Origin of the sequence: Bacillus sp. FSL R5-0431, assembly GCF_038002985.1 — a bacterium.
GTDB lineage: Bacteria > Bacillota > Bacilli > Bacillales > Bacillaceae > Bacillus.
In genome coordinates this window covers 3,398,466-3,513,808 of record NZ_JBBOOG010000001.1, presented here as the reverse complement: position 1 = coordinate 3,513,808, position 115,343 = coordinate 3,398,466, and the positions used below count along the sequence as shown (strand labels likewise).

Here is a 115,343-nt window from a genome sequence, read left to right as displayed (position 1 = left end):
TGAATTTGTTTGTGCATTGAGTGAGGTCACCTGATCATTCACATGAAGCAGCACTTCCTCGCAGCCATTCGCCCCATTTTTCACATGAATGAAGCCTTTTTCTCCTTGAATCAATGCAAAATTCATGCTGCTTGTATCCTTACTGCCGACACTTGTCGCAATGAAATCATTGTAGGTGAAAGTCAAAACACCAGATGTATCGATGCCATTTGGGTGACGGTTTGCCTGGTAGCGGACCTGTTCTGGTGATCCGAAGAGGTTCATGATGAAATGGACATTATAGATATTAATATCCATCAACGCTCCTCCGGAGAATTCAGGGTTAAAGACATTTGGCGTTTCGCCGGCTAGCAGCTGATTATATTTGCTTGAATATTGACTATAGTTGCATTGAACCAGTTTGATTTTACCTAATTGATGAAGGTGCTTTTTAATCAAATGATAGTTTGGCATATGAATGGTCGTAATGGCCTCAAATAAGAGAAGCTGCTTTTCCTTTGCGAGTGCGATTAAGGCTTCCAGCTCTTTGACATTAGAGGTGAAAGGCTTTTCGCAAATCACATGTTTTCCGTGTTCCAATGCAGCTGCGGCATGTTCGCTATGTAAACGATTCGGTGATGCAATATAAACGGCTTCAATGTTCGGATCTTCTAGCATAGCCGTTAAGTCCGTATAAGTTGTTTTCACACCAAATTGGTCTGCGAGCTTCTTTGCCGTTGCTTCCTTTCTTGAATAGACGGCATGACAAGAAGCGCCTTCAAGCTGTTCAATCGCTTGCAAGAAGCTTTCCACAATCACACCTGTTCCAATGGTTGCAATGTTCATTCTACTCAAAACCCCTTCCACTCGTTTGATATCAAGTAAAGCTGTCTCTAGTATAACTGATGTTTGAATTACACGTGCACTTGAGGCCTGGGCGGAGAGGGGTGCCAGTGGCAAACACCGGCACATTTTTGGCAGCCCTTACAATTAGCTGATGTCCGCTAATGTTTGTTTTGTTAACAATTGAATGGCAGCCTTCCTCTTCTTTAACTCTTGAATGGAGTGTTGAATATCCTCAACTTTTTGTTCGAGCAGCTGTTCAGCTTCTGTTTTTGATTGTTTTTCAAATAGTGATTTGATAATTTCGCGAATTTCTTTGAGTGAGAAATCTAGCTTTCTTGCTTCTGTGATAAAGGAAAGCATGAGTACATATTTTTTATCATATAAACGATAGCCGTTATGTGCTCTCTTTGGTTCGGGGAGCACACCCTCATTTTCGTAAAAACGAATGGTTTCAATATGCACACCAGACAGTTTTGACAATTTACCTCTAGTAAACGTAATCATTCCCTGCACCTCCTTTCTTTGCTATCCATCATACAATTAGATTTGCTAGTTTCAAAATGTTCAGTCGTGAACATTTGTTTTCATTTTCCCATTGGAAAAGGGCACAAACTCTGTTTAAAGCAGGATGAATAGAATACGATATAATAGAGTAGGCAGATGACAATTTTGTTACAGGTGAGAACAAGTAGACAGCGTGATGAAAAAACGATAGGCTAAAATAGGTAAATAGTAATGATATAACCTGTCATCATATAGATGATGGCTCAAAATAGTGACAGCACGTTTTTTGCTGAGAAAAGGGGACCAGTGAATGTATAAATTAGTTGCAATTGATATGGATGGTACGTTATTAAATGATCAACATATGGTGACAGCTGAGGTGTTTGAGGCCATTCAACAGGCGAAGGCAGAGGGAGTTAAGATTGTATTATGTACAGGACGACCTATTGGTGGAGTGAATCGCTATCTAGATGATCTTCAGCTCAATCAAGAAGGAGACTATGTGATTGCCTACAATGGGGCGCTTGTCCAAAACAGCCATACAAATGAAGTGGTGTCAGAACTGACATTATCCTATGATGATTTGACTTCTTTATATGAGCTGAGCCGTGAGCTCGATACACCGATGCATTATTTCGATTCCGCTCATTTGTACACACCGAATCGTGATATTAGTGAATACACAGTACTTGAATCTTATTTAACAAAGCTGCCGCTTAAATATTTACCTGTTGAAGAGGCAGATCCTTCAATGAGACTTCCGAAGATGATGTATATTGATCAGCCAGAACGGTTGGAAAAGACGATACAAGCCATTCCATCTGAAGTAAAAGACAAGTACATGATGGTGAAAAGCACAGATTTCTTCCTTGAAATCCTGCATCCTGAAGTCAGCAAAGGAAACGCCGTGAAGCTGCTGGCGAAAGAGCTGGGAATTGCTCGTGAAGAGGTCATGGCCATTGGTGACAATGGGAATGACGTATCGATGCTGGAATTTGCGGGCTGCGGCGTTGCCATGGGAAATGCCATTGATGATGTCAAAGCCGTAGCGGATGTTGTGACAAAATCTAATAATGAAGCCGGAGTAGCACATGTCCTGCATGAGTTAGTTTTAGGAAAATAAACAAAAAAGCGGTCTACCAGTGAGGTAGCCGCTTTTTTATATGTGAGAGAAAAAGTAAACAAGCATCCGTCTGCTGCTCAAATTTGTCTTTTGCAGCATCGCCTTCACATGATCATGGACGGTATGGGTTGAAATAAATAAAATACTGGCGATTTCCTTTGTAGACTGTCCCTTTAATAAGCAGTCGAGGACGTTTATCTCTCTTTCTGTCAGCCGGTACGTTTTTGCCGCATAAGGAAGAATATCATTTGTTTGGGCTCTCTTGATGTGAATCATGACAGCCTCTTCCTGCCCGGCTGCCCGCGCTAATCGAAATGCTTGAAGAGAGAGGAACAGCCCCGTAGGCATTCTCGTCATGCTTGCCGCTGTTTGGTCGATACCTCCGTATAAAAGTTTAGCCCCTAATGCTCTGAACGGGCGCGGCATGGTCGCCTTGTCATGGATTTGTTCAAAGGCTTGAAATGTATGAAGCCAATGAAGCCCTGTCTCATTTCCATAAAGAAGATTGTAATCGTGTGAGAGAATGAGGAAACCTTGCTGCTCCGCTGCGTCATCCTCTTCAGTATCTCTTTTCTTGAAAAGTTCATCTCTTAGCTTGGCTGCGAGTCTGGGCGTCTGCTCGATGACCGCTCGGATATCTTGTTCTTGAAAAGGTTCCTTGTCCTTTAGACGATATAGGCTGGCAATACCCCAGCATTCTCCTTGAATCACAAGGGCTGCCCGCAATTCATCAGACCATCCTTTAGGCAACAAAATGTCTCTGTAGCGATCACTGTTGAGATATTCCCCGCTTTGGACTAAGCTCGCAGCATGAATAGGGCCTTTGGCTAGAGACTCATGTTGATGCACGTCCTTTTTTAAGAACTCATTTTGAAACAGCTGATCATGAATTTCTTCAATCGGTTCATCTGTGAAGGAACCTGTCGAGAGGAGAGTGGCTGGATCAATGGTCGTGATACAGGCGGCATCAAAATCAAGGACGGCAGCAAGCTCGTTCCGAATGTGTTGTCTCAGCTGCTGAAAATGAGTGGCTGGATTGGTCACATGATCTCCTCCTCAAAAATCCCCACTTTTAGGGATCGTGTTTTTTGATGTCTCTTTTTACAATAAAGATGTCATACCGTTAGTGTACAGGAAACGATGTAAAGCGGAAAGGAACTGGAGGAGGAGGAGAAGGACATGAAAGGAAACCAGCATTGGCACGATCCCGTTGCTGAATCATACGCAGCCACGATTGCTCATAAAGTACCCGGCTATCAGCTATTGCATGAGTTGACAATAGACGTATTAGAAACTGAAGTAAAGGGAGCGGCTTCTCGCATTTTGACTGTTGGAGCGGGCGGGGGCGAAGAGATCATCAACATGCTTCAAAGAAAAGAAGACTGGCTCATCACAGGAATCGATCCGTCACCTTCTATGCTGGATATGGCGAAACAGCGAGTTGGACAGCTTCAGATGGAGGCGCGTGTTACATGGCATGAGACCGTATTAGATAAGGTTTCTGCTGAACCTGTTTACGATGCAGCGATGAGTTTGCTTGTGATTCATTTTATAGAAAAGCGCCAGCCCTTTTTAGAGGAGATTGCCCGCAGGCTTCAACCAGATGCACCGCTTGTGTTGGCATTTATACAGGGAGAGATGAAGTCCCATACATTTCAACAGGAGCTTTTCATGCTTTCTCTTTTCATGCAGCGGCAGGGTCTAGAAAAAGAAGTGTTTACATCCTTTAAAAACAGGCTGGGACACGCGACACACCCTGTTCCTGAGGAAGAGATAAGAGAGCATTTAATCAAAGCGGGATTTGAAGACATCAGACCTTATTTTCAGGCAGGAATGATCAAAGGGCTTGTTTGCAAGCGAGGTCGAAGAGAGGCGGATGAGAAATGAGATCACAGGTGATGGTGATTGGCGGCTATGGACATGTTGGACAGCAAATATGTCTACAGTTAAGCGAAGTGTATCCCGGGCAAATTGTTGCGGCAGGCAGAAGCTATGAGAAGGCAGAGAAATTTTCACGCCACACAAAAGGGAAGGTTCGTCCTTATCAACTAGATGTCAGTGAGCCGTTATTTTCGGACTGGATGGATAAAACAAAGCTGGTGATCATGTGCCTTGATCAAGAAGAACCGTCATTTGCTGAAGCAGTTCTGCGGTCAGGCATTGATTATATAGATATCTCCGCAAAGGGAACGTACATGGAACAGGTGGCAAAGCTGGATCAGCGGCACATCGGTGCAACGGCTTTGCTCAGTGTCGGGCTTGCGCCTGGCCTTACGAATTTATTGGCAGCGAAAGCAGCATCTATGCTCTCATCAGTGAATCAAATAGATATAGGGATTATGCTTGGGTTGGGTGATCAGCATGGAAAAGCCGCTATTGAATGGACGCTTGATCAAGTCCATACTGACTATGTGCTTACTAAGCATCATCAGCGTAAAAGAGTCAAAAGCTTTACTGGAGGTAAACGGATAGACTTTGGTGGAAGTCTTGGAAAGAGGCATGCCTATCAGTTCCCCTTCTCTGATCAGCAGACATTGCCTTCGACGCTCCGCGTGCCTTCTGTGACGACAAGGCTCTGTTTTGATTCCCGCGCGGCAACGCGTGCATTTGCCTTCACAAGGAGTCTCGGAATGACGTCCCTTCTCACTGTGCCGAAAATCAAGAAACGAGCCATTTCCATGATTCAATCTGCTCAAATGGGAACAGATCAATATGCAGTGAAAGTGGAGGCTACAGGAATGGATGGGAACAAGATTCATCAAGCAGCGCTTGGAATAAAAGGGCGCGATGAGTCTCAAGCAACAGCTCAAGTCGCCTCTGCTGCGGCATTGCATTTATTGAGCAGGCGGTTTCAGACAGGTGTTTTTCATATCGAAGAATTATTTTCATTAGCTTATGAGAATGGTGATTTTGCTTTGGTGGATCAAACAACGAAGGAAAAGCGGGTGTTAGCGGTTAGAGCCAGACTTTTGACGGAATAAAAGAAGACTAGCAGGATGCTAGTCTTTTTATGATGAAGATGACACAACTCCTTTTTTCTTGATGCTCGCTGTAATGAGATGTGTCAATGTGTCAGAGCCTTTTGTTGAAAGGTGAACACCATCCGGCTGAAAATAAGAGGGCTGTCCGGTAGCGGCTGAATGCCAATCGACAAGGGTCACATTGGAATGTTGATCGGCCACTCGCTGAATGACTGCATTCACATCATTTTCCCAAGACCTTGGGACTCTCGTGTTCACAAGGAAAATGTGCGCCTTTGAAAATTGCTGAATGAATGCTGTCAATGTGCCCTCAGTAAAATAGCCATTCGTGCCAAGTTCAATAATAACAGCGGCATCAGATTGATTAAATGAAGCATATTGAGGAGCGATGCTGACGGCTTCGTTCATTTGTCTGCCAACCTTTGCATCGATGGTGATTTGTGCATATGCCTTTTCAAGATTTGGCGCAATGTCCAGCATGACGGAATCACCAATAGCAAGAATTTGGTGAAACTGCTTCTGATCTGCTGCTTTCTTCTCGTGTTTTTCTTTCTTTTTATTAGCTTTTGGTTCCGCAGAGTCTCCTGCTTTTTTCGGTGCCGTCTTAATTTGTGTCACTTCCTTGGCATGTGGGGACGTATGGGACGAACTGGACATGCCAATGGTAAATAAGATCAAAAGAGCTGCTGCGATTCCAAGGAACACTTTATGAGACGTAGACCATTGTTTGAATCCCTTTTTCCAAATAGACCAAGAGGCAAAATATTGTCTGAAGCCAAGCCGGCGAATCGGCTGTTCGATGAAGCGGTAAGAGGCCTCTGCAATGAGTAAAATGGCCATGATCTGCAATGCGACACGCCCCATAGAAGGCTGTCCAATTTCAATGACAGGGGTGGTCAGCACGATGATGGGATAATGCCATAGATAAATACCATAAGAACGCTTTCCGAGCCAGACGAGCGGCTGATAGGAGAGCCATTTTCCCAAAAGACTTGCAGGGTGGCAGATGCACGCAATTAAAATCGCTGCATTTAGACAGAATAAAAGCATGCCGCCCTGATAGAGAAAGCCGTCAAATTCGTCCACTGCATAAACACACAAAAGAAAAACCGCAAACGAACCAAAAGCAGCGATATGTAAAATACGTCTGCCAACAGGAAGTAACTTTTTGCTGGACAGTCTTTGCATGGGCCATACAAATGCCAGGCTGCACCCAATCAGGAGCGCAAATGCACGAGTATCTGTTCCGTAATAAACTCTGCTTGGATCGGTATCTGGTGAATAAAGAATCGCCATCCATAAGGCGGAAACAAGTGCAAGGCCAAAGGTGATCATTGGCAAATGGGATCTATTTTTCACCCATTTTAGTCCTGCAATCAATAGAACCGGCCAAATGATATAAAATTGCTCTTCTATCGCCAAAGACCACAAATTTTTCAGTGGAGATACAGCGTTGAAGCTATCAAAATAAGACAGCTGATGGAAGATGTACCACCAGTTACTGACATAAAAAAAGGACGATAAGGCATCGCCACGAATGGACAATAGTGCATTCGAACCCGCAATCGCACACCAGCTGACGGTTAAAAAAATCATCACGTAAGCAGCTGGAAGAAGCCTTCTGATCCGGCCCATCCAAAATGGTAAAAGCTCTTGATAGCTCAGATCCTGCTTATGTAACAAGATCGTCGTAATCAAGTACCCAGAAATCACAAAAAACAAATCAACGCCAAGAAACCCGCCGCTCGCAGGTCCGATATGTAAGTGATAAGCAATGACTGCCAATACAGCAACAGCCCGTAGCCCATCTAATCCTAATATATAACGTAAACGATTTTCCTTGCTATTCATGAAAGTGAATCCCCCATTTATGTCAAAACGCTTCTTTTTTGTTGTCACTCCAAAAGAACAACGATTCTTTTATTTTATATAAGATTAGACGAATCAGCATCACATTTTGTTGGCGAATTTCTGTCTTTTTTTAAAATTTTTATATAAAGAAAGAATTGATGGTCTGGAAGGCTGTTTTATTTCTATACTCAAAACCAAAATCCCTGTCATAATAAAAGAAGAAGGAAAGGGGATGTGTGGAATGAGAACGATTGAAAATGGTCAGTTATTGATTCAGGTCAATGAGAGAGGTGCTGAGGTCAGAGAGGTGCTTCACAAGGAAAGCGGACGTCACTATATGTGGTCTGGCGATCCTGCTTATTGGGGCAGGGTGTCGCCAGTCTTATTTCCAATTGTCGGACGATTAAAGAATGACCAATACAAGATAGGTGATCAAACCTATGAGCTCGCGCAGCATGGATTCTTGCGGGATGTTGATTTTGATTTATATGAAGAAACGAAACATACGGTGACCTTTCAATATGAATCAAAAGGCCGCCACATCGAGCAGTATCCTTATGAATTTACCGCCCGTATTCGATACGAGCTGTCGGAAAATGGTCTGACGATTTCCTGGGAAATTGATCATGACGGAGATGACACGATGTATTTCTCCATTGGAGGGCACCCCGCATTTCATGTCCCGCTTGTTGAAGGTGAGCGCACAGCAGATTACTACCTGACATTGACCCCTTCCACTGAGTATCTTCCTGTCCAATATGAACTAAAAAATTCACTTGTCAGGGAGAAAGAAAAAGGCATTCAACTTGAACCGATTCAGCTTCGACCAGAGCTTTTTCAGCATGATGCGATGATCTATAGTCATATCAATCGAGTGTCATTGATTTCTCAGGCAGGTCACGGGGTTGAGGTTGATCTCACTGGTTTTCCGTTTGTTGGTATTTGGTCACCTTATAATAAAGAAAAAGGCACAATGGCTCCATTTGTATGTATTGAGCCTTGGTACGGTATTGCCGATGTTGAAGGGGCGAATGGGCAGTACAAGGAAAAGTTCGGTATTCAAACTTTAGAGAAGAATGAAACCTTCCAAGCCGCCTATACGATTTTCTTCAAATGAACATTTGTGCATGATAAGATGAACATTTTGTTATGATAGAAGAAAAAAGGAGGCGTACGAATGGATCGGGAGAAACAACAACTGAGTATTGAAGCGGCAAGGCTTTATTATTTATCGGATTACAGCCAGCAGGAAATTGCCAAACAACTCGACCTGTCGAGACCAACTGTGTCTCGGCTGCTTCAATATGCGAAGGAGAAGGGGTACGTCCAGATAACGGTAATGGACCCATTTGAAGACTTAAATGAGCTATCTTCATTGCTCAAGGAAAAATATGACCTGCTCGAAGCTCATGTGGTGTTTTCGCCCAAAGATGATTATCCAACGATTACCGAATACTTGAGCCAATTTGGTGCCGAGTACTTGCAAGACACAGTGAAAGACGGTGATATCGTTGGTGTGAGCTGGGGAACCACCATGTATCAAATTGCCCAAAAGATGCAACCTAAACAGGTCAAAGGTGTGGAGGTTGTCCAGCTGAAGGGTGGGATCAGCCACTCCCATGTGAATACATATTCTGCGGAAACCATCCAGCTGTTTGCTGAGGCCTTTCAAACAGCACCGCGCTATTTGCCGCTTCCTGTCGTATTTGACAGTGCTGCCGTCAAGGAGATGGTTGAGCAGGACAGACATATTCAGCGCATCATTGAAATGGGGAAACAGGCGAATATTGCTGTGTTTACTGTTGGAACGGTAAGAGATGAAGCACTTTTGTTTAGACTTGGTTATTTCCGTGAAGAAGAAAAAGCGCTGCTCAAAGCATCCAGCGTCGGAGACATCTGTTCGCGCTTTTATGATCAGGAAGGGCGCATTTGCAGTGAAGCGATTAACAACCGCACTATTGGTGTGGAGCTTGATGATTTAAGGACAAAAGAACGCTCCATTCTTGTTGCTGGTGGACATCGCAAGGTTGCTTCTATCCACGGGGCACTAAGAGGAAAATATGCGAACGTATTGATTATTGATCAGCATACAGCAAAGGCTCTTTTAAATGTCACAAAATAGATGAACAAAATTTCATAACTATGTTTACAAATGTTCATTGGTCATATATGATGAAAGTATCATAATTAAAAGGAAGTGTAAGCATGACGATAGCAAAGCTCATTGATCATACAGCACTAAAACCAGATACATCTAGAGCTGCCATTATGCAGTTACTTGAAGAAGCAAAAACTCATCAATTTGCATCCGTATGTGTGAATCCAACTTGGGTATCTCTTGCAGCAAAGGAACTAGCAGGAACAGGCGTTGATGTATGTACAGTCATCGGTTTCCCGTTAGGTGCAAACACAACAGCAGTGAAAGCATTCGAAACAAATGATGCAATTGAAAACGGTGCAACTGAAGTGGACATGGTCATCAATATCGCGGCATTGAAAGACGGCGAATATGCTGCAGTTGAACAAGATATTCGTGCAGTTGTAGACGCAGCAAAAGGCAAAGCCTTAGTGAAAGTCATCATTGAAACTTGTTTATTAACAGATGAAGAGAAAGTCAAAGCTTGTGAGCTTTCAGTAAAAGCTGGCGCTGATTTTGTGAAAACTTCGACTGGATTTAGTACAGGCGGTGCAACAGTTGAGGATATCGCATTAATGCGTAAAACAGTTGGACCTGACATTGGTGTAAAAGCATCAGGCGGCGTGAGAACAAAAGAAGACGTTGAAGCCATGACAGCTGCAGGCGCTACCCGTATTGGTGCGAGTGCAGGCGTTTCCATTATCAAAGGGGATCAATCAACTCCTTCGAAAGACTATTAATTCATACGATCCTATGGTAGGATAACATTCGTGACTCATAAATGATGAAAAAGTCATAAGCGGAAGGATCTCGCTTCTGGGAATTTCTTCCGCTCTTTGTTTACGAAATAGGGTTTGTTCCATACAATCGCATTAATGTAAACGAATTCATTCGAGGAGGAAAAACATGAAATACTTGATTGGTATCATCGGTTTGCTGGTGATTCTCGCCATTGCATGGCTGGCTAGTAACGGGAAAAAACGAGTAAAATTCCGTCCAGTATTTGTCATGATTGTACTGCAATTTATTTTAGGTTATATTCTGCTCAATACAGGTGTTGGAAACTTCCTAGTCGGCGGCTTTGCAAAAGGATTCCAAATGCTTCTAGGCTATGCCGGCGAAGGAATCAACTTCGTATTTGGCGGGTTAATGAATGATAATGCGTCAACTTTCTTCATCAACGTCTTACTGCCGATCGTCTTTATTTCGGCATTGATCGGTATTTTGCAGCATTGGCGTATCCTTCCGCTTATCGTACGCGGAATCGGTTATTTGCTTAGCAAAGTAAACGGTATGGGGAAACTAGAATCTTACAACGCAGTAGCGTCTGCGATTTTAGGACAATCAGAAGTGTTTATTTCTATTAAGAAGCAGCTTGGATTGTTACCTCAGCAGCGTCTTTATACATTATGTGCATCTGCGATGTCGACAGTATCGATGTCTATTGTCGGTGCGTACATGCAAATGATTAAACCAGAGTACGTGGTCACAGCACTTGTGCTGAACCTATTTGGTGGATTTATTATCGCGTCTATTATCAATCCATATGAAGTAGCTAAGGACGAAGACATGCTCGAAGTCGTTGAAGAAGAAAAGCAATCCTTCTTTGAAATGCTTGGCGAATATATTATGGATGGTTTCAAAGTAGCGATTGTTGTCGCTGCGATGTTGATTGGATTCGTTGCATTAATTGCGATGATTAATGGAATCTTTACAGCTGTCATCGGTGTTTCTTTCCAAGATGTACTTGGATATGTGTTTGCTCCATTTGCTTTCCTTATCGGTGTACCTTGGAGCGAAGCCGTACAAGCAGGAAGCATTATGGCAACGAAAATGGTATCTAACGAATTTGTGGCAATGCTTGCTCTAAATGGAGATAGTTTGCATTTCAGTGCTCGTACAGAAGCGATCATTTCTGTATTCCTTGTGTCATTTGCGAACTTCTCTTCTATCGGTATCATTGCTGGAGCAGTCAAAGGCTTAAACGAAAAACAAGGGAACGTTGTCGCACGCTTTGGATTAAAGCTGTTATTCGGTGCAACACTTGTCAGCTTCTTAACAGCAGGCGTTGTCGGTTTGATTTACTAATTTAAAAAAAGGAATGGTGAAAACAATGAGAATGGTAGATATCATTGCGAAAAAACGTGACGGAAAAGAATTATCTTCAGAGGAAATTTCTTTCTTTGTCAAAGAATATACGGACGGAACAATTCCTGACTACCAAGCAAGTGCCTTGGCTATGGCAATTTTCTTCCAAGATATGACGGATCAAGAACGTGCAGACTTAACGCTCGCTATGGCGAACTCAGGAGACACGATTGACCTGTCTGCCATTGAGGGCATTAAAGTAGACAAGCACTCAACAGGCGGTGTAGGTGATACAACAACGCTTGTACTCGCTCCTCTTGTGGCTGCACTGGATGTACCTGTTGCGAAAATGTCTGGCCGCGGCCTTGGACATACAGGCGGTACAGTGGACAAGCTTGAAGCGGTAAAAGGCTTCCACGTAGAAATTACAAAAGACGAATTCATCGAGCTCGTGAACCGTCATAAAGTAGCGGTCATTGGGCAATCAGGCAACCTGACACCAGCGGATAAAAAGCTTTATGCCCTTCGTGATGTGACAGGTACCGTTAACTCGATTCCGCTCATTGCAAGCTCTATTATGAGTAAGAAGATTGCTGCTGGTGCAGATGCAATCGTACTAGATGTGAAAACAGGCGCAGGTGCTTTCATGAAAACCCCTGAGGATTCTGAGAAACTTGCAAAAGCAATGGTTCGCATCGGAAACAACGTAGGCAGACAAACGATGGCTGTCATCTCTGATATGTCTCAGCCGCTAGGATTAGCGATTGGAAATTCCCTTGAGGTGAAAGAAGCGATTGATACACTCCGAGGCGAAGGTCCTGAAGACTTAAACGAGCTTGTGCTCACATTAGGAAGTCAAATGGTTGTTCTTGCGAAAAAAGCAGAGACACTTGATGAAGCAAGAGAAAAGCTAATTGAAGTCATGAAAAACGGCAAAGCACTTGAGAAATTCAAGGAATTCTTAGAAAATCAAGGTGGAGACGGCTCGATTGTGGATCAGCCGGAAAAACTGCCGCAAGCCCCTTACCAAATCGACGTTCCTGCAAAGGAATCAGGTGTGGTTGCTGAAATCGTCGCAGACGAAATCGGTGTTGCAGCGATGATTCTTGGAGCAGGACGTGCAACAAAAGAGGACGAGATCGACCTATCTGTCGGCATCATGCTGAACAAAAAAGTCGGCGATCGTGTTGAAAAAGGAGATTCACTCGTGACACTTCATGCAAATCGTGAAGATGTTGCGAATGTCATGGAAAAAATTTATGACAACATCCGCATCGCAGATCATGCTGATGCACCAACTCTCATTCACACTGTGATCACAGAATAAAGGAAAAAGGACAAAAGTGCTTCGTCGCTTTTGTCCTTTTTTTGTTCATTTCTTTTTCTATTGAGATAAAAAATTTCACTTTATGAAACAAACCTCTTGCAATCATCAAATAATGGGTGTATATTAGTTGACGAGTCAATGATTGATATATCAACTAATTGATCTGAATAGAAAAGAGGGGATGGCATTGACTGCATTTTGCTCTGAAGAAGCAGAGGTATTATACCGTTTGCAGTGCGTGAACCGTATGATGGGTGTGAAGTTCGAAGCATGCACGGGCATCAGCCAATCAAGACTAGAGTTGCTATCACTGTTATTCCAAGCCGACGAAATCAGCCAGTCAGATTTGCAGAAAAAAGTAAATATTGACAGTGCGGCTGTGACGCGTCACTTAAAACAGTTAGAAACAAAAGGAATGGTTACGCGCAGAAGAAAGCCAGAAGATAATCGAGTCACACTTGTTCGTCTGACAGAAGAAGGCAGAACGAGAATCGAAGCTTCTAAAAAAGAAAAAGAACGATTTATCTCAGAAATGCTTGAAAACGTAAGTGACGAAGAACGAAAGCTTCTCACTGATGTGCTCATGCGAATACAACAAAACATCGAAAAGATTCAAACAACCTAAAGGAGTGTTTCAACATGGCTACAACATTAAAAACAAACGATTTTATGGAAATTATGAAAGGGCGCCGCTCCATTCGTAACTATGACCCAGCTGTGAAAATCAGCAAAGAAGAAATGGCAGAGATTTTAGAAGAAGCAACAACGGCACCATCATCAGTGAATGCACAGCCTTGGCGCTTTATGGTCATTGACAGCCCAGAAGGAAAAGAAAAGCTTGCACCACTTGCAAAATTCAACCAAACTCAAGTGTCAACATCAGCAGCTGTCATTGCAGTATTTGCAGATATGAAAAGCAATGAATACTTAGATGAAATTTATTCAAAAGCAGTAGAGCATGGCTACATGCCGCAAGAAGTGAAAGAAAGACAAATTGCTGCACTAACTGCACACTTTGAGGTTCTTCCAGAGCAAGTGAATCGCGAAACAATCTTAATTGACGGTGGAATTGTGTCTATGCAGCTTATGCTTGCAGCACGTGCACACGGCTATGATACAAATCCAATTGGCGGATTTGATAAAGAAGTCATCGCTGAAACATTTGGCTGGGATAAAGAACGTTATGTACCAGTGATGCTGTTATCAATTGGGAAAGCTGCTGACGAAGGTTATGCATCTTACCGCTTACCGATTGAACGCATTACAGAGTGGAAATAATATCTTTTCAAAAGGAGACGATCATATGATTATTATTCATGCTGGGATGACGATCCATCCAGAAAAAGAAAACGTATTTCTAGAAGAAATCAACGCATTAATGAAAGCTTCACAAGCGGAAGAAGGCAATGTATCCTACAAGCTGTTCAAGGATACAGAAAAGGAAAATACCTTTTTAATGGTAGAAGTGTGGAAAGATGACGCTGCGGTTCAGAGCCATAATGCAAGTGCACATTTCCAAGCTTTCGTAGCGAAGGCAAAAGAATTCTTAGCCGCTCCACTTGACGTTGTTGCCTTTCAAGGCCAGCAGCTTTCATAGTAAAACAACAAACACCCTAGGCGGTTATCGTCTAGGGTTCTTTTATTTTCGACACCTTGTTCCACCCATTTCATTCCCGTATTGTGCATTTTCCACAAAGTTTCTGAAAATAAAATGTTTTTCGACTTAAGTATATTGGAATATGCTAGAATGAGATATTATTTATTACCAAATTAGGGAGGAACTAATATGAAAAAAGGGAAATGGACGAGCATTGCACTAACGGCTGTCCTCAGTTTAGGCACATTGGCAGCTTTCAGCACCCCTCTATCTGCCCACACCACAGAGAAATCAACATCCTCAGATGGCGGTCATTATTCAGGTATTCCATTTGACGCAAGTGTCGTGAATGAAGACCGTCTCATCAAAGCCTTGAAAAAACAAGGAAAGATCAAAAAGAATGCCAATGAGGCAGAAACCCAAAAAGCATTAAAGAAATATCTAAAGAAAAAAGAAGAATCTGCCATGAAACAAAGTGCAAGCACCTTAACAGAAGAGCCTGGATTTCTGAAAGAATACAAACAAGAGGTACATAACAAATTAGCCAACAAGAAAAAGTTAAAGAAGCATAAAGGAAAAGAAGGGAATCATGTAAAACCGGTCAAAAAGGAAAAGTATAAAGGCGATGTTCGCAATGATAAGGTATTGGTTTTATTAGTAGATTTTAAAGATTATAAGCATAATAGTATTAAAAAAGAAGAGACTGATATGTACTATGACAAGTACAATCAACAGCACTATCAAGATATGCTTTTCGGAAAAAATGGCTACATCGGTCCAGATGGTAAACGCAAAGTATCCATGAAGCAATATTATGAAAAGCAGTCCGGCGGTAGTTACACAATCAGTGGAACAGTTGCAGGATGGTATACAGCTAAGCATGAAGCAGCCTATTACGGTGGAAACGTACCAGACGAATCAGGCAGTGACGGCAAACCGCGTGAATTGGTGAAAGAAGCACTCGAAGCAGCAGCAAAAGACCCGAACATTGATCTCGGTGAATATGATCAATGGGACCGCTATGATATGGATGGAGACGGCGTTTATAACGAACCAGACGGCATCATTGACCATCTGATGGTCGTTCATGCTGGCGTAGGTGAAGAAGCTGGCGGCGGACAACTTGGCTCTAATGCGATTTGGTCGCACCGCTGGTCACTTGGTGATGTATTTGAAATTCCAAACACTGAATCTGAAGTCGGGCAAGGCGGAAAATTAGGTGCGTTAGATTACACTATCGAGCCTGAAGATGGCGCGGCAGGCGTGTTCACACATGAATTCGGACATGACCTTGGTCTTCCTGATGAGTACGATACACAGTACACAGGCGGAGGCGAGCCTGTTTCATACTGGTCGATCATGTCAAGCGGAAGCTGGGCAGGTAAAGTCCCTGGAACGGAACCAACAGGCTTTAGTCCATATGCGAAAGAAATGCTTCAAAACTTGCATGGCGGTAACTGGCTTACTGGACAAACCATTGATGGTAAAACATTAAAGAAAAGCAAAACAGTGCTAATTGATGAAGCAGCAACAAAAGGAACGAACCATGATGCGGTTCGAGTGGATTTACCAGATAAAGAGATTGTGGTCACAAAACCTGCTCAAGGACAATATTCGTACTTCAGCGGAACGGGTGACAATTTGAATGCGACCATGACGACAACAGGTATCGATTTGTCGAAGGGGAGCAAAGCAGAGCTTACATTTAAAGCATGGTATGATATCGAAGAAGATTATGATTATGCGTATGTAGAAGTACGTGAAACAGGAACTGATCAGTGGAAGACCATTTCTGGTAACATCACGAATGATCGAAATGAAGCAGGTGCGAACGAAGGCAATGGAATTGACGGAAAATCGGACGGATGGGTAGATGCAGCCTTTGATCTTTCTGCTTATGCAGGGAAGAAAATCGACCTGCAATTCCGCTATACAACCGATGCAGGCTATTCACTGCCAGGCTTATTTGTAGATGATTTAAACATCACAGCAGATGGGACGAAAGTGTGGTCAGATGATGCCGAGGGGACGTCTAAGTTCACCTTTAACGGATTCTCAAAATCTAATGGAAAACAATATGCACCCCAATATTATTTGCTAGAGTGGCGCTCTTATGCTGACGTTGATAAAGGCTTAAAGCATATCAAACGTGGGGCAAGCCTCATGAGCTATAATAACGGTTTGGTCGTGTGGTATGTCGATCAATCCTATAGTGATAACTGGGTAGGAAATCACCCAGGAAACGGTTTCCTTGGGGTAGTAGATGCAGATCAGCAAGTATTGAAATGGAGTGACGGCTCCATTGCTGCCACAGGCTTCCAAGTACATGATGCAGCATTTTCTTTGAATCCAAGTACGAAGCTGAATATTGATTATACAGCGACAACAGGCTTAACGTTGGCAGATCGCTATATTCGCCCGACTCGTACATTTAGTGATAAAAAGAATTATGTGAATCCAAATAACCCAGATGCAGGACGTGATGTACCAACATATGGTCTATCCTTTAAAGTCGTTGGACAAAGTAAGGATCGTTCTGTTGGAAAGGTATTAATTTCTAAAAGTAACTAAAAAGAAGGCCGGATTTTACCATTGAATCCGGCTTTTTGATATGGTAATAAACTGTTTTTGATGAAAAGGACGGCTTTTTGGTCGAATGTCTGTTCTTTTTTATTTTGATATCCGAATGAAACCATTATATAATAGAGACTGGAAGGTTTTTCTTTCATTCATGGTTCTTTTTTAGCTGTTAAAACAAAGGAAAGGATGAGCGTTACCAATGAATTGTGTCACTGCTAAGCAATTAAAGGTGATTAGAGGGACGATGCAGACTTTTTGCAGCCATTTGGAGTATGATGGTCACGGTAAGCTTCATATCAATACCATCATGGCTTTTATTAAAAAGGAATTCGGTGTGAGAAAAATGAAAGACATTCCACAAAGCCGGTTTACTGAAGCGCTTGAATTAATACAAGACTTTGATTTATACACGGATAAAATAGAGATTCGTGATCGTCTATCAGAAAGGAATTAACTAAATTGAATATTTTAGCAATGATATTAGTAGGAATTGTCGCATTAGAACACATTGTCATTATGTTATTAGAAATGTTTTTTATGGAATCAAAGATGGCAAAGAGATCCTTTAAGCTGCCAGAACACTTGCAAAAGGATCCAAATGTAAAAGTGATGTTTGCCAATCAGGGGCTTTATAACGGGTTTTTAGCTGCAGGACTCATTTGGGGGCTCATTCTCGGATCGAATACTGTTGGATATATGATTCAGCTATTTTTCATTCTTTGTGTGATCATCGCTGCGGTATTTGGCGGTGTGACCTCTAATAAATCAATCATCATCAAGCAAGGAGTACCAGCGCTGCTTGCATTAATTGCGCTTATCCTGGCAATTTAACCATAAATAAAGCCGCCCTAGTGAGGGCGGCTTTTATCTTTTTCGAAGACCCATCAGACGAATAATGGATGTCAGACAAAGAGCAACGGCAACAGCCAAAATAATTTTTCCATACATGACCCCTGTTAGGTTCATCAAAAAGACGGCCAATATGATACAGAGCGTGATGATGATCATCACAATCGAATAGGTTTTCATCTCTTTTCCACTCCTTTTAAAGTCCCCTCACATCCGAGAGGTCTATCCATCTTACCTCATATGATATCACTCAATGACAATTTTACATGAAATGCCCTACCAATAGAATGTGACATATTGATTAGATTTGATGTCATGCCATATTTTTTAGAAAATCGGGTATACCATAAAGAGCTGCATTGAAGTTTAATTGCTTGATATTTAATTGTGCAAAATATAAAATAACCATATGATATATCGAAAGGATGATCAAGATGAGTAAGAAAGTGTTATTAGTATCGACAAGCAGTTCGGAAATGAACGGACATCCAACAGGCTTATGGCTAGAAGAATTGGCAGAGCCATTTCATATTTTTAAAGAAAATGAACTAGATGTCCAAATTGTCTCTATTCAAGGAGGCACTGTCCCTATTGATAAAAATTCCATTCCAGAAGGTGTTCCAGCGCAATATGAAGATGTATATGAATTACTTCAAGACACAAAGGCGCTTACAGATGTGAACCCAGCTGATTATGATGGCATCTTCTTTGCGGGAGGACACGGCCCAATGATCGACTTTGCATCTAATCAACTGGTAGCCGATGCAATCTTAGCCATTTCAGACAAAAATGGTGCAGTCGGAGCTGTTTGTCACGGCGTTTCAGCATTCGTTGATGTGAAGGATCAAAATGGCAAATCTTTTATCGAAGGCAAAAAAATCACAGGCTTCACAAACGAAGAAGAGGAAGCTGTTCAGCTGACATCAAAGGTTCCATTTTTATTGGAAACAAAACTTCGTGAGCAAGGGGCAGCGTTTGAAAAAGGAGATGCCTTTGCACCATTCGCTGTAGTTGACGGGCAAATCATTACTGGACAAAACCCAGGTTCCAGCGCAGAAACAGCACGCCTGTTTGTTAAAACCATTTCATAAAATGATCAAAAACCAGTCGTAATATATGCGGCTGGTTTTTTTTGTCATAAAGATGTCCTAAAAAGGACCAAAACAATGAATAGAATAATGGTAAAATATTAACAGGGCAAAAAACCCAATAAAGGAAAAAGGGGATGTTCCTGTGAGAGCATTTTATGTGAAAATCACTGCAGCTTTATTGTCTATTTTACTTGTCACAACAGGTTTATTTTCACCAGCATTAAAAGCAGAAGAAGCACCGAAATCAGATGGGAAATTGTCACCACTGACGGAAAAAGCTATTCAGCAAGTGCAAGAGTCGTTTTTGAAGCAGGATGAAGGAACCGCTATCCAACAGAAGCAACTGAAAAAATCTTTTAAAGTAGATAAGAAAAATGGAATCAGTATCAAACGAAAAGCCGCTAAAGATGGCAAGATGCGTACATCTGCCATTCGCTCCATTGATGGACTAGCAATCAACCAATCTGTTGTCTTATCAGAGGACGACCCAGTTGATTTATGGTTTTTAAGCACATCTTCACCTCAGGCACTCATCAGCCGGATTACCTCTTCAAATCCCGATTATTTCGTTCAATTATTTGTTGTTGATTATGAAACAGGACAAGCGTACCCGACAGACCTGATTCAGCCCGCAGGCAGTCTCCTTGGTTTGACCAACTTACCAGCAGGTGACTACGCATTCGGTATCACAAGCGGTGGAGATTTCGGAGACTCTTACACGTTACAGGTGAATGCAAAAAACCCGCCCAATTTCACAGGGGCTGTATCCCTATCGTCAACCTTACAATACTTTGTAGCTGAGTATGCAAATGGGGATGTATTTGCAAATGGCGCAAAAGTATACAACAAGCAATCGAAGACAGCAGATTATGAATGGGAGCGTGTTTTTTATTTCTCTTATGATGGTAAATACGAACAAAGAACCCACTCAATTTCAAGTGTAAAAGTGAAAAGCATTTCCGCTCCAGTGTCGTACTCAGCGCCTTATGCAAGCTCCTCAGAGGCCATTCTCGTCTACTTAGATGTGGAGACATTGTTTATGTACCATCAATCTTCATATGCAAGCGGTCAATATTACCACGATACCTTTGTAGATACACTTGGCAAGAAAACGCCAAGGTATTTAGATATTGATGATATGACAAATTACGGTGATCATATTTTAGCTGTTGATTTGAAAACAGGAAAGCCAATTGATTTCTTCAGTGTCCTTAATTTTTACTATGCCGCAGGGATCGAGAAGCTGCCAACGATCAAAACATTGAATTAAGAAAGGCGGTTGACATCAAATCACCACATGTGTAGAGTAAAGATAATTAAATGATATAAGTCCACTAGGGGAGTCATGTATGACTGAGACAAGAGGAAATCTTGGACCCTTTGAACCTGATCTAGTTCGTACTAGCGGAGGGAAGTGGAGCTGGACCTTGTCTTATTCATGATTGAATCGATAAGAAGGCCGCTCCATTTGGGGTGGCTTTTTCATTTATTCAACTGAAGAAGAGGAGGCTTTTTTATGACATTTTCAGCGCAATTAAGAAAAGAAACAGAACCATTATTTGAAGCCATTTATCAGCATCCGTTTGTCAGAGGCCTGGCAGCAGGAAAGCTGGAAAAGGAACAGATCATTCATTACGTCAAACAAGATGCAGAATACTTACATGCATTTATTAAAATTTATGCAGCGGCTCTAAGCAGATGTACAGACAAAGAAGATATTGCCTTTTTCCATCAACAGATTGCGTTTGTACTAGATAGTGAGACGCACCCTCATCAAAATCTTTGCCGAGTGGCAGGTGTATCGTATGATGAGCTCCAAGGAGCTTCATTGGCTCCGAGTGCTCATCACTATATTCATCACATGCTGCAAGTCGCCCAGGAAGGCACGCTTGGGGAAATCATTGCTGTCCTGCTTCCATGTCCTTGGACATATTGGGAAATTGGAAAACGAATGCTCTCAGACGTGCAGCCTGACCCGTCACATCCGTTTTATGAGTGGATCACGTTTTATGGAGGGTTAACCGACTCTATTACAGTGGAGCTTTGCAAGCGGCTCGATCAGCTGGCGGAAGGAGCAAGTGAGAAGGAAAAGGAAAAAATGAAACAGCACTTTATCTTAAGCTGTCAGCTTGAGTACAAGTTTTGGGAAATGGCGTTTACGGTGGAAGAGTGGCCAGTTCCATTGCAGGTGCATTCATCATGACATGGAAGATGAAAGAAGTCGTCCTTGCTGTCATTTTATCCGTTGCGTGCGGTGTCATCTATTTAGGATGGTCCACACTTTACTTACCAATTACAGCACTTGTTGGCCCAGCAGGAGGCAACATCATGTTTGGCATTTGGGTGATTGCCAGTCCAATCGTCGCGTATATCATCCAAAAGCCGGGAGCTGCCCTGATTGCAGAAACAGCCGCTGCCGCTGTGGAATTACTGACAGGCAGCCACTTTGGTCTTTCAGCCCTGCTGATTGGTGTATGCCAAGGGCTTGGGGCAGAAATCGCCTTTGCTCTTTTTGGTTATAAACGATATCGCATGTGGACACTGATGCTGTCAGGTGCCTTTGCAGCTGTTGGAGCAATGGCATATAGCCTCGTTGCAAATGGCTTTGGTTATTACACGCCTCAAGTTTTACTCATCACACTGATGACTCAAATCATCAGCGGGATGATACTGGGCGGATGCTTAGCGAAAGTTGTGGTGGACGCTTTATCCAAAACCGGTGTACTGAATCAATATGCCATCATGAAAGAAAAACGAAACAAAGGTGAACAGCATGGATTCATTTCTCGCGTGCAATAATCTCACTGTCCGTTTTTATGAACAGCCTCAGCCTGTTTTGCATCAAATTTCTCTTTCCATTCAAAAAGGAGAAAAGGTGCTTATTTTAGGACCAAGCGGAAGCGGTAAATCCACACTCATTTCAGTTCTGGCTGGGATTATTCCAGAACATATGGAAGCTGACATGCAGGGCGAAGTGATATTGCAAAGACATACAGGCGTCATGTTTCAAGATCCTGATTCCCAGTTTTGTATGCACCGCGTCAATGAAGAAATTGCCTTTAGCTTAGAGAACCGTTCCGTCCCTCGTGAAGAGATGGATGACATCATTCAGCAGCTCATGCAAAAAGTCCAACTCGATGTCGATCCGAATACAGACATTCATACATTATCTGGCGGCATGAAGCAGCGATTGGCACTTGCTTGTTTACTAGCGTTAGAGCCAGATGTGCTGTTCTTTGATGAACCGACCGCACAGCTTGACCCAGCAGGCAGAATGGAGGTTTTCCAGCTGCTACAGCAGCTTGCAGGTGAGCAGCGACAAACCATGATTTTTGTAGAGCATGTGCTAGATGGTGTCATCGAATGGATGGACCGGGTGATTTTATTAGACGATCAAGGCAGCATTTTAGCAGAGGGGCCTCCAAAAGATGTGCTCGCGACATATGAAGAAGAAATGAAAGAGGCAGGGATTTGGCGGCCGAAATTATTTCCCGAGAAATGGTCCGCAATTATTCAAGACCCATTTCATCCAATGAGTCAAACGCTTATGCAAACCTTTGAAGCAAGAAAAGAGCAGCGTAAAAAAGTGCCGTCGACTGAGCGAGAGACCATCATTCGCACAGAAGATCTTCAATTAAGCTATGGAAAAAAAAGGATTATGAGTGACCTTCAGCTGGATATCAAAGCAGGGGATTGGGTGGCGATAATTGGGGAAAATGGAAGCGGGAAAAGCACATGTCTCAAACATTTAGTCCGTTTAGAGCCAACGAAAAAAGGCAGCATTTTCTTAAAAGAGACACCCCTCAAAAAGTGGTCTGACCGACGACTATATGAAAAAGCAGGCTTTGTGTTTCAAAATCCGGAGCTTCAATTCATACAAGACACAGTCTACGATGAAATCGCATTTGGTGGAAGACAGCGAAATTGGCGAGAATCCGTTGTGCAAGAAAAAACAGTTCAGCTATTGGAAGAGTTCGGTTTAGAGAAGCATGCAAAAGCGCATCCTTTCACCTTAAGCTTAGGTCAAAAAAGAAGATTGAGTGTGGCCACAATGCTCCTTTTTGATCAGGATGTACTATTGTTAGACGAACCGACTTTCGGGCAGGATGAAAGAACGGCGAAGGAATTAATGAGGCGTTTGAAAGAGCGTCAATGCCAAGGCACCACCATTTTGATGGTCACACATGATATGGACCTCGTCGATAAGTGTGCCGATCAAGTGCTTCTTTTTCACCAAGGAAAGCATGTGTATGATGGCACGCCTTATGATTTATTTTCAAATCAGGAACTTGTCGATGCTTATCAGCTGAGAGCCCCTTTGCATTATCGCTATGTGGCTGAAAGAAAGGACGTGCTGACGATTGCAAAGTAATCACTCCTTTCTTTCCACTGTGAATCCAGTCATCAAATTACTCGCTCATCTGCTTGCGATGTGTTGTCTCATGGCGATATCTGACCCTAAAACAACCTTCATCATCTGGCTGTTTGCACTTGGTATTGGACTTGTCTTAGGCGGATGGAATATGAAGTATCTTTTCACAAGACTTGTCCCTTATCTGCTCTTTTTTATTCTCGTATTTTGGATGATGGCGGCCTTTGGCAAGGGGGATCATACTGTTTGGAAGTGGGCATGGTTTCATATCACAGAGGAGAGTTTGAAAAATGGCCTTACCATTTCTTTCAGAATGCTTGGCTTTGTGACATTCGGTCTCCTTTTTACGTCCACAACAGATTTGACGGCCTTTATGATGAGCTTAATACATCAATGCCGAATGTCCCCAAAATGGGCATATGGGATGCTTGCCGGCTTCCGGTTTATCCCGTTATTTCAAAGTGAATTAAAGCAAATGAAGGCAGCACATAAAATCAGAGGCTATAAGCAAAAAAACAGCTGGAAAGCCTTTATGCGTTATGCACTTCCTCTTTTTACGCAGGGCGTACGAAAATCAGAGCGCTTAGCGATTGCGATGGAAGCACGAGGTTTCACGGGGGCGAGGGAGCGGACGTATTATCATGTCATCAGCACTTCGTGGATCGACTATATGTATCTTTTGCTCATCGGTATCAGTGTCTTGATGTGCATGTCCTTTTTTTAAAAATACCCACATTCTCTTGATAGAATGTGGGCTTTTTATATGTCTTAGGTCATTTGATTGATATTAGTGCACATTACAGGCTGTAATAGACCTTATAACGAACCGATAAAGAGGATGTACTGAGAAAAAGAGAGGATGAACGTGAGCGAATGTCACAGAGAATTGATAACATAATAGACGCTTTACCAATCATTGGACTAGCTATGAGAGAGCAACTAACCTTTTCTGTTTTAGGGAAAGAGAAGGTTCTTTATTATCAGCAACATGGGAACATTGACTTAGGGTTTAAAGCTGGGGACATAGTAGCTCCAGGGTTCGAAAACTTTTCTATGTTGAAAAATGGGAGAGAGCCATCGTTTATCCAAATTCCGAAAGAGGTATACGGGATTCCAATGGATATTGTAGCCGTTCCAATTAAAGATGAGACGGGTCAAGTAGTCGCTGCTTTCTGCGTGGCCTATGACCAGACCAATCAACAACGATTAGATCACATCATGACGGAGAGCAACCAAGCTTCCGAAAAACTAGTCGCAATGGTACAGCAAGTTGCCGCACATTCAGAGGAACTACAAGCGACAAGTGAACAAATTCTACAAAACACGAAAACCACTGTAGAAAATTCCTCTAAAATCAATCAAGTGTCCAATCTTATAAAAGGTATCTCTGATCAAACGAACTTACTTGGACTCAACGCATCAATTGAAGCTGCAAGAGTAGGTGAAGCAGGAGCAGGCTTCGGAGTGGTCGCAACGGAAGTGAGAAAGCTGTCAACTCACGCCAAACAAGCGACGACGGATATTGAAACAGCGCTAAAAGATGTGCAGGGATCGATTAAAGGAATGGAAGAAGAAATAGCACAAATTGTCGCTTCCTCTGAGCATCAAGCAGAGCTTGTAGGCACGTTCACAAAAATTATTGAAGGTCTTCATGAAACAAATGAAACGATGAAATCACTGGCAGAAGACTTAGTGAACTATCAAGTGAAATAAAAAATACCGACCAAAACCTCCAGATGAATCGGAGGTTTTTTTACGTTTTAAGGTGGGCAAGTTGTTCGGATAATGACCGATTTATCGCTGACAGGCAGGGTACACTTCTGTATGATAGAAAAAGAGATACTAGTCTGGTCAGTAGACCTATTCATAAGGAGGAAGACCATCGTTACACAATCAGCGAAGCTGCAAGAAATAATAGCAACTTACCGTACAATGTTAGATCAAACTGAACAGCCAATGATTCAATTACAGATGAAACAAGGAAAAACAGGACCATACGACAGCAAAATTGCAGGCGATCCTTACTTCCCAAAAAACGACGAATATCCAGTTGATGGTGAAGGACACCCTATGAAGCTTTTGGCACAAATAAATTTTGGACAGCTGCCGAAGCTGAAGGATTATCCAGAAACAGGACTTTTGCAAGTCTTTATTTCTGTGCATGATGATCTTTATGGGATGAATCTTGACCATAAAACAGAGCAAAAAGATTTTCGGATCAAATTTATTGAGGAACCTTTCTTGGCCGAAGAAGAGTTGTTGACTGATTTTTCTTTTGTGAAAATTCCAGACGACTTTTATTTTCCTGTGACGAAGGAAGGCGCAATTACAGGTGAACTGGCAAGCGAAACGGTCAGTGTAGGAGATTTTCGCTTTGAAAAAGTCACAGGTAAGCGAAGCTGGGACCTATTCGAAGATGTAAAAGGCATTGATGGAAATGAAGCTGATGCCCTGCTGGATGAATTTTATGAGACAGAGAGTGGCTTTGGTCACAAATTGGGCGGATATCCAGGCTTTACACAAGAGGACCCGCGTACCTACGAAGACCAGGAACATACCGTTCTGTTATTACAAATCGACTCAGATGATGAAGTAGATCTGTTGTGGGGAGATTGCGGAATCGCCAACTTTTTTATCAAACCAGAAGACCTCAAACGAAAAAATTTCGAGAATGTCGTCTATAATTGGGATTGCTCCTGATTTTGTAAAATAGACTTTTTAAACACTCTTAATAGAGTGTTTTTTTGTATGTTTTTAGACTTTTTTGCCCCTATTTCGTCATTTTTGAGAGGTAATATGTCATTCTTTCTAGTTGACCGTATCAAAAAAAAATGTAAAATCATCTTAAAGTCCTCTTTTTTGAAAATAATAATAAAATGACATATCAATCAACGATAAATTGCTCGAAAAAGTGGAATGTACTGGGGGGTATCAATTGATCATTTCGAAAGTAATCAATAATAATGTGGTCAGTGCGTATGATGACGAGCAGCATGAGCTGGTCATTATGGGCAGAGGGATCGCTTTTCAAAAGAAAAGTGGAGATCCGATTGACGAAGAACGTATTGAAAAAGTATTTTCCATTCAAAATAAAGATATATCAGAAAAATTCAAAACCCTGCTTTATGATATTCCAATCGAGTATATGCAAGTGTGTGAGGCGATTATTGATCATGCGAGAACAACCCTTAATAAAAATTTGAATGACAGCATCTATGTGACGCTGACGGATCATATCACCTTTGCTATTGAACGTCATCAAAAAGGAATGGACATCAAAAATGCCTTGCTCTGGGAAATCAAACGGTTGTACAAAGAAGAGTTCATGTGTGGTGTAGAAGCGATCCGGATTATTCAGGACAAGCTTAACATTCATCTTCCTGAGGATGAAGCCGGTTTTATTGCCATGCATATTGTCAATGCAGAGCTCAATGAAGAAATGCCAAACGTGATTCAAATTACCAAACTCATTCAAGATATTTTAAATATCGTCAAGTATCACTTTCAAATTGATTTAGACGAGGAATCATTAAATTATTTCCGTTTTGTCACGCATTTGAAGTTTTTTGGACAGCGTCTGTTTAACGAAACACAAATGGAAAATCAAAATGAATTCCTGTATGAAGTAGTAAAAGAGAAAAACACCGCGGCTTTTCAATGTGCTGAGAAAATTAATGATTATGTTCAAAAAGAATACAACCGAAGTCTCATAGAAGATGAGATGCTATATTTAACTTTGCATATCGACAGAGTGGTAAAAAGAAAATAAATTCAAAAAGAAAGCGTTGACATCATAAAATTAACATGATAATTTATAACTATAAACAACATAACTCACAATCTTTTAGGATTGTTACTGGTCAAGCAGGCAAAACCTAAATCATTGTCCCTATCTTTGATAAGGCGTGATTTAGGTTTTTTTATATCTAAAGACTTATAAAAATTAAATAACGATCAATCGCTATGAAGGATTGTTACTGGTTAAGCAGGCAAAACCTAAATATCGATTAATGTCTGAATTGCTATTTCTCGGACATTAATGGATGTTTAGGTTTTTTCTATATCATGATTTAATCAACGATTGGAGGGTAATACAATGAACCACAAACAAACAGCAAAAGAAGTTCTAGAGCTTGTCGGCGGTGAAAAGAACGTCAAGCACGTCACGCATTGTATGACAAGACTTCGCTTCAACTTATACGATGAAGGCAAAGCGGATAAAGAGAAGCTGCAATCAACAGACGGCGTCATGGGTGTGAATCAAAGCGGAGGCCAATATCATGTCATTATCGGCAATGATGTTTCAAATGTCTATCAAGCGATGATTGCTGACTCAGGACTGTCAACAGATGTAAAGTCAGGCGGTACAGAAGAAGCATCAAAACAAAATGTGATATCAAAGCTTTTCGATTTTATCTCTGGTGTCTTCACGCCGATTCTTCCAGCCATCGCTGGAGCCGGTATGATCAAAGGAATATTGGCACTCATGCTTACGTTCCAGTGGATATCAGATAAAAGCAGTACGTATGCAATTTTAACAGCCATCGGAGACGGAGCCTTTTACTTCTTACCGATTCTACTAGCTGTAAGCGTAGCCAAAAAACTTGGCACAAATCAGTATATTGCCGCTGCCATTGCAGCAGCAGCACTGCACCCGCAGTTAACTGCTTTACTAGGCGCGGGAAATACAGAATTTCTAGGCTTGCCAGTGGTTGCCGTTGTGTACTCTTCATCGGTGATTCCAATTCTACTCACCATCTGGCTTGGCTCATATGTTGAAAGATTCGCAGAAAAATATAGTCCGAAATCATTAAAGATCATCCTTGTTCCAACGGTTACACTTCTTGTCGTTGTACCAATTATGCTCATCGCGGTTGGACCGCTTGGTGGGATTATCGGAAATGGTCTTTCAGGTGGAATTGATTTATTGTTTAAACATGCAGGTATTTTGGCCGGACTCTTGATCGGCGGTTTCATGTCACCATTGATCATTACGGGTATGCACTATGCACTACTTCCAATTATGATCAACAACATTACGTTAAACGGTTTTGACTACATTCTTCCAATGATGTTTGTAGCGAATATGGCACAAGCAGGCGCAGCATTCGGTGTCTTCTTAAGATCAAAAAACAAAACATTCAAATCATTGGCGATGTCTACAAGTATCACAGCATTAATGGGTATTACTGAACCTGCTATGTATGGTGTGAACATGCGATTGAAAAAACCGTTCTTTGCAGCCCTCATTGGTGCAGCAGCAGGCGGCGTGTTCATGTCCATCTTCAAAGTAAAATCATATGTGGTGTCTGGATCTGCAGGTATTCCAGGTATCCCAACATTCATTGGACCAACGTTTGTCTATTCAATCATCGGTTTAGTGATCGGCTTTATCGTAGCAACCATCATGACACTTGTTCTAGGGTTCAAAGATGTACCAGTGAAAGATGATACAAAGGCAGACAAACCAGAAGAAAAGAAAGATACAGCAACGCTTCAAAATGAAGTGGTACAAAGCCCGCTTGAAGGTCAACTAAAGCCGCTAAATCAAGTCAATGATGCAACATTCTCTAATGAAATCATGGGTAAAGGTGCAGCCATTGTCCCAACAGTTGGACGTGTTGTAGCACCGTTCAACGGTAAGGTTGAAACCATTTTTCAAACGAAACATGCCATTGGCTTAAAGAGTGACCAAGGCACAGAGCTTCTCATCCATGTTGGAATTGATACAGTGAAGCTTGGCGGAAAGCATTTCACCAGTCATGTGCAGTCAGGTGATCTTGTTCAAGCAGGAGATGTGCTCGTTGAATTTGATATCGAGGGCATTCAGCAAGAAGGCTATGATGTCACGACACCAATTATCGTCACCAATACAAATGATTTCGCACAAGTTGATGCGAAAACAGATGGCACGATTACAGTGAAAGAGACACTGCTCACAGTCAGTGTAGAAGAAAATGAGGAGGGCATTCAACATGAACAAGTTAGAAAAAACATTTCCTAAAGGTTTCTTATGGGGCGGCGCTGTTGCAGGCAACCAAATTGAAGGTGCTTATAATAAAGATGGAAAAGGCTTATCGACAGCTGATGTATCACCGCATGGTATTATGCATCCATTTGATGAATCAATGAAAGATCTTAATTTATATCATGATGCAATCGACTTCTATCATCGCTATAAAGAAGATATTGCACTCTTTGCAGAAATGGGATTCAAGTGCTTCAGACTATCCATTTCTTGGCCGCGTATTTTCCCAAATGGCGACGATGCTGAACCAAATGAAGCAGGCCTTGCTTTTTATGACAGAGTATTTGATGAACTGCATAAACATGGAATTGAACCAGTTGTCACGATTTCTCATTATGAAATGCCGCTTGCACTTGTGAAAAACTACGGCGGTTGGAGAAACCGTAAGCTTGTCGATCTTTATGAAACATATGCGAAAACGTTGTTTACTCGCTATAAAGACAAAGTGAAATATTGGATGACCTTTAATGAAATCAACGTCGTGTTACATGCGCCTTTCACTGGTGGCGGACTTGTATTTGAAGAGGGTGATGACGAGAAAAGCATTCAATATCAAGCAGCGCATCACCAATTTGTTGCAAGTGCTTTAGCTGTCAAAGCAGGACACGAAATCATTCCTGATGCGAAAATCGGCTGTATGATTGCAGCGATGACGACTTATCCGTACAGCTCAAGACCAGAAGATATGTTTGCTGCAATGGATCAGGATCGTAAAACATTGTTCTTCTCAGATGTACAGGCAAGAGGCTACTACCCAGGTTACATGAAACGATACTTCCGCGAAAATGGAATTCATATTGAGATCCAAGATGGTGATGAAGACATCCTAAGAAACCATACAGTGGACTATATTGGCTTCAGCTATTACATGAGCTTTGTGACAAGTACAGATCCAGAGATTCTTGGACAAGTGACTGGTGGTAACCTATTTGAAGGCGTGAAAAACCCTTATCTAGAAGCAAGTGATTGGGGCTGGCAAATTGATCCAAAAGGACTTCGTACAACACTAAACCAGTTATATGACCGTTACCAAAAACCATTGTTTATCGTAGAAAATGGATTGGGAGCTGTCGATCAAGTAGAAGAAGACGGGTCCATTCAAGACGATTACCGAATTGATTACCTCAGAAGCCATTTGCTAGAGGCGAAAGAAGCCATCGCAGACGGAGTGGACTTGATGGGTTATACAAGCTGGGGCCCAATTGACCTTGTCAGCGCATCAACAGCTGAAATGAAAAAACGCTACGGCTTCATTTATGTCGACCGTGATAATGAAGGAAACGGTACATTAGATAGAAAGAAAAAGAAAAGCTTTGATTGGTATAAACAAGTGATTGCTACGAATGGTGAGCATTTAGATGCTTAAAAGAAAAAGACAAACCGCTCATACTACGGTTTGTCTTTTTTTCGTCAAAGAGACTACGAAGTCCACACTTGATCCGCAATCTCAATTACATGACGAAGCTTTTCCCATTGCTGCTCTTCTGTTAACAGATTGCCTTCCTCCGTTGAGGCGAACCCGCATTGTGGACTCAAACAAATTTGATTAATGTCCACGTATTGAGCCGCTTCCTCGATCCGCTTTTTAATCTGTTCAACAGGCTCAAGCTCACCGTATTTTGAAGTGACAAGGCCTAGTACGATTTGTAGGTTAGGGTTCTTCACATAGCGAAGGGGTTCAAAACCGCCAGAACGATCGTCGTCGAACTCTAAAAAGAGACCATCCAGATCTAAGCCGGCAAAAATCGTTTCTGCCGCTGCTTCATAACCGCCTTCAGCTGCCCACGTCGATTTAAAGTTACCACGGCAAATGTGCATGGTGATCACCAAATCCTCTGGACGATCGGCAACCGCTTCATTGATTGTTTTCGCAAATGACTCACGAAGTTCATCTTCTTCTCGGCCAAAGGCTTTGATTTGTTCATGACCTTTTTCAGAAAAGAACACGGCCCATGCGGTATCATCGAGCTGTAGATAACGGCAGCCTGCATCATAAAAAGCACGGATGGCTTTCTTATACGCCTGTGCCACATCATGGTGGAATGCCTCTAGGCTGTCGTATACTCCTTCTTCAAGCTTTCCACGGAAAAAGAGCATATTCGGACTTGGAATCGTCATTTTAGCTGTATGATCACCAGCGATGCTGTGAAGGAAACGATAATCCTCCAGCATTGGATGATCTGTAAAATCAATCTTGCCTGTTACCTTGATGCCACGCGCTTTTGTCGTCGTATTGTGGAATTGAATACCTTGATCCGCTTCAAATCCTTCGACTCCATCTAATCCCTCAAGAAAGTCAAAATGCCACCATGCACGTCTGAATTCTCCATCTGTGACAACCTCTAATCCAATTTCTTTTTGCTTCTCCACAATGCGTGTAATTTCTTCATTTTCAATTTGTCGGAGCTGCTCGGCTGTCAGTGTGCCGTCTGCTTTTTGCTTGCGTGCTTCCTTGATACGTTCTGAACGAAGTAAACTGCCTACTTGATCTGCGCGAAATGGCGGTTTCGTTGTTTTCTTTCCAATGGTTTGTACTTGTGTCATGCTGAATCCCTTCTTTCTACAGGTTAAAAATCAAATAAAAAAGCTCTTCCTTGGATAAGGAAGAGCATCATATACTGAGAGAACTCTGCCTTATCTTCAAACAAGCATCTGCTTGCCTAAGGAATTAGCACCATTCTGTTCCTAGGAACAGCGGTTGCCGGGTTTCACAGGGCCAGTCCCTCCACCACTCTTAATAAGGTTACCTTTTGATTCAATTTTCTTAATATACACAATTATTCAACCTTTTCGAGAAAAAGTCAATGGTTTTTACTGTTTAATTTTCTACATAAACAAATAACGGTAAACAAACCCGATGTGGAAAAAGGAAGAATAATATGGAAATAGCGCTTCTTTTGGTTCTTTTGTCATGGTATACTCAATTGGTAATAGACAAAAATGGGGGTTTTTACTATGACGATGAAAAAAGGCCTAACGATCAGTCTGCTCATTTTTTCGCTGATTGTTTCGTTGTTTGCACCAGTTGGATCGGCGGATGCCAAACAAGCAAAAAAAGCAAAAGTAAGCACACACTATTATAAAAAGAAAAAAACGTTCAAATATGCACAGGTGAAAAACCTAAGCAAGGCGCATATGAAAACCATCAATCGTGATTTGAAAAAAGATATTTCCTTCTCCTATTCTACGTACTTGTTCTTAAAGGACGAAGCGAAAAAGGAAGGCTTTGGGAAGATCACGTACGAAAGATCGTTTAAAACGAAATTTAACAATGGGAAGAAGCTCAGTATCTTAAACTATGACTACATGAATGATGGTGGAATGCATGGGGATACGATGGTTTCCAGCATGAACTATGTGTTAACAAAGAAAAAGACAAAGCAGCTGTTCTTGACAGACGTTGTGAAAACAAAGAAAAAACGTACGAAAGTAAGAGATTATATTTATAACTACACAAAGAAACATAAAAGCAAATTCTATGCGAACCTGAAAAAAAGTGACATTGAAATCAACTACAACACGCAGTATTACTTCACGAAAAAGGGAATTGCTGTTGTCTTCCAGCCATATGAAATTTCACCTTATTATGTAGGAATTCCTATGATTCAAGTTCCTGCGAAGGTATATAAATAAAAAGAAAAACGGCCAATGAATCTGGTCGTTTTTTGTTATTTACTCAAACAAAAAGAGCCCCTCATGAGGCTCTCTCTTTAGATTTATACTTGTTTAGGTGCATCGTTTAGTGGATGACGGCGTTTTCCGTTGTAGTGGCGGCGCATACGAAAGATTTCAAACTCCGAAAGCTCTGCGCTTTTTCGTTTTGGTGTGCGGTTATCTTTTTTGAAAGAGAATAGTAAGTAGCAGCAAAGTGAAGCGATAATCAATAAAATCATCATATGACATTCCTCCAATTCATCCTATTCTTTAGTGTAGACAGGGTGAGTGATGTTTATAACTGAAAATAAGCAGCAGAATCGGTTTAGTTCTTAAGGTTTAGTTGATCTGCTAATTTAGGTCTAAAATACTGGTTGTTTTTAACTATTATATTTCCAGTTATTGCACTCGTCAAGAAGAATTTTTCTGGTGTTGTCTCTATTAGTACGAAAAAGTGTCATAAAAGTTTCAGAAAATTGTAAACTTTTATTAAAAAACCGTTCCCGAACAGGAACGGTTGTAAACATATCTATGCTTTTTCTTCAAATAAACGTGCGATTTCAACGATGACTTCTGTTGCTTTCACCATGTTCTCGACAGAAATAAATTCATATTTACCGTGGAAGTTTTCCCCGCCAGTAAAGATGTTTGGCGTTGGAAGACCTTTATATGAAAGCTGGGAGCCATCTGTACCGCCGCGGATGGGTTCGATCACAGGTGTCACTGAGCGGTTTTCCATTGCTTCATGGGCAATATCCACAATATGTTTCACCGGCTCAATTTTTTCTCTCATATTATAATATTGATCTTGAATGCTGAGATTTATGCTGTTTTCTCCGTAGATGGCTTTTAAGTCATTTGCTATTTTTTCAAATAGTGCTTTGCGATCGTTAAATTTGTCTTTATCAAAATCACGAATAATATATTGCAGCTCTGCTTCTTCGACTTCTCCTACAAACTTCGTGAGATGGAAAAAACCTTCGTAGCCTTCTGTATATTCCGGAGATTCATCAGAAGGAAGTTTGTTATGGAAGAGCATCCCAATCTTCGCAGCACTGACCATTTTGTCTTTTGCTGTCCCTGGGTGGACATTGTTTCCTTTAATTGATACTTTCGCACCTGCTGCGTTGAAGCTTTCATATTGCAGCTCCCCGAGCGGTCCTCCGTCAATTGTATAAGCATAGGAAGCGCCAAAGGCATCAACATCAAATTTGTGCGGCCCTCTGCCAATTTCTTCATCTGGTGTAAAGGCGACGCGAATTTTTCCATGCTTGATTTCTGGATGCTCAATCAAGTAATGCATAGCGGTCATAATTTCTGCGATACCTGCTTTGTTATCTGCACCAAGCAGGGTCGTGCCATCTGTTGTGATCAGCGTATGTCCTTGATACTTTTGTAAATTTGGAAACTGTGCTGGAGATAAAACGATATGTAGATTTTCATTTAAGGTGATGTCGCCGCCTTGATAGTTTTCATGAAGCTGCGGTTTCACATTCTTGCCGGTGAAGTCAGTGGCTGTGTCGATATGAGCCAGGAAGCCAATGGTCGGCACTTCTTTGTCAGTGTTAGACGGGATCGTTCCCATGACATAGCCGTTTTCATCCATTGTCACTTCTTGAATCCCGATGGACTTCATCTCTTCAACTAGCTGTCTCGCTAGGTTCAACTGTCCTTCAGTAGATGGGCAGCTTTCCTTTTCTGCATCTGACTGCGTATCTACCTTCACATAATTTGTGAAACGCTGAATCATTTCCTTTTTCATCTATACGTCACTCCTTTTGTAGAATACGTCCATTTTATCACGTCTTGAATGCGCTTCATAACAAGAAAGGTTTTCTCTGGAAATTAGAGAGGAAAAAGACCTACTTTCATTAGGCGGTGTGTTGAATGGTTCTTTAGGGTGATTTTTTTGGGTGTCTTTTTATTTATAATGAGGACATATAAAATCATCCATTTGTACGTTAAATTGGGAGAAAGGGGTGCGAAAGTTGGATTCTAGTCAAACGCTGGCACTCGCTCAAAAGTTTCAGGAAGCAGCTGATGAGATTCGGCAGTCAAAGCAGCTGCTGGAGAATCGGCTGAAGGCAGTAGGATCAGGCTGGCAGGGAGAAGCAAGGAATAAATTTGATCAAAGCTTTGAGGAAACAACGTCACGCTATGATCAATTTGAAAAGGACTTGCTTGAAACAAGTCAGGAACTGCGCGACGCAGCGGTCAAAATCGAGGAACGGAAAGCTGAAATTACCAGAATGGAAGAGCTTGAGCGAAAGAGACGAGAAGAACGGAGAGAAAGAAATCGAGAAGGGAGATGATGTGATGGCACGTGACATTGTGGTTGATCCAGATCAGCTGACAGGACTGGCGAATGATGTTGTAGGCGAATTGTCTGTCATTGAAACGAAGCACCGCGATTTACATAGTGAACTGGATGGTCTCATTTTAGGCTGTGATCCTCGGTATAGAAGCTGTTTTTCAGGTGTCGGGGATGCATGGGGAGCAGGACAAGCATTGATCAGTAAATTGAGCAGTGATGATATTGCGATTCGTCATGCAAAAGATAAAATGGTCGAAGCAGACGATATTTTACGGAAAATGTACAGCATCTATGATCAATATGGTACACTCACGAGCTTAGCTGGTATTGTGATGATGCAGGCGAAATACTACGGGCTTGGGATGACGACCTTCATTAAAGACAATGGCCGGTATGCAGCGCAGCATTCAAAGCTGCTGCTTGATCTGACCAGCCGGGTAGAAGGAACGAGATTTGACCGGCTAGCAAGGATTTGGCTGAGTAAAAAAGAATTATTAAAACGATCAAACTGGTCGATGGCTGACTTGGTCCATAAGAAATTCACAAAATTTTATCCTGACGATACGGTTGCCTTTACGAATAGCGTTCGTGATTTTACAAAAGGAAGTATCAATTGGAAGGACACGGCTGCTATCAAGTCTGTTCTGAAAAATGGGTCAAGATTCGCGAAAGGAAATGCCATCATTGCAACGGTTGTCACTGGTGCAACGGAAACGGTCGGCTGTGGTTTGAAAATTGCCGAGAACTATGCAGAATTCGGTGATCAGCCAGAAGTCCTCAAGCGTGAAAATGCGAAGGCTGTTGGAAATGCAGTGAACAATACGGTCTTTATCGCTGGCGGATCTGTCGCAGGTGCCGTTGTCGGAGGAGCTCTAGGAAGTTTTGCAGGACCGATTGGAACCGTTGTCGGAGGAGCCATTGGTTCAGCAGTCGGTGGATTTATAGGAGAAAAAGTCGCCAAGCTGACATCAGGCTTTGCTGAACAGGTTGCAGTGAAATTAAAGGACCCTATTCATGCGGTCGTCGATAAAGGGAAACAAGCATTCGAGCTGGCGGGTCAAGGTGTGAAAGCAGTCAATGACACCATTGATCAGGCAAATCAGGTGATACATAAAGGGATAGAAAAAACAAAAGAAACCGCTGATTCGCTCATAAAAGGTGCAGGCGATTTCTTTAAGGGTGCATTTTCTTTTGGATAAGGAGAGATCAAGTTGGATCAGCTAAGTCTAAGTATTGAGGAACTCATCTTTAGTTTTTACAGTGAAGGCTATTTTGAACAGGGCATGTCCTTAAAGGAAGCTTATTATCCTGATGTAGAGGACGAACGCCTTGGGTTTTTATTTGAAATTGCGTGCCGCTCTTTGCTCGCAAAAGGTGTACTTGAATTTCGAAACAGACAATACCGTTATAAAGGGGAATACCGTCATTTCATCCAGGCGATGAATGATGCATCTCACACCATCAAAGCGTCTCGATTTGCGGATGTAGATGAAGAAGTCAGTATCTCCTTGCATACGACACAGACGGGCGTATATGCGCACCACACGCTTTATGATCAACAAGTCCATCAGATTCAAAAACTGAAAGATGATCAGCTGGCAGAGGAGCAAGTGACTGCCTTTTTCAACATACAGATGAGTGATCACCCTGCACCTGTCATCACCCTGCAAGCAGAGGAATTTGAAAAGCTATTAGAGCAAGCAAGTGAGGCGAAAAATGAGTGGCCCTCTTTCCTTCATCGAGCAGAGAACGAAGAACTCATGCAGTCATTTGTTTCTGATGTACAGACGAGAAAAGGAAAGATGGACTCCCTGATGAAGGTCGTCTACGACAAAAATAATACGCCTGATGTGGAATCCATGTTATTTGTTATTCCGGGTGAGAAACAGTCGTGGCTTGTGTCGGGAATAAAAGAAAATGAATTTCGCGTGGAGACGGCTCACAGAGACGGATTACGTTCTATATTCTAATGGAGAAAAGGAGAATGACGCTTGAATCCAAGTGAAGTAATAGAAGTGAGGAGCAGGACCTTTTTAAGGGTATGGGCATTCTTAGCAACAGGCGGCTTCGGTATCATCGGTATTTGGTTGTTTTCAGAAGCTCTTACATTTGAATCGAATTATACATTGTTTTTATTTTTAGGCGGACTACTAGGCAGTGTTTATGGCTGGATCTCTTTCTTGATGATTTTACCGGCTTTTACGAAGAGAGGAAATGTGATTTTTCGCATTCAGCGCGGGAAGAATGGCGCGGTTTTACATCGCGGGCAAGCGATCCCTTTTCAAGACATTCAATCCATCGATATGCGCAGGCATCGGTACAGTGTACGGGGTTTTCTCTTCATGGATGTGTTGATTCGGAAAATAGACGGGAAATTGATCAAGATTCCAGCGTACAGTATTTTAGATGAAGAAGTATTCGAGCAAGCCGTCAAACAAGAGATCTACCCATATTTAAATCAGTCAGCCCAAGAGAACTGGAGACAGCAGCATGGTCAGGTCGAAGAGCAGATCGACTAGGATGTATTTTCCATGATTCCGAAGGATGAGGTGCCACTTTTTCGAAGAAATCGTGTATGATGTCAGTAAAGACTGAACACTCGGAGAGGTGATGAGAGATGGATAAAGAGATGGTAATCGACCTCGTCACAGAACAAATGGCACGGATTCGAAAAGAAAAGAATTATACGCAGGACCGCATGGCTGAGGTACTTGGTCTATCGAAACGGCATTTGCAGCAGGTTGAAAAAAATAGGCTGCGCCTCAACTGGACGCAAACTGCGGCCGTATGTGCATTATTCAGGGATAGTGACATTTTAAAAGGGACACTTGGGGATGATCCGCTTGAGATTCTGGAAGTCGTGGCACATGATGAATTGCATCTATCGGTGGAACGTACGATTGGCGGAAAGGTTTGGTGGCGGACGTCTATCAAAAAAGGCACATTTCGTCTTCAGCAAAATGTGCTTAGTCAGCATTACCGCATCTTAGATGATGAGAATTATCGCTATTATAGTTCGTTTAATAAAGATGAAGCGAAGCGGCGGTTAGAGGAATTAAGTCAGCTTTCTTCTCCTTATTCATAAGCAGCTGATAGGAAAAAGGAAAGAGAGGCACCCGATTGATAGGGGCCTCTCTTTTCTGTGTTTATACTTTTAGAGTGTTTTTCGCCCGAATAAAGGCAACAAGCTGTTTGATTTCTTCATCATTTAGGGGAACGCCGTCGACAAGGATGGTTCCTTCTTTTGCTTCCGTCAGTTCAATTTTGATATCAGAGATTTTGCGTTGTATCTCTGGCTCGTCCGTTCTACCAAGTAAAAAATCAATGGACGTATCATACAAATCAGCCAGCCGCTTCACTGCTTCAAGCGAAGGTCGTCGGTACCCAGATTCGTAACCGGCATAGGTGCTTTTGGCGATACCTAGGCGATCTGCCGTATGCTGGAGAGACCATTTTTTCTTTTTTCTAAGGGTGGTTAAACGATCGAGTATCATTACATGAACGCTCCTTTATATACAACAACAGTATATCATATTTTGACATGGAATGTACGCGTTATGCGTAATAATTTCTTGATTAATTCGCGTTATGTGACTATAATGGCAATGAAGGTACGCGTAAAGCGTATATTATAGAATAGCACAAGCTAGCTTATAATATGTGTGACAAACGAAGTAATTTTATTGAAAGAGGTGGACCTGTTGAAGAAATTATTGCTTTTAACCACTGGTGGGACGATTGCATCTGTAGAGAGTGAAAACGGTTTGGCTCCAGGTGTTAAAGCTGAGGACCTTTTAAGCTATTTAAACGAAATTAATGCAGAGTATACAATGGACACAAAGTCCCTAATGAGTATAGATAGTACAAATATGCAGCCTGAATACTGGGTGGATATTGCAACAGCCATTTATGAAAATTATGATCAATATGACGGTTTTGTTGTCACGCATGGTACAGACACGATGGCCTATACATCAGCAGCTCTTTCTTATATGCTGCAAAATCCGGATAAGCCAATTGTCATTACAGGCTCACAAATCCCGATTACGTTTAAGAAAACAGATGCGAAGAAAAACATCACCGATGCGATTCGCTTTGCATGTGACGGCGTAGGCGGCGTGTATGTTGTCTTTGATGGCAGAGTCATTCAAGGAACACGCGCAATCAAACTAAGAACGAAAAGCTATGATGCATTTGAAAGTATTAACTACCCATATATTGCATCGATTGAAAACCATCAAATTGAATACAATAGCAAAGTAAAAAGATCGTCAATGAAACCGCTTAAATTAGACGCATCTTTAAACACCGACGTTTGTCTCTTGAAATTGCACCCAGGTCTAAAGCCTGAGTTCTTAGATGCAATCAAAGGCGTCTACAAAGGAGTCGTGATCGAAAGCTACGGCAGCGGCGGTATTCCTTTCGAAGGAAGAAACCTTTTAGAGAAAATCAACGAATTGCTTGAAGAAGGAATTTCTGTTGTCATCACAACTCAGTGTCTTGAAGAAGGAGAAGACATGAGCGTGTATGAAGTAGGACGCAAAATCAATCAAGAACTGGTGGCACGTTCACGAAACATGAACACAGAAGCCATCGTGCCGAAACTTATGTGGGCATTAGGTAAAACAACAGACCCAAGAGAAGTGAAAAAGATTATGGAAACGCCAATCGCAGAAGATTTAGTGATTTAACTATTCTATAGAAAGCAGGTCATATCAGATGGTTCAAGCAACTTATCGCTATGAGAAGGATTTTCTTGGTGAAAAAGAAATTCCGGCAGACGTGTATTATGGGGTTCAAACCCTTCGTGCAAAAGAAAATTTCCCGATTACAGGATATCGCATGCACGAGGAACTGATCAGAGCCTTTGCCATCGTGAAAAAAGCAGCAGCTCAAGCCAATATGGAAGTTGGACGTTTATATAAAGGAATTGGAAATGCCATCGTACAAGCCTCTGATGAAGTTATTGAAGGCAAGCTGCATGAATACTTTATTGTAGACCCAATCCAAGGCGGCGCAGGAACGTCGATGAATATGAATGCCAATGAAGTGATTGGAAACAGAGCGCTAGAAATCATGGGGCATCAAAAGGGTGAATACATCCATTTAAGCCCAAACACACATGTAAACATGTCACAATCGACGAATGACTCGTTTCCAACAGCTATCCACATTGCTGTATTGAAGCAGTTAGACATTCTGCTTGAGACAATGCAAACGATGCAGGACGTATTCCAAAAGAAAGCAAAAGAATTTGATCATGTGATCAAAATGGGACGTACGCATCTGCAGGATGCTGTTCCAATTCGTTTAGGACAGGAATTTGAGGCATACAGCCGCGTGCTCAGCCGTGATATTAAACGGATCAACCAATCAAAGCAGCATTTATATGAAGTGAATATGGGTGCAACAGCTGTTGGGACAGGCTTAAACGCAGATCCTCGTTATATTGAGATCGTTGTGAAGAAGCTAGCAGATATTTCTGGTCTTCCGCTTGTAGGCGCAGAGCATCTCGTGGATGCGACGCAAAATACAGATGCTTACACAGAAGTGTCCGCCGCATTAAAAGTATGCATGATGAACATGTCTAAGATTGCCAATGACCTTCGCCTAATGGCTTCTGGACCGCGTGCAGGTCTTGCTGAAATTGCATTGCCAGCTCGTCAGCCAGGATCATCCATTATGCCTGGGAAAGTCAATCCAGTCATGGCAGAGCTCATTAACCAAATCGCATTCCAGGTCATTGGGAACGACCATACCATCTGTCTTGCTTCTGAAGCAGGCCAGCTTGAGTTAAATGTGATGGAGCCTGTTTTGGTCTTTAACTTGCTTCAATCTATTAGTATAATGAATAACGGATTCCGCTCATTCACAGATCATTGTTTAGTGGACATTGAAGCAAATGAAAAACGTTTGAAAGAATATGTGGAAAAAAGTGCAGGCGTCATTACTGCGGTAAACCCTCACTTAGGCTATGAAGCCGCGGCTAGAATCGCAAGGGAAGCCATTTTAAGTGGAGAATCCATTAGAGATCTTTGCTTGCAAAATGATGTGTTAACAGAAGAAGAACTTGATATTATTTTGAATCCATATGAGATGACAAAGCCTGGTATTGCAGGACAAGAACTGCTAGAACGGGAATAATATCAAAAATTTTATTTTATTAATATGTCGAATTGCCTGTGAAATAGAGAAAAACAGGCAATTCACTTTCTTTCGAATTGACACACTTTTTTCACAATATTTTGAAAACGCTTAACGCACTCACAAAGGGAGGAAACACAATGAAATCACCACGTCTGCCGTCTATGTTAGAAGTCGTGTCTGTACTTGGCTTATTTTTAGCAATTGTTTTATCTTTTACTCTTTATTTCAAATTAGATATTCAACTAGCATTGTTTATCTCATGGTTTATAGTTATCGCATTAGGTATTCGATTGGGGCATTCATATAAGGATCTTCAAAATGCGATCACAAAAGGGATATCGAATGGTCTAGAAGCCATTTTAATTTTAATTGCAGTAGGTGCACTTGTTGGTACATGGATTGCAGGTGGAGTTGTACCTACGTTAATTTACTACGGTCTAGAGTTTATTCATCCTAATATCTTCTTATTAGCTACACTTGTCATCTGTGCACTCATGTCCATTGCAACAGGAACCTCTTGGGGGACGGTTGGAACGGCAGGGATTGCGATGATCGCAATTGGTGAAGGGCTAGGTATCCCACTTCCGATCGTGGCAGGTGCCGTCTTATCAGGTGCTTATTTTGGAGATAAATTATCCCCATTATCAGATAGTACAGTGCTCGCTTCCTCTCTTTCAAAAGTGGACGTGCTGGCGCATGTTCGAGCGATGATGGTTTTATCCATACCAGCCTTTGTCATTACGGCCATTATGTTTACGGTTACAGGCTTTATGTATGGTGGACGCAACATTGATCAAGATAAGGTAGAATTTTTGAAAAATGCCCTTCATGATACATTCACCATCAACATTTGGATGGTCATCCCAGCAGTAGTGGTTGTATTACTGCTCGTATTTAAGAAACCTTCAATGCCTGTCATTGCCATTGGTGCTCTTTTAGGATCTATTTGGGCGATGGCTTTCCAAGGAATGAATCCAGCAGATGCGATTGGTTCAGCATACAATGGCTTCTCTATTAATTCAGATGTAGATTTCTTAAATACGCTGTTAAATCGTGGTGGTATTGTGAATATGCTTGGATCTTTAGTGGTCATTATTCTCGGGCTTGGTTTTGGAGGCGTACTTGAATATCTCGGCGTCTTAAAAGTGATTGTCGCTACTTTCGAGAAGAAATTATATAATGCAGGAAATGTAACCTTATCTACACTTGTTGTTGCATTCTTCGCAAATATTTTTGGCTGTGCAATGTACGTTTCATTAATTCTTACACCAAAAATTATGGAAAAAAGCTACGATAAATTGAAAATAGACAGACGCGTTCTATCTAGAAACGCTGAGGTCGGTGGAACAATGACGTCTGGTATGGTTCCGTGGTCAGATAACGGAATTTACATGGCTGGAATTCTAGGCGTCTCGACATTCTCATATTTACCATTTATGTGGTTGAGCTTTGTTGCCATTGCTCTTGCCATTATCTACGGATATACAGGGAAATTCATTTGGTACGTCAAAAATCAACAAGACTCAGAAGAATCGGCTTCATAAGCCGTTTACAAAAGCCGCCTCAATTAGGCGGCTTTTGCTTGTCCTAGGACCGAGAGACTACATATGATATAAAGAAGATGATCGGGAGAGTTTAGACCCTTTATAAAAGAGGTCTAAAGAGGTAATGTGAAGCAGAACGAAAGCATATTTATCCCATAAAAAGGGTACAAATCCCTATTCAAACATGAGTCTTTGAACCTTATAATAACAATATTGGAAAAAGTGCTATTCACCTTACGCTCGTTTAGAGGAACTCTAAGCAGCGTTTTTATTTTTTGACAGGAGGAGGAACCCATAATGAGCTTGTCGGATATGCTGTCTGCCCTAAACGGTGGCATTACAAGTAAAAAAGCAGAAATTGAAGAGAAAATCGCTCGACTTAAAAAGGCGAAAAGTAAGGTCGAACGTGAACAAGATGCGGCAGAAACAGACCTGAAGCAAATCAAGCAGCCAAAGCTTGGGGCCTCTTGGAAAGGTGAGCGAAGCAAGGATTTCAAATCAGAGCGGAATGAAGCACATGATGCGCTGCAAACGATTGTGAACGACAAATACCCACGCTACGTGAGCCGCATCGAATTCAAAATCAGTACATTAGAAGCTGAACAGGCTGCGTTATCCTTTGCCAGTTCTTTAGCTGGAGACGCCGCACGTCTTGCTGAAAAAGGAGAAGACGCAGTAGAGGACGCCAAACGCTTGATCTCAAAAGCATGGAGCAGCTTGTAAAGCTGCTTTCATGCTGAACAAATCTGGAGGATATCACGATGGGACAAATTAAGTTAAACTACCAAACAGTTATGAATCAACTAGATGAAGTCTCCCAAGCAGTCGAAGATTTAATGATGAAAAAAGCAGCAGATAAAGCGGGTGAAAACAGCCTTGAATTTGTGACCAAGTGGACGGCACGTGAGGCAGAGGTGAACGAAATGGTCTCAAACTTTAAAGAAGCCTTAATCAAAAATGTCCAGGACACGCGCTCGAATGTGAAAACCTTAAAAGAACAGGACGAAGCGATTGCGGCAAAATAATTGGCATTCGGTTTCTTTGGTATTTAATGGAATTGTATGAATTATAGATCTAAGTACCTATATATAATTCAGGATTTACGACCCTGTATTATTCCGTTTTTCTTCCAAACGCGTCACTAAAAGGACACCTTTTCCCTATTTAAGACTGAGGCTTTTCACCTTATACTATACTTAATGAAAGCGAAACGATAGAAATGTCAGGATTGGAAAAATCAAGAGAGTCGATAGCTTCCAAGGCTCTGACGCTGTGCTTTCGTATGAGGTCCGATAGAGGTGGATGACATGAGTTTATCCGAGATGCTACACCATCTGCATATGGGAATTGAAAACAGACGTGCAGAATTTGATGAAATGATCTCTCGGTTAAAGACAGCCAAAAGCAATATTCGAACAGAACAAGATCTTGCGCAGTCAGACATAAAGGAAATTAAGAAGCCTGCTCTAGATTCGTCATGGAAAGGTGAGAGAGGAACCGACTTTCATCGCCACCGAAAAGACGCCTACCATGTAATGCACGACATCGTGAACAATGAGTATGAAAAATATATAACCGAGCTTGATCAAAAAATCTTGCACTTTGAATTAAAAAAAATGGAGCTGGCTGTTGCCAGTAATTTTGCCGGAAGAGCCCAGGACGTGATGGAAAAGGGCGAGGATTTTGCAAAGGATGTTAAACATTTGATTGAACGGGGCTGGAAAGCTCTTTAAAATAAAATATAAAACAGCCGTCTTATAAGCGAGCGGCTGTTTTTTTGTTTAGTCACATCCACCACCGCTATCGCCTGAATCTCCCCCGCAGGAGGCATCAGAAGCGTGATGAGTATATGAATCAGTATAGGTACTTGTCGTTGAACTGTGATGTGAAGAACGCTTAGCAGATGTACGTTTATCCTTTGATGTGAACAGGTGGGCAATGATTGCTCCTAAAGAAGCCAATATGATCATAACAACAAACATAAAAGAACCCATGATGTATCCCTCCTCTTGTTTCATCATCATACGATTGAGCCATATTGAGGTTCCCGATTTGTAAGAAAAACTGGGCAAAGAGTTCTATTTTCGTTTATGATGATAGGCAAAAGTAAATGCCAAGGGAGGAGAGCCCATGCTATCTTTACGTCAGGAGGAGCTCCTGAAACGCTTGATGCAAGCGGAGCAGGAACTGACAAGTGAAGAAATTGCCCGCATGATTGGCGTCACATCACGAACCATCCGAACAGATATGAAAGCGCTTAAATCTATAATAGATGAACATGGAGCCGCACTACATATCAAACGCGGGGCAGGGTATTCATTGACCGTCGAGGATTATGGGGCATTTCGTACATTTTTGAAAAAGTCGCTGAGAGAAAGAAACGAAAAAAAGGAACAGGTCATTCCCAATCAGCCTAAAGACCGTGTGGCGTATCTATTGAAAAGGCTGCTTCTCTCTGAAGACTATATCAAATTAGATGGGTTGGCAGAGGAACTATTTGTGAGTGAATCGACAGTGAAGAATGATTTGAAAGCGGTCAGACATTTGTTTTCATTACATGGACTTTCTGTAGCACATCGCCCTAAATATGGATTGCGGCTGACAGGGGATGAAATGAAATTAAGATATTGTATGGCTGAGCATGTGTTTCAGCAAGAGCATGCGAACTCTGCGCTGTTACCTGAAGAAACGTATCAATTGGTTCAGGACATTGTGCGTTCACGTACAAAAGCAAACGGACTTCATCTGTCAGAGATCGGTTTAAGTAATTTAGTCACCCACATCGCCATTGCATGCAAACGAATTGAAGAGAAAAAACTAGTCATGATGCCAGAAGCGGAATTGAAAGACATTCAAGTGCAGCCTGTTTTTCAAGTGGCTCAACAAATGGCAGAAGATATTCGGCATGTATTAGCTATTGATTTTCCGTTATCTGAAATGGCGTACATTGCGATTCACTTGATGGGAGCCAAGATGATGGCATACGGAGATGCTGGTCATACATTATTTCATCTTCTAGAAGAGGATCATTTTCGCTTCACCCACCAATTGCTTGCTTATGTAGAAGAGCACATGTCACTTGATATTCAATTTGATAAAGAGTTAATCGTTGGATTAAGTCTTCATTTACGTTCCGCTATTCATCGTTTTAGGTACGATATGAACATTCGTAACCCCTATTTACCGGACATTAAAAGGCATTATCCCATTGCATTTGAAGCGGGTGTCTATATGGGCAGATGGCTGAAGGAAAAAGAGGGGGTCGAGATCCATGAGGATGAGATTGGGTATTTGGCGCTCCATATCGGTGCTGCAATCGAGCGGACAAAATCACAGCATGTGAGAAAGAGATGCCTTATTGTGTGTGCAACGGGTGTCGCCAGCAGTCAGCTCCTTCTTCATAAGCTGACGGCGGCTTTTAGCGGAAGGCTGGAGATCGCTGGAACTGCAAGTGTTGGGGATATTCCTTCGTATGATTTGAGAAGCATTGATTTTATTATTAGTACCATTCCGCTTCAGAACACATTGCCAGTGCCAGTGATTGATGTACATACGATTTTAAGTGACGATGATATTGTACGGCTGAAACGTTTTGTGCAGGATCGACAGGATACAGGGGTTTTGCGGTATGTCAGTCCGGCGCTGACATTTTTTCAGCAAGACCTTCAATCAAGAGAAGAGGTTCTTCAATTTTTCGTGAACGTGCTAAAGGAACAACATCGCATCCCGGACGAGTTTGAACAATTATTGCTGGAAAGAGAGCAAGTGTCCCCGACATCGTTCGGTCATTTGGTCGCGATTCCTCATCCGATGAAGCCGGCAACAGATGACACGTTTTGTGCGATCTGCACGTTGAAAAAACCGGTGCTGTGGGGTGAAGATCGAGTACAAGTCGTTTGTTTGTTGAGTATCCAGAAGACGTATCAAAAAGAATTACAGTCGCTTTATCAATTTCTTGTGCGGCTGACAGAGCGGAAGGAAGTGGTGGAACAACTCATCAAGGCCGCTTCATTTGAGGAACTGACGGCGGCGCTTCAAGTATTGGAGCATCCGAATGAAAAAACGGGACACCCATTTCCGCATCTGTGAGGAAAAAGATTAGATGTTAATGAAAACGCTTTTAAAATAACATCAAAAAGGAGGATGATCACGAGTTTTTGCAAAGGGGGAGACGGATCATGAGCTTCAAGGAGAAAGCGGCAGACGTCATGGGGAATGTGGCTTATCGCATCACGAATCAGAAATATATTATGGCGATTAAACAGGCATTTGTCACATTGATGCCAATCATCATTACAGGGGCTTTTGCTGTATTGGTGGCAAATATGATCATGAGCCCGGAAACAGGGCTTGCTCATTTTGAGATATTCAGATTTTTAGCGGAGCTTCAGCCAATTATGAAGGCAATCAATTATGCCACGCTGAACTTTTTAACGATTGGGGCTGTGTTCCTCATCGGGATAGAGCTTGGGAAAATCAACAGGCACAAGTCCCTGTTCCCAGGGCTGATGGCATTGATTTCATTTATATCTGTTATTCCAACGACACTTCTTCTTGAAGTTGATGGATCGATGCGTGAGGTTGTAGATGTACTGGCAAGGCAATTTTCTGATCCAAAAAGCTTATTTTTAGGGATGATCATTGCGATCATATCTGTGGAAATCTTTTGTAAGCTGACCGAGGTGAAATGGCTTCAAATCAAGATGCCAGATTCTGTTCCATCGAATGTTGCGACATCTTTTTCGTCACTTTTTCCTTCGATCATTACGATTACGATCATTAGTTCATTCGGCTTTGCATTTCACCGTTTGACAGGCATTTATTTGCATGAAGCAGTGTATAACGTGGTGCAGCGCCCGCTAGAAAGTGTTGTACAGGGTCTGCCGGGGATTTTAACGTTGATGTTTGTGGCGCAATTTTTCTGGGTGATCGGCATCCATGGCAACCAGATGATCAAACCGATCCGGGAGCCGCTCTTATTAGGGTCGATTGCAGTGAATATGACAGCATTTCAAGAGGGAAAAGAGATTCCGAATATCATCACGATGCCATTTTGGGATGTGTATATGAGTATCGGTGGTTCAGGTGTGACCATTGGGCTTTTGATTGCGATTTTTATTGCTGGAAGAAGGGAAGAGATGCGAAGCATTGCCAAGCTCTCATCTGGGCCGGGCCTCTTCAACATCAATGAACCCGTTATTTTTGGATTACCCGTTATGTTAAACCCTGTGATGGCAATCCCATTTATCGTCACACCGCTTGTGACAGGGACGATTGGTTACATTGCGACAGCTACAGGGTTTGCTGGAAAAGCAGTCGTGATGGTGCCGTGGACGACACCGCCGATTGTGAATGCATGGCTGTCAACCGCTGGCAGCATGGGAGCTGTCATTACACAGCTCATCTGTATTGTAGTAGCAGTCTTCATCTATTTGCCATTTGTTCTCTTGTCTAACCGCAAACCAGAAGCGGCACCAGATTCAGAATAAAAGGAGGGGCATGAATGAACATGCAATTTAGGTGGTACGGAGAGGACGATCCTGTTTCACTCGCACATATACGTCAAATTCCAGGCATGAAAGGCATTGTGAGTGCCGTCTATGATGTCCCAGCTGGTGACCTGTGGCCTGAGGAAAGGATTGCTCATGTAAAAGCACAGATTGAGAGACATGAACTTTCCTTTGAGGTCGTGGAAAGTCTTCCTGTCCATGAAGATATTAAACTTGGAAAGCCGAGCAGAGACGTCTATATCAAGCATTATCAAGAAAATATCCGACGATTAGCGAAGCACGGTGTGAAGGTCATTTGTTATAACTTCATGCCTGTCCTCGATTGGACACGAACGCAGCTAGACCTTCCATTAGCTGATCAATCCACGACCCTTGCCTATTTTCAGCATCAACTAGAACACATGGATATAGAGACAGATCCATTTTCGCTGCCAGGATGGGATATCTCTTATACACAGGAGGAAATGAAACAATTGATGACTGATTACAGGGAGCTTGGGGCAGAAAGGCTATTCGAGAACCTGTCTTATTTTCTACAACATATCATTCCGGTGGCAGCGGAAGAAAAGATCAACATGGCACTCCATCCAGATGACCCTCCTTGGGATATATTCGGACTGCCTCGTATTGTCAGTAATGAAAAACAGTTGGATCGTATTCTTGAGATCGATGGACGTTCTCAACATGGCCTCACCTTTTGCTCTGGTTCACTCGGCTGTGATAAGAAGAACGATGTTACGTCACTTGCGCGTAAATATGCGGAAAAAGGGCGCATCCACTTTGCCCATTTGCGAAATGTCATCGTGTATGAAAATGGTGATTTTGAAGAGTCAGCGCACCTTTCGTCAGCAGGAAGTCTCGATATGGGAGCTATTGTGAAGGCTTTGTTTGAAGAGGGATTTGCTGGCTATGTCCGCCCGGATCATGGACGTATGATCTTTGGCGAGACAGGCAGACCTGGCTACGGTTTATATGATCGGGCGCTTGGGGCTATGTATTTGCAAGGAATTTGGGAAGGACTTCACGTTCAAACGAGGAAAGGGAAGATGGCGACATGAACAGAATCGAGATTCCAAGAGATTTTATCCTAGGTGCTGCGGCCTCTGCTTGGCAAACGGAGGGATGGAAGGGAAAGCAAGCGCATCAGGACTCGTACATCGATTTATGGTATAAGAACGGGTATCACTTATGGCACGAAGGATATGGCCCGGCTGGTGCGACGAACTTTTACGAGCGCTATCCAGAAGATGTAGCCCTCATGAAAGAAATCGGACTGACTCACTATAGGACATCGATCAATTGGTCGAGGTTTCTCATAGATTACGAGAAGGGGATTGTGGATGAGACCTATGCCCGTTACATTGAAGACTTGATCAATGGATTAATTGCAGCAGGTGTAGAGCCGATGTTTTGCTTAGAGCATTATGAGCTTCCTGCCGTTTTGCTTGAGAAGTATGGCGGATGGTCATCAAAGCATGTCGTCGAGCTGTTTGTTCTCTATGCGGAAAAAGTGTTTGAGCGCTACGGGGACAGGGTCAAACATTGGTTTAGCTTTAATGAACCAATTGTTGTCCAAACACGTGTTTATCTAGATGCCATCCGTTATCCCTTTGAGCAAAATACGAAAAAATGGATGCAGTGGAACTATCATAAAGCGCTGGCAACAGCAAAAGTGGTGAAGCTGTTTCGGGAGATGGGATTGAAGGAATCGACAGGTGCAAAAATCGGGGTGATTCTCAATCCAGAAGTGACGTATGCAAGATCCTCTGCCCCGCATGATCAAGAAGCGGCACGGATGTATGATTTGTTTTTCAATCGAATGTTCTTAGATCCCTCCATCAAAGGGGAGTATCCAGAGGAATTGCTCGATGTGTTGAAAAAGCATGATATTCTTTTTGATGCGACAGAGGAAGAGCTTCAGGTCATCAAGAATCATACGGTCGATGTCGTCGGGCTCAACTTATACTATCCGCATCGTGTCAAGGCGCCGAGTAAGGCGTGGAACGAAGGGACGCCATTTCATCCGTCTTATTATTACGATATGTTTGAGCTTCCAGGGAGAAAAATGAATCCATTCAGAGGCTGGGAAATCTACCCAAACATTGTCTATGATATGGGGATGAGAATAAAAGAAGAATACGGAAATATCGAGTGGTTTGTAGCCGAAAACGGGATGGGTGTAGAAAAGGAAGAACGGTTTAAAAGTGAAGACGGTATCATTGATGATCAGTATCGCATTTCATTTATCAGCCAGCATTTGAAGCGGGCACTTCAAGCGAAAGCAGAAGGATCAAATTGCACGGGCTATATGCTGTGGGCTTTTACGGATAATGTCTCACCGATGAATGCCTTTAAAAACCGCTACGGATTAGTCGAAATCCAGCTGGAAAATGAACGGAATCGCCAGTTGAAAGCATCAGCGTATTGGTACCAGACATTAATCAAAACAAGGGAACTGAAGGGTGAAACAGAAGTCATCTATCGATAGGAGTGATGGAATATGAAACGAATCATTCTCGCTTGTGCCGCAGGAATGTCGACGTCCATTGTAGTGTCCAAAATGAAGGCTGCTGCAGAAGCTAAAGAGCTGGATTATGATATCTACGCCATACCTGAAGGGGCCATTGCAGATGAATTAGAAGAGCATGGAGGAGATGTTCAGGTGATTTTACTTGGACCGCAAGTAAGCTTTATGAAAAAGGCAGCAGAAAAAACCGCTGCACCTTATCAAATACCTGTCGATGTCATCAATGTGAGATTATACGGAACAGCGAACGGGGAAAAAATACTAGAGCATGCTCTGAAACTAGCAAATGAATCTTAAGTAATTGGAGGAGAAGCAGATGACGGTATTAGAGGAAATGCAGGGAGCAGCCTTTCAAATCATTGCTCATGCAGGCGAGGCAAGAAGTCATTATGTCGAAGCGATTCGTCTAGCAAGAGCAGATGATTTTGAAAAAGCACAGCAGTTGATTGAAAAAGGGGAGGAAGCGTTTCGAAGCATCCACAACCTGCACTTGTCGCTGATCCAAAAAGAGGCGGCAGGTGAGCAGCTTCCCTTTTCTTTACTGCTGATACACGCAGAAGATCAAATGCTCACAACAGAGACCATTCATCTGCTCGCCATCGAAATGATCGAAATGTGTAAAAAAATGAACGCCCTGTCAAAATAGATATCAGCTATTAACCAATTTCTGTTATAATCATTCGGTAGATAAAGAGAAAGCAGGATTGGTGGATGAAGAAAACATGTATGTTGATTGCAGTTGGTCTTTTGGCGCTGCTCATTTCGGGCTGTACGGGAATGAAGGAGCAAACGGAAGGAAACCAGCAAGTAGTCAAAGAGGAAAAGGGTCCATTACTAGCAAAAGAAACAGAAGAGATTCAGCAGACAAAAGAGGAAGTGATTGATACACAAAAATGGATTGAGCAAAAGGAGCCGATAGAGCTTCCAATTTTGATGTATCACAGCATCTCCAGCGGCAGCTCGCTGCGTGTACCAAAGAGCGAGTTTGCGGCTCATATGAAATGGCTGAAGGACAACGGCTATGTCACGCTGTCGCCAGAAGAAGCGTATCGCGTCTTCACAACAAATACGAGGCCAAGTGAAAAGTGTGTCCTCATTACATTCGATGATGGATATACCGATAACTATACTAAGGCATTCCCGATTTTAAAGCAGTATGGAATGAAGGCAACGATTTTCATGATTGCGCAATCCATTGGCCGCCCGAACCACTTAACGGATGATCAAATGGATGAAATGATAGCAAATGGGCTTTCGATTGAGAGTCATACAATTCATCATTTAGAGCTCAATCGTTTATCAAAGGAGCAGCAGAAAGAGGAATTAAAAGGATCAAAGGCATTCTTTGATCAACGATTTTCTCAGCATACGAGAATGGTCAGTTATCCTGTTGGGCGCTATAACGAAGACACGCTGAAGCTAGCGAAGGAAGCCGGTTATCAAATGGCTGTCACCACTGAACCAGGACATGCGAAAAAGGAACAAGGCATGATGTCCTTGCATCGTATCCGCGTGTCACCGGGACTTTCACCCGAAAGCTTTGGAAGACTTGTAGAAGGGAATTAACTATAAATGTTTCACATGAAACATTTTATGACAAGTTTCACGGTGATGATTAGTGAATCGACATTTGGGTGGTTCAAAGGCGAAACAGAACTTTCATGAAGATGGAAGTTCTGTTTTTTTATCATTTATCAAAAAATTCCATATGAGCTTTTTCTTGCTTGTAATAATCGATTCGATCTTTCATGGTCCCGGTATGAAACTCAAATTTATGTCCATCAGGGTCCGTAAAGTAGATCGACTGATGATCTTTTTCATCTCTCGGACGGCCTGGCAAGATGTTGACGTTCAAATGTTTTAGCTTGTTGTACATGTGATCTACATCCTCTTCATCAATTGAAAAAGCGATGTGCGTGTAAGAGTGCTGAATGTCTTGACGAGGAATGTCTTTTTCCACATTCAGGGCAAGCCATAGCCCGTTCAAATCAAAGTAAGCTGTCTTTTTTCCTTTTACTAATAAAGTGGCGTCAAATACGTTTGTGTAAAAATCAATAGAGGTTTCTAAATCAGAAACAGAAAATAACAAATGATTGATTCCTTTTATCGACATCACATTCACCTCAAAACATATTTGAAAAAAAGCCTGTAGATGGGGTCTACAAGCTTGTTTATTGATAAACAGGATAGCCCGTTATTTTGATATCTTTCCCTAGTGGTTCTACTGAGAGTTGATCCAATTCGATGGCATCACTCATGAGGCGTATGCCTTCGCCTCCAAAAAAGGAAGGGGACAGCCGACCGCCAATGAGTTTAGGTGCCATATAGATGACCAATTTATCTACAAGCTGCTGTTCTAAAAATGAGGCATTGACCTGGCCGCCGCCTTCAATCATGAGGGAGGAGACATTTCTTTCTCCCAGCACTTGAAGCACTTCTTGCAGGGGCACCCGCGTGTCGCTATCTGTTATAAAGACACTGACGCCAGCTGCTTCTAAAGCGGCTCGTTTTCCCTGATTGGCTTGCTTTGTCGTAAAGATCCATGTAGGTGCCGTCTGATCAGTGACGATCTTTGCTGTCAGCGGTGTTGACAGCTTAGAGTCTAAGACAATTCGAATCGGATGATGCCCATTTGGAATCCGTGCAGTTAGTGAAGGATCGTCATGAATAACGGTTTGAGCACCGACCAAAATCGCATCATTGATACTGCGGATATGATGAGCATCATAACGAGATGTTTCAGATGTAATCCATTTACTGTCAGACGTAGCAGACGCAATTTTTCCGTCTAAGGTAATACCTGCCTTGAGCGTCACGAAAGGTGTTTTTTTCGTAATAAAATGATTAAATACTTCATTTATGAGAATGGATTCCTGTTCCAGTACGCCTGTAATCACTTGGATGCCAGCATCTTGTAAGATGGCAATCCCGCGGCCTGCGACAAGCGGGTTCGGGTCAAGCGCTGCCACGACAACGGTTTCGACGCCTGCTTTCACAAGTGCTTCCGCGCAAGGGCCTGTGCGGCCGTGATGGGAACAAGGCTCGAGAGTCACATAAATGGTGGCTCCTTTTGCCTTGTCTCCAGCCATTTTAAGTGCATGAATTTCAGCATGCGGTTCACCGGCTTTCATGTGAGCACCGACACCAACAATTTCATTCTCTCGCACAATCACAGCCCCGACGAGCGGGTTTGGAGAGGTCTGACCTTTCATTGCCTGTGCATTTTCAAGGGCTAGATTCATATATCGCTCATGATGTGGCAATCGTACGCACCTCTTGCTCCGCCTTCATGTGACCTGAGCGGTTGATTTTTGTCTGCAAGTATTTTTCATTAAACTCCGAGACATCACCCCAAAGCGGAATACGTCCAGAAAGAGATAGACCTGCATGGCTGATGGCATCTGTCTTTTTCGGATTATTGGTAATGAGTCTGACTGGCTTTGTACGAAGTGTTTGAAGAACCGCGATGGCTTCTTCATATTGACGCGTGTCATCTTCAAAACCGAGTGCTTCGTTCGCTTCTACTGTATCGTAGCCGTTTTCTTGAAGAATATAAGCCATGGCTTTACTGAAAAGTCCAATACCGCGACCTTCATGATTGGCTAAATAGAACAGTGCACCTGCACCATTGTCTTCAATCATCCGCATGGACTGCTTCAATTGGAACCCGCAGTCGCAGCGCTTGCTTCCGAAAATATCACCAGTGTGGCAAATGGAATGCATGCGGATAAGGGCTTCGTCAGCGTGCTCGAACTCCCCATACACTAGCACGCTTGACTGCTGATGATCGGCAAGCTGGCGGGACGAGAGGCTTTCAATTAAAGCGTCATCTGACAATGGCTCTTTTCCATCGTCTTTTAACCATGAATACCAGTTGAACATCACGGTTCTGCCGTCTAAATTCACTGGCAATTTAATGGGTCCAGTGATATATATATACCCGTCTTCTTGCTGTACTCGTTTGATTTTATCTTTTAAAATGGCTGTTTTAAGATCTGTGTGTTTGTCCATATTCTGCACCTTCTTTTTTGTCTGTTTCTTCAATCTGTAAACGAACGAGAACGCCAAATGGATCAACAAATTCGTTACTTTTCCCTGTTGTTTTCACTTGAGTGCCTGCTTTTGTCAGACGCTCGACAACGGACTGTCTGTCTGCTTCTTGTGGGAATACCAGTGTATAGCTTCTAATTCCTGAAAAACGTGGATCAATGGCTCCTTTTCGTCCCCGTCCCCATGCATTAAAGGCAAGGTGATGGTGGTACACACCAGCGGCGATAAACAGGCTTGCTGGTGGAGCCATTCTGATGTGAAAACCGAGCGTATTGACATAAAAGGAATCAGCTTCTTCTGGGTTAAGATGGAAATGTAAGTGTCCCATAACTGTACCAGCGGGAAGTCCTTCCCAAGTTGTATCAGCGGCTTCTTGCAGGAGACCATCTCCATCAAGAGGTGCATTTCCGCCACCTTTCAGTTCTCCATGCTCACCTACCCAAACGTCCTCAGGGCGATCAGCATATATTTCTACGCCAATGCCGTCAGGGTCACTTAAATAAATGGCTTCACTGAAAAAGTGATCGCTTGCTCCAATTAAAGGATAGCCTTTTTTGATCACATGTGCCAGCCATGTGCCCAGGTTTTTTCTGGTAGGTAATAAAACAGCAAAATGATAAAGTCCTGGCTCATGATCAGGCTTCTCCTTGAGCTGTGCATCCTCTTTTAACAAAAGAATGGGTTCCTTTGCATTGCTTCCAAGAGTGACGGTGGATTCCGTCTGTTCTACTATTGTAAATCCTAAAATGTCTGTATAAAAAGGTAAAGAACGCTCAAAGCTGGACACATGTAACTCTGTTACACCCAATCTTAGCTCCTCAATTGTCTTCAAGCTCGGTCAGCTCCTTCATGATATATGCATCGGCATGTTCAAATGTTTTTGAAAATCTATAAAAATGAATACCTTGTTACTTAAAGTAACTAAACTATATAATAGTTAGTGACTTATTTCAAGTAATTAATTGTGCTATAATGAAAAAAAGAGAGAAAAGCGGGAGGGAGTAAGGTATGGCTCAAGTAGATGGCTGTCCAATCACAGATGCCATGGAGATTCTAGGCAAGAAGTGGGTCATTCTCATCATCAATCAGCTTCTGACAGGCCCTAAGCGTTTCTGTCAGCTTGAAAATAAAATGGACATCAGCGGACGATTATTATCAGAAAGGCTGAAGGATTTAGAGGCTGAAGGACTCGTTGAGAAAAACGTATACCCTGACATTCCAGTACGGATTGAATACGAATTAACAGCGCAAGGGAAGAAAATTGAGCCGATTATTCGTGAAATGTATGCTTGGTCTTTAGAACGTAAAAACAGCAAAAAAGGGGAACATGTCCCTTCCTAATCGATTTCGATCAGTCTGTCTGTTCGAAATTTTTTTTGTGCGATTTTCCAGAAATCTAAGTCAATAGTATGAAAAATGATGTTGACAATAAATTCATTCATCATATAATATCAAGGAGAAGAGGGTTCTTTTCCCTGTAATGGAATGGAGGTTATGCCATGGTATCATGAATGGGACAGATTACCTAAAACACGTTTCAAACCATCATTTAGAAACAGACATCTTTGGCTTTTAGGAAGCAAAGATTTATTTTTTCAACTCAATTGATAATGATTATCATAATCATCTATAAGTGTGATCCAGCGCTTATGAAGGTTATTTTTTTTATTATCTATTGAGAATAATTATCAATATCATTTAGGAGGGTTCACATGAAAGCCATTCGTTCAGCATCACACGTATTATTGTTCTTTAGTTTTGTTCTATTATTTGCCCTAGCCCCAGTTAGCTCAGCCTCAGCAGCAGGCTTAGCAGATGGTCAACATTCAGCACAATATGTGGTATGGAAGGCAGATAGCGATTCGACTTCAACAGCGAATACGTATTTTGAAAAACCAGCCAAGCTTGTCGTGAAGAATGGAAAAATCAAAGCACAAGTCACGTTAACGAATAGCTCTTGGATCACAAGCTTTAAAACACTTGATCAAGGTGTGTACAAAGATGCGAAGGTGATCAGTACAAATACAGCTGCAAATAAGAGAACGGTTGAATTCAACGTGAACAGCCTGACAGAAGTCGTACCAGCAAAAGTGAGCGTGACTGTACCGGTCATCGGATATACAGGCAATTACGACATCCGCCTCAAGTTTGATGCAGCATCTGTTCAATAGAAAGGGAGGAAATTCGCTTGATGAAAAAAATGATGAGGCTATCAGTCTTCATGACCGCTTTATTATTGGCACTTATGCTGCCTTTTTCAAACGCACAGGCTGCCACGTTAAAGGATGGTACATACTCCGTCAACTATACTGTGCTGAAGGCTGAAGGAAATGCGGTTTCCATGGCAAATGATTACTGGCTGAAGCCAGCAAAAGTGATTGCAAAAAATGGGAAGCTGACTGTACAAATGACCATTAAAAATAGCAGCTGGGTGACGGAATTTAAAGTGCCGGGAAATGGCAGCTATGTCGATACAACGGTTCTCTCAACCAATAAAAAAGCCAACACAAGGCTTGTTCAGTTCCAAGCTCAGAGCTTGTCTAAGCCAATCAAGTCAAAAATTCATGTCACTGTTAAATCTGCTGATTATGATCATGATTATACCATTCAGCTGAAATTCGATGAGAGCAGCATGAAATCGCTTTCGTCTAACAGCACAAACAAATCAGCGGGTGCAGCAGAAGATCAGCAGCCATCAAAAGAATCAACTAAAACATCTGATTCATCCACGACAAAACAAGAAGAGAATCCTCAAACTGGTGATACAAACCAGACAGGGTGGCTCCTTGTGCTTGCTCTATGCTCAGGCGGGTTTTTAGCAAGAAAGTGGATCATCAAGCATTAAGGAAGGAAGTGTCACCATTTGAAACGTCTTTTTCATCTAAAGGCAGCCATTCTGCTCGTTTTATTCAGTTTATTGACTGCGTTTCAGATTCCTCAAGGAACGGCTCAAGCGGCATCATTTGTTGATGGTGAATACACGGCCGGATTCACCATTTTAAAGAATGGCAGCACAGAAGCGTCCATGATGGATACCTATACAGAAAAGCCAGCTAAGCTGATTGTGGAAAATGGCAAGACAACAGCCTATGTCACGCTGAAGCAAAGCAAAGAGATTACAGATTTCAAGGTTGAACAAAATGGTGCTCTTGTCACCACTGAAACCGTCAGTGAGGATGAAACAGCCAATACACGTGTGATCAAATTTGATGTTGCTGACTTATCTGCCAAATTAAACGGCTGGGTGAAAATTTACTGGGATTTAGGCGGCTTTATTTATGACGAAGCGTATGACGTACAGCTTGCATTCGATCAAAGCAGCCTAACACTCGTTACACCTGCAAAGCCAGACGATAACGAAACAAAACCGGATGACCAAAATGGCACAAAGCCAGACGATAACGAAACAAAACCAGATGACCAAAATGGCACAAAGCCAGACGATAACGAAACAAAACCGGATGATCAAAATGGGACAAAACCAGACGATCATCAGGCAACACCTGGCAATAACAATGGATCAAAACCAGATGATTCTGCGCAAAATCAATTAAAAGATGGCGAGTACCGCATCAATTACAGTGTGCTGAAAGGGGATGAGAACGAGGCATCTCGGATGAACCAATACTTCTCACATCCTGCAACCTTAACTATCAAAAATGGAAAACAAACCATTTCCTTTACGGTGAAGGATCATACGTCTGTCGCTTCCTTGAAAACAGAGAAAAACGGATCTTATCAAGAAGTGAAGACTGTCAGCACAGATAAAGCAAAGAACACAAGAGTTGTGTCATTTGATGTCGCTGATCTGAAAAAAGCGGTCAAAGGGAAAGTACACATCGTGGTAGCAGCTGCTAACTATGACCAAACCTACGATATTCGTTTTCAATTCGATGCAAAGAGTATCGCTCCACTTAAGAACGGGCAGGTAGAGGAAGAAACACCGGCTGCACCAGAAACACCAAAACCAAACACACCATCACCAGAAACAAATAACGGCGGAGCTGCTCAAGAGACGGCTAAGCTTAAAGATGGTGTATACAAGCTGCCTTTCTCAATGAAGAAAGCAGACAAGGATGAGCATTCTCGTATGAACGATTACGTCGTGAGCCCTGCGACATTGGTCGTGAAAAATGGCCGCCATTTCGTTTCATATACAGTGAAGAACAGCTCAGCCATCACATCCTTCCAAGTAGGGACAGGCGGGAAATATGAAGAGACGCTTGTCGCAAAAACAGATCAAAAAGCAGACACACGAGTGATTCAATATGAAGCCAAAAGTTTAAGCACAGCTCAAGCAGCACGCGTAAAAATTGATATTCCTGCTGCGAATTATCATGAGCAGTACGATGTCAAACTTGTCTATGACAAAAAAGGAATCACTCTTGGTGAAGGAAGCGGCATTGCTACGGTAATCGGAGACGATGAGAGTATCGGCTTTGTCAAAAATCCAAATGATCGCGATTCTCAAACAAATCAGCTTGAAAATCTAGCGCCAGAGGAAACAGGCGCAGAGCAGATGACATTTACTCCATCAGATGACCAAACCAAGTCTGAGACTGGACAGTTGAATCCGAAAACAGGAGATACCTCTCTTCTTTGGGTGTATATTCTTTTATTCGGCGGGTCATTATTCGTACTCGTAAGAAAGTATCAAACAAGAACAAGATAGATGGATTAGTTTAAGTGAGATGCGCAATTTCTCTCGGCGCATCCACTCTCTTTTTTCGAAAGGAGGCTTCTGTTTTTGAAGCATCGAATGTTATGTACCCTGATCGCTGCTCTTAGTGTGTGCGTGATCTTATCGGGCTGCTCACAGTCAGCCGAAAGTTCAGCGAAAGGCAAAAAAAGCGCAGAATCAAGTGCGCGCATTGTGGCAACGACTGTAGCTGCTGTGGAGATGATGGATGCTTTAGAGGTGGATCTTGTCGGGGTGCCAACAAGTCAAAAATCCTTGCCAGCTCGTTATAAAGGACTGCCGGAAGTCGGTAATCCAATGAGCCCGGACATGGAAATCATCCAATCACTTCAACCGACAGATGTCCTGTCTGTCACAACCCTTCAATATGATTTAGAGACACCCTTTCAGCAAGCAGGTGTCCCTGCCACATACTTAAATCTCGAGAGCCTTGGTAGCATGGAGAAGGCGATCACGAAGCTCGGAGCTCAGTATGACAGAAAGAAACAAGCCGAGCGCATCGTGTCTGACTTTGAACAAAAAAAGAAAGACATACAAGAGAAAACGAAGGGAAAGCGCAAGCCGTCCGTTCTGATTTTGCTTGGTGTACCGGGCAGTTATTTGGTGGCAACAGAGAATTCATATATTGGTGATCTTGTACGTATCGCAGGCGGAAAGAACATTGTCCAAGGTGAGAAAATGGAGTATTTGGCATCTAATACGGAGTATTTACAAAAAGCCAATCCAGATATCATACTCCGGGCCGCACATGGGATGCCAGATGAAGTTGTCCGCATGTTTGATCAAGAATTTAAAACAAATGACATCTGGAAGCATTTTCATGCGGTCAAACAAGACCGGGTGTATGACCTCGAAGAAAGCTTATTCGGGACAACGGGCAATTTAAAGGCAGCAGAGGCATTAGATGAACTAACGCGTATGCTGTATCCGTCATAAGCGGCGAATCTTAATGATAAAAGGACGTTCAAGATGAAAAAAACAGGGATTTTATTTCTGATAGTCAGTCTCTTACTGGTGTGCGTGTTTATTTATTCCGCCATTACTGGGAGCATTCATGTCACCCCGATTGAATTATTGGAAGGGCTCATCACCGGTCAACATGCACAGGTAGACATCATTAAAGATTTGAGAATTCCCCGCATGCTCATCGCAATGTTTACAGGGGCCGCCTTATCTGTCTCCGGTGTACTGCTGCAGTCGGTCATGAGAAATCCATTAGCTGATGCCGGCGTCATTGGAATTTCATCAGGAGCCAGCTTCTTTTCTTTAATGGCGATTACAGCGCTTCCTCAATTTTATTTCTACTCTCCTTTATTTTCGGTATTAGGCGGAGCCATTGCATGTTTCCTCGTGTACGTTCTGTCTTGGAAGGGCGGCTTAAGCCCAATCCGTATGATTTTGGTTGGGATCGCCATCAATGCCATGTTTACTGGAATGGCTGAAGCATTTGTGACCATTTGCAGCTATTTCAATATCACGATCAATCAGTCAGGACAGTCAAATCTCACGATGAAAACGTGGGGAGATGTCCGTTTAATCGGAGTCTATGGCGTCGCCGGCCTTGTCGTAGCACTTTTCTTCAGCAGATGGTGTAACCTCTTGGCTCTTCAGGACAAGACAGCGAAAAATTTAGGGTTGCGTGTGACCAGAATGCGCCTTTTGATTTCCATCACAGCGGTATTACTCGCGGCGGTGACAGCTGCGGTAGCGGGCGTGATTGCCTTTGTCGGTTTGCTCATTCCGCACATTTCAAGAAGGCTTGTTGGCTCGGATCATCGGGTACTCATTCCATTTTCTGCGTTAAGCGGGGCTTTGCTGATTTTGACGGCTGATACGCTCGGCAGGACGCTTGTAGCGCCAAATGAGATTCCTGCCTCTACGATCATGGCCGTGATTGGCGGGCCGTTTCTGATCTTTTTATTAAGAAGGGGGGACCGTCTCCATGGACATTCGTGAGGTGTCATTCTCATATGACCAGCAGAAGGACATCGTTGAATCGGTCACAACACAGATTGAAAATGGGAAAATCACAACCATTATCGGTCCAAATGGCTCGGGGAAATCCACACTGCTTTCCTTGATGGCGAATAATCATTGTCCAAACAAAGGGCAAATTCACTTAGACGGACAAGCGCTGAATGCATTTAAGCCAAAGGAGCTGGCAAAAAAGCTGGCTGTCGTCCATCAGCAAAATGAAGCGCCGCTTGATTTAACGATCGAACGGGTCGTGGCCTTCGGTAGAACGCCGTACCAGACGATGCGCGGGGGTGACAAGGAAGAGGATGAGAGAGCGATAGAGTGGGCACTGTCCAGTACAAAGCTAACGGAAAAACGAAAGGTGCCGCTCGCCTCACTGTCAGGTGGTGAGCGTCAGCGTGTATGGATTGCGATGGCACTTGCGCAAAAAACACCGATCCTTTTCTTAGATGAACCGACAACCTATTTGGATATCTACTATCAATTTGACATTCTTGAGCTGATCCGTGAGCTCAATGTCGTGCATGGACTCACGATTGTCATGGTGCTGCACGACATGAATCAGGCTGTCCGCTACAGTGACGTCATCATTGCGATGAAGGATGGACGAATTATCAGTGAAGGACAGCCAAACGATGTGTTAACAGAAGAGAATGTGCGGCACATTTATGATGTGTCCGTCACGATTAGACAGGATGCAGAAACAGGAATGTACATCGTGCCTGTTGGCATATAAAAGCAGGTGAGACAGTGTGAAAAGAGGAAAACGGGTCTGGCAGCGTCTGGTGACGATCGTCTGTTTAGGAGTATTCATTTATAGCGGTACAGCCATTGGCTTAGAACTGTTCGGCTATTATCAAAATCGTCAGGTACTTGCAAAGGCTCAGACGATGTATGGTCAAGAGCAAGGAATGACTGAAAGCCGGGAACCGGGAACCACCCGTACGTCATTTGATGAGCTGCGGAAGGTGAACAACGACATTGTCGGCTGGATCAATATGAAGGACACGATGATTCAGTACCCAATCGTTCAATCTCGTGATAATGCATTCTACTTAACCCGTAATTACTTAAAAAATGACACCCGGGCAGGCAGTATCTTTATGGATTATCGCAATGACGTCTTGCATGAAAGCCCGAATACTGTGGTGTACGGGCATCGGATGAGGGATGGATCCATGTTCGCTGGACTCACAAACTATTTAAAAAAGGATTTCTTCCATGATCATCGGACATTTCAGTACGATACGCTGTATCAAAGCTATGAGGCGGAGATTTTTGCCGTGTATGAAACAACGGTGGATTTCGATTATATTCAAACCGATTTTCAAGATCTTGGCGAATATGCGCACTACTTGCAAGCTGTGCGGAAAAAATCAATCTATCAAACGAAGACAGACGTGTCCACAGATGACCTCATCCTCACTCTATCGACCTGTGATCATGTGCTTGCACCTAAAAATGGGCGTCTCGTGATACAGGCAAAGCTAAAGAAAGTTTACTAGAAAAGGAGAGAAAGACGGTTGAAATTTTCACATGTGATCTTCGCGGGACTCGTCTTGATGCTTCTCCTCGGCGGATGCAGTCAGGCAGCACCTGTAGAGAAAGGAAGCGGGCAAGGTGCGCTGAAGATAAAGGATTTTACTGGAAGAACGCTGTCGTTTGAAGAATCACCTCAGCGTATCGTCGCATTATCGACTGGAGACATGAGCATCCTGTATGCCTTAGGCGGTGAGGTAGTTGGCCGTCCGGCCGCCGAATTACCAGACAGCTTACAACAGGCAAAGTCCGTCCAAACGATTGGCACAACGCATCAATTTGATGTAGAGCTCATCACAAGCTTAAAGCCCGATGTTGTGCTTGGGAATGAACAATTAAACAGTAAGGACATCTCTACAATAGAAGGAATTGGTTCACAGCTTCTTTTGACAAGTGCCAATTCAGTGAAGGATATTCAGCGTCAAATAACGTTATTCGGGGATTTGCTCGGAAAGCAGCAAAAGGCCAAAGCCCTCAATGAGCAAATCGATCAGAGGGAAAAGCAGGTCAAGCAGCCTCAGAAAAAAGTGAAGACACTCGTTGTATACGGGGCACCTGGCACATATATGGCGGCACTTCCTCAATCCTTAAGCGGAGATTTACTGCACATCGCAGGAGGGACGAACATCGCTGAGAATGAACCGGCACTCGAGAAATTCCCTCAATACGCTCAAATCAATGCAGAAAAGGTCATCGAAGCCGATCCTGATCTTATTCTGCTTATGACACACAGCAATCCTGAAGATGTGAAAGCGGGCTTTATGAGTGAAATGAAACAGAATGCCGCTTGGCACGATGTGTCAGCTGTCAAAAATGGACACGTCGAGATTCTGCCGAGTGATCTATTTGGGACGAACCCAGGCGCGGAAGTGATGAGAGCGATTGATGAGCTAGAGAAAAGATTGAAGCGATTGTCATCATGAAAATGAATACAGAATTAGATTTTCAAAAAAGACAGTCGAGACGAAAATGGCTGATACCCGTACTATTTCTCTCGTTAGGTGTGGGCGCATGCCTAGGGCTTGCATTAGGTTCTGTTCAATTATCGCTGCCAGATTTGGTCGCTGCTTTGATGGGATCAGGCCAGCCTGTTCATGAGAAAATTGTGATGGATTTACGCCTGCCGCGAGTTCTAATAGGTTTCATCGTTGGGGCCTGTCTCGCAGCATCAGGGGCGATTTTACAAGGAGTCGTCCGAAATCCACTCGCTGACCCTGGCATCATCGGTGTGACTGCTGGCGGCGGATTGGCTGCTGTGCTCAGCATGATTGTGTTTCCGCAATTTACGTATTTGCTGCCAGCTGCTGCTTTCCTTGGCGCTTTATTAGCGGCACTTGTGGTGTATATGCTCTCATTTGATCAAGGTGTTTCACCGCTGAAATTGATTTTGGCGGGAGTGGCAGTCAATGCCCTCCTTGGGGCGGTTATGAATGGGTTTATGGTGCTTTATAGTGAGCGTGTGCAGGCTGTTCTGCCTTTTTTATCCGGAGGATTAAATGGACGGAGCTGGCATCATCTAAGCTTCGTGTCGCCATATGCGCTCGCTGGGTTGTGCCTTTGTTTTTTTGCCATCAAGCCGGCAAACCTTCTTTTGCTTGGTGATGAATCGGCGCAGTTACTCGGCCTTAGAGTAGAGCGCACTCGGTTTTTCTTAATTGCGCTGGCGGCGCTTTTAGCTGGTGCAGCTGTAAGTGTGAGCGGCTTAATTGGATTTGTCGGCCTGGTCGTTCCTCATTTTATCCGTCTTTTAATTGGAGATGACTACCGGTACCTGCTGCCGATCTCAATACTGGGCGGAGGCGTACTTGTGGTTTTTGCAGATACAGCGGCACGGGTATGGTTTACACCGGTTGAACTGCCTGTCGGTATCCTGCTTGCCTGCATCGGTGCACCTTTCTTCCTCTATTTATTAAAAAAGAAAGGGAGGGGTTAAGTTGGAAGTGATAGCTATGGATGACGTGAGTCTCAGTCAAGGAGGCTTTCGGCTGTCGTCTATTTCAGCAGCTGTTCCTAAAGGAAGTGTGACAGGAATTATTGGACCAAATGGATCAGGGAAGTCGACTTTTATTAAAGCAGCCGCACGTCTTACATCGATCGAAAGCGGCATCATATACATTCACGATATACCGCAAAAAGAGATGACAGCTCAGGAGATTGCAAAGGAAATCGCCGTCCTCATGCAGACGAGAACAGCCATTCCATCTATGACCGTACGGGAGCTGGTCGCACTTGGACGCAGTCCGCATCGTTCGATCTGGAAAAAGAGCTCGAAGACAGATCAAGAAGCGATTGAGTGGGCGCTTGATGTGACCAATAGCCGCATCAATGAAAACAGAATGCTGCATACATTGTCAGGCGGAGAAAGACAAAAGGCGTATATTGCGATGGCGCTCGCTCAGAAGACAGAGACCTTGATTCTGGATGAGCCGACTACTTACTTAGATATTGCACATCAGCTTGATTTACTAGAGCTGCTCAAACAGCTGAATAAGACGCATGGAATCACCATTTTAATGGTTCTTCACGACCTGCAGCAGGCAGCGAAATATTGTGACCGCCTCATTGCGATGAAGGGTGGTCAGGTTTATCAAATAGGGACACCAAACGAAGTATTAACAGAAAACTTTTTCAAAGAAGTCTTTGGGATTCAGGCTGAGGTTCACTTAGACGGTGAGCATCCGCTCATTATCCCAATCGCTTCGATCCAACAACAAAAGGGAGATGAACAAAACATGATCATTGTCAACAACCAGGTAAGAGTAGAAAAAGGCAGTGCTGACCACCTCGTCAAGCGCTTTAACAAGCAGGGACAAGTAGAATTCATGGAAGGATTTTTAGGCATGGAAGTATGGGTCACACAGCAGACAACCGATTACGATGAAGTGACCATTCATACCCGCTGGAATCGAAAAGAAGACTTTGTGAACTGGACAAAATCCCAGGCATTTGGTGATGCACACGCTCATGGAAAAGCGAAACCTGAAGGACTATTAAAAAACAAAATTACGTACTACGAAGTGCAAGTCACTAGACCAGCTTTACAGAAAAAAGCCTAAAAAAGAAACATAGCGCTGCAGCTCATGTGCAGCGCTATGTTTTTGCGTTTTTTTACTTTCTGTCACATATCTTTGACAAAGTATTCAAACAACTGACACAATACCATCCAATTTTTAGGTAAAATTTACTTTATTTTTGAAGCGCATGGGTGTAAAGTACAGGTATAAATAACTAACCGAATGAAAAGCAAGAGTAAAATTTCACCGATTAAACCAATTCAAACAGGCTATTATTTGTGAATCATTGAACAAATAGTGAATATTTTGTGAAGTGATGAGCATAGATGTTTCGAATCATTCGGCATGTGAAAGTAAGGGAGGATGTAAGGCTGTGAGTGAGCTGTTTTTAGCAAGATTTCAATTTGCTTCAACGACATTATTTCATTTTATTTTTGTTCCTATGTCAATAGGTTTGGTGTTTATCGTCGCCTTGATGCAGACCCTTTATGTCGTCAAGAAAAAAGAGATTTATAAAAAGATGGCGAAGTTTTGGGGTCATCTATTCTTACTCAATTTTGCAGTAGGTGTGGTGACAGGGATTTTGCAGGAATTCCAGTTTGGGATGAACTGGTCAGATTATTCAAGATTTGTCGGTGATGTGTTTGGTGCACCGCTTGCCATTGAAGCACTGCTCGCCTTTTTTCTTGAATCTACATTTATTGGACTTTGGATATTCGGCTGGGATCGTCTGCCGAAGAAGATTCATTTATTGTGTATTTGGCTTGTTTCTCTTGGTACGATCTTTTCGGCGTTTTGGATTCTACTCGCCAACTCATTTATGCAAGAGCCAGTTGGATTTGTCATTAAAAATGGCCGCGCAGAAATGAATGATTTTGGCGCTCTTGTAACGAATCCGCAGCTTTGGGTTGAATTCCCGCACGTTCTGTTTGGTGCGCTGGCTACAGGTGCATTCTTTATTGCAGGAGTTAGTGCCTATAAAATGATCAAAAAACAAGAAATCGCCTTTTTCAAAAAATCATTCCAGATTGCCATGGTCCTCGCTTTAATTTCTGGCTTAGGTGTGGCGTTCTCTGGACATGATCAAGCGAAGCACTTAATGAAATCACAGCCGATGAAGATGGCAGCAAGTGAAGCCCTTTGGAAGGATAGTGGAGATCCAGCGGCTTGGACACTATTTGCCAATATTGACACAGATAAAAAAGAAAACTCTGCGGAGATCAATATTCCGTTTGCTTTAAGTTACTTGGCTTATCAGAAGTTCAGTGGAGATGTGCCAGGCATGCTGACACTTCAAAAAGAATATGAAGCAAAGTTTGGCCCTGGAGACTACATTCCGCCAGTGAAAACAACCTTCTGGAGCTTTAGAATCATGGTTGGTGCCGGAATGCTGATGATTTTTGCCAGTATGATTGGCTTGTACTTGAGCTTTAGAAAGAAACTCGAAACGAACAAATGGTTTTTACGCTTCATGGTAGGGATGATTGCGTTCCCGTTTATTGCGAACTCAGCTGGCTGGATCATGACTGAAATTGGGCGTCAGCCGTGGACTGTCTTTGGTATGATGACGACGGCTCAATCGATTTCGCCAAACGTATCGTATGGCATGCTGTTATTCTCAGTCATTAGCTTTACGACGATTTATCTGATCCTTGCCATCTTGCTTGCCTACCTATTCATTCGAGAAATTAAAAAAGGTGCACATTCGGAAGAGGATACAGATCAAAAGGATGAAACGGACCTGTCTACAGATCCATTTGATGGAGGCGCATATCATGGCATATCTTAACGAGATTTGGTTTATTCTTGTCGCAGTATTGTTTGTTGGATTTTTCTTCTTAGAGGGATTTGATTTTGGTGTTGGGATGTCCATGCAGCTGCTTGGAAAGGATGCGCACGAGCGCCGCATTTTAATTAATACGATTGGCCCTTTCTGGGATGCGAATGAGGTCTGGCTGATTACAGCTGGGGGCGCTATTTTCGCTGCTTTCCCTCACTGGTATGCCACGATGTTCAGTGGATACTATATACCATTTGCGGTTCTCCTCTTAGCGCTCATTGGGCGCGGAGTCGCCTTTGAATTCCGAGGGAAGGTTGAGAAAGCCTCTTGGATCAAAGCATGGGACTGGGTCATCTTCTTTGGCAGTCTGCTGCCGCCGTTTTTACTCGGTGTGCTATTCACAAGTATTTTACGCGGGATGCCAATTGATCAAGACATGAATATGTATGCTGGTTTTACGGATTTTGTGAACCTTTATTCAGTGATTGGCGGGTTAGCTGTGACGGTTCTTTGCCTTCTGCACGGATTGATTTTCGTCACACTACGTACAGAGGGTGATTTAAGAGATCGTGCAAGAAAGCTTGGCAAGCGTGTCCTGCTTATTGCGCTGCCAGTTCTTGTCCTATTTGTCGGTGTATCTATCATGGAAACAGACATTTATACGGTACGCCCGATCATCACCATTCCGTTAACTGTCCTGATTGTGGTTTGTTACGTCGCGGCTCTATTCTTTATGAGAAAAGAACGTGATGGCTGGACATTCTTATTCACAGGTGCAGGCATCATGGTGACAGTGACGATGCTTTTCACTGCATTGTTCCCGCGCGTCATGATTAGTTCAATCAACCATGCGTTTGATCTTACCATTCAAAACGCTGCATCCGGATCATATTCACTGACGGTGATGACGATTGTTGCCATTTCTTTGCTGCCCTTTGTGCTTGGGTATCAAATTTGGAGCTATTACGTCTTCCGTAAACGTGTAAGCGGTAAGGAGCCAATGACCTACTAATGGACAAACGTTTGCTTCAATTAAAAGGAATGAGGGGGCTTCTCGCCCTCTTAGGTATTGTGTCACTCATCCAAGGAGCAAGTATTATTTTCCAAGCACAGTGGCTGGCACAAGCCATTACTACGCTGTTTGACGGGAAAAGCCTTTCGCAGGCAACGCCTTATGTCCTGCTGTTTCTTGCTGCCTTTCTGGTGCGGCACGGTCTCACCTTGATTCGGGAGAAGGTCATGTTTACCTACTCTTCCCGAATTGGAGCAGACGTCAGAAAACAGCTGTTAGACCAACTCTTTCGTTTAGGTCCAGCTTTCACAAAGAAAAAGGGTACAGGAAAGCTTGTCACATTAGCGATGGAGGGGATTGCTCAATATCGTCAGTATTTACAGCTATTTTTACCGAAAATGGTGAACATGGCAGTGATACCGGCAATGGTCCTCATCTATGCTTGGACGTTAGACGAAACATCTGCTGTCATTTTAATCGTGACGCTGCCGATTTTAATTATTTTTATGATTTTGCTAGGCCTTGTCGCTCAGCGTAAAGCGGCCAAACAATGGAGATCGTATGAGAAATTATCCAATCATTTTACTGATTCTCTCCGCGGCCTTGAAACGCTTCGTTACTTAGGCATTAGCAAAAAACATTCCCGCAATATCGGGGAAGTGTCAAAGCGATATCGAAAGGCGACCATGAGTACGCTGAAGGTTGCATTTCTTTCATCATTTGCGCTTGATTTCTTTTCCATGCTGTCGATTGCAACTGTCGCTGTCTTTCTTGGCTTGCGATTAATTGAAGGAGAGCTTCTGTTATTGCCGGCTCTGACCGCGCTCATGCTGGCACCGGAATATTTCCTGCCAGTACGTGAAGTGGGAAATGATTATCATGCGACGCTAAATGGAAAAGAGGCGAATGAGGCGATGCAGGTCATTTTAGAAGAAAAGGGCTTCCGCGCGCAGGAGACACAATCCGTGCAGCTAGACAAGTGGGGTGAACAGTCTGCGCTCACCCTGCAAGATGTTAGTGTCCAGCATGATGAACATGCCCCTTATTCGATTCAGGATGTAGACCTCACTGTCAAAGGGAAGAAAAAAATCGGAATCATTGGTGCCAGTGGTTCAGGGAAATCGACGTTAACCGATGTGCTCGGCGGCTTTGTTGAACCGACCTCAGGTCAAATCACGCTAAACGGCCAGCCGTTTGTTCATTTACAGATGAAGGAATGGCAAAAGGAAGTCGTCTATATGCCGCAGCACCCTTATTTATTTCACATGACATTAAGAGAAAACATTCGTTTTTATGAACCGCATGCAACAGATGAAGAAGTGGAAAGAGCTGTCTGTGAAGCTGGCTTATCTCAGCTCGTAGCGCAGCTGCCAAATGGTCTCGATGAGGTCATTGGAGAACAGGGAAGAGGGCTAAGCGGCGGACAGGCGCAAAGAATTGCGCTTGCGCGAACGGTGCTGGGCCAGCGGTCAATTATGCTGTTAGATGAACCAACGGCGCATCTCGATATTGAGACAGAGTATGAATTGAAGAAAACAATGCTTCCGCTGTTTGAAGATAAACTTGTGTTCTTAGCGACACATAGGCTTCATTGGATGCCAGACATGGATGAGATCATTGTCATGGATCATGGAACGATTGCAGAAATGGGTACACATGAATCATTGATGCAAAGAAAAGGCGTGTATTATCAATTGGTACAGGAGCAAATGGGGGCGGTCACACATGGTCAGTAAAGGCTGGTTTATACCTTATATCAAGGAGAATCAAAAGCTGTTTGCGCTGGTTTTGTTTCTAGGGGCAATTGCAGTATTCTCTGCTTCTATGCTGATGTATACGTCAGGATTTCTCATTTCAAAAGCTGCCACAAGACCTGAGAATATACTTATGGTATACGTTCCAATTGTAGCTGTACGGACCTTTGGTATTTCACGCTCAGCTGCCCGCTATGCAGAAAGACTGGCGAGCCACCAGCTCATTTTGACAATGATTGAAAAAATGCGTGTCCGTCTGTATGACATGGCTGAACGAAGTGCGAAACAGACAAAGCTGGGTACAGGTGAAATGCTTGGGCTCCTGTCAGATGATGTCGAGAGACTGCAGGACGCCTATTTAAAAACCATCTTTCCATCCATCGGGGCGCTGCTTTTATATGCCGCATCCATTGGGGCACTTGGTCTATTCTCGTGGCCTTTTGCTGGACTGATGCTGCTTTATATGGCACTTCTCGTATTTGTTTTCCCATACGTCACAGTGCTAGTGAACCGGGCGAGACAAATTCAAATGAAAAAAGGCAGAAATGAACTGTACAGCCATTTAACAGATGCAGTCATGGGCGTTAGTGACTGGCTGTTTAGCGGCAGGCAGAAAGATTTTGTTGATGAATATGAACAGAAAGAAGCGAAACTGTTAGCGCTTGAAGCAGCCAAGCACCGGTTTATCCGTCTGCGCCAGTTTTTTGCCCAGCTTATGATTGGAGGAGCTGTCGTGTTTGTCGTGTATTGGAGCGGTTCGGTCGTTCAGTCAGGCTCGATGTCACACACCCTGATTGCAGCCTTTGTGCTTGTGCTATTTCCGTTAACAGAAGCCTTTCTTCCACTCTCAGATGCAGCAGGTGATATTCCAGTCTATCAGCATGCTGTCAGCAGATTAAATCATTATGAAAAGCTTTCGTATGAAGGAGAATCTGAGCGCAAGACAGTGGATCAGTCAACCATTTCTCACGATCAAGCTGTCTGTTTTGATCAAGTATCCTTTGGGTATGATTCGCACCAACACGTGCTAAAGCATCTCTCATTTTCACTGAAGCAAGGTGAATCACTTGCTCTCTTAGGAAAAAGTGGTGCAGGAAAATCGACTATTTTGAAATTGTTAGAAGGAGCTGTCGTGCCAAATCAAGGAGCTGTCAGTATCCAGGGGAAACCGGTAGAAAGCATTCGAGAAACCATGTCCACCTATGTGTCAGTGCTCAATCAACAGCCGTATTTATTCGATACCTCTGTTTTAAACAATATTCGCTTAGGCTCTCCAGAGGCGACAGAAGAGCAAGTAAAAGAAGCAGCGAGACAAGTGCAGCTGCACGATACCATCGAATCCTTGCCAGAGGGTTATCACACCGGTGTGCAGGAGACAGGGATTCGTTTCTCAGGTGGAGAAAGACAACGGCTGGCGTTAGCCCGGATTTTGCTGCAAAACACCCCGATTGTTGTATTAGATGAGCCCACCGTCGGACTTGATCCGCGCACAGAGCGTGAGCTGCTTGAAACCATCTTCCGTGTGTTAAAAGGAAAAACGGTCATTTGGATTACCCATCATCTCACTGGCTGTGAGGCATGTGACCGCATTATGTTTATTGAAGATGGACAAATTGAGATGCAGGGGGAGCATCAGCATTTACTGAGAGAAAACCTGCGCTATCAAAAATTGTATGAGATGGATCGTCCATTTTCTACAATATAAATAAACGAAATAACAAGAACGTTCGGACAGAAATCTCTGCCCGAACGTTTTGTGGTTTTAAGGGTTTACCTTTCCAACACCAGCATTTGATACCACTTCTGATTTGACATTGTTTACGTTAAGCAAAGAGTAGTTATAAGGAGGGTTGTACGTACCTGTTGAAGACGTTGGCAGACTGCCTGTGCTGTTAATAAATGAGTTGTTGATGACATGCCATGTACCGACTTGACGGCTGTCCCAGCTGCCGATCGCATTATTTGTATTTTCAAATACGTTGTGCTCAATTCTCATCTTCGCGCCCATACGAGAGTTGATCGCTGTGGTATGAATGCCTTTATAGTAGTTGTTATACACATGACCTTCCCCGTAGCGCATAGACGGTACACGAGAATTCAGGTTTTCAAAACGGTTGTTATGGAACGTAATTTTTCGGTTGTAGTTGTCGTTATCAGAGCTGCCCATGAGCATCGTTTTCCAGCTGTCATGTACATAGTTCCATGAGAAGGTAATATAGTCGGAGTCTTTTTTCACATCAAATAATCCATCATAATCATCTTTCCCAGAGTTTAATGTGTTGTACAGCTCATTATGATCGACCCATACGTTTTTAGAAGCGCCTTCGATTCCGATGGCATCCTTGTCACCGATGTTACTGTGATGGATTTTCAGGTTGCGGATAATGACGTTATTGGAACGCCATACTTTGATACCAATTCCATTAAATTCACCTTTCGTGCCTTTGCCGACGATCGAGACATTGTTTGTATCTTTCACATCGATTTTATTGGCAGATGTATTAGAAGGGGCAATCGTCCCGTCGACAACAATTTTTAATTTTTCGTTTGTTCCTTTACTTTTGAGGGCAGCCAATAGTTCATTTCCAGTTTTGACTGTGACGGTTTTACCGCCTTCACCGCCTGTTGTACCGCCATTTAATGTGGAGAATCCTTGTTGATTAAAATTGGCCATAATAGAAGGGCTTTCTGGATACTTGGCTGCCGCTTTTGCCTCCCCATTAGGTGCAAATAATGAAGTCACGAGACCAACCGCTAACACACCAGCTAACATTGGAACTTTTTTCTTCAAAGTCAACATCTCCATTCTATTTTGTTTTAATGTAAACGTTTCCAAAAATAAGCTGCAATTCAACTGCTCCCCCTTTCTTCGCCAGTATCGCCTTTTTCGGAATGTAGGAAGAGCATAGCACGCAAAAAGGTATCATCGGCTAAGAATTGGCGCTGTGTATTCCATGATTTTCTAGGAAACTAAGGCCATGATTATTTTATTTTCATCTAAATGAGACAAGGATCATTGACGATAGGTATTGGGATGACCTAGTGATTATGAGGGAGAGGCTCTTCGCTTGATAGAAAATCAAGATGATTACGAACGCACCATTTTGTTAGGGACGAAAGAATGCCATAATCATTACATAAGAAAAAATTGGATATAAAATGAATCAAATACTGGATCAACAGGGAGAAAAGGAGCCAAGTTAAAAAATAAAGTCTATTTTGAACGATATCGTTATCCGTGTCGTCTCATGAATAAGAGAAGAAAAGGAAGGAGGGGTGTGTTTGGAGCAGACAGAAGAGACATTATTGATTCAGCGGGCAAAACAGGGAGATGATGCTGCATTTACAGCCCTTTATCGTCATCATTATTCCTTTCTTTACCGTTATATAATGAAGCTCACCCTTCAACAAGAGCTGGCAGAAGAAATCATGCAAGAAACGATGCTGAAAGCGTACATGAAACTTTCTTCATTTAGAGGAGATTCCTTATTTTCAACATGGCTCATTTCCATTGCATCCAGGCAATTTTTAGATCACCAGAAGAAAAGAAAACGTGAACAATTAAGAGAAGGGAAGGCGAATCAAGAGACCATACGCCGCTTCAAATGGGACATTCAGCAAAAGGGCCACACATGGCATGAGATGTGGGATGCTTTAAACGAATTGAAGGCTCAGGAGAGAGCACCGATTATTTTGCACTATTATTATGGCTTTACTTATCCAGAGATTGCTTCAATGCTCGGTATGAGAGAAGGCACTGTGAAGTCGAGGGTTCATCATGGATTAAAGAAAATTCGAAAGGAGTGGTCTCAATGAAGGAAGATCAGTTCACCGAACGTTTAAAGGAAGAGTTACAGCAGCTAGATGAACAAATTGAAGTGAAAGAGCCAAGTGAACAGGCTGTCATGATGATGCTTAAGCAGGCAAAGGAACAAGAGAAAAGGCGTTTTAAACAAGAAGTACTGGCGTACGTTCTCATCAGTCTGACCATTCTGGCACTATTTGTCGCTGCCATCACCCATTTGCCTATCATCTTCATTCTTCTTCAAGTAGTGAGTGTGCCGCTCTGCGTCGTTGTCGGCATCAAGGAATATCAACACATTAAAGGAGGGTCTTCCTTATGAGTCAGACGGAGATGATCATCTTATTGTGCGCATTGCCGTTATTGTTTGCGCAGGGGCTTCTTTTATTTATGGATGCAAAGAAAAGAGGGCGCTATAAGTGGTTTTGGGGCATTGTCGGTTTAATTAATTTCCCATCGTCTTCTATTTTATATTGGCTTTGTGTCGTGTACCCTGATCGAAAAAAAGATGAGAAGATCCGAAAAGATTGAGCGGACGGCCTATAAAACTTTAGGCCTTTTTTTCGGGTTGAAGATCAACTAGAAATCATTCATGATTCATCTATTTGTCAAAGAGTGCGGGATATATAACGTCTAAATCATCATTTCTAGCACAATAGTCATTCTGTAAGAGATGCTTTCTAAAAGCGATTGCTGCGGCTGCTTGATCCATCTCAAATCGGCATCATTTTCATCTGTTATCAGTATTGATCAGATTTTACAAATGGTGTTAAATTAATCTCAATATGCGTTAGAAAATCTAACAGATAAATGTGTGAAGATATACAAAGGAGGCAGAAGAGACATGTTGACCTTAGATCGAGCAGCACAAACAGCACAAAGCTACATCGACCGTGTGTTAGAGGAGGTGGAAAAACGAAATCCTGGTGAGGAGGAATTTCAGCAAGCCGTAAAAGAAATTCTAGAATCACTCGTTCCTGTTTTTGCAAAACACCCAGAGTATGAAAAACAGGGCATTTTAGAACGACTCATTGAGCCTGAGCGGCTTGTGGTATTTCGTGTACCTTGGGTAGATGATGAGGGGAAAGTACAAGTCAATCGGGGGTTCAGGGTTCAATTCAATAGTGCCATCGGTCCTTATAAAGGAGGCATTCGATTCCACCCATCTGTCAATGCAAGCATTATTAAGTTTTTAGGATTTGAACAAATCTTTAAAAACGCACTGACTGGTATGCCGATCGGCGGGGGAAAAGGTGGATCAGATTTTGACCCTAAAGGGAAATCTGATGGAGAAATCATGCGTTTCGTCCAAAGCTTTATGAGTGAACTCAGCCGATATATTGGACCTGATCAAGATGTACCAGCAGGTGATATTGGCGTAGGGGCACGCGAAATTGGCTATATGTTCGGACAGTACAAGAAAATGCGCGGTGCTTATGAGGCGGGTGTGCTCACAGGGAAAAGTCCTGGATTTGGAGGCAGCTTAGCGAGGAAAGAAGCGACAGGCTATGGACTGGTGTACTTTATGGAAGAAATGTTAAAAGCGCATGGACTGCAATTTGAAGGGCATTCAGTTGTTGTGTCTGGATCAGGGAATGTGTCTATTTATGCGATGGAAAAGGTCATGGAGCTAGGCGGTAAGGTCGTTGCTTGCAGTGATTCAAGCGGAGCGATTTATGATCCTCAAGGCATTTCACTTGAGACCGTGAAGCAGCTAAAGGAAGTGAGCAATCAACGGATTGGGGCATACATAGACATTCACCCGCATGCCGAATTGATTGAAGATTGTGAACAAATTTGGTCTGTTCCTTGTGATATTGCGCTTCCATGTGCAACGCAAAATGAAATATCTGAGATGCAAGCGCAGCAGCTCGTGGAAAATGGTGTCATTGCGGTAGGAGAAGGAGCTAATATGCCCTCTACTCTTCAGGCAGTCAAAGTGTTTGAACAGAAAGATATTCTATTTGCGCCGGCAAAAGCGGCGAATGCTGGCGGGGTAGGTGTCTCAGCACTGGAAATGGCACAAAATAGTGCAAGAATGTCTTGGACATTTGAAGAAGTAGATGATCAGCTGAAACAAATGATGCAGACGATTTATCGTCGGTGTACAGAGACAGCAGATGAATATGGACACTCTGGAAACTTAATCGTAGGAGCAAATATTGCAGGATTTCGCAAAGTGGCAGATGCGATGATCGCACAAGGCGTGATTTAACTCCTGCTCTCCCGCACCTGTTTATTTCATGACAAGATGGGGAATCGTCCTTGTAAGAATGACAATAAGGAGGCGCGGGAGAAATGAAAAAATGGCTGAAACAAATTGTCAAATGGGCACCAGTGATTTATCCAGTGGTGAGGAAAATATTTAAAGAGCGAAAAGCATCTAAAAGTCGTAACGTATCAGCCGGATAATCCGGCTTTTTTTATGCAAGCATTACCGATTGTGCCCTGAACGAAAAAATAATAGATTTGAATGATCCAAGTCATGCCTCACTCCGTTAAGTACATAACAAACGGAAAGAGGAGGAAAAACAGATGAACATGAAAAAAGCGATTTTAACCATTCCACTTAGCGCAGCATTACTATTTCCGGCAGCTCATAGCGCAAGTGCACACGAAGGACATATGCATGGAGAGGCAAAGAAGACATCTTCGTCACAAGAGGTGTCAAACAAAGCAACCGATCTTCGAGCAGCACTAGACCAGTTATTTTCGGAGCATGCCTACTTAGCAGTCATCACAATGCAAAAGGGAATTGACGGTAGCAAAGATTTTAAACAAGCAGCGGCAGCGCTAAATGACAACACAAATGACTTATCGGAAGCCATCGCTTCTGTGTACGGAAAAAAAGCAGGGAAACAATTCAAAGACATTTGGTCAAGTCATATCGGCTACTTTGTTGATTATGTACAAGCAACGGCAAAGAAAGATGAAGCAGGTAAAAAGAAAGCAGTTAAGCAGCTTGACCAATATCGCATGAAACAAGCCGATATGCTCGATCAAGCAACAGACGGCAGATTGAAAGCTAGCGAACTAGAAGAAGGCTTAAAAATGCACGTCAATGAACTGTTAAAAGCGTTTGATAGCTACACTGAAAAGGATTTTGATACGACCTATGAAACGGTTAGAAAATCCATTCATCATATGTTTGAAGTCGGTAAAGGCGTATCGTGGGCGATCACAGATCAATTTCCTGGGAAATTTGATCACAAATCAGTCGACACACCAGCAGCAGACCTTCGTGAAGATTTAAACTACTTGTTCTCAGAGCATTTGGCGCTTGCGGTCGTTGCTATGCAAAAAGGAAATGATGGCAGCAAGGACTTTGATCAAGCAGCGGCAGCTTTGAACGAAAACACAAATGATTTATCAGATGCGATTGCCTCTGTTTATGGCAAGGATGCAGGAAAACAATTCAAAGCCATTTGGTCAAGCCATATCGGTTACTTAGTTGATTATGTCAAAGCGGATGCATCAGGAGACAAAGAAGCGAAAGAAAAAGCGGTGAAAAACTTAGATGCGTATCGAATGAAGCAAGCGAAATTTTTAGATCAAGCGACAAATGGACGTTTGAAGGCAGCAGATTTAGAGGCTGGCTTAAAAATGCATATTGATAAGCTGATCAAAACATATACGTCATACCATAAAGGCGAATATGATCAGCTTTATCCAACAGTGAGAGAGGCGTACGGTCATAAGTTCATGGTCGGTCAAGATGTCACAGCAGCAATTGTTGATCAGCATCCTGAAATGTTCAAATCCAAGATGCCTAATGAAATGCCTAAAACAGGTATGGGAGGCACAGCCGGTCCTTTAGGTATGTCATATGAAGCATTTGCGGGAATGATCGCAAGTTTGATCCTAGCCGGCGGTGCAGCGGGTGCGTTCTTCCTTACTCGCCGTAAGACATCAAATTAAGCTCGTATAAAAAGGAAAGGGGAACGTGCACAATCGTGCCGTTCCTTTCTTTAAAAGGAGGCAGACTGACTTGAAAAGGTGGTTGTTTGGTCTTCTGATGCTTCTCATCATCACGGGCTGCGCATCACAATCTATGGATGATTCGTCATCCTCTAAAACAACCTCATCTCCTGAAAAAAAGACAACAAACCAAGCCGCAAAACAGTCTCATTCACAAGACATGTTAAAAGACGAACCGTCTGGTATTGTCCCGGCTGAAATTGCGATTCCGGCGATTGATGTCAAAGCAAAGTTGGAGAAAACAACTTTATCAAAGGATGGCAGTATGGGCGTCCCAAAAAATACGGACAACACAGCTTGGTTTAAAGATGGTCCAAAGCCAGGAGATAAAGGAAATGCCGTCATGAATGGCCATGTTGATAATAAATGGGGACCTTCTGTTTTTTATCGATTAAAGGAGCTAAAAAAGGGAAACAAGGTAATCGTGACGTCCTCGTCAGGAAAAAAGCGAACTTTTGAAGTGATCAAAGTGCAAAGCTATCCGCGTGAAGAAAAGCCGAATGCGTTTTTCGGGTACGCTTTTACACGGAATCTCAATTTCATTACGTGTACAGGGACATTTGATCATGCAGCAGGGACTCATGAAAAGAGACTGGTTGTCTTTACCCAGCTGATCCCTTCATAAAAAAGGCGATGACACGGAGGTGTAGCGCCTTTTTTGATGGTTTCTGCCAGAGTCCTACAAAAAGATTCATAGGTCATTAGATATGGTTTGTTGTATAAATAGGGGCGTTTGTCATATAAATGAGTTGGCAATTTTTATTTCTTTTCAGTAGAATATGAGTAATGAAGAGAACTGCAAGCGTATACACCCTGTCCAGACAAGGCAGATTCTCCACCCTTACCTAAGGAGGCCGATCTGATGCTGAGTAAAAGACTGGCGCACATCTTAAGTCAGCTCATGGCAGCGGAGACCCCGCTCACAAGCGCTGCGCTTTCTGTCAGCTTACAAGTGACAAGCCGCACCATTCGTACAGACATCAAGGAACTGAACGACCGTCTCGCTCCTTATCAAGCGGCTGTATCAGCTGTTCGAGGAGCTGGCTATGAGCTGTTGATCAACGATGAGAATGCCTTTCGCCGTTTTATGAAAGAGGAAGTCGAACAGGAAGAGCCACTGGCTGTTCTGCCGGAGGAGCGCGTTCGGTTTATTTTAAAGAAGCTGCTTCTCGCAGAGTCTTATGTGAAACTGGAAGACTTACAGGACCAGCTGTTTATTAGTAAATCGACGATGAGTAACGATATGAAATGGGTCAAACGCAAGCTTGAGCCCTTTGATCTGAAGCTGGATGCGAAGCCGAATAAAGGCTGCCGAATCAAAGGATCGGAGATGAAAATTCGTTATTGTATGTCAGAATATTTATTCAATGAACGCCGTTCCTACCAAACGATGCTGAACACAGCAGTCACCATTTTGCCAAAACATGAATTGGAATTGATTCAGAAAACAATGATTGATTATATCAATGAAGAAAGAATGAATCTATCAGACATTTGCATGAATAATTTAATCGTTCATGTTGCGATTGCCTGCAAACGGATTAGACACGGAAACTATGTATCTGTTTTGCCAGAGGAAATCAATGAGATACCACAGGCAAAGGAATATAAGGTCGCTAAAAAAATGGTGGAATGCCTTGAAGGACTGCTGGACGTCTCTTTTCCACAAGAGGAGATCGTCTATATCGCCATTCATTTATTAGGAACAGCCAAAATGGTACAGTCCTTTTCATCGAGTGGTCAAAAACAAATTGTGGATGATGACACGAGCCGTCTTGTTCAGCTTATGCTCCAAGCCATTGATCAAAAACTGCAGCTTGATTTAGCCGGCGATGCGGAATTAATGATTGGACTGAGTCTGCACTTAAAGCCAGCCATGACCCGGTGTAAATATGGAATGAACTTAAGAAATCCGATGCTTGATGAAATAAAGGCGGGGTATCCACTTGCTTTTGAAGCAGGTATTATCGCCAGCAGGGTCCTAGAAGAAGAGGAGGGGCTGAGTATTCATGAGAATGAAATCGGATATATGGCGCTTCATTTTGGTGCGGCTTTAGAGCGGAGGAAAATGGAGATTCCGCCGAAGCGATGTCTCATTGTCTGTGCATCTGGTGCAGGGAGTGCAAGGCTGCTTCAGGATCGTTTGCGGTCACAATTTGGGTCAAAACTGACCATTTTAGGAACAGCAGAGCTTTATTCGCTTCCGCATGTGTCTTTACATGCCCTGGATTTGATTATTACAACGGTCCCGATTCAGATGGATTTACCGATTCCAGTCATACAAGTAAACACCATTTTAGGAGGCGGCGACTTTTTAAAAATTGAAGAAGCCCTGACGAGTGAAACAAGGGTGACATTGGCCTCTCAATATATGAAAAAGGAATTGGTCTTTACAAAATGCGCCTTTCAAACAAAGGAAGAGGTCATCACCTTTCTCACGGAAAAAATCATCGATATGGGTTTAGCACCAGCAGAGCTTACACCTTCTGTGATGGAAAGAGAAGAGGCTGCTCCTACATCCTTCGGGCATTATACAGCCATTCCGCACCCTATGACGCCGCTGACAGAAGAGACGTTTTGGGCGATATGTACATTAGAAAAACCGATCATATGGGGAGAGAAAAAAGTTCAATTTGTCTGCTTGCTTTGTGTCGAAAAAGAGAATGCCAAAGATTTAAAAGGGATGTACCGTCTGCTGGGCGAGCTTGTGCATAATGTGAAATTCATTCAGCATCTCATCGCCTGTGATACATTTGAAGACATGCTGGATACCATGCATAAAAAGGTCCCTTCGTACAAGAACTAACAGTGTGATCTTAACTTTTTCCGCTTCCTAAAGGAAAAAGTATAGGTGTTTATGAAAGCGGTTTCATAATATGATGAATGTGTAAAGAAAAGCTTCACAATTTCAAAAGGGGGCGTTTACACATGAACATCTTATTGGTTTGTGCAGCAGGTATGTCAACAAGCTTACTAGTCACAAAAATGGAGAAAAGCGCACAAGAACAAGGAAAAGACTATCGTATTTGGGCAGTATCTGGAGATTCAGCGAAAAGTCATATTGATCAAGCCGATGTGCTTTTATTAGGACCACAGGTTCGATATTTATTACCACAAATGAAAAAGCTCGGAGAAGAAAAAGGAATTCCAGTCGACGTCATTAATACCGTGCATTATGGCGTATGTAATGGGGCTGAGGTTTTAAAATCTGCTGAACAGTTAGTGAACGGATAAAGGGGGCGGAAGGGATGAATGGATTCAACCGATTTCTAGAAGAGAAGGTCATGCCGTTTGCAGGGAAGATTGCCGCTCAAAGACATTTACAAGCATTGCGTGACGGAATTGTTTTAACCATGCCTCTCATTATTGTCGGTTCACTGTTTCTCATTTTAGCCAACCTTCCGATCCCAGGATACAGCGATTTTATGGCAAGTATCTTTGGAGCTGAATGGGCCACGAAACTATCCTATCCTGTTAATGCAACCTTTGACATTATGGCACTTGTTGCCACCTTCGGGATTGCCTACAGGCTTGCTGAAAAGTATGCAGTGGATGCCCTATCATCTGGTGCGATCGCTGTTGCAGCTTTCCTTTTGGCGACACCATATCAAGTTCCTTTCACACCTGAAGGCTCAACAGAAGCCATCCTAGTAGGTGGGGGAATTCCAGTCACATTGATGGGCAGTAAAGGGTTATTCGTTGCCATGATTATTGCCATGCTTTCAACTGAAATTTACCGATTCATTGTCCAGCGGAATATCGTCATTAGGATGCCTGATGGTGTACCGCCAGCAGTGAGTAAATCGTTTATCGCACTTATTCCAGGTTTTGTGGTCATCACGCTGATCTGGGTCGTTAGACTTGTGATTGAGATGACACCATTTGAGAGTATTCATAATATCATCACGGTCTTAATTGGCACACCGCTTTCCATTCTTGGTGGAAGCTTAGGCGGAAGTATTGTCGCCATTGGTGTGCAAATGCTCCTCTGGGCATGTGGTATTCACGGAGCAACCATTGTCGGCGGCGTCATGGGCCCAATTTGGCTCGGTGCGATGGATGAGAACCGTCTCGCATTCCAAGCAGGAGAAGTGCTGCCAAATATCTTCACAGCGCAGTTCTTTGAAATCTTCATCAATGTCGGCGGAAGCGGTGCAACGCTTGCTTTAGTGCTGACGATGATCTTACGTGCCAGAAGTAAACAAATGAAACAGCTTGGCCGACTTGCCATTGGGCCAGCCATCTTTAACATCAACGAACCGATCATTTTTGGAATGCCGATTGTCATGAACCCAATGCTTCTCATTCCGTTTATCCTTACGCCAATCATGATGATCATCACCACATATATCGGAATGAGCACAGGACTTGTAGCAAAACCGGCGGGGATTGCTGTCCCATGGACGATGCCGCCCATCATTTCAGGCTATCTCGCCACAGGAGGCAAAATCTCTGGTGCTGTCATGCAGCTGATTAACCTGGCGTTGTCATTCGCTTTATACTACCCATTCTTTAGAATGTGGGATAAGCAGAAATTAAAAGAAGAAAGTGAGCTAGAAACAAAAGCATCAACTGATGAAAATGTCGTCAGCATGTAATAGAGGAAATAAGGGGGATGCGGCCGATGGAAATGGAACAAATTGTGTTTCAACTCATCTTACATGGCGGGAATGGCAGAAGCTCTGCGATGGAGGCCATTACAAGTGCAAAGCAAGGAAACTTTGATGAGGCGAAGCAAAAATTGCAGGAAGCACAAGACGCGTTAAATGAGGCGCATCACGCACAGACAGAGCTGATCCAAGGAGAAATTAGAGGAGAAAAGACCGACATCAGTCTCTTAATGATCCATGCGCAGGATCATCTCATGAACGCAATGACCGTCAAGGAGCTCGCAGCGGAAATCATCGAGCTCCATGAAAAAATGAAGCAACTCGGAGGTGTCAATTCATGAAAGATGGAATCAAAATTGTCACAATAGGCGGAGGATCGAGCTATACGCCTGAGCTTGTCGAAGGGTTTATCAAACGATATCATGAATTGCCTGTAAAGGAATTATGGCTAGTGGATATTGAAGCGGGTCAGGAAAAGTTAAACATCGTGGGCGCTCTCGCGAAACGCATGGTTGAAAAAGCCGGTCTGCCGATTGAGGTACACCTGACGCTTGACCGCCGGGAAGCCCTGAAGGACGCAGATTTCGTGACGACACAATTTCGTGTAGGACTGCTGGAAGCACGGGCAAAAGATGAGAGAATCCCGCTTAAATACGGCGTCATCGGTCAGGAAACGAACGGACCAGGCGGTTTATTTAAAGGTCTTCGGACCATCCCGGTCATTCTAGACATCGTGAAGGATATGGAAGAACTTTGTCCAGATGCATGGCTTGTGAACTTTACAAATCCGGCAGGCATGGTCACAGAAGCTGTGCTGCGCTACACAAATCTAAAAAAAGTAGTCGGTCTATGCAATGTACCAATTGGGATCAAAATGGGGATTGCCAAGGCGCTTGATGTGGATGTTGAACGGATCGAGGTACAGTTTGCGGGCCTCAATCACATGGTCTATGGATTAAACGTGTATTTAGACGGGGTCAGCATTATGGATCAAGTGCTCGATGAATTGGGAAATCCGAATAGTCAGTGGTCTATGAAGAACATTGAAGCGAAAAACTGGGAACCTTCTTTTGTAAAAGGCTTAGGGGTGATCCCATGTCCGTATCATCGCTATTACTATAAAACAAAAGATATGCTGGAAGAAGAGCAAAAAGCAGCCCAAGAAAAAGGAACAAGAGCAGAGGTTGTACAGCAAGTCGAGCAAGAATTATTTGAGCTTTATAAAGATCCTGATTTATCGATTAAACCACCGCAGCTCGAAAAAAGAGGCGGGGCGTATTACAGTGATGCGGCATGTAACTTAATCAGCTCCATCTATAATGATAAGCATGACATCCAACCTGTCAATACAGTGAACAGAGGGGCGATTGCCAGCATTCCGGCTGAATCAGCGGTTGAAGTGAACTGTATCATTACGAAGGACGGACCAAAACCAATTGCGACGGGCGATCTGCCTGTAGCTGTGAGAGGGCTCGTTCAACAAATCAAATCATTCGAGCGTGTGGCAGCAGAAGCGGCTGTAACAGGTGATTACGAGACGGCTCTTGTGGCGATGACGATTAATCCGCTTGTCCCATCTGATGAAATTGCAAAGCAAATTTTAGATGAAATGCTCGAAGCGCATCGTGAATATTTACCGCAATTCTTCAAATCAGTCAAAGCGTAAAACAAAATGGCCCCTTTATGGGGTCGTTTTTTATCATTGCCCCATATGGAAATTCGAGAAAGAAGTGTATGATAGAAAAAAACAGCATGTATGGCTTCAAAGAAAGGACTGTTTGAATATGGTTGCAATTGGTTTAATGCTTTACGGCTTTATCGTTCAACCACTGATGAGTTACGGCACAGTGGTCTTGTTTTTGTATGGCATCATTGCTTCATTTATTGGTCTTATTCGTCATAGACAGTATGTGTGGATTTATGTTCTCCGCCTGCTCGTTTGTTTTACCATTCCAGTGACCAACCTGTTGATGTATTTCGCAACGATTGGTGGAGATGAAAGAGACTTTGATTTCCAGCCCATGCCGCTTGTTTATTATCTTGTCTTTATCCTAGAAATCATCATCGTCTTTTTACCAGAGATCTTTTTACTGATCGAAAGAAAGCGGAGCATAAAAAGGAAACAGTGGATATATGCAGGGGCGATTGTGGGGGTATCGGTCTTGTTTTGGTGCACGATTTGATGGGCGGCTGACTGGACATCTGAGTCTATTTCGCCTTTTTGTTGTGTAGCCTCTTTCGTCTAACCTTTACAAAAGTAATGGAAAGAACAAGGATAAAAATCCCGAGAACCTTAAATAGAAACCGGGTGAGGAACGGTGAATCGTCGAAACCTGTAGCTATGATCATCGATCCGATGCAAATACCTAAGAACGCTAGTAGATAAGTAAAAAACATACCATCACTCCTTATACGTATGATTACCATTATAAGGTATATTGGAGGGATAAATAAACAAAAAAAGAACCCTTCATGACTGAAAGGTTCTTTTACATGCTTATGCCTGCTTAACGACCGAGTCGACTTCTACTGTCCAGCCGAAGATATCTGGCTGTGTTCCTTTTTGAATACCGGTAATGGCCTCATACAATTTCTTCGATACTTCACCTGTTTGACCATCTTGAATCACATATGGCTGATCGTGATAAATTAATTCCCCGACAGGAGAGATGACGGCCGCCGTTCCAGTTCCAAAGATTTCTTCAAGCTCACCTGATTGATGTGCTTCAATTAACTCATCAATCGAAATTTTACGCTCTGTCACTGGAATACCCCAATGTTTTAACAGCTCAAGTACAGAGTTACGGGTGATGCCTTCTAAAATGCTGCCGTTCAATTCAGGCGTCACGATTTCTCCATTGATTTTAAAGAAGATATTCATACTCCCGACTTCTTCAATGTACTTTTTCTCGACTCCATCAAGCCAAAGAACCTGTGAAAAGCCTTTGGTTTCAGCGACTTGCTGTGCCTTGAGGCTTGAGGCGTAGTTTCCAGCTGTTTTGGCATTTCCTGTCCCGCCCTTAACGGCACGGACAAATTCGTTTTCAACTGCAATTTTGACCGGGTGGATGCCTTCTTTATAGTAAGATCCCACTGGAGATAAGATAATCAGCAGCTTATACGTGCTTGACGGCGCAACGCCTAAATACGGCTCAGTGGAAATAATGAATGGACGGATATACAAGGAAGTGCCCTCTGCATCAGGTACCCAATCCTTATCAATGCGAATGAGTTCATTTAAGCCCTCTAAAACCGTTTCTGTATCAATTTGCGGGATACACAGGCGGTCATTGGATCTGTTTAAGCGTTCCATGTTCTTTTCCGGACGGAATAAGAGAATTTTCTGATCCTCAGAAACATAAGCTTTTAAGCCTTCAAAAACAGATTGCCCATAATGGTAGACCATCGAAGCTGGGTCCATTGGAATGGCCTGATAAGGTATAATTCTGGGATCGTACCAGCCTTGATCAATGGAATAATCCATCACAAACATGTGATCTGTGAAGATTTTTCCGAATTCAAGTTGATCAAATTGAGGTTTTGGTTTTTTTGTTGAACTAAGTTCAACGCGGATGGGTTGTTTTGGCATCGTAAATCTCCTTGCTGTTTGATTATTTGAAAATTCTAATAATATGAAATAATTATGATTCTATTCTATACCTTCACAAAATATTAGCAATAGGTTTTCTGGAATTCAGATAAGAAAAATCTGTTAAAGCGCTTTCCTTCTCTCTGCCGTCAGTCTGCCTCATGTCACCCCTTTTTAATAAAGAAATAAAATCCAAATGCATTATTAACTGATTAATCTGACAATTTAAAAGCGGATGATTTTCCTGTAAGATATTCTTTCAACCATACACCTTTTGACTAGTACATTGCAAGGGGCATTCTCATATTTTAATCCTCTTTTTTTTAACCGATAAAGGAAGAAGAGAAGTGAAAGGAGCAAACAACAAGATGAAACGAGCGATACTAGGCATTTTACTTATTTTATTCATGACCGTGATCAGCTTCGGCTGTCAAGCGATGACAGAGGAGGCTGGCGCCAAGCAGGGAACTACCTATTACGTGGCGCCAAACGGAAACGACAAAAACCCGGGAACGAAGCAAAAACCTTTTCGCACGCTGAAAAAAGCGGCAAGTATGGCGAAAGCCGGGGCAACCATTTACATGAGAGGCGGCACATACAAAGAGAAATTGATTGTCCGCCATTCAGGTACAAAGAAAGCACCCGTTATCTTTCAAGCTTACGGAAAAGAAAAACCTGTCATTAGCGGGGCTTCTCTTAAGGGAAATCAAGCAGATGGCGGTCTTGTCACGATCGATCAAAAAAGCTACATCACCCTCAAAGGTCTGACGGTGGGACATCTCAAGACGAATAAGGAAGATGTGACACCAGTCGGTATTTTCATCAAAGGAAGCGGCAAAGGCGTCAAACTGCTCAACAACCGAGTGTATGACATTCAGACGACACACAAAAGTGGGAATGCGCACGGTATTGCGGTCTATGGAACAAAAGCTCCTGCGGCCATTGAAGACATTGAAATCAAAGGAAACACTGTTGAAAAATTAAAGCTTGGCTTCAGTGAAGCGCTTGTGCTAAATGGGAACGTCAAAAAATTCCGTGTGACACATAACACGGTTCGCCACACAGATAATATAGGCATTGATTTAATTGGTTTTGAGAACGTAGCACCTTCTAAAAAGTACGATCAAGTCAGAAATGGTGTCGTATCTAAAAACAAAGTATATGAGATTACGAGTGCAGGGAATCCAGCCTATGGCAAAGACATCTCCGCTGGCGGAATTTATGTTGATGGCGGAAAGGACATTGTGATTGATCATAACATCACACATCACAATGACCTGGGGATTGAAGTCACAAGTGAACATAAAGGAAAAATGGCAGATCGCATTCGCATCGAACACAATCAAGTGTATTTGAACCGTTATACAGGTATTTCAATTGGCGGCTATGATAAAAAGCGAGGCGGAACAACAAATACGACGATCTCACATAATATTTTGTACAAAAATGACACAGCCGGCTTAGAAGGCGGTCAATTGTTGATGCAATATCAAGCGGTGAACAATCGAATCACGAATAATATTATGACAGCGAGTGCGTCGCATTACTTAGTCGTGAATCTTTATGGAGTGAATCAAAAGAATACCTTCCAGAAGAACGTGTATGACGACCGAAAAGGTGCAAAGGCATCACAGTGGGTATGGCGCGGGAAATGGATGAAAGGCTACAAAACGTATCTCTTGAAAAGCGGCCAAGATAAAGGATCAGCACACCTCAATCCACAATTTGTGAATGAGAAAAAATATGACTTTCGCCTGAAGAAATCATCACCTGCTAAGAAAATCATCGGAAGTTAAGCATGTATGAACCACAAATGTATTGTTTTAAATTTTCAAAAAAATCATTGACATTGTTGTCACATCACATTAAGGTAAAGAAGACATTTTAACTAAAACAAAATTTCATAACGGATCTCTTATCAAGAGAGGCAGAGGGACTGGCCCTATGACGCCCGGCAACCGTTTCTACTATAGAAATTGGTGCTAATTCCTGCAAAGCTGTTACAGCTTTGACAGATAAGAGAGGAAGATTTCCCGATACATGTTTCATGCAACGGTGATCAAGCCTCTCTTTCCAGGAGAGGCTTTTTTCGTCTCTTTTTCAAATGAAAGAACAGTTTACTGGCGTTTTCCCACTGTTTTACCTAGTTTTCCGATGTGAAAAATAAAAACAACTTGAGGAGGAACAGCAATGAAGCGTAAGCATTTTACATCATGTCTTATATTATTAATGGTATTGACAATCCTATTAACGGGCTGCGGCACTGGATCAAGTGCAGGCTCAAAGGCAAATGCGAACGAAAAGGTCTCCTTTGACAATGTACCGAAGCGATTTGCAAAGGGACAGGGAGCAAAAATTAAAGTCATCCGTAAAATCGGAGGAGATGATCATACAGCGCAGTTTTTAGCTGGGACGAAGGCAGAAGGTGAAGCGCTTGGCTTTACGGTAGATGTCTACACCGCAAACGGGGATACAGCGAAATTCCATGATGCGATCTCTCAGGCGCTGGGAGAAAATTATGATGGCTTTATCATCTCTCATGGGGACGACGAGGCGACCGTCGCTGACGTGAAAAAGATCACAGCGAAGGGCATTCCAGTCGTAGCGTTTGATTCGAATCCTAAGCTGAAGGACATCAAAGGGGTCACAGTGACGTCTCAAGATGACGAACAATTAGCGAAAAAATCACTAGACGCACTCGTGTCTGATTTTAAAGGAAAAGCAAATATTGCATACCTCTGGGTAGATGGGTTCCCGCCAATGGTGAGACGAAACAAGGTCTATCAAGAAACGCTCAACCAACACAAAGGGATCAAGGAACTTGACCGCTTTGGCATTGCTTCCTCTGATACGTCTGTTCAAACGCAAAATGCAGTAGCAGCCATGCTGAATAAATATCCAAAGGGTAAACTTGACGCTATTTTTGCCACGTGGGATGCCTTTGCCATTGGCGCAGCAAGAGCGCTAAAGGAAGCAGGAAGAACAGAGGTGAAGATTTACGGGATTGATGTGTCAAATGCTGATCTTCAAGAAATGACAGCGAAAGAAAGTCCATGGAAGTACACAGCAGCGGTTGATCCGAAGCTCATCGGCGCTGTTGACGTGAGAATTCTTGCGAAGAAAATAGCGGGCGAGAAAACACCATCTTCCTATGACCTTGAGGCCTCTCTCATCTCGCAAAATCAGCTTCAACAAGCAGGAAAAGCCATCAATATGGTCAATCTTGCAGACGAAGTGAAGGGGTTCGGCTCATCGACTGCTTTTGAAGAAGATTGGATGAAGACCTTGAAGAAGCATTATACAAAATAAACGACGTGCACTCTCTTCCATAGAGGGTGTTTCGTTTTTCAGATGATGATCATGAGAAGGAGGACACCTATGACTTCGCCGCTTGTTTGTATGAAACATATTTCGATTGAATTCCCAGGAGTAAAAGCGTTAGATCAAGTGAATTTTACATTAAAAAAAGGGACGGTTCATGCGCTGATTGGAGCGAATGGTGCTGGGAAGTCCACGTTAATGAAAGTTCTTTCTGGCGCTCATTCGCACTATGAAGGAAGCATCCATATCAATGGTCAGGCGGCATCCATTCAAACCCCAAAGGATGCGGCCTCATATGGTGTGCAGACGGTACATCAAGAAGTGGATACGGCGCTAGTTCCCTACTTAAGTGTTGGTGAGAATATGATGATGCATCAGATTGAGAAAAAAACATTTGTCGGCTGGAAAGAGCTGCACCGTAAGGCAGCTCAACTATTAAAAGAAATGGACATCGACATCTCCACAAAGCGCCTTGTGAGTGATCTGACCCTTGCAGAAAAACAGATGGTGCTCATTGCCAAGGCCGTTTCGATTAAATGCAGCATTTTAATCTTAGATGAACCAACGGCTCCTCTTAGTCATACAGAAACAAGCAAGTTATTCTCAATGATTGATCGGCTGAAACAGAATGGAACGGGCATTGTGTTTATCTCCCATCGCATGCCTGAAATTTTCACCATCTGTGATGAACTGACAGTGATGCGAAATGGAACCGATGTCGCAGCTCACCTCGTTCAAGATACAAATCCGCAGCAGATCATTGAAGAAATGCTAGGCGCGCCATTAGAGGAACAATTCCCGCTCCGTACACCTTTGAAGGATGCATCTATTGTGCTTGAAGTGAAGCAGCTAAACGACCAGCATAAATTACGCAACATTCATCTTCACGTGAAAAAGGGAGAAATTCTCGGAATTGCAGGCCTTGTCGGTGCTGGAAAAACGGAATTGTGTAAAGCCCTTTTCGGCGCCTCAGAAAAAAAGACGGGAACTGTGCAGCTTCATGGTCAAACCGTTCGCATCACATCGCCTCATCAAGCCGTGAGAGCTGGAATGGCCCTTGTGCCGGAAGAACGTAGAAAGGAAGGGGTTCTGACAGAAGAGAGCGTGGGATGGAACTTAACGGCTGCAAGTCTTCGTTCATTCTCACGGGTGTTCAGCTTCTTACATCGTTCGAAGGAAAAGCGGGAAGCAGACGTAATCGTCAAACGGCTTGGTGTCAAAACGCCTTCTCTTGAAGCAAAGGTGAAGCATCTATCCGGTGGAAATCAACAGAAGATTGCCATTGGAAAATGGCTGCTGGCTGAGGCGGATGTCTATCTCTTTGATGAACCAACAAAAGGCGTTGACGTTGGAGCGAAAAAAGATATTTTCACCCTGATTGCAGAGCTTGCCGCCCGCGGGAAATCTGTGATTTATGCGTCAAGTGAGCTGTCGGAGATTGCAGGTATCGCAGACCGAGTCTACGTGCTGTATGATGGCAGCATTGCCCGGGAAATGACTGCGCCAACGACTGAGGAAGAGCTTTTATATCATTCAACAGGAGGACAATCATGAGTGAACGACAAATTCCAGCCCCTGTGCAGCAAATGAAAAAACAGCGGCCATCCTTTCATCTATTTGATTTCTTTTATCGATATGGCACGATCTTAACCATTGTCGTATTGATTGTGGTATTTGCGGCAGCGAATCCAGCGTTTTTGCAATCAGGGAATATCATCAATATTTTACGGTCTATCTCCATTGTGACCATTATTGCGGTGGGCCTTACCATCTCATTGGCAGTAAACGGCTTTGATTTATCAGTCGGATCAGTCGCAACGTTATCGAATGCAATTGTGATTTCTATGTTCGTGTGGTTTTCGCAAAACCCGCTGATTGCGATCCTCTCTGCGCTAGCGGCTGCCCTTATTGTTGGTTTACTCAATGCCTTGATGATTGTCAAAATGAAAATTCCAGATATGCTCATGACATTAGCTATGATGTTTATCATTCAAGGACTGGCTCAAACGTATACGAAAGGAGCGACCATTTCTGAAAACATGGTGCTGCCTGACGGTACATTCTCAACGGGCACAATCCCCGCCTTTTTCAGCAAAATCGGCCAGGTGCCATATATCATTCTCTTAATGGCAGCCATTGTGCTATTTGCACATGTTTTCATGACCTACACAAAGCACGGCCGATTCATGTACATTATTGGAGGGAATAAGGAAGCGGCTCGATTGTCCGGTATTCATGTAAACAAATATAAAATCGCAGCATATCTGCTCTCGGCTTTATTTGCAGCAATCGGTGGTATTGTGCTGGCATCAAGGGTGATGACAGCGGAAATAAATGCTGGCGCACCTTATTTAATGGATGGCGTAGCGGCAGCTTTTATCGGTTTTTCCGTCATGGGAGCAGGAAAGCCAAATGCATTTGGTACTTTTATTGGGGCTGTGCTCATCGGTATTTTGCAAAATGGACTTGTGATGATGTCTGTCCCTTATTACGCAATGGATATTGTGAAAGGCTCTGTACTCGCGCTTGCGCTGGCGTTAACGTATTACAAACAGCGAGGCTGACGACGTATTTTTTAAAACCTTTTGAGTCCTTTCTCCGTCTAGTAAACGGAAAGCGGTGCAGCCGCCGTTTCCCAAAAGGAGATGACAAAAAGAAATGAATATGTCAGCAACTCATGTAGAAGATTTGAAAAACGTCATGGAAGACTGGAAAAATGAATTATTAGTATATAAATTTGCATTAGATGAAATGGATACAAAGTTTTCAATTATCAGCCAGGAATATAATTTAATCCATGGACACAATCCAATAGAGCATACAAAATCACGAATCAAATCCTTTGAAAGCATTGTAAATAAATTAGCAAGAAAAGGATGCGACATCACAACACAATGTGCCAAGGAGTATATCCATGATATCGCAGGTGTCCGTATCATCTGCTCCTTTATTCAAGATATCTATAATATTATGGATGTATTGAGGCAAAGAGAGGATCTAAAAATCCTTGAAGTGAAGGATTACATTCAACATCCAAAACCAAATGGCTACAGAAGTCTTCATTTAATTGTGGAAATCCCTGTGTACTTAACGAATCGGGTGGAGCATGTGAAGGTTGAGATTCAGGTGCGGACCATAGCGATGGATTTTTGGGCGAGCCTTGAACATAAAATCTATTATAAACTGCAAAACGATGTCCCTCATCAGCTGACCGATGAATTGAAGGAAGCGGCAGATATCGCCCATTACTTAGATGAAAAAATGCAAAATATTAAACGAGAAATTGATTAGCGCATAGAAAAGAGCAGCTGTTATATTCACAGCTGCTCTTTTTCATTTTTAAGGGTTGGTGCCGCGGTCTCTCTTTTGAATGATATCTTGAGATTGTGCAGATTGGCTGTCTTTTTGGATTGAAGCGCCAATGGAAACACCTGTTATCAAGAGTGTCAAAATCGCAGTTGCGATAAACCATTTTTTCATCATACATCACTCCATATTCTTAACAAGTTTTTAAGGACAACGCCTTGTTCCAGAAATAAGTGGATTCTTCATGAAGTCCAAGATCCGTTAAGTAAGCAGCTGCATCCTGACAGATGGCTTCAAGATCGACAAGGAAATTCATAGATTCTAATTGATCACAATAAGGTTTGATTTGCTCCATCATGTTGTCTGGCTGAAGCATAAGTGTTTCTAAAATGGATAATTTAAGTGAAATGTTTCGTTGTTTTAAATTTTCTGCTTTTTGTAGTGAAAGCTGTACATAATAGTGGAACAAACCAGGCTTTTTCAGCTTGAATAGTGCTTTTGTATAGGCATACATGGCAAGTAAGTAGCCGCCTGGAGAAGACGTTTCAAATGTCTCGATCAATAAAGCTTTTTCTAGGAGCGGCACAGCTTCACTGTATTCATTTCTAAGACTTTTAATAAAAGCTGCATTGCAATACGCGTGACCAAGTAAATCTGGGTCTTCCATTTGTTCTAGTGAATGAATCACTTCTTCAAATAATGACTCTGCCTCATCATATTTCGATTGATCAGCATAATTCAAAGCGAGCATCATTTGACAGCTGATTGATTTTTTCACATAACATGGATCTGCGTCATAAATAGATGAAGCCATCTTTAAGTGGTGTATGGAGAGAAGCGTGGACCTTATATTATAGTAAAGACACCCTGTTTTATAATGAAATTCTGCTTTTTCAATGTCATCGTGCACGAGATCTAATTTATCCTCGGCCAATTTTAAAAGGTGAAATGCCGTATCCTGATTGCCTCTGCGCATTTCATACATCCCTTTAAAGAAATAGAAATAGTAACTGAGCATGTCATCTGTACGGATCGCATTTTCATCAACAAAAAGACTATGATCCAACGAAGCTGTATCTTCGATGAGATCCTTAAAACGGTACTCTAGCAATTGATAGTAAAGTAAGACGTCTTGATTCTCTTCCATTCGATCAAACGCTTGAAGAATCTCTTCTTTTAGCTGGATCGCGCCTTGTATTTCTCTTTTTTTCATCATGACATACCAGTCATTTAACATATTCGCTACATCAACGGACGACAAAACACCAGTTTCGGCCAATTTATATCCTCCTTTCTTCATCTATCCATCTAGTTCGATTTCCATTCATCTGAATTCACTTTCCATATTCAGTATCTTCTTATATTTTAAGCGCTCTCTTGCAATTTGTAAAACATGTTTTTTGATGTAAATTCAACCAGTTGTGAAAGAAATAGGGATCATCCACCTTTTTGTATGTGTTTACATATTTTTAGGTAAAAAGAGGGTTTTGGAAAAAATATATTACGATATCAATAGAGAGAAGAAGGTAATTCAAGAGTCTGTTTTCGTATGTTAGAAAAAACGGAGATTTTCAAGGTGATGTCTCGTTTTTTCGTAAGATTATCTCACATCATGATTGTGAATCACTCTTCTTTTAGAATAAAATGAGTTATTCGCAAAAAAGTAAAATTTAAAGAGACTATTGATCTAGTATTGTATGGATCTTTGGTATTGATAAAAAATATCACACGCTATAGATTTAGCGTGGTATAGTATTATTGGTATTGCGAATATTTAGACAAAACTGACAATAGGGGGTCGTGTTTTATGAAAAAATCGATGTTACTGATCATGGGACTCATTGTTGTGCTCGTCATGGCAGCCTGTGGATCAAAATCGGACAGCGGTTCGGGAGAAGGCAAAGGCACATATAAAATAGGGATAGATACAACATATCCGCCGTTTGAATTTGAAAAGGGCGGTAAATATGAAGGAATAGACGTTGATCTGATTAACGCAATCGCGAAAGACCAAGAGTTCAAAGTGAAACTTGAAGCTATGGACTTCTCAGGCATTATTCCAGCAATGCAGGCAGGCCAGCTTGATGTAGGAATGGGCGGGATGAGTATTACAGATGAACGTAAGAAGAAGGTAGATTTCTCAGATCCATACTTCGACGCTGGACTGACAGTTGTTGTGAAAAAGGACAGCAGCATTAAATCAATTGATGATTTAAAGGGGAAAAAGCTAGCTGTTAAAAATGGGACGACAGGTGCAAAATTTGCATCAGATAACGCAGATAAATATGGGTATGAAGTTGTTCAATTTAATGACAGCCCATCGATGTTCCAGGAAGTTTCAAACGGAAATGCAGATGCCTTAATTGAGGATTATCCTGTCATTACGTATGCAATCGCACAACAAGATTTAAAATTGAAAACAGTTGGAGACCGCTTGAATGGAGACCAGTATGGTATCTCTGTGATGAAGGGGAAAAACCAAGACCTATTGAAGAAGATCAATAAAGGTCTAGAGAACCTAAAGAAAAACGGTGAATATGACAAAATTATTGATAAATATTTGAAGTCATAACACAAGCGAGGCGCGCTCCGAGCGCGCTTTCTTTATGATGTGCCGTATGTGAATTAGGGAGGGAGAAACATGGACACGATTATTAATGCATTTCCATATTTAATGGATGGTTTGCAAACCACTTTATATATCTTTGTTGTTGCCATCATTTTAGGATTTATTATCGGTTTAATAGTGGCATTATTCCGTCTGTCACCTTTTAAAATCTTAAATTTCATCGCACTCGTCTTTGTCAATGCCATTCGAGGCACACCATTTATCGTTCAGCTATTCTTCATTTACTTTGGTTTGAATACACTTGAATTCATATCGCTTGATCGAGTGCCGGCAGGGATTATTACAGTAGCGATTAATGCAGGGGCTTATTTCTCAGAAATTATTCGTGCAGGAATTCAGTCCATTGATAAAGGACAAACAGAAGCTGCACGTTCCTTAGGTTTTACAGGGGGACAAAACATGCGCTTTATCGTCCTTCCGCAGGCATTCCGCCGCATGCTTCCAGCGATTACAAACCAAGCCATCATCAGCTTGAAGGACACGTCTCTCTTATCGATTATCGGAATCGCCGATATTATGCAGCGGGGACAAGTACAAGCATCGGCAACATTTGATCCTTTGAATGTCTGGCTCATTGTCGGTATCATTTATTTCGTGATCATTTATTTACTTTCTCTACTGGCTAGCTACGCAGAAAGGAGATTTGATATCAAATGAGTATGATTACGGTGAAAAATTTAAAGAAATCCTTTGGCGATCACGAAGTGTTAAAGGACATTAATGCAGTCATCGAGGAAAAGGAAGTAGTGTGTGTGATTGGTCCTTCTGGATCAGGCAAAAGCACGTTTCTAAGATGTCTCAATAAATTAGAAGATATTACGGCTGGCGAAGTCGTTGTCCATGGACATACGATTACAGATCCAAAGGTGAATATCAATAAAGTACGACAAGAAGTGGGAATGGTGTTTCAGCACTTTAATTTATTTCCTCATAAAACCGTTTTAGAAAACATCACGATCGCACCGATGAAGGTAAAAGGCGCCGACAAGAAGGCGGCAGTCGATAAAGCAATAGACCTGCTTGAAAAGGTCGGCTTAAAAGACAAAGCCAAAAGCTACCCTAACCAATTATCTGGTGGACAAAAACAGCGTGTCGCCATTGCAAGAGCCTTGGCAATGGACCCGAAAGTGTTATTATTCGATGAACCGACATCTGCTCTTGACCCTGAAGTCGTCGGGGATGTATTAGCAGTTATGAAACAATTAGCCGTCGAAGGCATGACAATGATTGTGGTCACACATGAAATGGGCTTTGCGAGAGAGGTAGGAGACCGCGTGATCTTTATGGATGGCGGATATATTGTCGAAGAAGACAAACCGGAGGCTCTCTTTGGAAACCCGCAGCATGAGCGGACAAAATCATTTCTTAGTAAGGTGTTATAAAAAAAGAGTAAGGGCATATGGATGGATGCTCTTACTCTTTTTCTTTTATGGAGCCTAAGAAATATCGCAGTTTATATGATGATAAAGGTAACCGGCCCCATTTCCTAGGAAATATTAGCGCTGGAAGAATTCGATCCATTCTTGGTCTGGGCCTCTGAAAAAGAAGTAGCAGTATCCATTTGGTAACGTCGTAATTTCTTCATCAATTAATTCAATTTGCAGCTTTTGAATACGATTGAATTCAGCATGAATATTGTCTGTTGTAAAGGCAAGATGGTGAACCTTTCCTTCGGATGGCAGGTCGCTGCTGTACCCTTGGATGAGCTCAATTTCCGTTTCTGTCTCATCTTTAAAGCCGAGAAATGCAAGTTCAATGACTCCGTTTGTATGAGTGATGCGATCCTTTAATTTCATGCCCACGACCTTTTCATAAAAATCAATGGACTGATCAATATTTGTGACCATAATACCTGTATGATCTAATCGTAATGTCGTCAAAAAAAGAGCCTCCTCTATGGTGTGTTGATATTTTTCTCCTCATCTTATCATAATAGAAGTAACGTATACATTCATATGATAGGATAGAGAGAGTCAATTTAGGATAAGGATGACACAAATGAAAAAAATCTCATTAAAACAAACATTTGCAGAACAAGTGAAAAAGGGATATCCGCTCATTTCCAAAGATGCTGTATCTCATGTAAGCGGTGTGAAAGAAGGCGAGCTGATTGAATGGGTGGATGAGCGAGGCGCCTTTTTAGGAAAAGGATATTATGGTGTACAAAATAAAGGAATCGGCTGGGTACTCACATTTGATGCCAACGAAAAAATAGACCAAGCCTTTTTTGTCTCCAAGCTTGAGCAGGCAGCGAAAAGCAGAACGCATTTATTTCGTGATGCGCAGACGACTGCTTTCCGTGTGTTCAACGGAGAGGGAGATGGCATTGGCGGCTTCACGATTGATCATTATGACGGTTTCTATCTCATCCAATGGTATAGCGAAGGAGTTTATACATTCAAGGCGGAAGTATTGGCTGCACTTGAGCACGTATATCCAGACTATAAAGGCATTTATGAAAAGAAACGATTTGATACGTCTGGACAGTATATAGAAGATGATGATTTTGTGAAGGGAGAGAAAGGTGAATTTCCTCTCATCGTGAAAGAAAATGGCATGAACGTAGCGGTTTACTTAAATGATGGTGCGATGACAGGCATTTTTCTTGATCAACGTCATGTGAGAAAAGCGATTCGAGATCGTTATGCAAAAGGAAAGACCGTGCTTAATACATTTTCTTACACAGGCGCTTTCTCCGTGGCAGCAGCGCTTGGCGGAGCGAGCCGGACGACAAGTGTAGATGTCGCAAACCGCAGTTTGAAAAAAACAGCTGAACAGTTTGAAATCAACGATATAGATGTGGACGGGCAGGATATGAAAGTCATGGACGTCTTTAAATATTTTCCGTTTGCAGCGAAAAAAGGATGGACTTATGATCTTGTCATCTTAGACCCGCCATCCTTTGCACGCACGAAAAAGCACACATTCAGTGCGGCGAAGGATTATAAGAAGCTATTAAAAGAAGCCATCCAAATCACAGCTGAGAACGGCGTCATTGTGGCATCAACGAATAGCAGTGCATTTGGTATGAAGAAATTAAAAGGATTTATTGCGCAGGCCTTTAAAGAAACAGGGCAAACCTATCGTATCCTTGAAGAATATACACTTCCTGAGGATTTCCGTACAACGAAGAATTATCCTGAAGGAAATTATTTAAAGGTTGTCTTTATCCAAGCATAAGAAAAAGCCATTTTCCGATAAAGGAAATGGCTTTTTTATAAGGCAAACGACATGAGGAGAGGCGCTGCACATAATGTAATAATAGCTGAAAGAATCATCGACACACTTGAGATCGTCCCTGAGACGGAGCTCATTTCAAATGCCTTCGATGTTCCTGCCCCGTGTGCACCTGTTCCAAGCAGGACGCCCATGGCAATGTCATTATCAATACGGAAATAACGAATGACCATTGGACCGATGATTGACCCAAACAGTGCGGTTAAAATGACGAATACAGCCGTAACGGACGGCATGCCGCCAATCATTTCTGACACACTCATCGCCACTGGTGTTGTGACCGACCTTGGGACAAGACTTTCAATAAGTCCTGTATCCAAATGAAACAACTTGGCGATAAATGCTGTTGATAGGATCGCAATGACAGAACCGCAAGCCACATTCAAAATAATTTCCACTGCATGCTTCTTCAGAATGTGAAAATACTTATATAAAGGAATGGCAAAAGCAACAGTCGCAGGCTGAAGCATATTCGTGAGCCATTTACCGCCTTGATTGTATGCATCGTAAGGAATGTTGACGATTAACAGCAAGACGACAAGGACAAGCGGCGTCACAAGTAATGGGGAGACATAGACCTTCGGATGCCGTTTATACACCGCTTTTGATCCGAGATATAAAAGAACCGTTAAGATCAGAAATAGTGCGCCAACTAACATAGCTTTTTTCGCTCCTTTCTTTTTGCAATCATTTGCGTCATGATACCAGTCGAGAGCATGACGACAAAGGTACTAAGTAAGACGACAAGTACAATACTTGTGCCAGATTGAGAAAGCAATGTTCCATAATCAATGACACCAACTGCTGACGGGATAAAGAATAGCAGCAGTTCTCCAAGCAGCCATACGGCGCCAAGTTCAATCCATTTTAATTGAATAATTTTAAAATGAAGTAATAAGAAAATGACCAGAATGCCTAAAATCGTGCCCGGAATTCTTAAATGCAAAAAGGCCGCGAGCACATTCATCAATTTCGCAAAAACAAACAAAGCCATAATCTGAAGGACAGCGATCAGCGGCGTTTTGAGCAATCTCACTTTCTGTTCACTCCTTTTTCTATATAAATTGTTCACTGTTTCACAAAAACATGACAACGTTCCAATTGATTAGCTTACTTTAAAGTGTACAGCACGTTCAGTTATAGGTAAAATACATATATCGAATAGTTAGTATTCCTTTTGTCTATAGGAAGGGTGAGTCATGTGGACATTAGACATTTAACATATTTCTTAGAAGTGGCGAGGTTAAAAAGCTTCACAAAAGCATCACAATCTCTTTATGTGTCGCAGCCTACCATTTCCAAGATGGTCAAAAATCTCGAGGATGAGCTGGGGGTGCAGTTGTTTTATCGAAATGGCCGGCAGGTTGAAATGACAGATGCTGGACAAACGATGTATACACAGGCGAGTGAAATCACACAATCATTTCAGAATTTAACGAGCGAGCTAAATGATTTAATGAATGTCAAAAAAGGACATATTCGCATCGGGCTGCCGCCGATGATTGGATCGAGTTTTTTCCCGAATGTCATGGGAGAATTCCGCCAACAGTATCCAGATGTCACATTTCAATTGGTGGAGCACGGCTCTATTAAAGTAGAGGAAGGGGTCGAAGATGGTTCGTTAGATATTGGTGTCATTGTTCTGCCTGCAAATGATAAAATTTTTCATACGTACACCATTATTAAAGAAGACATGAAGCTCGTGACGCATCCATTACATCCGATGGCAGGTCGTGATAAGGTTGATTTAGCTGATTTAAAGGAAGAGTCCTTTATTTTCTTTCGGGAAGACTTTGTTTTGCATAGCCGGATATTGAATGAATGTATGAATGCGGGCTTCCGGCCCAATGTCATTTATGAAACGTCTCAATGGGATTTCATTAGTGAGATGGTAGCCGAGAACTTGGGAATTGGTCTTCTGCCTGAGCGGATCTGCCGTGATCTTGATCCTGAAAAGGTGAAAGTCATTTCCTTAAACACGTCGATCCCGTGGCATTTAGGAGTCATTTGGCGAAAGGATCGCTATTTGTCGTTTGCGGCAAGAGAATGGTTAAAGCATACTAAATCCTATGTGTGGGGAGCAGAGTAAAAGGGAGGACGATACGGATGAAAACAAGCTGCGTGTCTCATTTATTGGAGAGGGTTCGAGCGGAAAATCCACTCGTTCATAATATTACCAATCAAGTCGTGACGAATTTTACAGCGAATGGTCTGCTTGCTTTAGGCGCTTCGCCAGTCATGGCAAATGCCAAAGAAGAAGTGGCTGAAATGGCGCAGTTGGCGGATGCACTTGTGCTCAATATCGGCACATTGACAAAGGACACGGTGGAGGCCATGGTTCTGGCTGGACAAGCTGCCAATGAAAATGGTGTACCTGTTCTATTAGATCCTGTCGGCGTCGGTGCGACAACGTTTCGAACGAAAGCGGCAAAACAGCTGTTAGAGCAAGTGAACATGACCGTTGTCAGAGGAAATGCTGCAGAAATGGCTCATTTACTTGGAGTAGATGGCTGGGAGTCAAAAGGCGTTGATGCGAAAGCAGCAAACGGAGATGTATCGGCACTAGCCAAACAAGCGGCAAGGACACTTCAGACCGTTGTGGTGATCACAGGAAAAGTCGATGTGGTGTCAGATGGAGAGGACGTGTTGTCTATTCATAATGGACATGAATGGCTCACCAAGGTGACGGGAACCGGCTGTTTACTGACGTCTGTCATCGGGGCATTTTGTGCAGCAGGTGAACGGCCGCTTCATGCGTCGGCAGCTGCACTACTGTTTTATGGTGTCGCAGCTGAAAGGGCAGCTCAGTACACAAAGGATAAAGGACCAGGAACTTTTCAAATGGAATTGTTAAATGCACTCTCACAAACAAATGGCGATGATGTGTTGACATTGGGGAGAATAGGGGGAATTTCACATGACAAAGGCTGATCAACAGCAAATCAAACAGCAATTATCGGTTTATTTTATTATGGGAACAGCGAATACAAGCAGACCGCCGCTTGATGTCGTAAAAGAAGCCATTCGAGGCGGAATCACCATGTTTCAATTTCGAGAAAAGGGCGAGGGAGCCTTGCAAGGAGGAGAGAAGAAACAATTGGCTCGTCAACTTCAAGTGCTTTGCCAAAAAGCAAATGTTCCTTTTATTGTGAATGATGATGTACAGCTGGCGATAGACCTTGATGCAGATGGCGTTCATGTTGGACAGGAAGACACAAATGCAGAAGACGTCAGACAACGGATCGGGAATAAAATATTAGGTGTGTCTACGCATAACCTAGATGAAGTGAAACAAGCCATGAAGGACGGCGCAGATTATGTCGGCATGGGCCCAGTTTATCCAACAGAAACGAAAAAGGATACACGCAGTGTCCAAGGAGTATCTTTGATCACTGAAGTACGTCGTCATGGTCTTCATATTCCAATTGTTGGCATCGGGGGTATCACATACGACAATGCTGCACCAGTCATCCAAGCAGGGGCAGATGGTATTAGCATCATTAGCGCCATTAGCCAGAGCGCTGATCCAAAAAAAGCAGCAGAAAAATTGAAAGCACTTGTTGCATCAGAAAAAGCATCTCTTTAACCTGTAGGAGACATGGATTGACTCAATTCATGTCTTTTCTGATTTCAGGGAAAATAGACAGGTGAGAAACAATTGTGTACAATTAAATTGTTCGATTATTTTCGAAATGACAGGTAAATAAAGGAGAATGAATAATGGAAGTGCTCGATACGTATTTTCGCCGATACGATGAAGCGGGAAAAGGGCAGGAGCAAATGAATGAATTGCTAGCATTGTTTTCTGACGATGTCATGATTGTCTTAAATGGTGCCGAGAAGCCTGGTATTCAAGCGTTTACACAGTTTTTAAACACATTTTTCCACGTGCATGAAGACATCAAGCATATGTGGGATGGATGGAAAAAAAGAGAAGACGGAAAGTATGAAACGAACTGGGCTGTTTGCGGGAAACTTTCGGATGGCCGTGTCTATACAGCAGAAGGAATTGACATTGCAGAACTGGACGACAAAGGAAAGATCATTTATTTAGAAAACGTTCCGAAAAATCCAGAGTTATTTCAGCGCTATTAAAAAGCCGGCTCACTGCCGGCTTTTCCTTATGAATCAGTATCCATATGCATGCCTGTATGTGCCTTTACTTGAATTTCCGTAAAGGTGTCTTCATCTGCTTTTTCAGAGGAGAATATCGTGCCTAAGTAAGCGGCAAGGAATCCGAGTGGGATCGAGATAATTCCAGGGTTCGACAGCGGGATGAGCGGGTCTCCTGTAAAGATGGCGGCTCCCGATGGGTCCCAGACGCTTGGGCTGAGCGAGACGATGATCAGTGCGCTCAGCAGTCCTACTAAGCTCCCTGCAATGGCACCCGTAGAATTAAATCGTTTCCAAAAGACAGTGAAGATAATCAATGGTAAATTTGCACTTGCTGCCACGGCGAAGGCAAGTGACACAAGAAAAGCGACGTTTAAGGATTGGGCAAATAATGCAAGAATGATGGAAAGAATGGCCACGCCGATGGAAGCAAAGCGTGCCGCCTTCACCTGTTCCCGTTCACTCGCTTTCCCTTTGCGGATGATCTGACTATAAAAGTCATGGGCAAAGGCAGACGCTGCGGATAAGACGAGACCAGTTACCACTGCCAAAATGGTCGCAAAGGCAATAGCGGAAACAAAGGCAAATAATAAATCACCTCCAAGGGCTTGTGCGAGCAGAGGAGCGGCCATATTTCCTGCTGCATCTGCTGCTGTGATCGCTTCTGTTCCAACAAAGGCAGCAGCACCGAAGCCAAGGAAAACCGTCATTAAATAAAAAATACCGATGATCCACGTAGCGGATAGAACAGATTTACGCGCAGAAATGGCATCCTTTACCGTATAAAACCGAATCAAAATGTGCGGCAAACCTGCTGTCCCAAGCACTAAAGCAAGGTTCAAAGACAGGGTCTCTAAAGGCACATCATATTTATTTCCCGGGTGAAGAAATGCCCCACCAAGCGGGGTCGCTGTTTTCATCTCCTCAAACATCTTCAGCAGACTAAAATCAAACTTTGCAAATACAAGCAGTGAAATAATCAGGGTCCCAAGCATGAGAAGCACAGCCTTTGTGATCTGTACCCAGCTGGTAGCGATCATGCCGCCAAACACTACATAAATGGTCATCAAGACACCTACGACCAGCACAGCAATCCAGTAATCAATGCCAAGAAGCAGTTTGATTAATGCACCTGCCCCAACAAGCTGTGCAATCATATAAAAAGTAGAGACTGTGATTGTGTTAAACGCGGCAACCCCTCGAATGGCAGGACGCTTAAATCGTGCAGCAATCATATCGGCCATCGTATATTTCCCTAGATTTCGAAGCGGTTCGGCCACAACGTAAAGAACGACAAGATACGCCACTAGAAAGCCAATGCTATAGAAAAATCCGTCAAATCCATTTAACGCGATCATTCCAGCGATCCCTAAAAATGATGCGGCAGACATATAGTCCCCGGCGATGGCAAGGCCGTTCTGAAACCCAGTCAAACCTCCGCCTGCCGTGTAAAAATCGCTCGCATTGCTCGTTTTTTTCGCAGCAAAATATGTGATGACCAATGTGAGCCCTACGATCGCTATGAATAAAATAAAAGCGGTCATGCTCATTCGTCATCACCTCTTGATTCAGTTTTTAAAGCGCTTACATATTTGTCGAACTGAGCTGCTTTCCTCGCATAAAGTCCACATAATACCCAGGTCATGACAAATTGTGTGAGGGCGAATAACCAAGCCCATGAGATCGCGCCAATTGCCGGCGTGTTCAAAAAGGTGAAGTAGGATGTAGCAACCGGAAGTGAAAAGTAAAAGAGAAAAAAGAAAATCGTCATCGGTACGATAAATCTGCGTTTTTCCTCGAGAAGTTTTCGAAAATCCTCTGAAGCGGCAACCTTCTTATAATGAACTTTTTTGTCTGCCATTGTTTCCTCCTTTGTACGAATTAGGGACAAGGTACTCCAATGCATATGAGACGATCTGGTTGTTTATGACAGTATATCATAAAAAAGGCACCCGAAAAGGGTGCTTTCTACCGATAATTCGCAAGAAATGTTTGTCTCGCTTTTTCATATGTTTCTGCATCAAAATGATCTCCGCATTTGTGGATACACCAAGGCTCTTCTTGCCTCGCAATTCCAACCTCATAGCCCTGCTGGACGAATTCAAAGGACTGCGAAACATCATAAAAATGAAAGCCATCAAAGAGATCCTCACGCCACTTCACATCATACTGCGTCGCCATGAAAAGACCATCAATCGCCGAAGCGTTGATATAATCTTGTGTTTCCGCCTGTTGTTGACGACCTCTTTCAAACGAAAGCAGCTGATAGGTGTCGTGACGATATTCAATGACTTTCCCCCTGCAATGAGAACTCTCCCACCAAATCCCATTGTCAGGCACGCTTTCTGCACCTATGACCCCAACCATCCCAAGTGATGGATGCTGTAAAAAAAGCGGGATCAACTCAAGCAGCATATGCTGTTTGACAATCAATGTATCTTGATGAAGATAAATTTTAAACTGAGCTGGATGGGTGATCGCTTCATTATAAGCAGAGGTCATACTGGATGCATGTCTAATCGGCAAAACCTCTACATGATATCCATGGGGAGCAGGAAGTGAAGCGAGCTGCCGAAAGCAAGCCTGAAACATGGACTCATCATTTACACATAAAACAAACAGGATGGTGGGGTTACTCATGAAGCTGAACCGCCTCAACCACATACTGATAGGCGGTAGCGGCCTCGTGAAAATCTGAACGAATGCCATGCTTCATGAGTAATTCATGTAAATCACTCATCACGCTTGCATAGGAAGGATGCTGTACGCGAATGGTTTCGAGTTCGCGAATACGAAAGCCTGCTGAATGAAAGAGTGCATGAATTTCATGAAGGGTGAAGAAACGTAAATGTGTTTGATCCATTAATCCTGCATCTGTATAAGTGAATCTGCCGGCTAGTAATTCTAAAACTGTTGATATGTGACCGATATTCGGAATGGATGACAGGATGGCTCCTTCTTTTTTAAGGAAGGGTTTGACCTTCTTTAAAACGGCCCACGGATCCAATAAATGTTCAAGGACATCTCCGAAAATGATGCAGTCAAAGTGTTCATGTTCGTAAGGGAGAGTCATCTGTTCAATATTTCCGCATAGAACATGATCTAGCTCTTGCTCAGCCTCTTTTGCTGCATCCTCAAACGATTCAATTCCATAAATGGTCCGGCCCTTTTGTTTCAGGACTTTTCCAAGTTTGCCTGTGCCGCATCCGATATCCAATAAAGACGTCCATTCCTCACGAATACGGCTGACAATGACCGGGTTCAAGCCATGATAATACTGATCCTTTTTTTGGTGATAATAGGAAAGGGAATCTGAACTCACGCTCTACCCACCTTTCTGCTTTCTCATTGTTTTCATGCTTAATATATGGGTGGGGAGCTTGGTTTTATAACGTGAGAATGACAATTTTCATGAATAGCGGCTATAAAGGGATCATATAAAGAACGGGAAACGGACTGTCCTCCTAATATAGAAAGACAGAACCCCATGAGTGGAAGGGATTGGTATGAAGGGGTGTTCAATTACTGTAGCGTATCGTCATGAAAGGATTTTCAAAAGGTCAATTGACAAGTCAGAACTTTTAGCCAAAGCAGTCTGAAAGACAAAGGATAACGGCGTTGATTTACGGTTTGTTTATCATCTTCTGATCACCGTTGGATGTTAAAAAAGCTTGTATTTCTTCGATGCCTAGTCCAATTTTTTTCGCTTCCTGAATCAAATAAACCCACTCTTCGTCAACTCTTCTTTTCACTTGCGTATCCATAATATCCTCCAGTTCAATAAGACATATTCATCTGCAACCAATGACTTGAACAAACCGTCTAGTAACTGTACGTGTGGATGAAAACAGCGCAAAATAGATTTTGTCGAAAAATGATGACATTTAACCTATTTTGTAAAATCTATCACCTACCACGTTCCTAAAAAAATGACTAAAAAACCCATAAATATTGATTTCTTACTTCTAATAATAAACAATTGTAAAGTCAGTTAAAAGATTATAAATTAAAATAATGAAAAAGACCTAAATCATTTGGCTTATATAAACCAATTAGGTTGACATTTGCCATCAAGTAGAACAAATTTCATCTGTGCAGGACGTACATATTGTTCGTTTGGGAAGTTCTTCTCAAGATGGTATTCTAAAAGAAACAGAAACCACCAAGAAGGAATGAAGAAAGACATGTATAGCCTTTTTCAAAAGTATCAAGAAGTTGTCATGTATCTTGTGATGGGTGTGTGTACAACCATTGTCAACATAGTCAGCTTCTACTTATTCGTTGAGATGTTTTCCATGGATTATAAAACAGCTACAGTTGTTTCATGGGTATTTGCTGTTCTCTTTGCTTATATCACCAATAAGAAGTATGTCTTCAAGCAAAAGGCTCGTGATACGAAAAGCCTTATGCGTGAGCTTTCTTCATTTTTTAGTGTTCGTCTCATGTCTCTAGGTGTAGATCTGGGGCTGATGATTTTATTTGTGAGCCAAATGGCGCTCAATGAAACCGTCGCAAAAATTCTTGTCAACTTTGTGATTGTGGTCGTGAATTATGTCGCCAGTAAATGGTTCGTCTTCAAGAAAACAAAAGAAGATGCGATTTAACACATGAAAAAAGATAGGTGATGTGAAATGAGCAGCAGGCCAGACGAATTATATGATGTCATATATCAGCAAACAGAAAAGCAGCATGAACAAGTGCTGAGGCTAGTCAAAGAAATGACCGCACATCCAGAAGCGTTTTCGGAACAAGAAAAGGAAAAGATCAACCGAATGGACATTGCGCTTCAAACGGCAACGGACATTTTAGAAAACTTAATGACACCTGACACGCAAATGACCATTGTTTTAAGACAAGGGAGAATTCATGTTGACCTGACGAAAGCGTAAAAGAAGCAGCCAATTGTGAAAGCGGCTGCTTTTTATTATGCATCGCTTGTTTCCCGCAGTTGCTTTGGAGACATGCCGATTTTCTTTCGAAAGACTTTATTCAAGTAATTCGCATTTCGGTAGCCGCACTGTATGGCGATTTCTTCAATCGAGTATTTTGTTGTTTTCAGTAACGTTTCCGCCTTTTCTAACCGGATATTGGTTAGATAGTGAATAGGTGTGAAGCCAGTGGCCTTTTTGAATTCCCTCGTAAAATGACTTTTGGATAAACGTGCCGCAGCTGCCATATCGTCCGGGCCAATTTCCTCGTGAAAATGATGGCTGGCAAACAAGGCAGCTTGAACGATGGGCTCGGGCCATTTCTCCATTTGTCCCTCAAGCTTTGGCAAATATGAATATAGTTCCATGACAAATTGATAAGCAAGGCTAGACCCCTCAAATGGATTGGTAATCCGTCTTTCACTGGCTTCATCATAAATGTTCTTGAGCAGGCGGATCGGTCTGGAATTTGGATGAAAACGCATGACCTGCTTTCCTTGGTCAATAAATTGGTCAAAGCAAAGATCGCAGGCTTCCCCGTAAAGCGTTAAATAAAGGAATTCCCAATGCTCACTGTCCTCTGGAAAATAATATTGATAGGCACTTGGGCTTTTCACGAGAAAGGCCTGACCCGGCAACACTTTGAAACGTTTCTCTCCGATTTCAATCATGCCATGTCCAGACAGTGTGAGCTGAAAGATGCACTTGCCCTGATCTTTCCGCTCCACGCCATTCCAGCTATATAACGAAGATGATTGTACTTCCCAGCCAACAGACCATATTTGCGCCGGCAATGTCACATCAGAATGGTGAAAACGAAATGCAAATGCTTCCTTCTTCAAATTGGAAACCCTCCTTCACAGCAAAAAACAACCTTTTTCTATTTAGAATCATGTTACACCTCATATCACATCGTACCATTCACAGCAAAAAAAGGGTATTTTTTAACGGTTTTTTTACCATTGAACTGATGCTGCTGGGACAACTAAAATAAAAGTATCAGAAGAGAAAAGGGGAATGGATATGATCGATACGTTACGCGCGGCATTTCACCAGCAATTTGGAGATAGAGAAGAACTTCGCTATTTTTTTGCCCCAGGAAGGGTGAACTTGATTGGTGAACATACAGATTACAATGGAGGCCATGTGTTTCCATGCGCACTTACTCTCGGAACGTATGCTGCTTGTGCGAAGCGTTCAGATGGCCGCGTGAGAAAGTATTCCTTGAACTTTGATAGCGAGGGTGTGAAAGAATTCAATCTTTTTGAAATCGCTTACGTGGAATCGGATGGCTGGGCGAATTATCCGAAGGGTGTGTTCAATCAGTTTATAGAAGCAGGGATGAAGATAGAAGAAGGCTTTGACATTGTGTACAGCGGCAATATTCCAAATGGCGCAGGTCTGTCTTCCTCTGCCTCCATTGAGCTTGTCACCGCTGTTCTCATCAACGAATGGCATTCATTCAGCGTTTCAAATGCCCGTCTTGCCCTCCTTTCACAGCGTGCAGAAAATGAATTTATTGGCGTCAATTGCGGGATCATGGATCAGTTTTCGATTTCCCTTGGAAAAGAAGATCACGCCATTTTGCTCAATTGTGACACCCTTGCCTTTGAATACAGTCCGTTTCGGCAAGAGGGACTGGAGCTTGTCATCGCCAATACAAATAAAAAGCGGACACTGGCTGATTCCAAATACAATGAGCGCCGGGCAGAGTGTCAATCAGCTTTAAATGATCTTCGGAAAAAAATCGACATCACCCACTTATGTGAGCTCACTGCGGATGAATTTGCAGCACATGCCCACTTGATTGAAGATGACATATGCCGCAAACGGGCAAGACATGTCGTGACGGAAAACGAGCGGACGATGAAAGCAGTAAATTTTCTGAAAGATGATAAAATGGAAGAACTAGGTGGGCTCATGAAGGCTTCTCATCTTTCTTTAAAGAATGATTATGAAGTAACAGGACTTGAACTAGATGCACTGGCTGAAGCAGCTTGGGGGCACCCGGGGACGATTGGCTCCCGTATGACAGGTGCAGGCTTTGGCGGATGCACGATCAGCATTGTGAAAGAAGAGCTGCTGAGTTCATTTATAGAAGAAACTGATGCGATATATCAAGAGAAAACAGGCATTCAAGCCTCTTTTTACACAGCTGGAATTGGAGGCGGCGCAAGAGAACTCACAAAGGGGGAAGGTTGATGACAATTTTAGTTTGTGGAGGAGCAGGGTACATAGGCAGTCATGCGGTGGCGGCTCTTCTAGCGAAAGGCGAACGAGTAGTGGTAGTGGATAATTTGCAGACAGGCCACAAAGAAGCTGTTTTGGAAGGAGCTGTCTTAGAAGAGGGAGATTTACGGGATCACGTCTTTTTAAGACAGGTTTTCAAAACACATCAAATAGAAGCGGTCATGCACTTTGCGGCAGATTCACTTGTCGGGGAGAGTGTGATAGACCCGCTTAAGTACTATGACAACAACGTCGGCGGAGCAACCGCTTTACTACAAATAATGAATGAATTTGATGTGAAACACATCGTCTTTTCTTCAACTGCTGCTGCATACGGTGAACCGAAGCGCGTGCCGATCGTTGAAACGGATGAAACGAACCCAACGAATCCTTATGGAGAAACAAAACTAGCGATTGAAAAAATGCTGAAGTGGTCTGAGCAAGCGTATGGAATAGAATACGTAGTGCTTCGGTACTTTAATGTAGCTGGTGCCCATACAGAAGGACTTGTCGGAGAGGATCATCAGCCTGAGACACATCTCATTCCAATTATTCTGCAAGTTGCTTTAGGAAAACGGGATCAGATCATGATTTACGGTGATGATTATGAGACAGAGGACGGCACATGTATTAGAGATTACATTCATGTGATGGACTTAGTAGAGGCACACATCTTAGCCGTTGATCGGCTGCGTGCTGGAAAAGGCAGTGCTACCTACAACTTAGGGAATGGAACAGGTTTCTCCGTGAAGCAGGTCGTAGAAGCTGTCAGAAAAGTCACGGGGCATGCCATCCCGGCACAAGTGGCAAAAAGACGCGCGGGAGATCCAGCAAAGCTGATTGCTTCTTCTGAAAAAGCGCTGCAAGAATTGGGATGGACACCTCAATATGCTGACCTTCACACGATCATTCAGAGCGCGTGGGATTGGTTTCAGAAGCATCCAGATGGCTACCAAAGTGAATAAAGCGTAACAGGCAGGCAAGAGAGGGGACAGAGGGAATGGCGATTGATATTTTTGAAAAATTGGAACAGCTGATTCAATACGGGATCAATAAAGAGCTGATGACATCACTAGATATCGATTATACGAGAAATCGGCTGCTTGAGGTGCTCGGGCTCGATGACGCTGAAGCAAGAACAGTCTCAGGAGAAGGAGACCTTGAAGACATTTTAATGCCGATGCTGGATTGGGCAGTAGAAACAGGCCTTATTCCTGAGGGGACGGATACGTATCGTGATTTACTAGATGCGAAAATCATGGGCTGCTTGGTGGCACCTCCAAGTGTCATCTATGCGAAGTTTGAAGAAAAACGCCAGCAGGGAGGACCGAAGGCAGCTACAAGCTGGTTCTATGCGATGCAGCAGCATGCCCACTATATTCATACAGGCAGGATCGCCAAAAATGTACAGTGGTTTACACCAACAGACGATGGTGTGCTGGAGATCACCATTAATCTATCAAAACCGGAAAAGGACCCCAAAGCCATCGCTGAAGCCAAGAAGCTCAGTCAAAAGCAATACCCTCTTTGTCTCCTTTGTAAAGAAAACGTTGGCTTCGAGGGGCGGATCAACCATCCAGCGAGACAGAATCATCGGATTATTCCTGTGACACTCTCAGGTGAATCGTGGTTTCTGCAATTTTCACCTTATGTGTATTACAACGAGCACTGCATAGTGTTCAAAGGTAAACATGAGCCAATGAGCATCACCAAAAAAACCTTTGAACGACTGCTTTCCTTCATATCTATATACCCGCACTATTTCATCGGGTCGAACGCCGACCTTCCGATTGTCGGAGGCAGTATATTAAGTCATGACCATTTTCAGGGCGGTGCACATGAATTTCCGATGGCGAAAGCAGAGATGGAAGAAGTCTTTTCTCTCAAAGCCTTTCCGGATGTGCGAGCTGGCATTGTGAAATGGCCGATGTCTGTGATCCGCCTTCGAAGCAGCGAGCGGCAGTCGCTCGCGGACGCAGCAGACTTTATCTTACATGAGTGGAAATTGTATTCAGATGAAGAGGTGGGGCTGATCGCTCATACAGGAGAGACTCCGCACAATACCATTACACCTATTGCGCGGCGCCACGGGGATGACTATGAATTAGATTTAGTGCTGCGTAATAACCGTACAGACAAGCGGCACCCAGACGGCATTTTCCATCCGCACGAAGAAGTCCACCATATTAAAAAAGAGAATATCGGATTAATTGAAGTCATGGGCCTTGCTGTCCTTCCTGGCAGATTAGCAGAGGAATTAAGCCAATTAAAAGAGGCATTGCTATCCGAAAGTCCTCTTGAAGAAATCAAAGCCCGTCCTGCTATCATGAAACACGAAACATGGGCAAAGCGACTGCTTGAAGAGAACACCTTTACAGAGGACAATACCGAAACCATTTTACAACAAGAAATTGGCTCTATTTTTTCTCGAATTCTCTCGCAGGCGGGTGTGTTTAAAAGAACTGAGCAAGGGAAAACAGCTTTTAACCGTTTCATTCAAACACTTCATATAGGCAGGTGATTAGATGATTGAACAAGTAAGAGAGCTAATGGAAGAAAAGCAGCTTGATGGTGTCTTGATTCAAAAGCGAAATAACTTCTCCTGGCTGACAGGCGGAAGAAGGAATCACATTGTGTTAAATACGCCAGAGGGCGTGTGCCAGCTGCTCGTCTTAAAAGACGACCTCGTCCTCATTGTGAATCAAATGGAAGAAAAGCGGATCATTGAAGAGGAAATGGCGTATGTCGATCATCCCTTTCAAGTGGTCACAATGGATTGGTATGAGGATGAGACCCCCTACATTCAAGAATTCACAAAAGGTAAACGAATTGGGGCGGACATTCAAATGGGTGGATTCGAATGGATCGATCCGGATTTGTCACATGTTCGATCGATCCTTACTGTCTCGCAGCTCAGTCAATATGAAATCCTTTGTCATGAAACAGCGGTCATTGTAGAAAGTGTCTGTCAAGAAATCGTGCCAGGGCAGACCGAACACGAAATTGCTTCGCTTGTTGCTCAAAGAGCCATTGCACAAGGGATGACGATAGAAGTCCTGCTTGTGGCAACGGATGACCGGATCCATCAATACCGTCACCCGATTCCAACAGAGAAAGCACTTCAAAAGCACGCGCTTGTTGTCCTCTGTGCAGAACGGCACGGGCTCGTAGCGAATGTCACAAGGTCTGTTTACTTTGGTCAGCTTCCAAAGGAGCTTGAAGAGAACAAAGAGCGGCTTGCACGAATTGATACAGTTATGAATGCTGCCACACGTCCTGGTAAAACATTAGGAGATGTACTGAAAGCAGGTATTGCTCAGTATGAAAAAGAGGGCTTCCCTGATAGCTGGAAAAAGCTTCATCAAGGGGGAAAGACGGGATTTGTATCTAGGGAAATCATTGCCGTTCCCTCATCGAAGGAAGAAATTCAGCTGCATCAAGTGTTTACGTGGAATCCTTCGTTGCCTGGACTGAAATCAGAGGATACGATAGTAGTAGAAAAAGAGGGCAACCGCTTTTTAACCTATACAGGCAAGTGGACGTACATGGACATTGAACATGAAGGGGAGATCTATAGACGACCTGACATCTTAGTGAGAGATGAATAAATGCAGAGTGCCGGCGCTGAGCCGGTTTTTTGCTGGAAGTCTTTAGCGAGATTCCACTAATTCAGCATCATTACCAATTCTTACAGCGTATCGCAGAGAATCGATACTTTCTTTTCTTGTGAACTTGCGTTAAAATGAGTAAGGTTTTTGTTAAATGTGGGGATACCTATTTCAAAATTGTTTACCTAGATAAAATTTCATTAAGTTAAATTGAAATTCGACCAAACTTTTTTATTGTGGTAAACCTAAATTTGACAAAGTTCTTGATTGTTTGTCCTTTGCCTTCAACTCTCAACTTTTCAAAATCCTAGAAATTTATTGTGTGTGCAATAATATAAATTTATGTCGAATTTATGACATTTTAATAGAAATCTGTTGAAAAATAAATGAACTTTTGAAAAAAGGGAAGCTAACTCTAACAGATTTTGATAGCATTACAAAGGGAAGAAAAGTTTTCGAAGGCAGATGGCTTTTCACAATTATTCAGCAATTTATACATTATCTAAGGAAGGATGGTGATCTTCTTGTTCAGAGCCATTAAACCTATGCTTTTATTAGCGATGCTCGTGAGTGTTTTTTTATTAGGAGGTTGCAGCAATATCGCTGTTTTAGATCCTAAAGGACCTGTCGCAGCACAACAAAAAGACTTAATCCTTTTATCCATTGGATTCATGCTCTTTATCGTTGGTGCGGTATTTGTACTGTTTACCATCATTTTGGTTAAATACCGTGAGCGTAAGGACGTTGGAAACGCCTCTTATAACCCAGAACTACACGGGAATACGCTTCTAGAAGTTATCTGGACAGTGATCCCAATATTAATCGTTGCTGCCCTTTCGGTTCCAACTGTAAAAACAATTTACTCTTTGGAAGAGGCACCTCAAGCAACAAGCCATAAAGATCCACTTGTCGTTTATGCTACAGCTGTTGATTGGAAATGGATCTTTAGCTATCCAGAGGAAAATATTGAGACAGTGAACTACTTAAACATTCCAAAAGATCAGCCGGTTTTATTCAAAATCACTTCCGCTGATACAATGGCATCACTATGGATTCCTCAGCTAGGCGGGGAGAAGTATGCGATGGCTGGAATGGAGATGGAACAATATCTTCAAGCTG

Annotated in this window: 119 protein-coding genes and 3 riboswitches (2 of these 122 cut by a window edge); of the genes, 92 read left to right on the top strand and 27 right to left on the bottom strand. The window is 42.8% G+C overall.

Going from position 1 to position 115,343, the window contains the following annotated elements; translation table 11 throughout:
- A protein-coding gene (locus tag MKZ03_RS18120) for a Gfo/Idh/MocA family protein (RefSeq protein ID WP_341032545.1) crosses the window boundary here: on the bottom strand, positions 1 to 825 show its 5' portion. Its footprint begins 159 nt before the window's first position; the window shows 825 of its 984 coding nt (coding positions 1-825); it begins with the start codon at positions 823 to 825; its stop codon lies off the left edge, out of view.
- Between the two features lie 144 nt (positions 826 to 969).
- The gene (locus MKZ03_RS18115; RefSeq protein WP_034660511.1) at positions 970 to 1,329 is read right to left on the bottom strand and encodes a MerR family transcriptional regulator; all 360 of its coding nucleotides are present in this window, start codon (positions 1,327 to 1,329) and stop codon (positions 970 to 972) included.
- A gap of 310 nt (positions 1,330 to 1,639) precedes the next feature.
- Here MKZ03_RS18115 and yidA point away from each other — a divergent pair, with 310 nt between their 5' ends.
- Positions 1,640 to 2,452, top strand: coding sequence for a sugar-phosphatase (yidA, locus tag MKZ03_RS18110; protein ID WP_034660510.1), 813 nt, complete (start codon positions 1,640 to 1,642; stop codon positions 2,450 to 2,452).
- Between the two features lie 36 nt (positions 2,453 to 2,488).
- Here yidA and MKZ03_RS18105 read toward each other — a convergent pair whose 3' ends face one another.
- Complete coding sequence (locus MKZ03_RS18105; RefSeq protein ID WP_334750596.1) at positions 2,489 to 3,496, bottom strand: helix-turn-helix transcriptional regulator; 1,008 nt, start codon at positions 3,494 to 3,496, stop codon at positions 2,489 to 2,491.
- 135 nt (positions 3,497 to 3,631) lie between these two features.
- On the opposite strand from MKZ03_RS18105, the gene MKZ03_RS18100 reads away from it, so the two are divergent.
- A complete protein-coding gene (locus MKZ03_RS18100) occupies positions 3,632 to 4,339 on the top strand; it encodes a class I SAM-dependent methyltransferase (RefSeq protein WP_034660508.1) in 708 nt (235 codons plus the stop codon).
- Positions 4,336 to 5,433 (top strand): saccharopine dehydrogenase family protein, encoded by a 1,098-nt coding sequence (locus tag MKZ03_RS18095; RefSeq protein ID WP_307500528.1) that lies wholly within the window; start codon positions 4,336 to 4,338, stop codon positions 5,431 to 5,433. Before MKZ03_RS18100 ends, MKZ03_RS18095 begins: the two co-directional genes overlap by 4 nt.
- Before the next feature lie 27 nt (positions 5,434 to 5,460).
- Here MKZ03_RS18095 and MKZ03_RS18090 read toward each other — a convergent pair whose 3' ends face one another.
- The gene (locus tag MKZ03_RS18090) at positions 5,461 to 7,284 is read right to left on the bottom strand and encodes an acyltransferase family protein (protein WP_341032544.1); all 1,824 of its coding nucleotides are present in this window, start codon (positions 7,282 to 7,284) and stop codon (positions 5,461 to 5,463) included.
- A gap of 241 nt (positions 7,285 to 7,525) precedes the next feature.
- Between MKZ03_RS18090 and MKZ03_RS18085 the strand changes: the two genes are divergently transcribed.
- From MKZ03_RS18085 to MKZ03_RS18035, 11 genes are all read left to right on the top strand, one after another.
- A complete protein-coding gene (locus MKZ03_RS18085) occupies positions 7,526 to 8,401 on the top strand; it encodes an aldose 1-epimerase family protein (protein ID WP_307500526.1) in 876 nt (291 codons plus the stop codon).
- 60 nt (positions 8,402 to 8,461) lie between these two features.
- Positions 8,462 to 9,406 (top strand): sugar-binding transcriptional regulator, encoded by a 945-nt coding sequence (locus MKZ03_RS18080; RefSeq protein ID WP_034660503.1) that lies wholly within the window; start codon positions 8,462 to 8,464, stop codon positions 9,404 to 9,406.
- Between the two features lie 83 nt (positions 9,407 to 9,489).
- Entirely contained in the window at positions 9,490 to 10,161 is a 672-nt protein-coding gene (deoC, locus tag MKZ03_RS18075) for a deoxyribose-phosphate aldolase (protein WP_341032543.1), read from the top strand.
- A 166-nt stretch (positions 10,162 to 10,327) separates the two neighbouring features.
- A complete protein-coding gene (locus tag MKZ03_RS18070; protein WP_282067683.1) occupies positions 10,328 to 11,509 on the top strand; it encodes a NupC/NupG family nucleoside CNT transporter in 1,182 nt (393 codons plus the stop codon).
- A gap of 25 nt (positions 11,510 to 11,534) precedes the next feature.
- A complete protein-coding gene (locus MKZ03_RS18065; RefSeq protein ID WP_066031527.1) occupies positions 11,535 to 12,836 on the top strand; it encodes a pyrimidine-nucleoside phosphorylase in 1,302 nt (433 codons plus the stop codon).
- A 181-nt stretch (positions 12,837 to 13,017) separates the two neighbouring features.
- The gene (locus tag MKZ03_RS18060; RefSeq protein WP_045210167.1) at positions 13,018 to 13,461 is read left to right on the top strand and encodes a MarR family transcriptional regulator; all 444 of its coding nucleotides are present in this window, start codon (positions 13,018 to 13,020) and stop codon (positions 13,459 to 13,461) included.
- Between the two features lie 14 nt (positions 13,462 to 13,475).
- The gene (locus MKZ03_RS18055; RefSeq protein ID WP_012011776.1) at positions 13,476 to 14,114 is read left to right on the top strand and encodes a nitroreductase family protein; all 639 of its coding nucleotides are present in this window, start codon (positions 13,476 to 13,478) and stop codon (positions 14,112 to 14,114) included.
- Positions 14,115 to 14,139: 25 nt separating this feature from the next.
- Positions 14,140 to 14,433: a putative quinol monooxygenase gene (locus tag MKZ03_RS18050; protein ID WP_060597613.1), complete on the top strand. Its 294-nt coding sequence runs from the start codon at positions 14,140 to 14,142 to the stop codon at positions 14,431 to 14,433.
- Between the two features lie 189 nt (positions 14,434 to 14,622).
- Positions 14,623 to 17,004: an immune inhibitor A domain-containing protein gene (locus MKZ03_RS18045; protein ID WP_307500522.1), complete on the top strand. Its 2,382-nt coding sequence runs from the start codon at positions 14,623 to 14,625 to the stop codon at positions 17,002 to 17,004.
- Between the two features lie 208 nt (positions 17,005 to 17,212).
- A complete protein-coding gene (locus MKZ03_RS18040; protein ID WP_341032542.1) occupies positions 17,213 to 17,467 on the top strand; it encodes an ORF6C domain-containing protein in 255 nt (84 codons plus the stop codon).
- Positions 17,468 to 17,472: 5 nt separating this feature from the next.
- Positions 17,473 to 17,844 (top strand): DUF1304 domain-containing protein, encoded by a 372-nt coding sequence (locus tag MKZ03_RS18035; protein ID WP_034660494.1) that lies wholly within the window; start codon positions 17,473 to 17,475, stop codon positions 17,842 to 17,844.
- A gap of 33 nt (positions 17,845 to 17,877) precedes the next feature.
- On the opposite strand, the gene MKZ03_RS18030 is transcribed toward MKZ03_RS18035, so the two are convergent.
- Positions 17,878 to 18,042 (bottom strand): hypothetical protein, encoded by a 165-nt coding sequence (locus MKZ03_RS18030; protein ID WP_003214630.1) that lies wholly within the window; start codon positions 18,040 to 18,042, stop codon positions 17,878 to 17,880.
- Positions 18,043 to 18,296: 254 nt separating this feature from the next.
- On the opposite strand from MKZ03_RS18030, the gene MKZ03_RS18025 reads away from it, so the two are divergent.
- The 11 genes from MKZ03_RS18025 (at position 18,297) to MKZ03_RS17975 (ending at position 30,719) form a co-directional block, all read left to right on the top strand.
- Entirely contained in the window at positions 18,297 to 18,953 is a 657-nt protein-coding gene (locus tag MKZ03_RS18025; protein WP_034660493.1) for a type 1 glutamine amidotransferase domain-containing protein, read from the top strand.
- A gap of 142 nt (positions 18,954 to 19,095) precedes the next feature.
- Positions 19,096 to 20,223 (top strand): hypothetical protein, encoded by a 1,128-nt coding sequence (locus MKZ03_RS18020; protein ID WP_034660491.1) that lies wholly within the window; start codon positions 19,096 to 19,098, stop codon positions 20,221 to 20,223.
- A 56-nt stretch (positions 20,224 to 20,279) separates the two neighbouring features.
- Positions 20,280 to 20,383: riboswitch (TPP riboswitch) on the top strand.
- 86 nt (positions 20,384 to 20,469) lie between these two features.
- Positions 20,470 to 21,156 carry a thiaminase II gene (gene tenA, locus MKZ03_RS18015; protein WP_034660490.1) on the top strand — a complete coding sequence of 229 codons (687 nt, stop codon included), beginning with the start codon at positions 20,470 to 20,472 and terminating at the stop codon, positions 21,154 to 21,156.
- Positions 21,153 to 21,752 carry an ECF transporter S component gene (locus MKZ03_RS18010; protein ID WP_034660488.1) on the top strand — a complete coding sequence of 200 codons (600 nt, stop codon included), beginning with the start codon at positions 21,153 to 21,155 and terminating at the stop codon, positions 21,750 to 21,752. Before tenA ends, MKZ03_RS18010 begins: the two co-directional genes overlap by 4 nt.
- Positions 21,727 to 23,325, top strand: a complete 1,599-nt coding sequence (locus MKZ03_RS18005; RefSeq protein WP_341032541.1) for an ABC transporter ATP-binding protein — start codon at positions 21,727 to 21,729, stop codon at positions 23,323 to 23,325. Before MKZ03_RS18010 ends, MKZ03_RS18005 begins: the two co-directional genes overlap by 26 nt.
- Positions 23,315 to 24,049 (top strand): energy-coupling factor transporter transmembrane component T family protein, encoded by a 735-nt coding sequence (locus tag MKZ03_RS18000; RefSeq protein ID WP_034660485.1) that lies wholly within the window; start codon positions 23,315 to 23,317, stop codon positions 24,047 to 24,049. Before MKZ03_RS18005 ends, MKZ03_RS18000 begins: the two co-directional genes overlap by 11 nt.
- Positions 24,050 to 24,198: 149 nt before the next feature.
- Positions 24,199 to 25,038, top strand: a complete 840-nt coding sequence (locus MKZ03_RS17995; protein ID WP_034660484.1) for a methyl-accepting chemotaxis protein — start codon at positions 24,199 to 24,201, stop codon at positions 25,036 to 25,038.
- Positions 25,039 to 25,257: 219 nt separating this feature from the next.
- Entirely contained in the window at positions 25,258 to 26,025 is a 768-nt protein-coding gene (locus tag MKZ03_RS17990; RefSeq protein WP_400559828.1) for a YwqG family protein, read from the top strand.
- A 235-nt stretch (positions 26,026 to 26,260) separates the two neighbouring features.
- Positions 26,261 to 27,094, top strand: a complete 834-nt coding sequence (gene licT / locus MKZ03_RS17985; RefSeq protein WP_034660482.1) for a BglG family transcription antiterminator LicT — start codon at positions 26,261 to 26,263, stop codon at positions 27,092 to 27,094.
- A gap of 327 nt (positions 27,095 to 27,421) precedes the next feature.
- Positions 27,422 to 29,329, top strand: a complete 1,908-nt coding sequence (locus MKZ03_RS17980) for a beta-glucoside-specific PTS transporter subunit IIABC (RefSeq protein ID WP_334750588.1) — start codon at positions 27,422 to 27,424, stop codon at positions 29,327 to 29,329.
- Positions 29,301 to 30,719, top strand: coding sequence for a glycoside hydrolase family 1 protein (locus tag MKZ03_RS17975; protein ID WP_307500515.1), 1,419 nt, complete (start codon positions 29,301 to 29,303; stop codon positions 30,717 to 30,719). Before MKZ03_RS17980 ends, MKZ03_RS17975 begins: the two co-directional genes overlap by 29 nt.
- A 53-nt stretch (positions 30,720 to 30,772) precedes the next feature.
- On the opposite strand, the gene MKZ03_RS17970 is transcribed toward MKZ03_RS17975, so the two are convergent.
- Entirely contained in the window at positions 30,773 to 31,897 is a 1,125-nt protein-coding gene (locus tag MKZ03_RS17970; RefSeq protein WP_034660478.1) for a 5-methyltetrahydropteroyltriglutamate--homocysteine S-methyltransferase, read from the bottom strand.
- Between the two features lie 87 nt (positions 31,898 to 31,984).
- Positions 31,985 to 32,097: riboswitch (SAM riboswitch) on the bottom strand.
- Between the two features lie 211 nt (positions 32,098 to 32,308).
- On the opposite strand from MKZ03_RS17970, the gene MKZ03_RS17965 reads away from it, so the two are divergent.
- Positions 32,309 to 32,986, top strand: coding sequence for a DUF3298 and DUF4163 domain-containing protein (locus MKZ03_RS17965; RefSeq protein WP_307500514.1), 678 nt, complete (start codon positions 32,309 to 32,311; stop codon positions 32,984 to 32,986).
- Positions 32,987 to 33,069: 83 nt separating this feature from the next.
- Here MKZ03_RS17965 and MKZ03_RS17960 read toward each other — a convergent pair whose 3' ends face one another.
- Both MKZ03_RS17960 and pepT read right to left on the bottom strand, forming a co-directional pair.
- The gene (locus tag MKZ03_RS17960; protein WP_003215411.1) at positions 33,070 to 33,249 is read right to left on the bottom strand and encodes a hypothetical protein; all 180 of its coding nucleotides are present in this window, start codon (positions 33,247 to 33,249) and stop codon (positions 33,070 to 33,072) included.
- Between the two features lie 287 nt (positions 33,250 to 33,536).
- On the bottom strand, positions 33,537 to 34,769 hold the full coding sequence (pepT, locus tag MKZ03_RS17955; RefSeq protein WP_106042949.1) for a peptidase T: 1,233 nt from the start codon (positions 34,767 to 34,769) through the stop codon (positions 33,537 to 33,539).
- Between the two features lie 226 nt (positions 34,770 to 34,995).
- Here pepT and MKZ03_RS17950 point away from each other — a divergent pair, with 226 nt between their 5' ends.
- The 5 genes from MKZ03_RS17950 to MKZ03_RS17930 all read left to right on the top strand — a co-directional run bounded on the left by MKZ03_RS17950 (position 34,996) and on the right by MKZ03_RS17930 (position 38,406).
- Entirely contained in the window at positions 34,996 to 35,319 is a 324-nt protein-coding gene (locus MKZ03_RS17950) for a WXG100 family type VII secretion target (protein ID WP_307500512.1), read from the top strand.
- 4 nt (positions 35,320 to 35,323) lie between these two features.
- On the top strand, positions 35,324 to 36,520 hold the full coding sequence (locus MKZ03_RS17945; RefSeq protein WP_034660741.1) for a DUF6861 domain-containing protein: 1,197 nt from the start codon (positions 35,324 to 35,326) through the stop codon (positions 36,518 to 36,520).
- A 12-nt stretch (positions 36,521 to 36,532) separates the two neighbouring features.
- Complete coding sequence (locus MKZ03_RS17940) at positions 36,533 to 37,291, top strand: hypothetical protein (protein ID WP_334750587.1); 759 nt, start codon at positions 36,533 to 36,535, stop codon at positions 37,289 to 37,291.
- 21 nt (positions 37,292 to 37,312) lie between these two features.
- Positions 37,313 to 37,840 (top strand): YfjD family protein, encoded by a 528-nt coding sequence (locus tag MKZ03_RS17935; protein WP_334750586.1) that lies wholly within the window; start codon positions 37,313 to 37,315, stop codon positions 37,838 to 37,840.
- 98 nt (positions 37,841 to 37,938) lie between these two features.
- Entirely contained in the window at positions 37,939 to 38,406 is a 468-nt protein-coding gene (locus MKZ03_RS17930) for a helix-turn-helix domain-containing protein (protein WP_034660471.1), read from the top strand.
- A 61-nt stretch (positions 38,407 to 38,467) separates the two neighbouring features.
- Here MKZ03_RS17930 and MKZ03_RS17925 read toward each other — a convergent pair whose 3' ends face one another.
- Positions 38,468 to 38,815, bottom strand: a complete 348-nt coding sequence (locus tag MKZ03_RS17925; RefSeq protein WP_003214932.1) for a helix-turn-helix domain-containing protein — start codon at positions 38,813 to 38,815, stop codon at positions 38,468 to 38,470.
- A 207-nt stretch (positions 38,816 to 39,022) separates the two neighbouring features.
- On the opposite strand from MKZ03_RS17925, the gene MKZ03_RS17920 reads away from it, so the two are divergent.
- The 6 genes from MKZ03_RS17920 to MKZ03_RS17895 all read left to right on the top strand — a co-directional run bounded on the left by MKZ03_RS17920 (position 39,023) and on the right by MKZ03_RS17895 (position 44,745).
- On the top strand, positions 39,023 to 40,012 hold the full coding sequence (locus MKZ03_RS17920) for an asparaginase (protein WP_003215391.1): 990 nt from the start codon (positions 39,023 to 39,025) through the stop codon (positions 40,010 to 40,012).
- Between the two features lie 28 nt (positions 40,013 to 40,040).
- Complete coding sequence (gene aspA, locus MKZ03_RS17915) at positions 40,041 to 41,465, top strand: aspartate ammonia-lyase (protein ID WP_307500510.1); 1,425 nt, start codon at positions 40,041 to 40,043, stop codon at positions 41,463 to 41,465.
- A 140-nt stretch (positions 41,466 to 41,605) separates the two neighbouring features.
- A complete protein-coding gene (gene nhaC, locus MKZ03_RS17910) occupies positions 41,606 to 43,012 on the top strand; it encodes a Na+/H+ antiporter NhaC (protein WP_307500509.1) in 1,407 nt (468 codons plus the stop codon).
- Between the two features lie 297 nt (positions 43,013 to 43,309).
- A complete protein-coding gene (locus MKZ03_RS17905) occupies positions 43,310 to 43,735 on the top strand; it encodes a YwqH-like family protein (RefSeq protein WP_307500508.1) in 426 nt (141 codons plus the stop codon).
- A gap of 38 nt (positions 43,736 to 43,773) precedes the next feature.
- Positions 43,774 to 44,037 carry a YwqI/YxiC family protein gene (locus tag MKZ03_RS17900; RefSeq protein WP_334750584.1) on the top strand — a complete coding sequence of 88 codons (264 nt, stop codon included), beginning with the start codon at positions 43,774 to 43,776 and terminating at the stop codon, positions 44,035 to 44,037.
- A 282-nt stretch (positions 44,038 to 44,319) separates the two neighbouring features.
- Complete coding sequence (locus MKZ03_RS17895) at positions 44,320 to 44,745, top strand: YwqH-like family protein (protein WP_034660466.1); 426 nt, start codon at positions 44,320 to 44,322, stop codon at positions 44,743 to 44,745.
- Between the two features lie 48 nt (positions 44,746 to 44,793).
- Here MKZ03_RS17895 and MKZ03_RS17890 read toward each other — a convergent pair whose 3' ends face one another.
- Positions 44,794 to 45,006: a hypothetical protein gene (locus MKZ03_RS17890; RefSeq protein WP_223250412.1), complete on the bottom strand. Its 213-nt coding sequence runs from the start codon at positions 45,004 to 45,006 to the stop codon at positions 44,794 to 44,796.
- Positions 45,007 to 45,142: 136 nt separating this feature from the next.
- Between MKZ03_RS17890 and MKZ03_RS17885 the strand changes: the two genes are divergently transcribed.
- From MKZ03_RS17885 to MKZ03_RS17855, 7 genes are all read left to right on the top strand, one after another.
- Positions 45,143 to 47,101, top strand: coding sequence for a BglG family transcription antiterminator (locus tag MKZ03_RS17885; RefSeq protein WP_340974083.1), 1,959 nt, complete (start codon positions 45,143 to 45,145; stop codon positions 47,099 to 47,101).
- 89 nt (positions 47,102 to 47,190) lie between these two features.
- Positions 47,191 to 48,501, top strand: coding sequence for a PTS sugar transporter subunit IIC (locus MKZ03_RS17880; protein WP_307500504.1), 1,311 nt, complete (start codon positions 47,191 to 47,193; stop codon positions 48,499 to 48,501).
- 14 nt (positions 48,502 to 48,515) lie between these two features.
- Complete coding sequence (locus MKZ03_RS17875) at positions 48,516 to 49,580, top strand: mannonate dehydratase (protein WP_341032538.1); 1,065 nt, start codon at positions 48,516 to 48,518, stop codon at positions 49,578 to 49,580.
- Positions 49,577 to 51,010, top strand: coding sequence for a glycoside hydrolase family 1 protein (locus MKZ03_RS17870; protein ID WP_341032537.1), 1,434 nt, complete (start codon positions 49,577 to 49,579; stop codon positions 51,008 to 51,010). Before MKZ03_RS17875 ends, MKZ03_RS17870 begins: the two co-directional genes overlap by 4 nt.
- A 12-nt stretch (positions 51,011 to 51,022) precedes the next feature.
- On the top strand, positions 51,023 to 51,346 hold the full coding sequence (locus MKZ03_RS17865) for a PTS sugar transporter subunit IIB (RefSeq protein WP_060597591.1): 324 nt from the start codon (positions 51,023 to 51,025) through the stop codon (positions 51,344 to 51,346).
- Between the two features lie 19 nt (positions 51,347 to 51,365).
- The gene (locus MKZ03_RS17860; protein ID WP_034660460.1) at positions 51,366 to 51,695 is read left to right on the top strand and encodes a PTS lactose/cellobiose transporter subunit IIA; all 330 of its coding nucleotides are present in this window, start codon (positions 51,366 to 51,368) and stop codon (positions 51,693 to 51,695) included.
- A 65-nt stretch (positions 51,696 to 51,760) separates the two neighbouring features.
- Positions 51,761 to 52,615, top strand: coding sequence for a polysaccharide deacetylase family protein (locus MKZ03_RS17855; protein ID WP_307500502.1), 855 nt, complete (start codon positions 51,761 to 51,763; stop codon positions 52,613 to 52,615).
- Between the two features lie 121 nt (positions 52,616 to 52,736).
- On the opposite strand, the gene fosM is transcribed toward MKZ03_RS17855, so the two are convergent.
- From fosM to MKZ03_RS17835, 4 genes are read right to left on the bottom strand one after another with little or no spacing between them, the layout of a single operon-like run.
- Complete coding sequence (gene fosM, locus MKZ03_RS17850; protein WP_341032535.1) at positions 52,737 to 53,162, bottom strand: FosM family fosfomycin resistance protein; 426 nt, start codon at positions 53,160 to 53,162, stop codon at positions 52,737 to 52,739.
- 58 nt (positions 53,163 to 53,220) lie between these two features.
- Positions 53,221 to 54,312 carry a bifunctional diaminohydroxyphosphoribosylaminopyrimidine deaminase/5-amino-6-(5-phosphoribosylamino)uracil reductase RibD gene (gene ribD / locus MKZ03_RS17845; RefSeq protein WP_341032533.1) on the bottom strand — a complete coding sequence of 364 codons (1,092 nt, stop codon included), beginning with the start codon at positions 54,310 to 54,312 and terminating at the stop codon, positions 53,221 to 53,223.
- A complete protein-coding gene (locus MKZ03_RS17840; RefSeq protein WP_066031541.1) occupies positions 54,299 to 55,060 on the bottom strand; it encodes a GTP cyclohydrolase II in 762 nt (253 codons plus the stop codon). The genes ribD and MKZ03_RS17840 overlap by 14 nt, the downstream gene beginning before the upstream one ends.
- The gene (locus MKZ03_RS17835; RefSeq protein ID WP_034660455.1) at positions 55,038 to 55,931 is read right to left on the bottom strand and encodes a VOC family protein; all 894 of its coding nucleotides are present in this window, start codon (positions 55,929 to 55,931) and stop codon (positions 55,038 to 55,040) included. The genes MKZ03_RS17840 and MKZ03_RS17835 overlap by 23 nt, the downstream gene beginning before the upstream one ends.
- A gap of 176 nt (positions 55,932 to 56,107) precedes the next feature.
- Here MKZ03_RS17835 and MKZ03_RS17830 point away from each other — a divergent pair, with 176 nt between their 5' ends.
- From MKZ03_RS17830 to cydC, 15 genes are all read left to right on the top strand, one after another.
- The gene (locus MKZ03_RS17830; RefSeq protein ID WP_340974075.1) at positions 56,108 to 56,440 is read left to right on the top strand and encodes a winged helix-turn-helix transcriptional regulator; all 333 of its coding nucleotides are present in this window, start codon (positions 56,108 to 56,110) and stop codon (positions 56,438 to 56,440) included.
- A gap of 371 nt (positions 56,441 to 56,811) precedes the next feature.
- The gene (locus tag MKZ03_RS17825) at positions 56,812 to 57,270 is read left to right on the top strand and encodes an NEAT domain-containing protein (RefSeq protein ID WP_106030673.1); all 459 of its coding nucleotides are present in this window, start codon (positions 56,812 to 56,814) and stop codon (positions 57,268 to 57,270) included.
- 20 nt (positions 57,271 to 57,290) lie between these two features.
- Positions 57,291 to 57,944: a heme uptake protein IsdC gene (gene isdC, locus MKZ03_RS17820; RefSeq protein ID WP_106030737.1), complete on the top strand. Its 654-nt coding sequence runs from the start codon at positions 57,291 to 57,293 to the stop codon at positions 57,942 to 57,944.
- A gap of 18 nt (positions 57,945 to 57,962) precedes the next feature.
- A complete protein-coding gene (locus MKZ03_RS17815) occupies positions 57,963 to 59,771 on the top strand; it encodes an NEAT domain-containing protein (protein WP_341032532.1) in 1,809 nt (602 codons plus the stop codon).
- Positions 59,772 to 59,846: 75 nt separating this feature from the next.
- Positions 59,847 to 60,734: a heme ABC transporter substrate-binding protein IsdE gene (isdE, locus tag MKZ03_RS17810; protein WP_341032531.1), complete on the top strand. Its 888-nt coding sequence runs from the start codon at positions 59,847 to 59,849 to the stop codon at positions 60,732 to 60,734.
- A 33-nt stretch (positions 60,735 to 60,767) separates the two neighbouring features.
- The gene (locus MKZ03_RS17805; protein ID WP_106030670.1) at positions 60,768 to 61,754 is read left to right on the top strand and encodes a FecCD family ABC transporter permease; all 987 of its coding nucleotides are present in this window, start codon (positions 60,768 to 60,770) and stop codon (positions 61,752 to 61,754) included.
- Positions 61,741 to 62,511 carry an ABC transporter ATP-binding protein gene (locus MKZ03_RS17800; protein WP_307500497.1) on the top strand — a complete coding sequence of 257 codons (771 nt, stop codon included), beginning with the start codon at positions 61,741 to 61,743 and terminating at the stop codon, positions 62,509 to 62,511. Before MKZ03_RS17805 ends, MKZ03_RS17800 begins: the two co-directional genes overlap by 14 nt.
- 16 nt (positions 62,512 to 62,527) lie before the next feature.
- The gene (srtB, locus tag MKZ03_RS17795) at positions 62,528 to 63,280 is read left to right on the top strand and encodes a class B sortase (RefSeq protein WP_341032530.1); all 753 of its coding nucleotides are present in this window, start codon (positions 62,528 to 62,530) and stop codon (positions 63,278 to 63,280) included.
- Between the two features lie 18 nt (positions 63,281 to 63,298).
- On the top strand, positions 63,299 to 64,237 hold the full coding sequence (locus tag MKZ03_RS17790; RefSeq protein WP_341032529.1) for an ABC transporter substrate-binding protein: 939 nt from the start codon (positions 63,299 to 63,301) through the stop codon (positions 64,235 to 64,237).
- A complete protein-coding gene (locus MKZ03_RS17785; RefSeq protein ID WP_106038920.1) occupies positions 64,234 to 65,247 on the top strand; it encodes a FecCD family ABC transporter permease in 1,014 nt (337 codons plus the stop codon). Before MKZ03_RS17790 ends, MKZ03_RS17785 begins: the two co-directional genes overlap by 4 nt.
- A gap of 1 nt (position 65,248) precedes the next feature.
- Positions 65,249 to 66,370, top strand: a complete 1,122-nt coding sequence (gene isdG / locus MKZ03_RS17780; RefSeq protein WP_334750574.1) for a heme oxygenase — start codon at positions 65,249 to 65,251, stop codon at positions 66,368 to 66,370.
- A gap of 331 nt (positions 66,371 to 66,701) precedes the next feature.
- Positions 66,702 to 68,117 (top strand): cytochrome ubiquinol oxidase subunit I, encoded by a 1,416-nt coding sequence (locus MKZ03_RS17775; protein ID WP_060597576.1) that lies wholly within the window; start codon positions 66,702 to 66,704, stop codon positions 68,115 to 68,117.
- On the top strand, positions 68,104 to 69,120 hold the full coding sequence (cydB, locus tag MKZ03_RS17770; RefSeq protein ID WP_060597575.1) for a cytochrome d ubiquinol oxidase subunit II: 1,017 nt from the start codon (positions 68,104 to 68,106) through the stop codon (positions 69,118 to 69,120). The genes MKZ03_RS17775 and cydB overlap by 14 nt, the downstream gene beginning before the upstream one ends.
- The gene (gene cydD / locus MKZ03_RS17765; RefSeq protein ID WP_341032528.1) at positions 69,120 to 70,856 is read left to right on the top strand and encodes a thiol reductant ABC exporter subunit CydD; all 1,737 of its coding nucleotides are present in this window, start codon (positions 69,120 to 69,122) and stop codon (positions 70,854 to 70,856) included. Before cydB ends, cydD begins: the two co-directional genes overlap by 1 nt.
- Entirely contained in the window at positions 70,846 to 72,579 is a 1,734-nt protein-coding gene (gene cydC, locus MKZ03_RS17760) for a thiol reductant ABC exporter subunit CydC (protein ID WP_341032527.1), read from the top strand. Before cydD ends, cydC begins: the two co-directional genes overlap by 11 nt.
- Before the next feature lie 57 nt (positions 72,580 to 72,636).
- Here the strand turns inward: cydC and MKZ03_RS17755 are convergent, their stop codons facing one another.
- On the bottom strand, positions 72,637 to 73,674 hold the full coding sequence (locus MKZ03_RS17755; protein ID WP_034660738.1) for a pectate lyase family protein: 1,038 nt from the start codon (positions 73,672 to 73,674) through the stop codon (positions 72,637 to 72,639).
- A gap of 482 nt (positions 73,675 to 74,156) precedes the next feature.
- Here MKZ03_RS17755 and sigY point away from each other — a divergent pair, with 482 nt between their 5' ends.
- The 13 genes from sigY (at position 74,157) to MKZ03_RS17690 (ending at position 85,447) form a co-directional block, all read left to right on the top strand.
- A complete protein-coding gene (gene sigY, locus MKZ03_RS17750; protein ID WP_106036395.1) occupies positions 74,157 to 74,690 on the top strand; it encodes an RNA polymerase sigma factor SigY in 534 nt (177 codons plus the stop codon).
- Positions 74,687 to 74,998 (top strand): YxlC family protein, encoded by a 312-nt coding sequence (locus MKZ03_RS17745; protein ID WP_034660438.1) that lies wholly within the window; start codon positions 74,687 to 74,689, stop codon positions 74,996 to 74,998. Before sigY ends, MKZ03_RS17745 begins: the two co-directional genes overlap by 4 nt.
- A complete protein-coding gene (locus MKZ03_RS17740) occupies positions 74,995 to 75,207 on the top strand; it encodes a hypothetical protein (RefSeq protein WP_060597571.1) in 213 nt (70 codons plus the stop codon). Before MKZ03_RS17745 ends, MKZ03_RS17740 begins: the two co-directional genes overlap by 4 nt.
- A 313-nt stretch (positions 75,208 to 75,520) precedes the next feature.
- On the top strand, positions 75,521 to 76,891 hold the full coding sequence (gene gdhA, locus MKZ03_RS17735; protein ID WP_341032524.1) for an NADP-specific glutamate dehydrogenase: 1,371 nt from the start codon (positions 75,521 to 75,523) through the stop codon (positions 76,889 to 76,891).
- A gap of 83 nt (positions 76,892 to 76,974) precedes the next feature.
- Positions 76,975 to 77,088: a hypothetical protein gene (locus MKZ03_RS17730; RefSeq protein WP_307500486.1), complete on the top strand. Its 114-nt coding sequence runs from the start codon at positions 76,975 to 76,977 to the stop codon at positions 77,086 to 77,088.
- 123 nt (positions 77,089 to 77,211) lie between these two features.
- Entirely contained in the window at positions 77,212 to 78,594 is a 1,383-nt protein-coding gene (locus MKZ03_RS17725; RefSeq protein ID WP_341032522.1) for a copper amine oxidase, read from the top strand.
- 70 nt (positions 78,595 to 78,664) lie between these two features.
- Positions 78,665 to 79,279, top strand: a complete 615-nt coding sequence (locus MKZ03_RS17720) for a class F sortase (RefSeq protein WP_341032521.1) — start codon at positions 78,665 to 78,667, stop codon at positions 79,277 to 79,279.
- A gap of 237 nt (positions 79,280 to 79,516) precedes the next feature.
- Complete coding sequence (locus MKZ03_RS17715; protein WP_341032520.1) at positions 79,517 to 81,460, top strand: BglG family transcription antiterminator; 1,944 nt, start codon at positions 79,517 to 79,519, stop codon at positions 81,458 to 81,460.
- Positions 81,461 to 81,582: 122 nt separating this feature from the next.
- The gene (locus MKZ03_RS17710; protein WP_034660433.1) at positions 81,583 to 81,888 is read left to right on the top strand and encodes a PTS sugar transporter subunit IIB; all 306 of its coding nucleotides are present in this window, start codon (positions 81,583 to 81,585) and stop codon (positions 81,886 to 81,888) included.
- Between the two features lie 14 nt (positions 81,889 to 81,902).
- Positions 81,903 to 83,252, top strand: a complete 1,350-nt coding sequence (gene celB / locus MKZ03_RS17705) for a PTS cellobiose transporter subunit IIC (protein WP_060597567.1) — start codon at positions 81,903 to 81,905, stop codon at positions 83,250 to 83,252.
- A gap of 26 nt (positions 83,253 to 83,278) precedes the next feature.
- Positions 83,279 to 83,605, top strand: a complete 327-nt coding sequence (locus tag MKZ03_RS17700) for a PTS lactose/cellobiose transporter subunit IIA (RefSeq protein ID WP_034660431.1) — start codon at positions 83,279 to 83,281, stop codon at positions 83,603 to 83,605.
- The gene (locus tag MKZ03_RS17695) at positions 83,602 to 84,930 is read left to right on the top strand and encodes a 6-phospho-beta-glucosidase (RefSeq protein WP_341032519.1); all 1,329 of its coding nucleotides are present in this window, start codon (positions 83,602 to 83,604) and stop codon (positions 84,928 to 84,930) included. Before MKZ03_RS17700 ends, MKZ03_RS17695 begins: the two co-directional genes overlap by 4 nt.
- A 118-nt stretch (positions 84,931 to 85,048) precedes the next feature.
- A complete protein-coding gene (locus MKZ03_RS17690; RefSeq protein WP_034660737.1) occupies positions 85,049 to 85,447 on the top strand; it encodes a hypothetical protein in 399 nt (132 codons plus the stop codon).
- Between the two features lie 314 nt (positions 85,448 to 85,761).
- Here MKZ03_RS17690 and MKZ03_RS17685 read toward each other — a convergent pair whose 3' ends face one another.
- Positions 85,762 to 86,853, bottom strand: a complete 1,092-nt coding sequence (locus tag MKZ03_RS17685; RefSeq protein ID WP_341032518.1) for a branched-chain amino acid aminotransferase — start codon at positions 86,851 to 86,853, stop codon at positions 85,762 to 85,764.
- A gap of 368 nt (positions 86,854 to 87,221) precedes the next feature.
- Here MKZ03_RS17685 and MKZ03_RS17680 point away from each other — a divergent pair, with 368 nt between their 5' ends.
- From MKZ03_RS17680 to MKZ03_RS17660, 5 genes are all read left to right on the top strand, one after another.
- Positions 87,222 to 88,649, top strand: a complete 1,428-nt coding sequence (locus tag MKZ03_RS17680) for a right-handed parallel beta-helix repeat-containing protein (protein WP_341032517.1) — start codon at positions 87,222 to 87,224, stop codon at positions 88,647 to 88,649.
- Between the two features lie 116 nt (positions 88,650 to 88,765).
- A riboswitch (SAM riboswitch) is annotated at positions 88,766 to 88,875 on the top strand.
- A gap of 168 nt (positions 88,876 to 89,043) precedes the next feature.
- Complete coding sequence (locus tag MKZ03_RS17675; RefSeq protein WP_341032516.1) at positions 89,044 to 90,162, top strand: sugar ABC transporter substrate-binding protein; 1,119 nt, start codon at positions 89,044 to 89,046, stop codon at positions 90,160 to 90,162.
- Positions 90,163 to 90,231: 69 nt separating this feature from the next.
- Positions 90,232 to 91,728 carry a sugar ABC transporter ATP-binding protein gene (locus MKZ03_RS17670; protein ID WP_307500477.1) on the top strand — a complete coding sequence of 499 codons (1,497 nt, stop codon included), beginning with the start codon at positions 90,232 to 90,234 and terminating at the stop codon, positions 91,726 to 91,728.
- On the top strand, positions 91,725 to 92,738 hold the full coding sequence (locus MKZ03_RS17665; protein ID WP_034660426.1) for an ABC transporter permease: 1,014 nt from the start codon (positions 91,725 to 91,727) through the stop codon (positions 92,736 to 92,738). The genes MKZ03_RS17670 and MKZ03_RS17665 overlap by 4 nt, the downstream gene beginning before the upstream one ends.
- 94 nt (positions 92,739 to 92,832) lie before the next feature.
- A complete protein-coding gene (locus MKZ03_RS17660) occupies positions 92,833 to 93,465 on the top strand; it encodes a GTP pyrophosphokinase (RefSeq protein WP_003215004.1) in 633 nt (210 codons plus the stop codon).
- Between the two features lie 48 nt (positions 93,466 to 93,513).
- Here the strand turns inward: MKZ03_RS17660 and MKZ03_RS17655 are convergent, their stop codons facing one another.
- Positions 93,514 to 93,654 carry a hypothetical protein gene (locus MKZ03_RS17655; RefSeq protein WP_341032515.1) on the bottom strand — a complete coding sequence of 47 codons (141 nt, stop codon included), beginning with the start codon at positions 93,652 to 93,654 and terminating at the stop codon, positions 93,514 to 93,516.
- 19 nt (positions 93,655 to 93,673) lie between these two features.
- Positions 93,674 to 94,759, bottom strand: coding sequence for a Rap family tetratricopeptide repeat protein (locus MKZ03_RS17650; protein ID WP_334750567.1), 1,086 nt, complete (start codon positions 94,757 to 94,759; stop codon positions 93,674 to 93,676).
- Between the two features lie 528 nt (positions 94,760 to 95,287).
- Here MKZ03_RS17650 and MKZ03_RS17645 point away from each other — a divergent pair.
- The 3 genes from MKZ03_RS17645 to MKZ03_RS17635 all read left to right on the top strand — a co-directional run bounded on the left by MKZ03_RS17645 (position 95,288) and on the right by MKZ03_RS17635 (position 97,491).
- On the top strand, positions 95,288 to 96,052 hold the full coding sequence (locus MKZ03_RS17645) for a transporter substrate-binding domain-containing protein (RefSeq protein ID WP_334750566.1): 765 nt from the start codon (positions 95,288 to 95,290) through the stop codon (positions 96,050 to 96,052).
- 69 nt (positions 96,053 to 96,121) lie between these two features.
- Positions 96,122 to 96,766, top strand: a complete 645-nt coding sequence (locus MKZ03_RS17640) for an amino acid ABC transporter permease (RefSeq protein ID WP_003215015.1) — start codon at positions 96,122 to 96,124, stop codon at positions 96,764 to 96,766.
- Positions 96,763 to 97,491, top strand: a complete 729-nt coding sequence (locus tag MKZ03_RS17635; protein ID WP_106038309.1) for an amino acid ABC transporter ATP-binding protein — start codon at positions 96,763 to 96,765, stop codon at positions 97,489 to 97,491. Before MKZ03_RS17640 ends, MKZ03_RS17635 begins: the two co-directional genes overlap by 4 nt.
- A gap of 114 nt (positions 97,492 to 97,605) precedes the next feature.
- On the opposite strand, the gene MKZ03_RS17630 is transcribed toward MKZ03_RS17635, so the two are convergent.
- Positions 97,606 to 97,989 (bottom strand): VOC family protein, encoded by a 384-nt coding sequence (locus MKZ03_RS17630; protein ID WP_034660421.1) that lies wholly within the window; start codon positions 97,987 to 97,989, stop codon positions 97,606 to 97,608.
- 118 nt (positions 97,990 to 98,107) lie between these two features.
- On the opposite strand from MKZ03_RS17630, the gene MKZ03_RS17625 reads away from it, so the two are divergent.
- Entirely contained in the window at positions 98,108 to 99,289 is a 1,182-nt protein-coding gene (locus MKZ03_RS17625) for a class I SAM-dependent rRNA methyltransferase (protein ID WP_340974050.1), read from the top strand.
- Positions 99,290 to 99,324: 35 nt separating this feature from the next.
- Here the strand turns inward: MKZ03_RS17625 and MKZ03_RS17620 are convergent, their stop codons facing one another.
- Positions 99,325 to 100,005: a CidB/LrgB family autolysis modulator gene (locus MKZ03_RS17620; RefSeq protein WP_034660418.1), complete on the bottom strand. Its 681-nt coding sequence runs from the start codon at positions 100,003 to 100,005 to the stop codon at positions 99,325 to 99,327.
- Entirely contained in the window at positions 99,999 to 100,382 is a 384-nt protein-coding gene (locus MKZ03_RS17615; protein WP_080869561.1) for a CidA/LrgA family holin-like protein, read from the bottom strand. Before MKZ03_RS17615 ends, MKZ03_RS17620 begins: the two co-directional genes overlap by 7 nt.
- Before the next feature lie 165 nt (positions 100,383 to 100,547).
- Here MKZ03_RS17615 and cidR point away from each other — a divergent pair, with 165 nt between their 5' ends.
- From cidR to MKZ03_RS17595, 4 genes are all read left to right on the top strand, one after another.
- Positions 100,548 to 101,435, top strand: a complete 888-nt coding sequence (cidR, locus tag MKZ03_RS17610) for a cidABC operon transcriptional activator CidR (protein ID WP_340974048.1) — start codon at positions 100,548 to 100,550, stop codon at positions 101,433 to 101,435.
- A 17-nt stretch (positions 101,436 to 101,452) separates the two neighbouring features.
- A complete protein-coding gene (gene thiM / locus MKZ03_RS17605; protein WP_340974046.1) occupies positions 101,453 to 102,277 on the top strand; it encodes a hydroxyethylthiazole kinase in 825 nt (274 codons plus the stop codon).
- On the top strand, positions 102,264 to 102,932 hold the full coding sequence (gene thiE / locus MKZ03_RS17600) for a thiamine phosphate synthase (RefSeq protein WP_341032513.1): 669 nt from the start codon (positions 102,264 to 102,266) through the stop codon (positions 102,930 to 102,932). Before thiM ends, thiE begins: the two co-directional genes overlap by 14 nt.
- Positions 102,933 to 103,066: 134 nt before the next feature.
- Entirely contained in the window at positions 103,067 to 103,441 is a 375-nt protein-coding gene (locus MKZ03_RS17595; protein WP_334750563.1) for a nuclear transport factor 2 family protein, read from the top strand.
- 26 nt (positions 103,442 to 103,467) lie between these two features.
- Here the strand turns inward: MKZ03_RS17595 and MKZ03_RS17590 are convergent, their stop codons facing one another.
- The 5 genes from MKZ03_RS17590 to MKZ03_RS17570 all read right to left on the bottom strand — a co-directional run bounded on the left by MKZ03_RS17590 (position 103,468) and on the right by MKZ03_RS17570 (position 107,223).
- Positions 103,468 to 105,009: a solute symporter family protein gene (locus MKZ03_RS17590; protein WP_034660414.1), complete on the bottom strand. Its 1,542-nt coding sequence runs from the start codon at positions 105,007 to 105,009 to the stop codon at positions 103,468 to 103,470.
- The gene (locus MKZ03_RS17585) at positions 105,006 to 105,320 is read right to left on the bottom strand and encodes a DUF485 domain-containing protein (protein ID WP_034660734.1); all 315 of its coding nucleotides are present in this window, start codon (positions 105,318 to 105,320) and stop codon (positions 105,006 to 105,008) included. The genes MKZ03_RS17590 and MKZ03_RS17585 overlap by 4 nt, the downstream gene beginning before the upstream one ends.
- A 107-nt stretch (positions 105,321 to 105,427) precedes the next feature.
- Complete coding sequence (locus tag MKZ03_RS17580) at positions 105,428 to 106,099, bottom strand: glycosyltransferase family protein (protein ID WP_034660733.1); 672 nt, start codon at positions 106,097 to 106,099, stop codon at positions 105,428 to 105,430.
- Positions 106,092 to 106,781, bottom strand: coding sequence for a class I SAM-dependent methyltransferase (locus MKZ03_RS17575; protein WP_066031560.1), 690 nt, complete (start codon positions 106,779 to 106,781; stop codon positions 106,092 to 106,094). Before MKZ03_RS17575 ends, MKZ03_RS17580 begins: the two co-directional genes overlap by 8 nt.
- A gap of 301 nt (positions 106,782 to 107,082) precedes the next feature.
- Positions 107,083 to 107,223, bottom strand: coding sequence for an anti-repressor SinI family protein (locus tag MKZ03_RS17570; RefSeq protein WP_008345506.1), 141 nt, complete (start codon positions 107,221 to 107,223; stop codon positions 107,083 to 107,085).
- Positions 107,224 to 107,679: 456 nt separating this feature from the next.
- On the opposite strand from MKZ03_RS17570, the gene MKZ03_RS17565 reads away from it, so the two are divergent.
- Positions 107,680 to 108,063, top strand: coding sequence for a GtrA family protein (locus MKZ03_RS17565; protein WP_012011676.1), 384 nt, complete (start codon positions 107,680 to 107,682; stop codon positions 108,061 to 108,063).
- 27 nt (positions 108,064 to 108,090) lie between these two features.
- Positions 108,091 to 108,348 carry a hypothetical protein gene (locus tag MKZ03_RS17560; RefSeq protein ID WP_003215318.1) on the top strand — a complete coding sequence of 86 codons (258 nt, stop codon included), beginning with the start codon at positions 108,091 to 108,093 and terminating at the stop codon, positions 108,346 to 108,348.
- A 35-nt stretch (positions 108,349 to 108,383) separates the two neighbouring features.
- Here MKZ03_RS17560 and MKZ03_RS17555 read toward each other — a convergent pair whose 3' ends face one another.
- Positions 108,384 to 109,229 carry an AraC family transcriptional regulator gene (locus MKZ03_RS17555; RefSeq protein ID WP_034660412.1) on the bottom strand — a complete coding sequence of 282 codons (846 nt, stop codon included), beginning with the start codon at positions 109,227 to 109,229 and terminating at the stop codon, positions 108,384 to 108,386.
- 181 nt (positions 109,230 to 109,410) lie between these two features.
- On the opposite strand from MKZ03_RS17555, the gene MKZ03_RS17550 reads away from it, so the two are divergent.
- The 5 genes from MKZ03_RS17550 to qoxA all read left to right on the top strand — a co-directional run.
- Positions 109,411 to 110,589, top strand: a complete 1,179-nt coding sequence (locus MKZ03_RS17550; protein ID WP_445662030.1) for a galactokinase — start codon at positions 109,411 to 109,413, stop codon at positions 110,587 to 110,589.
- Positions 110,589 to 111,581 carry a UDP-glucose 4-epimerase GalE gene (galE, locus tag MKZ03_RS17545; protein ID WP_341032510.1) on the top strand — a complete coding sequence of 331 codons (993 nt, stop codon included), beginning with the start codon at positions 110,589 to 110,591 and terminating at the stop codon, positions 111,579 to 111,581. The genes MKZ03_RS17550 and galE overlap by 1 nt, the downstream gene beginning before the upstream one ends.
- A gap of 35 nt (positions 111,582 to 111,616) precedes the next feature.
- Positions 111,617 to 113,137, top strand: a complete 1,521-nt coding sequence (galT, locus tag MKZ03_RS17540) for a UDP-glucose--hexose-1-phosphate uridylyltransferase (RefSeq protein WP_341032509.1) — start codon at positions 111,617 to 111,619, stop codon at positions 113,135 to 113,137.
- A gap of 4 nt (positions 113,138 to 113,141) precedes the next feature.
- Entirely contained in the window at positions 113,142 to 114,224 is a 1,083-nt protein-coding gene (locus MKZ03_RS17535; protein ID WP_341032508.1) for a M24 family metallopeptidase, read from the top strand.
- A gap of 515 nt (positions 114,225 to 114,739) precedes the next feature.
- Positions 114,740 to 115,343 carry the 5' portion of a cytochrome aa3 quinol oxidase subunit II gene (gene qoxA, locus MKZ03_RS17530; protein WP_095285740.1) on the top strand. It continues 353 nt past the right edge of the window, so only the first 604 of its 957 coding nucleotides appear in the window; its start codon is at positions 114,740 to 114,742; its stop codon lies off the right edge, out of view.

Bases quoted from the DNA above. Each gene is read 5' to 3' on its own strand.
- MKZ03_RS17690 (WP_034660737.1), top strand. From the start codon at position 85,049: ATGGTTGCAATTGGTTTAATGCTTTACGGCTTTATCGTTCAACCACTG.
- MKZ03_RS17860 (WP_034660460.1), top strand. From the start codon at position 51,366: ATGACGGTATTAGAGGAAATGCAGGGAGCAGCCTTTCAAATCATTGCT.
- MKZ03_RS17625 (WP_340974050.1), top strand. From the start codon at position 98,108: ATGAAAAAAATCTCATTAAAACAAACATTTGCAGAACAAGTGAAAAAG.
- MKZ03_RS17855 (WP_307500502.1), top strand. From the start codon at position 51,761: ATGAAGAAAACATGTATGTTGATTGCAGTTGGTCTTTTGGCGCTGCTC.
- pepT (WP_106042949.1), bottom strand. From the start codon at position 34,769: ATGAAAAAGGAAATGATTCAGCGTTTCACAAATTATGTGAAGGTAGAT.
- galT (WP_341032509.1), top strand. From the start codon at position 111,617: ATGGCGATTGATATTTTTGAAAAATTGGAACAGCTGATTCAATACGGG.
- gdhA (WP_341032524.1), top strand. From the start codon at position 75,521: ATGTTGACCTTAGATCGAGCAGCACAAACAGCACAAAGCTACATCGAC.
- MKZ03_RS17645 (WP_334750566.1), top strand. From the start codon at position 95,288: ATGAAAAAATCGATGTTACTGATCATGGGACTCATTGTTGTGCTCGTC.
- MKZ03_RS17925 (WP_003214932.1), bottom strand. From the start codon at position 38,815: ATGATACTCGATCGTTTAACCACCCTTAGAAAAAAGAAAAAATGGTCT.
- MKZ03_RS17595 (WP_334750563.1), top strand. From the start codon at position 103,067: ATGGAAGTGCTCGATACGTATTTTCGCCGATACGATGAAGCGGGAAAA.
- MKZ03_RS17670 (WP_307500477.1), top strand. From the start codon at position 90,232: ATGACTTCGCCGCTTGTTTGTATGAAACATATTTCGATTGAATTCCCA.
- MKZ03_RS17655 (WP_341032515.1), bottom strand. From the start codon at position 93,654: ATGAAAAAATGGTTTATCGCAACTGCGATTTTGACACTCTTGATAACA.
- MKZ03_RS18100 (WP_034660508.1), top strand. From the start codon at position 3,632: ATGAAAGGAAACCAGCATTGGCACGATCCCGTTGCTGAATCATACGCA.
- MKZ03_RS17895 (WP_034660466.1), top strand. From the start codon at position 44,320: ATGAGTTTATCCGAGATGCTACACCATCTGCATATGGGAATTGAAAAC.
- MKZ03_RS17800 (WP_307500497.1), top strand. From the start codon at position 61,741: ATGGACATTCGTGAGGTGTCATTCTCATATGACCAGCAGAAGGACATC.
- MKZ03_RS17825 (WP_106030673.1), top strand. From the start codon at position 56,812: ATGAAAGCCATTCGTTCAGCATCACACGTATTATTGTTCTTTAGTTTT.
- MKZ03_RS17730 (WP_307500486.1), top strand. From the start codon at position 76,975: ATGAAAAAATGGCTGAAACAAATTGTCAAATGGGCACCAGTGATTTAT.
- MKZ03_RS17885 (WP_340974083.1), top strand. From the start codon at position 45,143: ATGCTATCTTTACGTCAGGAGGAGCTCCTGAAACGCTTGATGCAAGCG.
- MKZ03_RS17660 (WP_003215004.1), top strand. From the start codon at position 92,833: ATGAATATGTCAGCAACTCATGTAGAAGATTTGAAAAACGTCATGGAA.
- MKZ03_RS17685 (WP_341032518.1), bottom strand. From the start codon at position 86,853: ATGCCAAAACAACCCATCCGCGTTGAACTTAGTTCAACAAAAAAACCA.
- MKZ03_RS17990 (WP_400559828.1), top strand. From the start codon at position 25,258: ATGTTAGATCAAACTGAACAGCCAATGATTCAATTACAGATGAAACAA.
- MKZ03_RS17635 (WP_106038309.1), top strand. From the start codon at position 96,763: ATGAGTATGATTACGGTGAAAAATTTAAAGAAATCCTTTGGCGATCAC.
- MKZ03_RS17740 (WP_060597571.1), top strand. From the start codon at position 74,995: ATGAGTCAGACGGAGATGATCATCTTATTGTGCGCATTGCCGTTATTG.
- MKZ03_RS17580 (WP_034660733.1), bottom strand. From the start codon at position 106,099: ATGAGTAACCCCACCATCCTGTTTGTTTTATGTGTAAATGATGAGTCC.
- MKZ03_RS17880 (WP_307500504.1), top strand. From the start codon at position 47,191: ATGAGCTTCAAGGAGAAAGCGGCAGACGTCATGGGGAATGTGGCTTAT.
- fosM (WP_341032535.1), bottom strand. From the start codon at position 53,162: ATGTCGATAAAAGGAATCAATCATTTGTTATTTTCTGTTTCTGATTTA.
- MKZ03_RS17970 (WP_034660478.1), bottom strand. From the start codon at position 31,897: ATGACACAAGTACAAACCATTGGAAAGAAAACAACGAAACCGCCATTT.
- MKZ03_RS17870 (WP_341032537.1), top strand. From the start codon at position 49,577: ATGAACAGAATCGAGATTCCAAGAGATTTTATCCTAGGTGCTGCGGCC.
- MKZ03_RS17585 (WP_034660734.1), bottom strand. From the start codon at position 105,320: ATGGCAGACAAAAAAGTTCATTATAAGAAGGTTGCCGCTTCAGAGGAT.
- MKZ03_RS17995 (WP_034660484.1), top strand. From the start codon at position 24,199: ATGTCACAGAGAATTGATAACATAATAGACGCTTTACCAATCATTGGA.
- MKZ03_RS18070 (WP_282067683.1), top strand. From the start codon at position 10,328: ATGAAATACTTGATTGGTATCATCGGTTTGCTGGTGATTCTCGCCATT.
- MKZ03_RS17680 (WP_341032517.1), top strand. From the start codon at position 87,222: ATGAAACGAGCGATACTAGGCATTTTACTTATTTTATTCATGACCGTG.
- cydD (WP_341032528.1), top strand. From the start codon at position 69,120: ATGGACAAACGTTTGCTTCAATTAAAAGGAATGAGGGGGCTTCTCGCC.
- MKZ03_RS17590 (WP_034660414.1), bottom strand. From the start codon at position 105,009: ATGAGCATGACCGCTTTTATTTTATTCATAGCGATCGTAGGGCTCACA.
- MKZ03_RS17890 (WP_223250412.1), bottom strand. From the start codon at position 45,006: ATGGGTTCTTTTATGTTTGTTGTTATGATCATATTGGCTTCTTTAGGA.
- MKZ03_RS17930 (WP_034660471.1), top strand. From the start codon at position 37,939: ATGGATAAAGAGATGGTAATCGACCTCGTCACAGAACAAATGGCACGG.
- MKZ03_RS17785 (WP_106038920.1), top strand. From the start codon at position 64,234: ATGAAAATGAATACAGAATTAGATTTTCAAAAAAGACAGTCGAGACGA.
- MKZ03_RS18025 (WP_034660493.1), top strand. From the start codon at position 18,297: ATGAGTAAGAAAGTGTTATTAGTATCGACAAGCAGTTCGGAAATGAAC.
- aspA (WP_307500510.1), top strand. From the start codon at position 40,041: ATGGTTCAAGCAACTTATCGCTATGAGAAGGATTTTCTTGGTGAAAAA.
- celB (WP_060597567.1), top strand. From the start codon at position 81,903: ATGAATGGATTCAACCGATTTCTAGAAGAGAAGGTCATGCCGTTTGCA.
- MKZ03_RS17975 (WP_307500515.1), top strand. From the start codon at position 29,301: ATGAACAAGTTAGAAAAAACATTTCCTAAAGGTTTCTTATGGGGCGGC.
- MKZ03_RS17665 (WP_034660426.1), top strand. From the start codon at position 91,725: ATGAGTGAACGACAAATTCCAGCCCCTGTGCAGCAAATGAAAAAACAG.
- MKZ03_RS17980 (WP_334750588.1), top strand. From the start codon at position 27,422: ATGAACCACAAACAAACAGCAAAAGAAGTTCTAGAGCTTGTCGGCGGT.
- MKZ03_RS17620 (WP_034660418.1), bottom strand. From the start codon at position 100,005: ATGTTAGTTGGCGCACTATTTCTGATCTTAACGGTTCTTTTATATCTC.
- cydB (WP_060597575.1), top strand. From the start codon at position 68,104: ATGGCATATCTTAACGAGATTTGGTTTATTCTTGTCGCAGTATTGTTT.
- thiE (WP_341032513.1), top strand. From the start codon at position 102,264: ATGACAAAGGCTGATCAACAGCAAATCAAACAGCAATTATCGGTTTAT.
- MKZ03_RS17745 (WP_034660438.1), top strand. From the start codon at position 74,687: ATGAAGGAAGATCAGTTCACCGAACGTTTAAAGGAAGAGTTACAGCAG.
- MKZ03_RS17840 (WP_066031541.1), bottom strand. From the start codon at position 55,060: ATGGACAAACACACAGATCTTAAAACAGCCATTTTAAAAGATAAAATC.
- MKZ03_RS17830 (WP_340974075.1), top strand. From the start codon at position 56,108: ATGGCTCAAGTAGATGGCTGTCCAATCACAGATGCCATGGAGATTCTA.
- deoC (WP_341032543.1), top strand. From the start codon at position 9,490: ATGACGATAGCAAAGCTCATTGATCATACAGCACTAAAACCAGATACA.
- MKZ03_RS17700 (WP_034660431.1), top strand. From the start codon at position 83,279: ATGGAAATGGAACAAATTGTGTTTCAACTCATCTTACATGGCGGGAAT.
- MKZ03_RS17640 (WP_003215015.1), top strand. From the start codon at position 96,122: ATGGACACGATTATTAATGCATTTCCATATTTAATGGATGGTTTGCAA.
- MKZ03_RS17865 (WP_060597591.1), top strand. From the start codon at position 51,023: ATGAAACGAATCATTCTCGCTTGTGCCGCAGGAATGTCGACGTCCATT.
- MKZ03_RS17900 (WP_334750584.1), top strand. From the start codon at position 43,774: ATGGGACAAATTAAGTTAAACTACCAAACAGTTATGAATCAACTAGAT.
- MKZ03_RS17965 (WP_307500514.1), top strand. From the start codon at position 32,309: ATGACGATGAAAAAAGGCCTAACGATCAGTCTGCTCATTTTTTCGCTG.
- isdC (WP_106030737.1), top strand. From the start codon at position 57,291: ATGAAAAAAATGATGAGGCTATCAGTCTTCATGACCGCTTTATTATTG.
- MKZ03_RS17695 (WP_341032519.1), top strand. From the start codon at position 83,602: ATGAAAGATGGAATCAAAATTGTCACAATAGGCGGAGGATCGAGCTAT.
- tenA (WP_034660490.1), top strand. From the start codon at position 20,470: ATGACATTTTCAGCGCAATTAAGAAAAGAAACAGAACCATTATTTGAA.
- MKZ03_RS18010 (WP_034660488.1), top strand. From the start codon at position 21,153: ATGACATGGAAGATGAAAGAAGTCGTCCTTGCTGTCATTTTATCCGTT.
- galE (WP_341032510.1), top strand. From the start codon at position 110,589: ATGACAATTTTAGTTTGTGGAGGAGCAGGGTACATAGGCAGTCATGCG.
- MKZ03_RS17960 (WP_003215411.1), bottom strand. From the start codon at position 33,249: ATGATGATTTTATTGATTATCGCTTCACTTTGCTGCTACTTACTATTC.
- MKZ03_RS17560 (WP_003215318.1), top strand. From the start codon at position 108,091: ATGAGCAGCAGGCCAGACGAATTATATGATGTCATATATCAGCAAACA.
- MKZ03_RS18050 (WP_060597613.1), top strand. From the start codon at position 14,140: ATGATTATTATTCATGCTGGGATGACGATCCATCCAGAAAAAGAAAAC.
- MKZ03_RS18095 (WP_307500528.1), top strand. From the start codon at position 4,336: ATGAGATCACAGGTGATGGTGATTGGCGGCTATGGACATGTTGGACAG.
- MKZ03_RS18045 (WP_307500522.1), top strand. From the start codon at position 14,623: ATGAAAAAAGGGAAATGGACGAGCATTGCACTAACGGCTGTCCTCAGT.
- yidA (WP_034660510.1), top strand. From the start codon at position 1,640: ATGTATAAATTAGTTGCAATTGATATGGATGGTACGTTATTAAATGAT.
- MKZ03_RS18040 (WP_341032542.1), top strand. From the start codon at position 17,213: ATGAATTGTGTCACTGCTAAGCAATTAAAGGTGATTAGAGGGACGATG.
- MKZ03_RS18005 (WP_341032541.1), top strand. From the start codon at position 21,727: ATGGATTCATTTCTCGCGTGCAATAATCTCACTGTCCGTTTTTATGAA.
- MKZ03_RS18060 (WP_045210167.1), top strand. From the start codon at position 13,018: ATGGCATTGACTGCATTTTGCTCTGAAGAAGCAGAGGTATTATACCGT.
- MKZ03_RS17755 (WP_034660738.1), bottom strand. From the start codon at position 73,674: ATGTTGACTTTGAAGAAAAAAGTTCCAATGTTAGCTGGTGTGTTAGCG.
- MKZ03_RS17675 (WP_341032516.1), top strand. From the start codon at position 89,044: ATGAAGCGTAAGCATTTTACATCATGTCTTATATTATTAATGGTATTG.
- MKZ03_RS18080 (WP_034660503.1), top strand. From the start codon at position 8,462: ATGGATCGGGAGAAACAACAACTGAGTATTGAAGCGGCAAGGCTTTAT.
- MKZ03_RS18115 (WP_034660511.1), bottom strand. From the start codon at position 1,329: ATGATTACGTTTACTAGAGGTAAATTGTCAAAACTGTCTGGTGTGCAT.
- MKZ03_RS17945 (WP_034660741.1), top strand. From the start codon at position 35,324: ATGGCACGTGACATTGTGGTTGATCCAGATCAGCTGACAGGACTGGCG.
- MKZ03_RS17905 (WP_307500508.1), top strand. From the start codon at position 43,310: ATGAGCTTGTCGGATATGCTGTCTGCCCTAAACGGTGGCATTACAAGT.
- MKZ03_RS17715 (WP_341032520.1), top strand. From the start codon at position 79,517: ATGCTGAGTAAAAGACTGGCGCACATCTTAAGTCAGCTCATGGCAGCG.
- cydC (WP_341032527.1), top strand. From the start codon at position 70,846: ATGGTCAGTAAAGGCTGGTTTATACCTTATATCAAGGAGAATCAAAAG.
- thiM (WP_340974046.1), top strand. From the start codon at position 101,453: ATGAAAACAAGCTGCGTGTCTCATTTATTGGAGAGGGTTCGAGCGGAA.
- MKZ03_RS17710 (WP_034660433.1), top strand. From the start codon at position 81,583: ATGAACATCTTATTGGTTTGTGCAGCAGGTATGTCAACAAGCTTACTA.
- MKZ03_RS17805 (WP_106030670.1), top strand. From the start codon at position 60,768: ATGAAAAAAACAGGGATTTTATTTCTGATAGTCAGTCTCTTACTGGTG.
- MKZ03_RS17570 (WP_008345506.1), bottom strand. From the start codon at position 107,223: ATGGATACGCAAGTGAAAAGAAGAGTTGACGAAGAGTGGGTTTATTTG.
- MKZ03_RS18090 (WP_341032544.1), bottom strand. From the start codon at position 7,284: ATGAATAGCAAGGAAAATCGTTTACGTTATATATTAGGATTAGATGGG.
- MKZ03_RS17565 (WP_012011676.1), top strand. From the start codon at position 107,680: ATGTATCTTGTGATGGGTGTGTGTACAACCATTGTCAACATAGTCAGC.
- MKZ03_RS18065 (WP_066031527.1), top strand. From the start codon at position 11,535: ATGAGAATGGTAGATATCATTGCGAAAAAACGTGACGGAAAAGAATTA.
- nhaC (WP_307500509.1), top strand. From the start codon at position 41,606: ATGAAATCACCACGTCTGCCGTCTATGTTAGAAGTCGTGTCTGTACTT.
- MKZ03_RS17550 (WP_445662030.1), top strand. From the start codon at position 109,411: ATGATCGATACGTTACGCGCGGCATTTCACCAGCAATTTGGAGATAGA.
- MKZ03_RS17725 (WP_341032522.1), top strand. From the start codon at position 77,212: ATGAACATGAAAAAAGCGATTTTAACCATTCCACTTAGCGCAGCATTA.
- MKZ03_RS18030 (WP_003214630.1), bottom strand. From the start codon at position 18,042: ATGAAAACCTATTCGATTGTGATGATCATCATCACGCTCTGTATCATA.
- MKZ03_RS17875 (WP_341032538.1), top strand. From the start codon at position 48,516: ATGAACATGCAATTTAGGTGGTACGGAGAGGACGATCCTGTTTCACTC.
- MKZ03_RS18085 (WP_307500526.1), top strand. From the start codon at position 7,526: ATGAGAACGATTGAAAATGGTCAGTTATTGATTCAGGTCAATGAGAGA.
- MKZ03_RS18055 (WP_012011776.1), top strand. From the start codon at position 13,476: ATGGCTACAACATTAAAAACAAACGATTTTATGGAAATTATGAAAGGG.
- MKZ03_RS17535 (WP_341032508.1), top strand. From the start codon at position 113,142: ATGATTGAACAAGTAAGAGAGCTAATGGAAGAAAAGCAGCTTGATGGT.